This is a genomic window from Phenylobacterium sp. (genome assembly GCF_036495085.1).
GTDB lineage: Bacteria > Pseudomonadota > Alphaproteobacteria > Caulobacterales > Caulobacteraceae > Phenylobacterium.
The window spans coordinates 1-92,062 of sequence record NZ_DASXNL010000174.1 but is presented as its reverse complement, the minus strand read 5'-3'; the positions used below and the strand labels follow the sequence as shown (position 1 = coordinate 92,062).

Sequence of the window (92,062 nt, the reverse complement as noted above, 5' to 3'; positions counted from 1 at the left end):
TCGAAACCATGTTCGAGCTGCCGACCTACCAGGGCGTGGAAGAAGTGGTGGTCAACGGCGAGGTCATCGAAGGCCGCGCCCAGCCTCTGCTGATCTACGCCGAGCGCCGCGGCGACAAGGGCCCGGCCCAGGCGAGCTGAGGACCGGTGTTGCAGAGCTGAATTCTGGCGGAACCCCGGCATGGCCCGGGGTTTTTGCTTGGGGGAGTCCTGGCCGCCGGCCAGGCGCCGCGAGTAGGTTCCTGGGGATCGAACGGCCGCGCCGCTTGCACGTTTGCAATCGCGCGCCACATTAGGGACCGAATGGCCGCCCAACCGGGCGGGTCCAGGCGGTCTTCCGGCGTCGTTCGCCGGACAAGCCGTCCGGGCGGGTCAGCGCAAGCCAATGCGCGGCCCTTTGGAGTGCATCATGTCTGAGATCAAAATCCTGCCAGTGCTGCCTCTGCGGGACATCGTTGTGTTCCCGCACATGGTCGTCCCGCTGTTCGTGGGCCGCGACAAATCCGTGCGCGCCCTCGAAGAGGTGATGAAGACCGACAAGCAGATCCTGCTGGCGACCCAGAAGAACTCGTCCGACGACGATCCGGCGCCCAGCGCCATCTACGATATCGGCGTCATCGCCACGGTTCTTCAGCTGCTCAAGCTGCCCGACGGCACCGTCAAGGTGCTGGTCGAAGGCAAGTCGCGCGGCCGGATCCTGAACTTCACCGACCAGGCCGAGTTCTACCAGGCCCAGGTCGAGACCGTGGACGAGGAGGGCGGCCAGGCTCACGAGGCCGAGGCCCTGTCGCGCGCCGTGGTCGAGCAGTTCGAGAACTACATCAAGCTCAACAAGAAGGTCCCGCCGGAGGCCCTGGCGTCGATCCCCCAGATCGCCGAACCGGGCAAGCTGGCGGACAGCATCGCCGGGCACCTGTCGGTGAAGATCGCCCACAAGCAGGCCCTGCTCGAGATCTTCAACGTCGTGAAGCGTCTGGAGAAGGTCTACGCCCTGATGGAGGGCGAGATCAGCGTCCTGCAGGTCGAGAAGAAGATCCGCTCGCGCGTCAAGCGCCAGATGGAGAAGACCCAGCGCGAGTACTATCTGAACGAGCAGATGAAGGCGATCCAGCGCGAGCTGGGCGAGCAGGACGACCAGCGCGATGAGCTCCTGGAGCTTGAGAAGCGCATCAAGAAGGTCAAGCTTTCCAAGGAAGCCCGCGCCAAGGCCGAGAGTGAGCTCAAGAAGCTACGCAACATGAGTCCGATGTCGGCGGAATCCACCGTCGTGCGGAATTACCTCGACTGGCTGCTATCGATCCCGTGGGGCAAAGCCAAGATCAAGCCTATCGACCTGCAGAAGGCCGAGGACATCCTCGAAGGCGACCACTACGGCCTGGAGAAGGTCAAGGAACGGATCTTGGAGTACCTGGCGGTTCAAAGCCGCGTGGGTTCGCTCAAGGGCCCGATTCTCTGCCTCGTGGGCCCGCCCGGGGTCGGCAAGACCTCCCTGGGCCGCTCGATCGCCAAGGCGACGGGCCGCGAGTTCGTGCGGGTCTCATTGGGCGGCGTTCGTGACGAGGCCGAGATCCGCGGTCACCGGCGGACCTACATCGGCTCGATGCCCGGCAAGATCATCCAGTCGATGAAGAAGGCCAAGTCGACCAACGCTTTCTTCCTCCTGGACGAGATCGACAAGATGGGTTCGGACTGGCGGGGCGACCCGTCTTCGGCGCTGCTCGAGGTGCTGGATCCGGCGCAGAACTCGACCTTCAACGACCACTACCTGGAGGTCGACTACGACCTGTCTCCGGTGATGTTCGTCACCACGGCCAACAGCCTGAACATGCCCCAGCCGCTGCTGGACCGCATGGAGATCATCCGCATCCCCGGTTACACCGAGGACGAGAAAGTGGAGATCGCCAAGCGGCACATCCTGGCCAAGCTGACCAAGGACCATGGGCTTAAGCCGGAGGAGTTCATCGTCCCCGACCAGGCGGTGCGCGACCTGATCCGCTACTACACGCGCGAAAGCGGCGTGCGTTCGCTTGAGCGGGAACTCGGCAACCTGGCCCGCAAGACGGTGCGCGACCTCGCGCGTGAGAACGTGCTGTCGATCACCATCGATGACGAGCGCCTGGCCAAGTACGCGGGCGTGCGGAAGTACAAGTACGGCGAGATGGACACCGAAGACCAGGTCGGGATCATCACTGGCTTGGCCTACACCGACTTTGGCGGCGACATCCTGACCATTGAAGCGGTCAAGATGCCCGGCAAGGGCCGCATGACGGTGACCGGCAACTTGAAGGACGTCATGAAGGAGTCGATTTCGGCGGCGAACAGCTATGTGCGCAGCCGGGCCACCAAGTTCGGCATCGAGCCGCCGAGCTTCGAGCGGACCGACGTCCACATTCACGTGCCGGACGGAGCCACCCCCAAGGACGGACCTTCGGCGGGCGCGGCCATGGCGACAGCCATCGTCTCGGTGCTGACGGGCATCCCGATCAAGAAGGACATCGCCATGACCGGCGAGGTCACCTTGCGCGGGCGGGTCACAGCGATCGGCGGCTTGAAGGAGAAGCTGCTCGCTGCGCTGCGGTCCGGCGTCAAAACCGTGCTGATCCCGCAGGAGAACGAGAAGGACCTGGCTGACATCCCGGACAACGTGAAGTCCGAGATGAAGATCATCCCGATCTCCACGATGGATGAGGTGCTGGCTCATGCGCTCACGCGCGCGCCGGTGGCCATCGAGTGGTCGGAGGCTGACGCGCCGGCCGTCTCGGTCCCTGACGACGGCGATCTGGAGGCGGTGCTCACGCACTAAGTCCGATCAATTCTTGTGTCATTGGGCGGCGCGGGATGATTCCCGCGCCGCTCTCGTTTGACGGTGCCGCTTGGACGGGCGTTAATCGGCAAGAGGTGAGGGGCGCCGGGGACCCCTCCCGAGTACACACAAGAGCTGGGGCTGGGAGAACGCACATGACGAAGGCCGAACTCGTCGCGGAAATGGCCGACAAGGCGGGCTTGAACAAGGCGCAGGCCAAGGAGGCGCTGGACGCCTTCATTGCTTCGGTCGCGAGTTCGCTGAAAGCCGGCAGGGAAGTCCGGCTGGTGGGGTTCGGGAGTTTCGTTCCGATCAAACGACCGGCGGGGACGGCGCGTAATCCGCGGACCGGGGAGATGGTGAAGCGCAAGGCCTCGCAGACCTGCCGCTTCCGCGTGGGCGATGCGCTCAAAGACGCGTTGAACAACTGATCTGCGGCCTATCGCTCGCAAAAAGGCGGCGAGCGCGCGCCGACCGCCTTTTTCGTTGCCTCGCAACCGGGCCGCGCGCTAGGAACCTGCGTCTTCGGGGAGTAGCCGTTCGCTTCAGCGAAGTCCGCGTCAACAGACTTGCGTCTACATCTTGCGATGGAGCGCATGGCGCGGACGGCGGGCCTGATCGGGTCCGGATTGGTGAGACCGACGATGCGACCTCCGGCTCTTGGGCCGGCGGAGGTCCGCGTCGTCGTATGTCTCGCGCCCTGGAAGTCAGTCCTTGATCCTCGAACCGTTCTTCACCTCCACGGCCGTCGTCGCGATCGGCGAGATCGGCGACAAGACCCAGCTCCTGGCGATTGTGCTGGCGGCTAAGTTCCGCAAGCCCGTGCCGATCATCCTGGGGATCCTGTGTGCGACCGTGCTCAATCACCTGCTTGCCGCGAGCATCGGCTACTACGTCTCGGCCTGGCTTTCCGGCCAGGTCTTCCGCGTTGTTGTCGGTGTCTCCTTCATCGCCATGGCCGGCTGGGCGCTGATCCCCGATAAGATGGATGATGAACTGAAGGCGGTCGGCCGAGGCGGCATCTTCCTGACGACGCTGATCACCTTCTTCCTGGTGGAAATCGGCGACAAGACGCAGATCGCGACCTCACTTCTGGCCGCGCGCTATCATCAGATCCTGTTGGTCGCCCTGGGCACGACGCTCGGCATGATGATCGCCGATGTGCCCGCCGTCTTGCTGGGGGAGGCGGCCACTAAGATCGTACCGCTCAAGTTTGTGCGGATCGCGGCCGCGTCGATCTTCGCCCTGATCGGTGTTTGGGTGCTTCTTGCGGCGTTCCACCTGGTCTAGAACCCAAAAGCTTGGAGGGCGGCTAGCTCAGTTGGTTAGAGCATCTCGTTTACACCGAGAGGGTCGGGGGTTCGAATCCCTCGCCGCCCACCAAATCTCTCAGGTAAATCTGGAGGTTATAACGGCCACGCCAGGCCGGCGTCCCTCCAGACTCCACGTAGAACGGCGCTAGAACGGCAAATTCCGCCGCCCCACAAAGCGCCCAGTTTTCGTGAAGTCCACCCAGGGCGGGGCCGGTGACGCCGGTCGATGGCGGATGCCCCAATCGCAACGTCCATGGGCGCACTTGCCGCGACATGCCCCGCCTCGGAATTGGCGAAGCGCCCGACTGTGGCGGCGCACCGGACGCGACAGCGCGCGGGCAGCCATCACAACTCCGGAAGCTCCCAAGCACGAGTCAGTGATTAACTCGTGGAAAATGTGGAGCGAAATCAGCGGATGACTGTCCGCAGCCATCTCATCCTGAGGCGACCCGCCCGCGACGTTAGAAGGTCACGCGGCCGCGCATGCTGAGGACGATGATATTGCCCCGGGTCGGCGCCAGCGATGGATTGAAGATGATCTGGAAGTCCGGCGTAAAGGCCAGGTTCTGGGTGACGTGGAAGCGATAGAAGAGCTCCCCAGTGTATTGCGGATCGAGCAGCTTGTTGGATGGCTCGACCCAGCCGAACGCGACCCCGAAGAGGTCTGACGGATGGTTTGCCGGCCGGTGGCCAAGCCCGCCGCTCAACGCCCAATTGGCGAGCCAGCCCTCAGACCAGCCCCCGCGCAAGAACCACATGTTGTTCTCGCCGATCATGAAGTTGGCGTTGGCCGCCACGCCGTAGGCCCGCGGGCTGCCGTCGCTCAACGGGTCGCGGTACCAGGTCGTAATGTGGAAGTTGTCGCGATCGGTTGGCCCGCGGCCCTGGATCGGCACGCCCATGCCGGCCAGCCCGCTCCAGCCGGTTTCGAAGAAGTAGAAGTGCTCGTCTTTGTTGAAGAAGTTGTCGACCGTCCAGCCGGTATCGTCGCTGAGCGCGGTGAACATCCCGCCCTTCAGGTAGAGCCCGCCGTCGGTCGGGAAGGCGGCGCCGACCAGGCCGAAACCGCGCAGGGGGACGGCGATGGTCGGGCTTGTCGAGAACGCCAGGCTGAGGAACTGCCGGTTGTCGTCGAAGAATGGATAGGCGTCGACGAAGTTGGGCGCGAACAGCTTGCCGACTGCGTACTGGAAATGGTTGTCGGCGAGGTTCTGGCGGATGTAGGCCTGAGTGACGCCGAGGTCGAACTCGCCCCAGGTGGCGGCCGTCGGCACCGCCGAGCCGGCGGCGATGCCGGCCTGCAGCGGCGCCCGGTCGGTGCCCGCCGGTCGGCGATCTTCGACGGCCATGTCGAAGGTTAGCGCGTTCGGTTCGCCGCGGTTGGCGATGCCATAGGACAGATTGATGGTCACCTTGCTGCCGACCGCGTCACGTGCGCCGAACTGGCTGCTGGAATAGTTCTGCCATAACAGCCCCCAAGAGCCACCGACCCCCAGGCCCGTGCTCTGCTGCAGCCCCTGCTTCCAGGCGAACCAAGGCGCCAGCGCGGTGTCGCGCCGCAGCCAGGAACTCCGTGGCGCGTCGCTGTCGGCCAGATCACCCTCGACCGATAAGGTGGTGTCCAAGAGGTCGGCTCGGCCTCCCGCAGGGACCTTTGGCTCGGCCGCCTGAACGCTGGGCTGCGTGGCGCTCTCCGGCGCGCTGTCGGGTGGGGCAAGGGCCTGGGCAACCGGAGGCCCTGCCGCCCGGGCCACTGGCGCGCCTAGCAACGCGAGCAGCGCGGAGGCGATGCGAAGCTGGAGCCTGGACATCCGCCTCAAGCCTCCCAGCTCTGCCGATCGCCGCCGCGCACGGCGACGAGCGGGCTGCGCCATCGGCCAGGAGTTTTCGAGAGCTTCACCTGCGGAGCCAGCCGACGCACCTCGCCATACGGGGTCTGCGCCTGGAGCGTCTCGGGATCGATCATTTGATGATCCGGCAAGGTGGCGTCGAAGTTCGTGTCCGGAAACCGCCCGAGGCTGGCGAACCACATCGCCGCGCGCGTCAGGCTGATCCGCACATGATAGCTGCCGCCCTCCCGCGCCCGTCGCCGCAGCGCCGAGATGATCCCCGCCGCTCCCAGATAGCCGGCGATGTAGTCGTTCAGAACCATGGTCGGCGGGAAACGCGGGCGCTGACCCGCGCCCTCAGCCAGGGTGAAGCCGGAAACGGTGAGCGCCTCCATATCGAACCCGGCGCGGTCCTTCCATGGCCCGTCCCAGCTGTAGCATCGGACCGAGCAGTAGATGATCCCAGGTCGCCGCGCGGCGACCTGTTCGACCCCGAAGCCCAGCCGCTCCATCGATCGGCCGCGGAACCCCTCGATGAAAACGTCGGCCTGGGGCAGCAGAACGGCCTCGAAGTTCTGCTTCTGGGCCGGATTGCGCAGGTCGACGAAGCTCGACCTCATGCCCACGTTGACATCGATCACGATCGCCTCGTGCTCGAAGGCCTGATCGCGCGCGATGTGTAAGACGTCCGCGCCATTCTCCGCCAGTGTCCTGGCCGCGGTGCTGCCGGCGATCACATGCGTCAGCGAGAGCACCTTCACCCCAGACAGTGGCTGAGAGGGCTGGGGCTTGAAGGGAACCGGCGGCCCGTCGCCGATCTTGACGATATCGATCACTGGCCGCGTGGCCAGATGCATGCCCTCTGGCTGCTGCGCCCACTCCGCCGCGGTGCGGTGCACGCCCATCACCATCCCCGCCTTGGCGACCGCCTCGTCTAGGTCGGCGGCGTTCCAGGTCTTGATCGCCGCGGTGATCGCCTCCTTGCTGGGACTGGCCTTTACGATGTTCAGGAAGCCGTTGAGGTGTTGCGGGTAGAGCCCGGTGGGCGTCACCCAGCGCGCATCCTTGGTCTGGAAGCTCGCGAACGACAGCGGATTGCCCCAGAGCAGTGGCGCCTGGGGCAGCAGCCCATTGACCGTCGGCTTGAAGGTGAAGCTTTCGGGGATCGGGTCCTCGGCGTCGAAGAGGCCGAGCGCCCTTTTCTTCATCATGATCAGCGCGATCAACGGCATGGTGTTGTAAACCGCCTCACGCAGATCGACCCGAGCGTCCTGGCCCTGGCCTGTGCGCTCGCGCCAGACCGCCGCCGCGCCAACCGCCGCGGCCATCGCCGGCACCGCCATACAGGCGCCGATACGGAAGTGGCTGCGCACGATGGGGTCCTGGCCGGTGAAGGTCACGGAGCCACCGCCATCGGCCGGTCCGCCGCCAAGATCGCGCATGAATGTGGCAAAGACGCTGTTGATGTCGAAGGCCGCGCCGGGCTGTGCTTGGGCCGCTGACGTGAAATTAATCGCCAGGCCGGCGCCGGTAGCGAGGGCCCCGGCGCCCTGGATGACCTCTCGGCGGCTCGTAGACATTCCTCACCTGTGATCCAGTGAAGGTCGCGGGCGGATAGTGGCCCGCAGTCGCGCGCGTTGAAGCCGGGTGAAACCCGGATCGCCTCTGAAGGGAGACGCGATATTGAGCTGGCGGGATCGGCCTGAATTGCTGGCGGTTCTTGCTGTCGCGGGACAGGCGATCGCCTACGTCCTGTCCGTCGTCCTGGCGCGACGCCTGGGCGTCGCCGAGTTCGAGGCCTATGCGGTCGCGGCATCGGCCTTCATCCTCATGGCCAACGTCGCGCCGCAGGGCCTGGAGAAGTACGGGCTGCGGCTTCTGCCGGTGCTCATCGAGCGCGAAGACTGGCCGCGAGCGCGCGGGTTTGTGCGCTTCGGATTTCGCCGGACGCTTTGGGGGGCGCTGCTTGCCGGCGTGATCGTGGCCGCCCTGGCCGGCAGGTTGCCGTCGATCCCGCCTGGCGTCCGCCTGGCCGTTCTGGCCAGCTGCCTGGTCACACCCATCGGCGCCCTTGTCCACTTCGCCTTCGAGACCTTGAGCGCGGCGGGACGCGAAATCCGTGCGGCCGTGGCCTTTCGAGCGGCCGCGCCGGCGGTCACCTTGGCGGCGTTCGGTCTGGCCAGCGCCATTACTCTTCCGCTCACCGGCGCCGTCGCCGCGGCCTGCTGGGGCGTCGGCTGGGTATCCGCGCTCGCCTTGCTGGCCGCCGAACTGCGGCGCGCTCTCCCCGCGCAGGTCTGGAGCGCGCCGCCGCTCGCCGAAGGGGCACGTTGGGCGGCCGAGGCGAGGCCCTTCTGGGTCTACCGGATCGCGCTTGGGCTGATGGCGCAGGCCGGGGTGATCTCGCTGGACCGCCTGCAGCCGTCTTCGGCTGCGGTGGGAGCCTATGCTGCGGCGATGGCGACGGCGAGCCTGGCGCTGGTCCTGGTGACCGCCACCAACCGCGCCTACGCCCGGCGCCTGTCCATCCTGCTCGAACGACGGGAGTTCGACGCCGTCATCACGCTGAGACGCCAGCGCCTGTGGTGGCTCGCGCCGGTCATCGCCGTCTTCATCCTGGCGGCCTTCATCTGGACCCGGCCGCTGCTCGCGCTCTTCCGTCCAGAGTTCGTGGCGGACGGAACAGCGCCATTGCGCATCCTGGCCGTGGCGACCGCGGTCTCGATGCTGTTCGCGCTGTCGCCGACCTACCTCAAGTTCAGCCGGCGCAACCGGGCGACTTTCGTGACCGTCGCCTGCGGGGCGGCGGCGCAGGTGTTGCTCCTGCTGCTGCTCGTCCCCCGCTTCGGTGCGACGGGCGCGGCGATCGCTTACGCGGTCTCGACGATCGGGATGTACGGGGCGTTCGCCTTGATGGCGCACCAGGCCATCGAAGGCCAAGGGGCGCACGTAAATTCAGCGGCGCCCAGGCCGGATTGCCAACAGCGTGGCTCAAAATGCGGAGACGAGTTGTAGCCTGACTGCGCTCACCATCATACTCACGGTGTCCGGCCCGGACCCGGCGAGCCGACTGGGCGAAGTTGGCCAGCGCCAGAGGGAAAGGGCGCTTGCGCCGAGAGTGGGCTAGCGGCCTGTAGGGGGGGTGGTGATGCTGAAGGCTGGTAGCGCCGGCCACGCCGAACCGGCGTCGCTCGACGACTACATGAAGCAGCCGCGCCACGAGGCGGATGCGACGATCCATTACGGCTCCGCGCCCTCGCAGGTCGTTGAGCTGTTCCTTCCCAAAGGCGGAGGTCTCCATCCTGTCGTCGTGCTGTTGCACGGCGGCTGCTTCCAGAAGCACCTGGAGGGCTTCGCGCAGACCAGCGCCATCGCGGCCGACCTGGCCGCGCGCGGTTATGCGGTCTGGAACGTGGAATACCGAAAGCTGGGCGAGCCTGGGGCCGGCTACCCCGGGACCTTCGAGGACGTCGCCACAGCCGTCGACCGGTTGTACGTCGAGGCGCCCAAGCGCGACCTCGACTTGCGCCGCGTCGTAGCTGTCGGCCACTCGGCTGGCGGCCATCTCGCGCTATGGGCCGCCAGCCGCGCGAAGCTGCCCACAGGAAGTCCGTTGCGCACCGCCAAGCCCCTCCGGATCGCTGCGGTGATCAGCCTGGGCGGGATCGGCGACCTGGAGGGCCAGGGCCCGGCGTTCGCGCTACCCTGCGGCGCCGACACCATCGAGCGCCTCGTGGGCACGAAGCGCCGCAAGGCCCCGTTCGTTGACACCTCACCGGCCGAATTGCTGCCAATCGGGGTAAAGGTGGTGCTGGTCCACGGCGTCTACGATCACGTCTTGCCGCCTTACATCGGCAGGGACTACGCGGAAAAGGCGCGCAAGGCGGGCGATGCTGCTGAGGTGGTCGTCCTACCGGACGCCGGCCACTTCGACCTGGTGATTCCCACGACGCGCGCGTGGGCCGCGATCAACGGCATACTTGACCGGGAGATGAAGGGGCTTACGCACTAAACCTCTCACAGCTTTCAAAGAGCTGGAGTTTCGTGCCTAACCTGCGGGCCCTGGGGAGGATTCCATGACCGCCGCCGCCGTCGACGCCAACGACCGTTGGTTCATGGGCCATCCCAAGGGGCTGGCGTTCCTGGCCTTCACCGAAGCCTGGGAGCGCTTCTCCTACTACGGCATGCAGACGCTCCTCGTTCTCTATCTGACCAAGCAGCTGCTGTTGCCCGGGCATGTCGAAAACATCCTTGGGTTTCCCCAGCTCCACGCGATCCTGTCGCGCGGTCAGCCGATGACGATCGTGGCGATAGCTTCGGCGATCTTTGGGCTCTACACCGCACTGGTCTATTTGACGCCCAGCCTGGGCGGACTGATAGCCGATGGCTGGTTGGGTCGAACCCGCACCATCATCCTGGGCGCGTGCCTCATGGCGCTCGGCCACTTCCTCATGGCCTTCGACGCTTCCTTCCTGATCGCGCTCCTCTGCCTGATGGTGGGCTCCGGGTGCTTTAAGGGAAACATAGCCACCCAGGTCGGCTCGCTCTATCGGCCCGACGACCTGCGACGCGCGGACGCCTTCCAGATTTTCTACCTGGGTATCAACGCCGGCGTGATCGTGGCCCCGTTGATCACCGGGACGCTGGGAGAAAAGGTGGCGTGGCACTACGGCTTCGGCGCAGCCGGCGTCGGCATGCTGATCTCGCTGGTGATCTACCTCAGCGGCCGCAAATATCTTCCGCCCGACCCGCCGATCAGAAAGAAGCAGCAGAAGCTCGCGCGCGTTCCGCTCACGGCTCAGGAATGGCGCTCGATGATCCTCTTAGTCGGTCTTCTGCCGGTCCTGGCCGCCTCGATCGTCGGCAACAACCAGATCTTCAACGCCTACCTGATCTGGGCCGACAAGAGCGTCGATCGGACGCTGTTCGGCCAACCGATCCTGACCACGTGGCTGGTCTCGGTGGATTCCATTGTCTCCGTCGCGACCCTGGCCGCGATGGTGGTGTTCTGGCGGATCTGGAAAACCCGTTTCAAGGAACCCGACGAACTAGGCAAGATCGTCATCGGCTGCCTGTTCAGCGGCGCCGGCGTCGCTTGCCTGGCCCTGGGTTCGGCGCTCGCCGCCAGCACGGGCCAAAAGGTCTCGATGGGCTGGCTGCTTGCGTTCCACCTGCTGAATGACATCGGCTTCGCCAACGTGCTGCCCGTCGGCCTGGCGCTTTTTGTGCGCGCAGCGCCCGCCGCGCTCGCCGGGACGATCGTCGGCATCTACTACCTCCACCTCTTCGCCGCGAACCTCGCAGTGGGCTGGCTGGGCGGGTTGCTCGACAAGATGCCACCCACGCAATTTTGGCTGATGCATGCAGCCCTGGTGACCGGCGCTGGCGTGGTGTTCTTCTTTGTCCGCATGTTGTTCGGCAGCGTGTTGGCCGGAAAGGTGCAGGAGCCCGACTTCGTGGCCGCCGACGCCGCCGAATTCCCGTAGCCGCCCATGCTCTATCGCCCGCTTGGTCAGTCGGGCTCGAGCGTCTCCGAGATTGGCTTGGGGGCGGCGAGCTGGTGGGGCAAGCCACAGTTTCCGGAGGCCAAGGCGATCGGCCTGGTGCATGCCGCTCTCGATGGCGGAGTGACCTTCTTCGACACCGGCTCCAGCTATTCCGCCGGCCAGGCCGAGCCAAGGCTTGGTCGGGCGCTCAAGGGGAAAGACATCTCGAAGCTGGTCGTGGCCACCAAGGCCGGCACCATCGCCGATGGGGGCAAGGTCGGCCGGGACTTCTCACCAGCCGCGGTCGTCGCCAGCGCCGAGCGGAGCCTGCGCAACCTGGGTTTGAGCGAGCTTGGCCTGTTGCAGCTTCATGGCCCTGCCATCGCCGAGCTGACCGACGAGTTGCGCGCGGCGCTGAGCGGCCTGAAGGCGAGGGGACTTGTGCGCGCGCTGGGCGTCAATAGCTTCGATCCGGCCGTCATCGAGCATGCCATCGGCCTACCGGAGCTCGACGCGGTGATGGTCGACTACAACGTGCTGCGGCCCGAGCGCGAACCGCTGATCGAGCGAGCCGCGGCGGCCGGGAAGGGGGTCCTGGCGGGCATGGCTATGGCCATGGGGCATACGGGCCTCAAGGTCGCCAGCCTGCGTGGCCCACAAGACCTATGGTATGCCGCCCGCGGCCTCATTCGGCATCCGCGCGAAGTTCGGGAGGGCGCCCGTTTCAAGTTCCTCAACCATCTGGCCGGAATGACCGGTCCGCAAGCCGCCCTGGCCTACGTCCTTGCCAGTCGCGACGTCTCCTGCGCCGTAATCGGCACCACGCGCCTGGCGCATCTGGCCGAGAATCTCGCCGCATCCGGGATGGAGATCCCGACTGAGGTGATGGCCCGCATTCGTGTGCAGCAGCGATAGGCGTCCAGCGAAGGTGGCTTTCAGGATGACAGCCGCCGTCGCGCGGAGTCATGGTGCTGAACAACGATAACACACCGGGAAACGACCATGGGCGACGCCGCCGACATCGACCTCGACGAAGCCCTCGAGGCCGCACACTTGCCGGCCCTGGTTGCGGCTATGGTGCACATGACAGGCGACGCCAGTTGGCTGAAGCCGGAATGGACGCCGACCTACACGCCGATTTCGCGAGGCGACCCCGGGCTGCCGGAAGACGTGATGGCCGATATCCGACGCCGGGCCAAGGCGGCCATCGAGTCCTTCCTCTCAGGCGGCTCGGTGAAAACAGCGAGTCCCGACATTCCGACACTTCGCCGGATGATCGACTTCGTAGCCGGCGCGCCGATCCCGGAGACCTATGCCGATTTCCTGATCGATGAACTGGCGATCTCCGGCAAGAGCAGCAAGGACCCGCAGTTCGAGCAGCCGCAGCTCAAGGCCGCGGCGCGCCAGCTGAAGGTGCTGGTGATCGGCGCGGGCATGTCCGGAATCCTGACGGGCGTACGCCTGTCACAGGCTGGCGTGCCGTTCGAGATCGTGGAGTCCAATCCTGATGTGGGTGGGACCTGGCTGGTGAACACCTACCCGGGGTGTCGGGTCGATAACTCCAACCACATGTACAGCTACTCATTCGAGCCCAACCACGCGTGGCCTCAGCACTTCTCGCCGCAACCAGAATTGCTGAAATATTTCCGTGGTGTAGCTGCAAAATATGATCTGAAGAAGCACATCCGATTCGAAACGCGCGCCGAAACCTTGACGTGGGACGAAGTCCGCTCGCTCTGGCGCGTGGAGCTGCGCGGCAAGGACGGGCGGACCGAGATCGTCGAGGCCAATGCGGTCATCACCGCGGTGGGCCAGCTCAACAAGCCGCGCATTCCACAGATCGAGGGTGTCGGAACCTTCGAGGGCCCGGCTTTCCATTCGGCCGAGTGGCGCCACGACGTGGATCTGTCAGGCAAGCGCGTGGCCGTGATTGGCACCGGCGCCTCCGCCTATCAGTTCGTCCCGGAAATCGCGCCGAAGGTGGCGAACCTCAAGGTCTTCCAGCGGACCCCGCCTTGGGGGCTACCCGTGCCGCACTATCATGAGGATGTGCCGGAGGGCGTGAAATGGCTGCTCGAGCACGTTCCATACTATGACAAGTGGTACCGCTTCTGGCTCTTCTGGATGACCACCGAGGGCTTCCTGCCGATGGTCAAGGCCGACGAGGGCTGGGACGGGCCGCCGGTCGCGGTGGGCGAGGCGAACCTGATGCTGCGGGAGATGGCGGCCGGCGCGCTCGCCGCACAGGTTGAAGATCGCCCCGACCTGCTCCCCCACGTCGTCCCGACCTACCCGGTGGGCGGCAAACGGGCGGTTCTGGACAACGGCGTCTGGATCGGCGCGCTGAAGCGGCCGAATGTTGAACTCATCACCCAGTCCATCACCAAGATTACGCCCAAGGGCGTCGTCACCGCCGATGGCGTGGAGCATGAAGTGGATGTGCTGATCTACGGCACAGGCTTCACCGCCTCGAAGTTCTTGTCCGGCCTGAAGGTCGCGGGGCGCGGAGGGCGGGATCTGCACCAGACCTGGGCGGGGGATGCGCGCGCCTATCTCGGCATGACCGTTCCGGGGTTCCCGAACTTCTTCATGATCTATGGGCCCAACACCAACATCGTCGTGAACGGCTCGATCATCTTCTTCTCTGAGTGTGCGGTGCGTTACATCGTCGGCGCCATCCGGCTGCTGGCGGAGACGGGCGCCAAGGCCATGGAGCCGAAGCCCGATGTCCATGACACGTTCAACATCCGCGTTGACGAGGCCAATCGCGGCTGGGCCTGGGGGTCCGAAAACGTCAGCAGCTGGTACAAGAACGAGTTTGGCCGTGTGAGTCAGAACTGGCCCTTCGGCCTGATCGACTACTGGCGCGCCACCCTTGCTCCCAACCCCGATGACTTCACCCTGACCAAGCAGCGTGAACCGGTGGCCTGAGAGGGATTGGCCGATGACCGAGATTACTGGCGGCTGCGCCTGCGGCAAAGTGCGATTCAAGATCACCGCGCCTCCCATGGGCGTGGGCGTCTGCCACTGCCTCGACTGCCAAAAGGCTTCAGGCGGGGGTCCGTCCTACTCCGCCATCGTGCCCCGGGACGCCTTTGAGGTCACCAAGGGTGAGGCCAAAGTCTACAGGTCCAGAGCCGACAGCGGCGCCGACGTCGGGCGCGCATTCTGCGTTGAGTGCGGGACGCCCCTCTGGTCCGGTCTCGGCTCGGAGTCTCCGATCCTGCCGGTGAAGCTAGGTGCGTTGGACGACTCCGCCAGCCTTGCCCCGAACCTGCATCTCTACACAGTCTCCGCCAAACCCTGGCACTTGATGCACGAGGGCTTGCCGCGCTTCCCGAGAATGCCGCCGATGGCGCCTCCCTCGGGGGCCCAATGAAGACTGAGGACATCGAATATCATGCCGACGGGGCGCGTCTCGTCGGTTACCTGGCCGTTGATGACACGCGGACCGGAAAGCGTCCTGGCGTCTTGGTGGCCCCCGAGGGCGGGGGCCTTGTCGAACTCACCAAACAAATCGCCCGGCGGCTGGCTGAGCTGGGCTATGTCGCCTTCGCCATGGACTACTTTGGCGACGGCAAGCCGCTTGCTGACCGAAGCCAGGTGATGCCACGCATTGAGGCGTTCATGGCCGAGCCCGCGACGATCCGCGCCCGGGCCGCTGAAGCACTTGCGGTCCTGGCCCGACAAGCGGAGTGCGATCCTGGCAAGCTGGCGGCGATCGGCTACTGCTTCGGGGGCACGACTGTGCTCGAGCTCGCCCGCAGCGGCGCCGACCTCAAAGCGGTCGTGGGCTTTCACTCCGGGCTTGGCACGACGCGGCCTCAGGACGCCAAGGCCATCCGCGCCAAGGTGTTGACCTGCATCGGCGCGCTCGACCCCATCATCCCGGCCGCGCAACGCCACGCCTTTGAGCAGGAGATGACTGACGGCGGCGTCGACTGGCGGATGTACGTCTTTGGCGGCGCCGGCCACAGCTTCACCAACCCGGGAGTCGGCGAACTCGGCATGGCGGGGTTCACCTATCACGCCGAAACCGACCGCCGGACCTGGGTGGCAATGCTTGACCTGTTTGACGAGGCGCTCGGCACGATCGACGCATGAAATGCGTATTGCCGCTATTGATGTTGGCGCTCGCTGGCTGCGAACGGCGCGTCGCTGAACGTGAGCCTGCGGCGCTTCCCGCCGAAGGGCCGGTCAATCCCCGGCCTGGAGTGACCACCTATCGCTGCGTCGACGGACAGGTCATCGTGGCGGGCTACCCAGACCCGAGCACGGCGGTCGTCACCTACAAGGATCACGCCTACACCCTGACGAAGGAGGTCTCGGCGAGCGGCGCCCGCTATACGGGCTACGGCCTGCAATGGTGGGTAAAGGGGGCCGCCGCGACGATTTCGGCCCTGAAACCCGATGAGTCGATCGCCAGCGATCCAGGTCTAGCCTGCTCCGCCGAGACTGGAGGACCCCGTTCACATGGAGCGGCCCGGCCGTCGACGGCGGTCAAGTCGTAGGGCCCGGAGGCCCGACTGTGGCCAGCTTGCCCTAGCGTTGCTCTAATATTTCCATACTGAGACGCACGTCCTTGCCAAGCGTGAGCACGGCGGCTTAGGCTCCCTCTAGGCACCACTGCCTACTGTTCCATCAGGACTTAGCCATCAGAGCTGAGCCGGAACGCAAATGGGAGGACTGGGGAATGAGTAAGCGGAGCTATCTCTGTGCCGGTACGGCTATGGCCGCGGCCGCAAGTCTTTACGGAATTCAGGCCTACGCAGCGCCGGCAGCTGCGCCGGCTGACACATCGGCGGCGTCCAATGTTTCGGAATTGGTCGTCACGGCCGAGCGTCGCGAGCAAAGGCTGCAGGACGTGCCGGTGGCCGTCACCGCCTTCAGCGCCGAACAGCGTTCGCTGATCGGGATCGAGTCGATCCAGGACCTCACCAACTTCACACCTGGCCTGCACTACAACGCGATCGCCAACCGGCCCTATCTGCGCGGCGTAGGCCGCAACACCGACAACCTCGCCGTCGCCTCGGCCGTGGCGATCTATTACAACGGCATCTACGACGGCGCGAACGCCACCACTATTCTGCAGCACTCGGACATGTTCATCGACACGATCGAAGTCGATCGGGGTCCGCAGAACACACTGCACGGCGCCAATTCCGATGGCGGCACCATCAACTACGTCTCCAAAAAGCCGACCAAGGACTTCTTCGCCGAAGGCCGCGTGGGCTTCGCCAACTATGACAAAGGTTTCGCCGAGGCCGTGGTCTCCGGCCCGATCAACGACAGCGTGCGCTTCAGGGTTGGCGGCAACTACACCCAGGAAAACGGCGGCTTTTTCCAGAACCTCTCAAGCGGTGAGCGCGTTGGGGGCACCGGACCGCAGGGTAACAGCGGACGGACCCAGTACTGGGAAGCCCAACTCGACGCCAACATCGGCGAACATCTCGACGCCTGGGGCATGGTCTCCAGCGGCCTCTACTACACCAACTACCACACGGTTGCGCAGCAAGGGGCCATCCCGACCAACTTCCAGCTGAACGGCACCTTTTCGCCGAGCAGCTTCTACGGCCTGTGTGGGATCGCCGGCGTGGCCGCCGCCAATCCCGGCTGCGCCACCGGGCCTGCGGTCGTCAGCGTGACACCGGCAGGCGCCTTCACCGCCAACCAGTTTCCGGGCAACAACCCCAGCACCGCCGACCCGCGCGTCTTCATCCAGTCGGCGCCCTCGACGAACAAGCAACGCGCCGACATATCGCTCGCGACCCAGTGGACCTACCACGCCCCAAGCGTCGATCTGACCTATCTGGGCGGTTACCAGAAGTTCAACTACCAGCTCAATTTCACAGGATCGATCGACGCAGGCCTGAAGACCTATTCCCTCGCAGGCGCGCCCTCAGTGGGCTTTCTCTGCGGTCTGAACGCCGCGACCCAAGGCCTCAGCACGGCTGGCTGCACCCAGCCGTTGGCGATCAATCCGTCGCCAGACTGGACTCATTTTGTGGAGATGGATGAATTCCAGAGCCACGAGTTTGACCTGATCTCGACGAGCGGCGGACCGTTCCAGTGGATTGCCGGCCTCTACTATTATCATGAAAGTTACGAGCAGCCGGTCTGGGCGGGCGTGATGCCGAACCAGACCCAGTTGGCGCATCCGTTTGCGATCGGCGCGAACGGAGCCTTGATTGCGACGCCCGCAAATCCGGCGAGCGCGATCTCGACTTCCGACACGTTCCTGACCTACGAATCCTACGCCGGCTTCGGGCAGGGCAGCTACAAGTTCAACGACGAGTGGAAGCTGACCGCAGGCCTTCGCTACACCGAGGACAAGAAGCACGGGCGTCAACTGTGGCGTTTCGAAGAGTTCGACACCATCCCGGGCTTTCAGTCGACCAGTTTCGGCGCCAACACGCCTGGCCTCGATTTCAGCACGATCGCGGTCGGCGCCACGACCACGACCACCTACAAGGGCGCGGGCCTGGCAGTCCTGAACGCCGCGACCGGCAATTATGAGCGCAACCTTGACGAAACCTGGTCGGCCTGGACCGGCGATGCCGACCTCGACTGGACACCGGACCACGACACCTTGGTCTACGCCAAGTACAGCCGGGGCTATAAAGCCGGCGGCTTTTCGACCTTCACCATTGCGCCCAACCCCTCAACCGACAAGGAGACCGTGGACGCCTACGAAATCGGGCTGAAGAGGACCTTCGAACGGGTGTTCCAGCTCAACGCCGCAGCGTTCTTCTACGACTACAAGAACGACCAGATCCCGTTGAGCGTCCAGAATGCCCAAGGGCTGATCTCCGCCCAGCTCTTCAACCTGAAGTCGGTCCACGTGAGCGGCTTCGAGATCGAAGGCAATTGGCGCCCGACCGACGCGTTCGACCTGAGCTTCCAGTACTCGCACCTCAGCGCAAAGGTGAACGACGCCGGCGCCTGCATCGAGGACACCATCGACCCGACGGCTGTTTTGCCGGGCGCGAACACGACCGGCTGCGTCCAGGGCTCGGCAGTGAAGGTGCAGAACCTCAAGGGCCAGCAACTGCCCGAAGCCCCGCCGAACAAGTTCTCGGCGAATGCGCTCTACACCTGGACGTTCGATCCCGGGAAGCTGACCCTCTCAGGCACCTATGTCTGGAAGGATGTGACCTACGGCACTCTGTTCAACCGGCCGTATTCGCGCGCACCATCCTATGACGAAGCCGACTTCCGTCTCACTTGGTCCGGTTCCAACAACAACTACTCGGTCATCGCTTTCGTCAACAACGCCTTCGACAAGGTGGGCTACGACGGGGCGGGCGGCTCGCTCCTGCTGGCGCCGACACAGCCCCTGACACCCGGTCCGATTACGTTCAACCCGAGCCTGATCGCGCCCCGGACCTACGGTATCGAGTTCCAGTACCGCTTCCACTAGAGGCCCCTTCACTGAGGCTTCAGGCGGCGCGCCCGGCACGGGCGCGCCGTTCGCGCACTGGCGCACCGCCGGGCGGGCGCCTACCATCGATGCCATGACAAGCGGCGGCGTACCTTTGCCCACGACCCAGCCGGGCGATGCGGCTGGGCGTTCGCGTCGCCTGGACGAGGCTGCAGCGCATTTCAGGGCCGGCCGCGTTGACGCCGCGGCCCAGATCTACCGAAGCGTCGAACGCGAGGCGCCCGAGGACGTGCGGGCGGCCTATTCGCTGGCTGTAATCGATATCGGGAAGGGGCGTCTGGCGCGGGCTCGCCAGAGGCTCGAGGCCGTGGTCGCCCGCGAGCCTGGCCTGGTGGCGGCGCAACATAACCTGGGCGCTGTCTGCCAGCAGCTTGGGGCCTGGTCCGAGGCCGCGCACGCCTATAGCCGCGCCACGGCGTTGCGTCCCGAGGCGACCGATACCCGCGCCGCCCTGGCCGTCGCGCTGGCGATCCTCGGCCGCCCCGAGGAGGCGATCGCCCAGCATCGGGTGCTGGCCCGCGATCCGGGGCAGCGCTGGGCGGCCCTGACCCGCATCGCCCTGCTGGACGCCGGCGCGATCGACGAAAGCGAACTGGCCTGGATGCGGCAGGCGGCGGCTGACGAGGACATGGAGGCCGGGACGCGCACAGGTCTGCTCTTCGGCCTGGGCGATGTGCTCGAAGCCCGCGGACTTCATGACGAAGCCTTCCGCGCCTACGCCGAGGGCAACCGTTTGAAGCGCGCGGGCCTGGCCGGAGCCTCGCAACCTGGCGCTGTCGCAGACGCCAATGAAGCCGCGGCGCGCTATGTCCGGGACCTGTTTAGCCCGATGTTCCTTGCCAGGCTGGGGGGGAGGGCGAGCGGCTCGAGCGCTCCGATCTTCGTTGTCGGCATGCCGCGCTCAGGTTCGACACTCATCGAGCAGATCCTATCCAGCCATCCTGACGTTCAAGGGCTCGGTGAAACCGGCGTGCTGCCCGAGTTGCTGGCGGCGGGCTATCCGGACACCGCAGCCGGTTTTCGTGACCTCGGCGCTCGCTATCTGACCGCGATGCGGCGGCGTGGCTGGGATGGCGCCTCGCGATTCGTCGACAAGACGTTGGAGAATTACCTCCACGTCGGCGCGATCCATCTGATGTTTCCGCGCGCGCTCATCCTCCACAGCGACCGTGATGCGATGGACGTTTGTTTCGCCTGCTACCGGCAGCTTTTCGTCAGCGGCAACGAGACGCTCTATGACCTTGCCGACATCGCTGCGGAATATCGTCGCTACCGCCGGCTGATGGATCATTGGCGCGTGGTGCTGCCGGCCCGCGTCGTCGACGTGGCCTATGACGATCTGGTCGCCGATCCCGAGCGAAAGATCCTGGCGCTGGTCACAGAAAGCGCAGGCCTCGATTGGGACCCGGCTTGCCTGCGGTTCTTCGAGCAGGCGGCGGCGGTGCGAACGTCGAGCGCGACGCAGGTGAGGCGTCCGATCTACCGAAGCTCCGTGCAGCGTTGGCGCCGCCACGCCGAAGATCTCCAGCCGCTGGTCGCCGCGCTGGGCGACCTGGCCAGCCCGCCCAGCTGAGAAGGGCAGGACGCACCCTCTGCGCGGGAAGCCTGGTCAATTGCCTGGCGCGGCCCCCGCGGGTTGAGTCCGGCAGACGACCCAAAGGTCACGGACGGGCCGGAAGGCGAAGTTACCTGGGTACGGGCGTGTGGGTGCGCATGGAAGCTTGTGCAGGCTATTCGGGCTGTCCCCAGGGCGGCTGCCCACGGCCAGTTGCGACACTGCGTCCTCGCGCGGCGTATCGATGGGAAGACAAACCGCATGGGGTAACTCCTATCCCGCCTCCGTGCCTCCGTGGTCTTTGGCATTTCCCTGGTGATGCCAACCTCTCGAGCCCGTCGGAAAGCGATCTCCATAGCCACGCGGGTGTTCCAGAGTTCGTAACGGGCCTGCTGCAGGGCGGATAGAAAGTGTATGCGGCCCGCTGCGCCGAGCGGCCCGGTCCACGTTTCAAGACCGCGTAGTTGGGCCCATGCCGCCTGTTCACTCTCCTGGGCGTCAGCGAACCGCGACAGGGGGCTGTAGACCCCGGCCAGGCGTCCTTATTCCACCCCTTCCAGGAGGCTGACCCGTCTAGACCCGGTCGCGGCCTGCCAGCGCTGCGCCGCGATCAACCAACTCGACGGTTGTCCGATCCAGCTGGGTCTCGCCGTCAGGGGCCCTTCGCCAGCCTTGACCAACAACGCTCCGATTTCATCGAGCTGGCGTTCTATGCAGGCCTGCGTCGCCATACGGCCCTGCATGTAGGACAGATTGAGGCGGATCTCGGTGTAGACCGCGGCGCGCGCTTCGGCGGCGGCGTGGCGGTCGCGCAGCGATACGGCGACCTGTTCGGCTCCCAACGCGATCAGCACGCCGATTACGATGGTCCCGATTTCCTTCAGGAACTCCCGCGCGCCCGCCACGGCTTCGGCTTGTGGATGTCCATGCTGCCCCCACGGAACACTGGCCCCGACCGCAGGCCGTGTCTGCGAATGCCCGCAACGGGGTCGCGAACGGTCATTGCCTCCACGCCGGGAACGCCACGTTCAGCGCCGGAACTTCAGGCGGACCTGGAACGTAATGCGCAAAAACTTGGAACCGGTGGGGCCGATTCGATACGTGGTTATAATATTTGAGAAAAATGGCGCGAATGACGGGACTTGAACCCGCGACCTCCGGCGTGACAGGCCGGCGCTCTAACCAACTGAGCTACATCCGCACTTGGACCCGCGAAACGCGAGGCGCGTCTGATAGGTCCGAGCCTGAATCGTGTCAACGGAAGACTGCGAGATCGGACGGACTTGGCGTCGCAGCCCGCCGCCGCGAACCTAAGAGCCCGGGGGGAACTGCAGGCGTTCGAGCAAAGGGGAGAGCTTGTCCCAGTAGGGCCGCGCGCACTCGCCGTGCCACAGGGAGGACCGGTCCGAAAAATGCATCAGCGTCGTCGGCTGATGCGGCAGGATCAGTTGGTTGCACTTTGGGCAGTTCGGACCGCGCGGGTCGCCGCCCGGTTCAGCATCGTAAGCCATCGGATTCGCCTTGAAGAGACAAGGCCCCCGGCCGCGCTACGAAACGTAGCCATGCACGCCCAGCCGGTCGCCGCGGCGAATTGATGCGCGCTGAAGGCGCGATCTCGCGTGAGTCCGTGAGTTTCCGGCCCCCGATTCGTGACCTTTTCGCGCTGCAATAAGGCCCCGTTTGAAACCGCCCGATCTGTGGTCTAGAAGGGCGCGCGACTCCCCGAGGACTCTATGAACGCGTTCCTGCTCCAGTACCTGCCCATCGTGATCTTTCTGGGGATCGCGGCGGCGCTGGGCGTGATTTTCATCCTGTTCGCCGCGGGCGTGGCCCCCAAGGCGCCGGACCCTGAGAAGCTTTCTTCCTACGAGTGCGGTTTCAACGCGTTCGATGACGCGCGGATGAAGTTCGACGTGCGATTCTATCTGGTCTCGATCCTGTTCATCATCTTCGACCTGGAAGTGGCGTTTCTGTTTCCCTGGGCGGTCGCCTTGATGAAGCTCCCCGCCGCGATGGGCCAATTCGCCTTCTGGTCGATGATGAGCTTCCTGGGGGTGCTTACCGTGGGCTTCATCTACGAGTGGAAGAAGGGAGCCCTGGAATGGGAGTGATCGTTCCGGCCGGCGCGGGGGCGCGCACCTCTGTCGAGGGCTACAACCCCCAGGGCCACGACCCGTACTTCGATGGCGTCTCGCAGCAGCTCGCCGACAAGGGTTTCATCACCGCAGGCGTCGACGACCTGATCACCTGGGCGCGCACCGGCTCGTTGATGTGGATGACGTTTGGCCTGGCCTGCTGCGCGGTCGAGATGATGCAAGCCTCGATGCCGCGCTACGACCTGGAACGCTACGGCTTCGCGCCCCGCGGATCACCGCGTCAATCGGACGTGATGATCGTCGCCGGCACCTTGGTGAACAAGATGGCTCCGGCTCTGCGCAAGGTCTACGACCAGATGCCCGAGCCCCGCTACGTGATCTCCATGGGCTCCTGCGCCAACGGCGGCGGTTACTACTATTTCAGCTATTCGACTGTGCGTGGGTGCGACCGGATCGTGCCGGTTGACGTCTATGTTCCGGGCTGCCCGCCGACCGCCGAGGCTCTGGTCTACGGAGTCCTGCAATTGCAGAAGAAGATCCGCCGCACCGGGACCATCATGCGATGAGCTGGCCCCAGCCGCTTCCCATGCTCGAGGTGCTGGGCCAGGCGATCGTCGCCAAATCGGCCGGCGCGATCACCGGTTATGAGGTGATGTACGGAGAGGTGAACCTCACCGCGCCCGCGGAGCGGGTCGTCGAGGCCCTGACCGTGTTGCGCGACAATCAGGATTTCCGATTCTCGATCCTGATCGATGTCTGCGGCGCCGACTATCCGGAACGCGAGCGCCGCTTCGATGTCGTCTACCATCTGCTCTCGATGACCAAGAACCTGCGTGTCCGCCTCAAGATTCAAGCCGACGAGGACACCGCCGTCCCCTCGGTCGTCAGCGTCTTTCCGAGCGCCGACTGGTACGAGCGCGAGACGTTCGACATGTACGGCGTGTTCTTTGACGGGCACCCCGACCTGCGCCGCATCCTCACCGACTACGGCTTCCACGGCCATCCGCTGCGCAAGGACTTTCCTATGACGGGCTACGTCGAGGTCCGCTACGACGACGAACTGAAACGTGTGGTCTATGAGCCGGTGAAGTCCGTCGAGTGGCGCAATTGGGACTTCCTCTCGCCCTGGGAGGGCGCCGAGCCCGGGTACGCTCCACTCATTCCCGGCGACGAGCGCGCGCTCCCCGCCGCCAAGGAGCCCGGCAAATGACCGGCGCAAACGCTCCTGCAAAAGACTCCGACTTCTTCGCTCCCGAGGTCGTGGGCGAGACAAAGGTCCGCAAGTTCAACATCAACTTCGGACCACAGCACCCGGCGGCGCACGGGGTGCTGCGCATGGTGCTGGAACTGGACGGCGAGGTGGTCGAGCGCGTCGATCCGCATATCGGCCTGCTGCATCGCGGCACCGAGAAGCTGATGGAAGCCCGGCCCTACGCGCAAACCATCCCCTACTTCGACCGCCTCGACTACGTGGCGCCGATGAACCAGGAGCACGCCTATGTGATGGCGCTGGAGCGCCTGATGGGCGTCGAGGTGCCGATCCGCGGCCAGTTGATCCGGGTGCTCTATTCCGAGATCGGCCGCATCTTGAACCACATCCTGAACGTCACGACCCAAGCCATGGATGTCGGCGCGCTTACGCCTCCGCTGTGGGGTTTCGAAGAGCGCGAGAAGCTGATGGTGTTCTATGAGCGGGCCTCGGGCGCGCGCATGCACGCCAACTACTTCCGGGTCGGCGGCGTTCGCCAGGACCTGCCCCCGGAACTCGTCGAGGACATCGCCGAATGGTGCAGGCGTGTGCCCAAGGTGTTCGACGACATCGAAGGCCTGATCACCGGCAACCGCATCTTCAAGCAGCGCAACGTCGACATCGGCAAGGTGACAAAGGAAGAGGCTCAGGCCTGGGGCTTCTCGGGCGTGATGGTGCGTGGCAGCGGCATCGCCTGGGACCTGCGTCGCAGCCAGCCCTATGAGTGCTATTCGGACCTCGAGTTCGATATCCCGCTGGGCGTCCACGGCGATTGCTACGACCGTTACCTGTGCCGCATGGAAGAGATGCGCCAGTCGGTGAAGATCATGGCCCAGTGCTGCGAGCGGCTGATGAAAACGCCGGGCCCGTCGCTCAGTCCCGACAACAAGGTCGCGCCGCCCAGGCGCGGCGAGATGAAGCGCTCCATGGAGTCGCTCATCCATCACTTCAAGCTGTTCACCGAGGGCTACCGCACTCCGCCCGGCGAGGTCTACGCCGCGGTCGAGGCGCCCAAGGGCGAGTTCGGCGTCTATCTGGTCAGCGACGGCACCAACCGGCCGTACCGCTGCAAGATCCGCGCTCCGAGCTACCCCTTCCTGCAGGCGATGGACTGGATGAGTCGCGGCCACATGCTGGCTGACGTCTCCGCCATCCTGGGCTCGCTGGACATCGTGTTCGGGGAGATCGACCGTTGAGCGTCCGCAGGCTTGCCCAAGTCCAGCCCGAGAGCTTCAGCTTCCTGCCAAAGACGCTGAAGGACGCGCGCGCGTGGATGGCCAATTTCCCGGCCGGCCGCCAGCAGTCGGCGGTGATAGCCATCCTGTGGCTGGTGCAGAAACAGGAAGGCTGGGTCTCCGAGCCCGCGATCAGGGCCGTCGCTGAACTGCTCGGCATGCCGGTCATCCGGGTGCTGGAGATCGCGACCTTCTACACGATGTTCATGCTGGAGCCGGTCGGCGACCTGGCTCTGGTTCAGGTCTGCGGCACGACGCCTTGTCAGACGCGTGGGTCGGAAGATCTGCTGGCGGTCTGCAGGCGCAGGTTCGGCCCGGCCAATCACCGCTCCGCGGATGGCAAGTTCTATTGGCAGGAAGTCGAATGCATGGGGGCCTGCGCCAACGCGCCGATGGCCGCCATCAACGACTACTACTACGAGGACCTGACGCCGGAGAGCTTCGAAAAACTCCTCGACGACTTTGCCGCCGGCAAGAAGCCGAAGCCGGGCTCCGCCATCAAACGCCAGGGTTCGGCTCCGGAGGGCGGGCCGATCACGCTCACCGATCCGAAGCTCTACGACGGTTCGCTGGCCAAGAAGATCAAGATCCCGAACCTGCCGGCCAAGCCGACCAAGGCGAAGGCGCCGGCATGAGCGATGACTTGGGCAGAGTGAGGAAGCGTGGGGCGATCATGATGGCGCTCTGCGGGGTATTCCTGCTGGCGGCTGTGGCGGGCTTCGTCTTCTATTTTCAATTCGGACAAGACTGGGCCCGGTGGGCCGCCGTCGGGGCTCTGGTCATCGGTTTCGGCGCCCAGATCTGGTTCATCGCCAGCCTCCGGGGCTCTGGTAAAGGTAAGGGAGCTTAAGGCGTGGTTGGCATACTGGCCGACAAGGACCGCATCTTCCTGAACCTCTATGGCGTCCACGACTGGGGCCTGGAGGGCGCGAAGCTGCGCGGCGCGTGGAACGGCACGAAGGACATCGTCGCCCAGACGCCAGAGTGGATCTGTGACCAGATGAAGGCCTCCGGGCTGCGCGGTCGGGGCGGGGCGGGCTTCGCAACCGGTCTGAAGTGGACCTTCATGCCCAAGCAGGAGAGCGAGCGGCCGCATTACCTGCTGGTCAACGCCGACGAAAGCGAACCGGGCGCCTGCAAGGACCGCGACATCCTCAGGAACGACCCGCACCTGCTGATCGAGGGCTGCCTGATCGCCTGCAAGGCTATGCGGGCGCATACGGCCTACATCTATATCCGCGGTGAATACGTCCACGAGCGCGAGCGCCTGCTGGCGGCGATCAAGCAGGCGTATGACGCCAAGCTGATCGGCGAGGGCAACGTCCACGGCTGGGACTGCGACGTTCGCGTCACCCACGGCGGGGGCGCGTACATCTGTGGTGACGAGACCGCGCTGATGGAGAGCTTCGAGGGCAAGAAGGGCCAACCGCGCCTGAAGCCTCCGTTCCCGGCCGGCGCCGGCATCTACGGGTGCCCGACCACGGTCAACAACGTCGAGACCATCGCCGTCGTCGGCACGATCCTGCGCCGGGGCGCAGAGTGGTTCGCAGGTTTCGGCACCGAGAAGTCCACGGGCACCAAGCTGTTCGCGGGCTCCGGCCACCTCAACAAGCCATGCGTGGTCGAAGACGCGGTCGGCATCTCCGTGCGCCAACTGATCGAGGACCACTTCGGCGGCGTACGCGGCGGCTGGTCCAACCTGAAGGCCGTGATTCCGGGCGGCATCTCGGTGCGCATGATCCCGGCCGATCAGTGCGACGAAGCCATCATGACCTACGAGGACCTGCAGGCGAGGGGCTCGGGCCTGGGCACCGGCACGATGATCGTCTTCGACAAGGACGCGGACCTGGTGAAGGCCATTGCGCGCGCGGCCTACTTCTACAAGCACGAGAGCTGCGGCCAGTGCACGCCCTGCCGCGAAGGCACCGGCTGGATGTGGCGGGTGATGGAGCGGATGGTCACCGGCGAGGCCGAGATGTCGGAAATCGACCTTCTGCTCGACGTCGCCAGCCAGGTCGAGGGGCACACCATCTGCGGCCTGGGCGATGCGGCCGCATGGCCGATCCAGGGCCTCTTCCGCCACTTCCGCCACGAGGTGGAAGACCGCATCAACCTCTATCGCGCCGGCAAGCCGCACGTGCAGGGCGCCCGGCTCGAGGCGGCGGAGTAGGTCATGCCGATTTGCAAGGTCGACGGCGTCGAGGTCGAGTTCGAGCCCGGCATGAACGTGCTGCAGGTGGCCGAGCTGGCGGGCAAGGAGATCCCGCGGTTCTGCTACCACGAGCGCCTCTCTATCGCCGGCAACTGCCGCATGTGCCTCGTCGAGGTGAAGCCCGGCCCGCCGAAGCCGCAGGCCTCCTGCGCGCTGCCGGCGGCGGAGAACATGGAGATCTTCACCGACACGCCGATGGTGAAGAAGGCTCGCCATGGGGTGATGGAGTTCCTGCTCATCAATCACCCGCTGGACTGCCCGATCTGCGACCAGGGCGGCGAGTGCGACTTGCAGGACCAGGCGATGGGTTACGGCCGCGACGACAGTCGCTACGCCGATAACAAGCGCGCGGTCGAAGAGAAATTCATGGGGCCGTTGATCAAGACGGTCATGACCCGCTGCATCCAGTGCACCCGTTGCGTCCGGTTCATCACCGAGGTCGCAGGGGTGCCCGAAATCGGTCTGATAAGTCGCGGCGAAGACGTTGAAATCACGACCTATCTTGACAAGGCTGTGAGCTCCGAACTGTCCGCCAATATCATTGACCTGTGCCCGGTCGGCGCGCTCACCTCCAAGCCCTACGCGTTCAACGCGCGGCCCTGGGAGCTGAAGAAGACCGAGAGCGTCGATGTGATGGACGCGCTCGGCTCCGCCATCCGGGTGGACGCCCGTGGCTCGGCCGTGCTGCGTGTCCTGCCCCGCGTCAATGAAGACATCAACGAGGAGTGGATCTCCGACAAGACCCGCTACGCGGTCGACGGCCTATCGCGCCAGCGGCTTGACCGACCCTATATCCGCCAGGGCGGCAAGCTGCGCGCGGCGACCTGGAGCGAAGCGCTCGAGGCGGTGGCCGGCAAACTGAAGGCGACCGCGCCCGACCGCGTCGGCGTGATCGCCGGCGACCTGCAGGACGCGGAGTCCATGAAAGCCGCGCTCGACCTCTTCCGCGGGCTTGGCGTGCAATCCACCGACTGCCGGCAGGACGGCATGGCGCTCGGCTCAGGCCCGCGCCAGAGTTGGCTGTTCAACTCGACTCTCGCCGGCATTGAAAACGCCGACGTCGTGCTGCTTGTCGGGGTCAATCCCAGGCTCGAGGCGCCGGTGCTGAACGCGCGGCTGCGCAAGCGCTGGCTGGCGGGCGCTTTGCGCATCGGGATGATCGGCCCGCAGTCGGACCTGACCTACAGCTACGACTACCTGGGTGCTGGACCCAAGACCCTGGACGGCCTGGCCAAGTCGAAGAATGACTTCGTCACGGCGCTTAAGAACGCCAAGGCGCCGGCCATCGTGGTCGGGGCAGGGGCTCTTGCGCGGAGCGACGGCGCCGCTGTGGTGAAGGCTGCGGCGGCCATTGCGAAGACATTCGGCATGACCTGGAACGTGCTGCACAGCGCCGCCTCCCGGGTCGGCGGTCTTGACCTCGGGTTCACACCTGGCCAAGGCGGCAAGACAGCCGGCGAGCTGGTCGCCAAGGGCGGCGCCGACGTGCTCTTCCTGCTGGGAGCCGACGAGATCGACACCTCGGCCTCCAAGGCTTTCACCATCTATCTGGGCACCCATGGCGACCGAGGCGCGCACAAAGCCGACGTGATCCTTCCGGGCGCGGCCTACACCGAAAAGAACGGATTCTACGTCAACACCGAGGGGCGGGTGCAGCAGGGCGTTCGCTCCGTGTTCCCGGTGGGCGAAGCCAAGGAAGACTGGGCGATCCTGCGCGCGCTCTCCGAGCGTCTCGGTGCGAAGCTGCCCTATGACAGCCTTGACCAGCTACGCGCCAGGCTCTTTGCGGACCATCCGAGCTTCGGCCGTATCGACCATGTCGACGGCCCGGCGGCCGCGGTTGGGCTCGACCTTGGCGCGCTCGGCAGCAAGGGCGAAATCTCCGACACGCCGTTCGTAAGCGCTGTCACCGACTTCTACCTGACCAACCCCATTGCGCGCGCGAGCGTGACGATGGCCGAGTGCGCCGCCCAGGCATCGGGCGCCGCCAGAATAGCGGCGGAATAGATGGATTTCTGGACCACCCCCATCGGCTGGACTCTGCTCACGGTCGGCCAGATCCTGCTGGTCACGGTCGTGCTGCTGCTCACCGTCGCCTTCCTGATCTACGGCGACCGCAAGATCTTCGCCGGCGTGCAGATGCGTAAAGGCCCCAACGTCGTGGGGCCCTTCGGCCTGCTGCAGTCCTTCGCAGACCTCGGAAAGTTCCTGATCAAGGAGCTGGTTATTCCGGCCGGCGCCGACAAGATCGTGTTCCTGCTGGCCCCGTTGATCAGCGTGACGTTGGCGCTCGGCTCGTGGGCGGCCATGCCGCTGGCGCCCGGCTGGGTGGTCGCCAATATCAATGTCGGGATCCTCTACCTTTTCGCCGTCTCCTCCATGGGCGTGTACGGGATCATCATGGGCGGCTGGGCGTCCAACTCGAAATATCCGTTCCTTGGCGCGCTCCGCTCGGCGGCGCAGATGGTCTCCTACGAGGTCTCGATCGGCTTTGTGATCATCACCGTGATCCTGCTCGCCGGCACCATGAACCTGACTCGCATCGTCGAACTGCAGGCCGGAGGTTTCTGGAACTGGAACATCCTGGGCGGGGCTGGGCTTCGCAACCTGCCACTGGCGCTGGTGATGATCCCCATGGGGGTGATCTTCTTCATTTCCGGGCTGGCTGAAACCAACCGTCCGCCTTTCGACCTGCCCGAGGCGGAAAGCGAGCTCGTGGCTGGCTACGCCATCGAGTACGGGTCGACGCCCTACATGCTGTTCTACCTGGCCGAGACCTCGAACATCATCCTGATGAGCGGGCTGATGGCGGTCCTGTTCCTGGGGGGATGGCAGGCGCCGTTCCCGACGGCCGGCCTGACCGCCAACTGGCCGCTGACACTCGTCAGCCTGTTCGGCCTCTTCTGGCTGGCGGTGAAGACCTTCTTCGTCTTCTTCATGAACGCCATGGTCCGCTCCGTCGTCCCTCGCTACCGCTATGACCAGCTGATGCGCCTGGGCTGGAAGGTGTTCCTTCCGACCTCGCTGGTGGCCGTGGCGCTGGTGGCCGGCTGGCGCGTCTACGCCGGGGTGGCGGGATGAGGGCGGCGTTGGCCATGATCATGTTGCTGGGCCTTGCGGCCTGCGAAACCGCGTCGACCGCGGCGGGGTCCGCGGACTACGACTCCCTGCGCCGGGCCGCCGCCGACTGCTCCGCTCAGGGAGGCAAGCTCGTCCTGAAGGACGGCGGCGACGCCCAGTACATCCAAGACTACGCCTGCAAGAAGGATTGACCATGTTCCAGCGTATCGGACAGGCGATGAAGGGCGCGGCGCTTTTGGATTTCGCCGGCGCGCTGGGGCTTGGCCTCAAGTACATGGCCCGACCCAAGGCCACCGTGATCTATCCGCATGAACGCAACCCGCAGAGCCCACGTTTCCGGGGCGAACACGCGCTTCGCCGTTATCCCAACGGTGAAGAGCGCTGCATCGCCTGCAAGCTCTGCGAGGCGATCTGTCCCGCCCAGGCCATCACCATCGAGGCCGAGCCTCGCGAAGACGGCAGCCGGCGCGCGACCCGCTACGACATCGACATGGTCAAATGCATCTATTGCGGCCTCTGCCAGGAGGCGTGTCCCGTGGACGCCATTGTCGAGGGGCCCAACCTGGAGTTCGCCGTCGAGACCCGCGAGGAGCTCTACTACGACAAGCAGAAGCTGCTCGATAACGGCGACCGCTGGGAACGCGAAATCGCGAAGAATCTGGAACTGGACGCGCCCTATCGCTAAGACCCGCCCGGGTCTTCGCGCAGGCGAATCTTAAGACGAACTTGGGGAGCTAGAACCGGCCGATGGCCCTGCAGGCGATCGCATTCTATTTGATGGCGATGACCACGATCGCGGCCGGAGTGGCCGTGGTCTCGGCGCGCAATCCTGTTCACTCGGTGCTGTTCCTTATCGCGGCGTTCTTCTCCGCGGCGGGGCTCTTTGTGCTGCTCGGCGCCGAGTTCCTGGCGATGCTCCTTGTCGTGGTCTACGTGGGAGCCGTCGCCGTGCTGTTCCTGTTCGTGGTGATGATGCTGGACGTCGATTTCGCCCAGCTGCGGCAAGGCTTTGCCCGCTACATGCCCATCGGCGGCCTCATCGCCGGCGGTCTCGCCATCGAGATGATCGTGGTCTCCACGACTGTGGCCACCCATGGCGCGGCGAGGCTCAACGAGACGCCGATGGCCCAGGGCATGCACGCGCCGGCCAGCGTCTCCAACGCCGAGGCGATCGGGCGCGTGCTCTATACGAACTACGTCTACTTCTTCCAGGCGGCCGGCATGGTGCTGCTGGTCGCGATGATCGGGGCCATCGTGCTGACGCTCCGTCACAAGCCCGGCGTGAAGCGCCAGGTGATCATGGACCAGGTGCTCCGCACGCCGGCGACCGGCATGCGCATGGTCTCGCCCAAGCCCGGTGAGGGGATCGACGCATGACTATCGGGCTTGCCCACTATCTCGCGGTCGCCGCGATCCTGTTCACAATCGGGGTCTTCGGCATCTTCGTGAATCGCAAGAACATCATCGTCATCCTGATGTCGATCGAGCTGATCCTGCTCGCCGTGAACATCAACCTCGTGGCTTTCTCGGCCTACCTGGGCAACGTCACAGGGCAGATCTTCGCCATGTTCGTACTCACGGTTGCAGCCGCCGAAGCGGCCGTCGGCCTTGCGATCCTTGTCACCTTCTTCCGTAACCGCGGCGACATCGCCGTGGACGACGCTTCGATGATGAAGGGCTAAGGATGGACCCCAAGCTCCTCGTCACCGTCATCCTGTACGGCCCACTGATCGGGGCGATCGTCGCCGGTCTGTTCGGCCGCCGGATCGGCAATGTCGTCTCCATGTCGGTGACCACCGGCTTTCTGATGCTCTCAGCGGTCCTGTCATGGGTCGTCTTCGCCAAGTGGACCTGGGGCGGCCTCGAGCCCTTCACCCTCACTTATGCGCCGTTCATCCAGGTCGGGAATTTCATCTCCAATTGGTCCTTCCGGTTAGACGGCCTCTCGGCGGTGATGCTTGTCGTCGTGACAACGGTCTCCAGCCTCGTGCACCTCTACAGCTGGGGGTACATGGCCGAGGACGACTCGAAGCCGCGCTTCTTCGCCTACCTGTCGCTCTTCACCTTCGCCATGCTGTCTCTGATCAGCGCTAGCGACTTCATGCAGCTGTTCTTCGGCTGGGAAGGCGTCGGCCTGGCCAGTTACCTCCTGATCGGGTTCTGGCACCACAAACCAACCGCCAATGCCGCGGCGATCAAGGCCTTCGTGGTCAACCGGGTCGGTGACTTCGGCTTTGCCCTGGGCATCATGACGGTCTTCTGGTCGCTAGGCTCCATCCAGTTCGCCCAGATCTTCCCGCTGGTCGCCGCGCACGCGAACGACGCCTGGATGTTCGCAGGACAGAGCTTCCGGCTGATGGATCTCGCCTGCGCGCTGCTCTTCGTGGGCGCCATGGGCAAGTCGGCCCAGTTCTTCCTGCATACCTGGCTCCCCGACGCCATGGAGGGCCCGACCCCGGTCTCGGCCCTGATCCACGCGGCCACCATGGTGACCGCCGGCGTCTACATGGTTTGCCTGCTGTCACCGATGTTCGAATACGCCCCGGTCGCCAAGCATATCGTCACCATCGTTGGAGCCGTCACCGCACTCTTCGCCGCCACCGTCGGCATGATGCAGAACGACATCAAGCGGGTCATCGCCTACTCGACCTGTTCGCAACTCGGCTACATGTTCATGGCCGCCGGCGTCGGGGCCTATCAGGCCGGCATGTTCCATCTGTTCACCCACGCCTTCTTCAAGGCGCTGCTCTTCCTGGGCGCCGGCTCGGTGATCACCGCCATGGTCCATGAACAGGACATGCGCCGCTATGGCGGCCTCATGAAGTACCTGCCCATCACCTGTGGCGTCATGGTGATTGGCACCATCGCCATCACCGGCCTGGGCATCCCCTTCGCCGAGCTGGGCTTCGCGGGCTTCTATTCGAAGGATTCGATCATCCATGCCGCGTGGGAAGCCGGGAGCGCCGGTCACGATCCGATAGGCTACTTCGCCTGGATCACGGGCATCTTCGTGGCCGGCCTGACCGCCTACTACTCCTGGCGCCTGGCGTTTTTCACGTTCAACGGCCATGCCCGTTGGACCAGCGAGGACCTTGAGCAGCACTGGCACAACCGCGACCACGACCACAGCCACGACGATCACGCGAGCGATGCGCAGGCCGAGACCCATTCGGAGCCGGACCACGGCGAGGTCGTCCACGAACCGCGCGAGACGCCGTGGACGATGCGCCTGCCGTTGCTCGTGCTGGCTCTTGGCGCCGTCGCCTCGGGCTTCCTCTTTGTCGAGAAATTCGTCGGCGCCGAACAGCGGGAGTTCTGGAAGGGCGCGATCTTTACGGCGCCGAACAACCATGTGCTCGCCGAAGGCGCCACGCCTGTCCTGGTGACGCTGGCGCCCCTGATCGTATCCATCGGCGGGCTGGCCATCGCGGCCTACGTCTATCTGTTGCGCGAAGGGCTAGGCGCCAAGCTCGCCGCCCAACGCGGACCGGTCTACCTCTTCTTCTACAACAAGTGGTTCTTCGACGAGCTCTATGACGCGACGTTCGTGCGCGCCGCCAAATGGCTCGGCGACCTCTTCTGGAAGGGGGGCGACCAGAAACTCATTGATGGGCTCGGCCCCGACGGGGTCTCGGCGGTGTCCTATCGGGTTGGCAAGGGAGCAGGTCGTCTGCAAACCGGCTTCCTCTACCACTACGCCTTCGTGATGCTGCTGGGCGTGGCGGCCATCCTTTCCTACGCCCTTTGGGCCTGGACCGCGTAAGGGAGCGCCGCGAAATGCCCATCCTCTCCCTCATTACCTACGCCCCGCTCCTGGGCGTCGCCGGCATCCTGGCGCTGCGTCTGTTCGGCAAGGCCGACGATCCGCGGACCGTGCGCGCCTCGAAGTGGATCGCGCTGGTCACCACGCTAGCCACGCTCGCGCTCTCGGTCCTGTTGGTCGTCCAGTTCGACCCTCACGAGGCTGGCTTCCAGTTCGTGGAGCAGGCCCCGTGGTTTGCCGGGCTCAACTACCGAATGGGCGTAGACGGGATCTCCGTCCTCTTCGTGCTGCTCACTGCGTTCCTGATGCCGCTCTGTATCGCGGCGTCGTGGAAGACGATCGAGAAGCGCGTGCTCGAATATATGATCGCCTTCCTGATCCTCGAGACGCTGGTGATCGGGGTCTTCTGCGCCCTCGACCTGATCGAGTTCTACATCTTCTTCGAGTTCGGCCTGGTGCCGATGTTCCTGATCATCGGCATCTGGGGCGGGGAACGGCGCGTCTACGCCGCCTTCAAGTTCTTCCTCTATACGCTCCTGGGCTCGGTACTGATGCTGGCGGCGATCCTGTTCATGATCGGAACGGCGCACACCAGTTCGATCCCCGAACTGATGGTCTACCGCTTCGATCCGAAGGCGCAGACCTGGCTATGGCTGGCCTTCTTCGCCTCCTTCGCAGTGAAGATGCCGATGTGGCCTGTGCATACCTGGTTGCCGGACGCCCACGTCGAGGCGCCGACCGCCGGCTCGGTGATCCTGGCGGGCATCCTTCTGAAGCTCGGCGGCTACGGTTTCATGCGCTTCAGCTTGCCGATGTTCCCGCAGGCGTCGCACCAGTTCACCCCGCTGATCTTCGCGCTCAGCGTGATCGCGGTCGTCTACACCTCGCTGGTGGCGTTCCGGCAGGTCGATATCAAGAAGCTGATCGCCTATTCTTCGGTCGCCCACATGGGTTTCGTGACCATGGGGATTTTTTCCGGCACCGCCGTGGGCGAGCAGGGCGCGCTGTTCCAGATGCTCAGCCACGGGGTGATCTCCGGCGCGCTCTTCCTCTGCGTGGGCGTGGTCTATGACCGCATGCACACCCGCGAGATCGCCTTTTACGGCGGGCTCGTGAACCGCATGCCTTGGTACGCAGCGGTCTTCATGCTGTTCACTATGGGCAACGTCGGCTTGCCGGGAACGAGCGGTTTCGTGGGCGAGATCCTGACCATGACTGGGGCCTATGGCGTCTCCACCTGGACGGCGATCATCGCGGCGACCGGCGTGATCTTGTCCGCGGTCTATGCGCTCACGCTCTATCGCCGGGTGATCTTCGGAACGATCACCAACTCAAAGCTCATGGGCATCGACGACCTCGAATTGCGGGAGGTGGCGATCTTCGCGCCGCTGATCGCCGCCACCTTGGTGCTGGGCGTGCAGCCCGGGACCGTGTTCAACCTGACCCAGGCCTCCGTGGACCATCTGGTTTCGGCCTATCAAGCGGCCATCGGGGGCTAAGACCGAATGACCTTCTCCGCCGATATCGGCCTCGCCTATCCCGAACTGATCCTGGCGGTTGGCGCGCTCGTGCTGCTGGTCGTCGGCGCTTTTGCGCCAAAGGCCGCGAGGCCCGTGGGCTGGGGCTCCGTGCTCGTCCTGGCTGCAGCGGCGCTCGCAGCGGCCACCGGTCCGCTCGGCCGCGGCTTCGCCGGGGGCATGATCTCAGACGCCGCCTCTGCTTTCACGCAGGTCGCGATCTTCGCGGCCAGCGCCGTCGCCATTCCGCTGGGCCAACGCTGGTTCGAGCGGCGCGGCGTCCACAATTTCGAGTTCCCGATCCTGATCCTCCTCGCCGCACTCGGCATGGGGATGATGGCCGCCGCCGGAGACCTGATCTCGCTCTACGTGGGTGTCGAGTTGCAATCGCTTGCCCTCTACGTGCTGGCCGCCATGCACCGCGACAACGCAAAGGCCTCCGAGGCCGGGCTGAAATACTTCGTGCTGGGCGCGCTCTCGTCGGGCCTCCTGCTCTATGGAGCGAGCCTGGTCTATGGCTTCGCCGGCTCGACGGTGTTCACGGAAATCGCCGCGACGGTGAAGTCCGGAGCGCACACCGGTGAGCTGTTCGGGCTGGTGTTCCTGATGTGCGGCCTGGCGTTCAAGGTCTCGGCCGCGCCCTTCCACATGTGGACGCCGGACGTCTACGAGGGCGCCCCTACGCCGGTTGTGGCTTTCTTCGCCGCCGCCCCCAAGCTCGCCGCCATGGTGCTGTTCGCCCGCCTGCTGGCCGAGGCGTTCGGCGGGGCGGTCGCGCAGTGGCAGCAGGTGCTGGTGGCGCTGGGGCTGATCTCAGTGGCCGTCGGCGCCTTCGCGGGCCTGGCGCAGACGAACCTCAAGCGGCTATGGGCCTACTCCTCCATCGCCAACGTTGGCTACGCGATCATCGGACTGGCGGCGGGCAATGCCGAGGGCATTCAGTCGATGCTGACCTTCATGGTCCTCTACATGGTCGACGTGACCGGCTTCTTCGCCTGCCTGGCGGCGCTCTCGCGCCAGGGCAAGTCGATGGAGACCATCGAGGACATGGCCGGCCTGTTCCGGGAGCAACCCGGCATTGCCCTGGCGATGACCGCATTTTCGTTGTCGGCGCTGGGCCTGCCGCCGTTCTCCGGATTCTGGGCCAAGGTGTTCGTATTCAAGGCGGCGCTGGGCGCCGGCCTGCCGCTGCCGGCGGTCCTCGGGCTCGTGGGCTCGGTCGTCGCTGCCTTCTACTACCTGCGCCTGATCAAGGTGATGTGGTTCGATACGGCCGTCAGCGCGACCGATAAGCCCCCGCTCGAGGCGCGTGTGATCGCCGTCTCGCTGGCCTTTTTCTCTTTCCCGGTCGTGCTCGGGGCGCTGATCTGGATCTACCCGGCGGCCGGCCGCGCGGCCCACGCCTTCGGTTTGGCGTAGGCATCGAAACCGCAGAAACCACGGAAGACACCTAAGCGATGTCCTCCGCCAATTTCAGCCAAGGTGGTGCGCCATCGGCGCCGCGCGCCCTTCCGTGGTCAATCCGATGAGCGATCACCCACCGATCGAGGCCCACGCAGAACTCGACTCCACCAACGCCGAGGCCCGGCGCCGCGCTGAGGGAGGCGAGGGCGGTCCCATCTGGATCACCGCAGGACGCCAGACGATGGGGCGCGGTCGCCGCGGGCGGGCCTGGAGCACTGAGTCCGGCAATCTGGCCGCGACGCTCCTCACCACCACAGACGTCCCGCCTCACGAAGCGGCGCAGCTCTCTTTTGTGGCTGCCCTAGCGGCCGCGGACCTCGCCGACACTTGTATCGGACCCGGCGTCGCACGGCTGAAATGGCCAAACGACGTACTTGTGTTCGGAAGGAAGGCGGTGGGAATCCTGGTGGAGTCCGGCGCCCGGCCTGACGGGCGGCTCTGGCTTGCGGTGGGGATCGGCGTGAACCTCGCCCACGCGCCGAACGAAACCGAGCGGCCCGCAACCTCCTTCGCCGAATATATGCCCGGCCCGCCGCCCCAACCCTCCGATGCGATCGAGGTGCTGGCGACGAGGTTCGAGGCGTGGCGAAAGCTCTGGGCGACGCAGGGTTTTTCAGCGATCGCGCAGGGCTGGACGGCGCGCGCGCACGGACTGGGCGAGCGCTGCGAGGCGCGCCTGTCAAACCGCACCCTGGCCGGCGTCGCCGAGGGGCTCGACTTGGACGGCGCGCTCCGGCTGCGACTGGACGACGGCGCACTAGAGCGCATAACGGCTGGCGACGTTTTCTTCGGAGCTCCATGATCCATGCTGTTGGCGATCGAGCAGGGCAATACCAACACCCTCTTTGCGGTCCACGACGGCGAACGGTGGACGGCGCAGTGGCGCGCAGCGACGCACGCCAGCCGCACGGCCGATGAATACGCCGTGTGGCTGTCTCAACTCTTGGCCATGGCTGGGCTGCAACTCGGCGTCTTCAACGGCTGCATCATTTCAAGCGTCGTGCCGCAGTCGATATTCAACCTCAGGAACCTCGCTCGGCGCTACCTGCACGTCGAACCGCTGGTGATCGGCGAGAACGTCGACCTCGGCATCGAGGTCAGGATCGAAAAGCCGTCCGAGGCCGGGGCCGACCGGTTGGTGAATGCGATCGGAGCGCACATCGTCTATCCGGGTGACCTGATCATCATCGACAGCGGAACAGCCACGACCTTCGACGTGATCGCCGGCGACGGGGGCATGGAAGGTTGCGCCATCGCGCCCGGGATCAATCTCTCGATGGAGGCTTTGCACCAGGCGGCCGCGAAGCTGCCCCGGGTGGCGATTCAGCGCCCGCCCGGCAATACCGCGATCGGCAAGGACACCGTGGCGGCCATGCAGTCCGGCGTCTTCTGGGGCTACATCGCTCTGATCGAGGGCCTTGTGGCGCGGATCAAGGCCGAGTGGGACAAACCGATGACGGTCGTCGGCACCGGCGGAGTCGCCTCTCTATTCCATGGCGCAACGGCGTCCATCGACCACTTTGACCCGGACCTGACGATCCGGGGCATGCTCGAGATTTACCGCCGGAATACGGCCAAGGCTTAGATGACCAGTAAAACCAAGCACGACGAGCTCGTCTTCCTGCCGCTGGGCGGATCGAACGAGATCGGGATGAACTTCAACCTCTACGGCTTCGGGCCGCCGCACGACCGCAAGTGGATCGTCGTCGATCTCGGGATCACGTTCGGCGACCAGACGACACCCGGGGTCGAGGTGATCCTGCCGGACCCGACCTTCATGGAAGAAAACGCCGACCGGCTCCTCGGCATCGTGCTCACGCATGCGCACGAAGACCACATCGGGGCGGTGGCGTGGCTCTGGCCACGCTTCAAGGCGCCGATCTACGCCACGCCTTTCACCGCGTTCATCCTGCGCGAGAAGCTGCGCGAGGCCGGCCTGCTGGACGAAGCCGAGATCACCGTCGTGCCGTTGGGCGGGAGCATCGAGCTTGGGCCGTTCAGCCTTGAGCTGATTACGCTCACCCATTCGATTCCAGAGCCCAACGGCCTGGCGATCCGCACTCCGCTCGGGACCATCCTGCATACCGGCGACTGGAAGATCGACCCCGACCCGCTGTTGGGCGCCGTCACCGACCAGGACGCTATCCGCAGGCTCGGCGATGAGGGCGTGCTGGCTATGGTCTGCGACTCGACCAACGTTTTCGTGGACGGCCACGCTGGCTCCGAAGCCGAGGTGCGCAACACCTTGATCCCGCTGATCGGGACCCTGAAGGGCAAGGTCGCCGTGGCCTGCTTCGCATCAAACGTCGCGCGCATGGACTCCATCGCGCGCGCCGCCGAGGCCAATGGCCGCCGCGTCTGCCTGGCCGGCCGGTCGATGCACCGGATGTCGGCGGCGGCGAAGTCGGTGGGCTTGATGGAGGGCCTCAAGCCCTTCCTCGACGACACCGAGGCCAAGAAATTCCCGCCGGACAAGGTGCTGTTCCTCTGCACAGGCAGCCAGGGCGAAGGCAGGGCGGCGCTTGCCCGGATCGCCGACGGCACCCACCCGCACGTCAACCTGGGCGCGGGCGACGCCTGCATCTTCTCGTCGCGGGTAATCCCGGGGAACGAGATTCCGATCCGCAATCTGCAGGACAAACTCGCCGACCGCGGGGTGCGGCTCTACACAGAGCGCGACCATCCCGGCATCCACGTCTCCGGCCACCCCTGCCGCGACGAGCTGGCCGAGATGTACCGCTGGGCGCGGCCGCAGATCGCCGTCCCGACGCACGGGGAGCGCCGCCACCTCCTCGAGCACGCAGCCTTCGCCCGCGATCTGCAGGTGCCGCAGCAGGTGACGCCGCGAAACGGCGACATGGTCCGCCTGGCGCCCGGACGCGCCGCCGTCATCGACGAAGCGCCGGCCGGTCGGCTCTACGTCGACGGCGGCATGGTCACGGTGGAGAACGGCGACGCGCTTCGCGAACGCCGCCACGCGGCCTCGAATGGCGTGTTGGCGGTCTCGGTCGTGCTGGACGGCAAGAACAAGATCGTCTCCGGCCCACAGGTCCGGGCCCTCGGACTGCCATCCGAACCCGACTATCCGCTCGAGGACATCCTCGACGACCTGGCCGATGAGGCGGAGCAGGCGCTGGGGCGCCTCCGGGGCGAGGATCGCGACCTCGACGAAACCGTCGAGACAGCCATGTCGCGCGCGGTGAAGAAGGCCAGCCAGCGCGTATGGGGCCGCCGGCCCGTGGTGGAGACAACAGTCCTGCGGCTCTAGGTCGCGACTAACTCACGCGCCAGGGGAATGGGATAGACGCTGAGGTCCATTCCTTGGTCTTGGTTCCGAACGGCTCGCGGATTCTCGGGCGCTGTTGTTGCAGCGCCGCCGTAGAAGCTGAGTTTTTGCGGGGGTTTAATGCGTTTTAGGACATTGACCGCGGCTTCCGCCGCGGTGCCGGCGTTTGGCGCGGCCGCCAACGCAACTGAATTCGTCACCAACGGCGGCTTCGAGACCTCGTGTCGATCGGCACGCCGAACGGCGAGCCGCCGGTGGCGCTGCTCGACTCGGTCTCGCTGACCAGCGGAGTGCCCGAGCCCAACACCTGGGCGCTGATGCTGATCGGCTTTGGTGGCGCGGGCGGCATGATGCGCCTGTCCCGTCGTCGCGCCCTTGCGGCGGCCTAGTCGACGACGTTCCAAGACGCTGGAAACAAGGGCCCGGTGGCGGATCTCGCCATCGGGCCTTTTGTTGGCTGCGACTCCAGAATTATCGTTTGACGAATATATATTGATGTAAGACGGTGCGGTTATCCCGAGGCGGAGTCCTGTCATGGCCGATGTTCTCGAATTCTCGCCGACCGTTGCGGAGAACCCCGCCTATCGCCGGGTCCGCGCCAGCAGCCGCGGCTTCGCGGTCCTGTTCGGGGGGCTCCTCTGGGCCTTCGTCGCGCTGGCGGCCTTTGGGGTCTGGGCGGTAATCTTCTACCGGGGGGGCGTGCTGTCGTTGGGCGCGCCTGGCGGCATGATCAGCACGGGCGGCCATCCGCCGCCCGGCTACGTCACCTTCGCCTCGCTCAGCCTGACGCACCGGGTGGTCTATGCCCTGGTCTGGATCGTCCGCTCCGCGCCCATGGTGCTGCTATTCTGGAACCTGCAGGGTCTTTTCCGGCTCTACGCTCGAGGGCAGGTCTTCGCGACCCGAAACGCCCGGCATTTGCAATGGGTGGGGATCGCGCTCCTGGCCGACGCCGCGCTGCCGTTCCTCTGCCACCTGGCGCTCAGCGCCAGCGGCTACGAGATCGACCGGCACTGGGCGCACATGACCAGCATCCAGGAACTGCTGCTGGGCGGTCTCGTCCTGGTGATCGCCCAAGTGATGCTGGTGGGCCGTGAAATCGAACAGGATCGTGAGGGGTTCGTCTGATGGCGATTATCGTCCGCCTCGACTTAGTGATGGCCCGGCGCAAGGTGCGCTCCAACGTGCTCGCCCGCGCGATCGGCATCACCGAGGCCAACCTGTCGCTGCTCAAATCCGGCAAGGTGAAGGGGCTGCGCTTCTCCACTCTGGAGGCGATCTGCCGCTACCTGGAGTGTCAGCCGGGCGACCTGTTGGAATTCGTGCCGGACGAAACGTCTGAAACCGTCGGCGCCGAGGCGCTCCGAATAGCCAGCTGACGATCCAGGCCTGGAAACAGACGATAGGAACGACCGATGATCGGGCGAATGATGGTGCTTGCCTGCTCGCTGGCCCTGATGGCCGGCGCCGCGCGGGCTGAGATGGTCGATGTCGACGGGGGCCAGATTTACTATGAGACCTGCGGCAAGGGGGCCCAGGCCATCGTTCTGATCCACGACGGAGTGATCAACTCCGCCAGCTTCGACGACATGTGGCCGATCCTTTGCCGCGACTTCCGCGTCGTCCGCTACGACCGCCGCGGCTACGGCAGGTCGCCGGCCGCCAAGGCCCCATATTCGGCGCAGGACGACCTTGCTGCGGTCATGGCGGCGGCGAAGATGGATCATGCCAGCCTCGTCGGCTTCTCCTTTGGTGGCGGCTTGGCGGTGAGCTACGCAGTCCGGCACCCCGACCAGGTTGACCGGCTGGTGCTCTCGGGCACCGTGCTCAATGGCTTCCAACCCACCAAGAATTTCGGCGACCACGTTACGCGGATCATGATGCCGATGATCATCGGTGATATGGACTCCGTCGTCGCCAACGCCGAGAAATCCGGCTGGGTGATGGCCCCGGGCCACGCAGAGGCGAAGGCCAGGGCGCTGGCGATCCTGAAAGCCAGCCCGCAGGACCTGCGCCACCAGATGCGGGACCCGATCAAGGGGTGGACGTCCGACCTGCCGCATTTGTCGAGCCTGCAGGTGCCGACGTTGATCATGACGGGCGATCATGACATCGCCGACAATCAGGCGACCAGCGGCGCGGCCCAGGCGCTCATCCCAGGGTCTCGGCGCATCGTCATCGACGACGCCGGGCACCTGATGCAACTCGAGCATCCGAAGGAAGTGGCCGACCTGATCGCCGACTTCGTCCGCAAGGGGCGCTGACCGCGCCTCAGCCTCTGGCGAGACCCAGGGCGTCGATCGCGGCGACCTGCACCGGATCGAGCGGGCCTGCAGTCTCGGCGGCAAGGCACTGCGCTAGCTCGGAGCGGTTCTTCACCCCCAGCACCACGGTGTCGATGTTGGGCATGCCCAGCGCATAGCGGTGCGCCACCACCGCCGGATCCTCGCCCCAGCTGGCGCAGAGCGCCCGGAAACCAGCGGCCCGGGCGAAGTCGGCATTGTCCGGGCTGTTGGGCGACAACGGGCGATCCACGCCGGCGGTCAACGCGCCGGCCTGGACGGCGCGAATGCCCATCACGCCGATGCCCCGCGCCTTGGCGGCGGCGGCGATCTCCCGCGGTCGCGCGGGCTCGGCGTAGCGCTTCAACGCGCCTGGGCTGTCCATCAGGTTGGCGATGGCCTGGACGGCGTCGGGATGGGCTGTGTCGTCGAGCGCGTCGAGCACCGCGGTCGGAACACCGATGCCCGTGATCCCCCAGCTGCCGATCCGGCCCTGCGCCTTCAGCCTCGCAAACGTCGGGACGGCTTCCTCGACGTAGATCGACCAGCTGGTGGAGAAGGCGTCACGATTAGCGTTGCCGTGGGCATATTCGAATCCGTCCAGGTGTATGTTCGAGTGCAGGAAGAACAGGTCGACGCGTTTCAGGCGCATGGCCGCCAGGCTGGCCTCCAGAGCGGCTTCGAGCCGCTCGTTCACCTCTGAGGGGGCGGGAGAGCCGAGCTGGCACTTGGTCGTCACCTTGACGCCGGGCGGCAATCGCCCGCCGAAGGTCTCGCCGATGAAAGCCTCGCAGTTGCGGTACATCGGGGCGGCGTCCAGCACCGTGATGCCGCCGTCGATCGCCGCCGTTAGGGTGGCCAGCGCCTCGTCCTTGGTATTCTCGCCCCAGATCTGGCCAATGCCGCCACCGCCAAGGGTCAGCCGGCTCACCTCGCCCAAGGGGCCCAGTGTCGCGGTTCGCATGGCGGATGCTCCTTCCGTCAGCGACTAGCGGGCCAAGCTCGCCCTCGGTCAAGCCGCCGGTGCGTAAGCAGCAGGGCTTGTCGGCGCGCCCGCGCCCGGCTTTCATGACGTATGGCGAGACGCGACCACCGCGCCGCCCGGCAGGGAGGTCGCCGCCAGTGTCCGCCTACAAGGACATCCGCATCGCCGATTTCAGTCATGGGCTGGCCGGGCCCATGGCGGCCATGCTGCTGGGTGACTTCGAGGCGGAGATCGTCAAGGTCGAGCCGCCCGCCGGAGACCGTCTGAAGGACCACCCCGGCTACCTGGCCTGGAACCGTAACAAGCAGGTGCTGACGCTTGACCTGGACACGCCGGAGGGGCTTGCCGCAGCTCGCGAGCTGATCGCCGGCGCCGACGTCGCTATTTTTTCAGACGCGCCCGGCCGGCTCGAGGCGATGGGCCTGGACGGGAAGAGCCTCACCAGCGCCCATCCCGCGCTGATTCACGCGTGGATGCCGCCATATGGGACATCGGGCCGTTGGAGCGGCATCGCTCCGCACCACAGCCTCCTGGCCGGCATGACCAGCACGGCATTCCGCCAAGGCGCCTACGCCGACCAGCCGGTCTGCCTGGTGCTTCCGGTGATCTGGTACGGGCAGGCGGTGATGGGCGCCGCGGCGATCGGCTCGGCGCTCTTCGAACGGTCTCGCAGCGGCCAGGGGCAGGCGGTGATCATCAGCGGTCTGCATGGGGCGTCCGAAGTCTCCGGCGCTGCGCGGATGCTGAACGCCGCACCACTGCCGCGCGGCATCCCGCCTGGCGCAAATCCGCGCTATCGCCTCTACCAGTGCGCGGACGGGGAGTGGTTCTTCCTGGGCACGCTTTTCACCAACTTCTACCGCAAGGCCTTCGAGGTGCTCGGCCTCGAGGACGCCTTCGACGCCTTGGAGCAGGATCAGCTCGCGGCGCGCGACCTGCTGGTGGAGATGTTCGCCACCCGCACCCGCGACGAGTGGCTGGAGGCGCTGCAGGCCAACGACGTGCCGTGCGCGCCAGTCCGGCGACGCGAGGACTGGTTCGCCGGCGAGACGGTGGCGCAGGGCAGGCTTCGACAGGTCTTTGACCACCCAGAGCTTGGCGAGGTGGCCATGCCTGGTCCGCCGGCCAAGCTCAGCGCGACGCCGGCCTCAATCCGGGCCCTGCCTACGCCGGTCGCCGCGCCGCCCGTCTGGGAGAGCCGCAGCGCGCTGCGCGAAGGCGGCTCCGCGCCTCCGCTCGCGGGCGTCCGGGTCCTCAACCTCGGCACGGTGATCGCCGGCGCCTACGCGGGAACCCTCCTGGCCGACTTCGGAGCCGACGTCGCCAAGGTCGAGCCGCGGGAGGCCGATCCCTTCCGGTCGGACGGGCCCGGGTTCATAGGCTACAACCGCGGCGTCCGGGGCCTTGGCCTGGACCTGAAGCAGCCTGCCGGTCGGGAGCTATTCCTGGAGCTCGCCAGGACCGCGGACGTGGTGATCGACAACTACCGCCTGGGTGTTCGCCAGCGCCTGGGCATCGACTACGCGACCCTGAGGACGATCAACCCACGGCTCATCTCCTGCTCGATCAACGCCTATGGCGAGCAGGGTCCGCGGTCCGCCTTGCCCGGGTTCGACCCGCTCTTGCAGGCGGAGGGCGGGATGATGGCCGCCCAGGGCGGCGCCGACGATCCGATCCTTCACACCATCGCCGTCAACGATGTGGCGACCGCCGGCGTGGTCACGGCCTCCGTCATCGCCGCGCTCAACGCCCGCGAGCGGACAGGCGAGGGCCAGGAGGTCCTGACCAGCCTGATGGCGCAAAGCCTGCTCTTCCAGCTAGGCGAGACGGTGACCTACGCCGGGCGACCGCCGAACCACCTGGGCGGCGTCGATTGCCTGGGCGTGCGCGCGCTCGACCGCTACTACGCCTGCGCCGACGGCTGGATGGGCCTTGCCTGCGATACCCCGGCCGAGGTCGAAGCCCTGGCGCGCGTGCTGGGCGTCGAGATCCCGCCCACTGCGCTGAGCGAGCCGCGCGACGGCGCGCTGGCGACCCAATTGGCGGCGGCCCTGGCCGGGCGGAGCCGCGGTGAGACGTTGGATCTGCTGCTTGCGGCCGGCGTCGCGGCCGCGCCGGTCCTGCGAAGCGCCGAAGCGTTGCAGGACGAATGGCTTTGGCAGAACAACTACCTTGAGCGTTGGGAGCATCCCAGGCTCGGCCCGATGATCGGCGCCAAGGGCGTCGCCGATTTCGCCCGCACCCCTTGGGGGTACAAAAGGCCCACGCCGGACATTGGCGAACATTCCGTCGAAATTCTCACTGAGTGGGGCATCAGCCGTGAACGGATTTCGGCGCTGCTCGCCTCGGGGGCCGTGTTCACTTCGGACGGGCGGGGAGGGATCGCGGCGCAATCGCCGCAGAGGGCGTCTTCAGCGTGATCTCGCACCGGAGCGCAGGGCAGGGTATAGGCGGCCGATGATCGGAAAACTCAATCACGTCGGCATCGCGACACCCTCCATCGAAGCCTCGGTGAAGATGTATCGCGAGATGCTGGGGGCGACCTCCTTCAGCGAACGCTTTTCAATGCCCGAGCAGGGGGTCTGGGTCTGCTTCGTCAACCTGCCCAACAGCCAGATCGAGTTGATCGAGCCCTACGGGGACGCCTCGCCGATCACCGCCTTCCTGGAAAAGAACCCGAAGGGCGGGCAGCATCACGTCTGCTTCGAGGTTCCCGACATCCTGGCTGCCCGTGACGACATGCGCGCCAAGGGCGCAACTGTGCTGGGAACCGGCGAACCTCGCATCGGCGCGCACGGCGTGCCGGTGATCTTTGTCCATCCCAAGGACATGGGCGGTGTCCTTGTCGAGCTCATGGAAACCCCTAAGGACGCGCACTGATGGGCGGGCCTATCACGCTGGTGGCGATCTACCTGACGATCTGGTGGACCGTGCTGTTCGCGATCCTGCCCCTGGGCACCCAGACGCGCGCGGAGGCCGGCCTGCCCAACGACGGTTCCGATCCAGGTGCGCCGGTCGATCCCAAGCTGAAGAAGAAGTTCTTCACAACCACCTGGGTCTCGACGATTGTCTTCGCGATCCTGTGGCTGGTAATCCACTTCAAGCTCGTGGACCTGGCCAACCTGCCCTGGCGCCACTGAGCCAGGTCCAAGGCCCGCGTTGCAAAGGTGTGTGGGCCAAGGCTATCAGAGCCGTTCGCCTTCGACCGCCCAGGAAACAGAACCGCCATGCGCCTTTCGCGCTACTTCATGCCGACGCTGCGCGAGGCTCCCGCCGACGCCCAGATCGTGTCCCATCAGCTGATGCTGCGCGCTGGCCTGATCCGCCAGGAGGCGGCCGGCATCTATGCCTGGTTGCCGCTCGGCCTGAAGGTGCTGAAGAAGATCGAGCAGGTCGTGCGCGAAGAAATGGACCGCGCCGGCGCCATCGAGGTGCTGCTGCCGACCCTCCAGCTTGCAGACCTCTGGCGCGAGAGCGGCCGCTACGACGACTACGGCGACGAGATGCTGCGCATCAAGGACCGTCACGACCGCGACCTCCTCTACGGGCCCACCGCGGAGGAGGTCATCACCGAGATCTTCCGGGCTTATGTTAAGTCCTACAAGGACTTGCCGAAGAATTTCTACAACATCCAGTGGAAGTTCCGTGACGAGCGGCGTCCTCGGTTTGGCGTGATGCGCGGACGCGAATTCCTTATGAAGGACGCCTACAGCTTCGACATCGACGAGGCCGCGGCGCGCAAGTCCTACAACCGCATGTTCCTAGCCTACCTGAACATCTATGCGCGACTGGGCCTGAAGGCGATCCCGGTGAAGGCGGACCCCGGCCCGATCGGCGGCGACCTCAGCCATGAGTTCATCATCCTGGCCGAGACCGGCGAGAGCGAAGTCTTCGCGCACGGCGATCTGGTCGAGATGGGCGCGCCGGGCCCGGACATCGATTGGGACGGCGACCTGGAGCCGATGGTGGCTCAGCGCGCAAAGCTCTATGCGGCTTCCGACGAGATGCATGACGCCGCTCGCTTCGAAGCCGAAGTCCCGGCCGACAAGCGCATGACCGCCCGGGGTATCGAGGTCGGCCACATTTTCTACTTCGGCGAAAAGTACTCGAAGCCCATGAAGGCGTTGGTCACGGGCCCGGACGGCAAGGATGCTCCGATCCACGGCGGATCCTATGGCGTCGGCGTATCGCGCCTGGTGGGCGGGATCATCGAGGCTAGCCACGATGAAGCCGGCATCATCTGGCCGGACGCCGTGGCGCCCTTCGGCGTCGCCGTGGTCAACCTGCGCCCCGGCGCTGCGGAGGTCGATACGGTGGCCGAGCAGGCTTACAAGGCCCTGAGCGACCTCGGAAAAGAACCTTTGCTCGACGACCGTGACGAACGGCCCGGCGCGAAGTTCGCGGCCCTGGACCTGGTCGGTATCCCATGGCAGCTCATTGTCGGTCCCAAGGGCGTCGCGGACGGCGTCGTCGAGATCAAGCGCCGGGCCACCGGCGAGCGCCAGACCCTGCCACTGCACGCCGCTCTGAAGGTCATCACCGGGTGACGACCGAGCAGTCCGCCTTCGCCTCGGCAAACGGCGGCCGCGCCCACCCGTTCGGGCCGTGGGAACGGATGCTGGCGAGCCGCTACTTGCGCGCCAAGCGCAGTGAGGGCGGCGTCGCCTTGATCTCGATCATCTCCTTCGTCGGCATCATGCTGGCCGTCGCGGTGCTGATCATTGTCATGTCGGTGATGAACGGTTTCCGCGCCGAACTCCTCGGAAAGATCCTGGGCTTCAATGGCCACGTCTTCGTCACTGGGGCCGTGCTCGACGGCCCGGCGCGTTATCCGACCGTCCAGCGCATCCTCAATGTGCCTGGCGTCACCCAGGCCGTGCCGGTTATCGAGGCCCAGGCCATAGCCATGGGCCCCAACCAGATCACCGGCGCGATCGTCCGTGGCCTCTCGGCCAGCGATCTGAAAGCCACCGGCATCGTGGCGGGCAACATCACCCGGGGCAATCTGCGCGGGTTTGGGCAGGGCGAGTACGGAGGCGACGTCGTCGTGGTCGGCGACCGATTGGCTGAGCAGCTCGGCGTGAAGGCCGGTGACTCGATCTCGCTGATCTCGCCCTCGGGCGGCGCCACGGCCTTCGGCGGTACGCCGCGGCAGAAGTCCTATGTGGTTGGCGCGACCTTCACGGCCGGCATGAGCCAGTACGACCAGGCTTACATCTTTATGCCTTTGGACCAGGCCCAACTGTTCTTCGGGCGGGAGGACACCGTCGACGCCATCGAGATCCGGGTCGCCAACCCGGACAAGGCCGTGCAGCTCAAGGCGGCGATCATGCGCGCAGCCGGCCCCACCGCCTTGGTCGCCGATTGGACGCAACGCGACTCCTCCTACTGGGGCGCGCTGAAAGTCGAGCGCAACGTCATGCGCCTGATCCTTATGCTGCTGGTGGTTATTGCGGCGCTGAACATCATCTCGAGCCTGGTGATGCTGGTGAAGAATAAGGGCCGCGATATCGCCATCCTGCGGACAATGGGCGCGGGCCAGGGCTCGATCCTGCGGATCTTCGTCATGGCGGGGGCGACCATAGGAGCGCTGGGGACGGCCGCCGGATTGGCCATTGGCGCCCTCGTCTCGCTCTACATCGGCCCGATCCAGGCTTTCGTCGAATGGACGACCGGCCAGGCCGTGTTCTCCTCGGACGTCTATTTCCTCTCGCGCCTCCCTGCCAAGGTCGACTGGACGGAAGTCGCGATCATCGTCAGCTTCTCGCTTGCGGTGTCTTTGCTCTGCACCCTTCCGCCGGCCTGGCGGGCCGCCCGGCTCGATCCGGTGGAAGCACTTCGCTATGAGTAGTCCCGTCCTGTCGATCCGGGGGCTGGAACGCAGCTACGTTACGGGAGCGGGTCCGCTCACCGTCCTGCGCGGCGTCGACCTCGACGTCATGCCAGGCGAAATCGTCGGCTTGATCGGTCCGTCGGGCTCGGGGAAGTCCTCGCTGCTGCACGCTGCCGGGTTACTGGAACATCCGAACGCCGGGCGGATCACGGTTCTGGGCCGAGATTGCTCGGACCTGGCGGACCGCGACCGGACCCGGGTCAGGTTAGCCAGCATCGGCTTCGTCTATCAGTTCCACCACCTGCTGCCGGAATTCTCAGCGCTCGACAATGTGGCCCTGCCGCTGATGATCGCCGGCCGACCTCGCACCCAGGCGCGTGCGCGAGCAGGGGAGCTCCTGGGCGAATTGGGTCTTTCGCAGCGCAGCCACCACCAGCCTTCGCAGATGTCGGGCGGCGAGCAGCAGCGGGTCGCGGTCGCTCGGGCGCTTGCGAATTCACCGCGCCTGCTGCTGGCCGACGAACCCACCGGGAACCTGGATCCGCACACGTCAACAGCGGTGTTCGAGAATCTCTACGATCTGGTGCGCGGCACCGGTGTGGCCGCGGTGGTGGCCACCCACAATCTGGAACTGGCGCGTCACATGGACCGGGTTTTCGCCCTCAAGGACGGCCATCTGGAGCTCCAAGCGAAAACCTGACGGCGTAAGCTAGGTTTTCGGAGAACACTTTGTAAGACAGGCCTTTTCCACACTCCCGCTCAAGCATATCTTACGCGCGGGACGCTTACCCTTGGCCCACGGGGCCTCGGCCTCTTTGGAGGCTAGCTTGAAAACGATCCTTGTAGCGCTTGCGGGCGTATCCCTCCTTACTCTCGCCTCTCCGGCGGAGGCTCAGCGCGGCGGCTGGGGCCATGGCGGCGGCGGCGGCTGGAGCGGGGGCGGGGGTATGTCCGGCGGCTCGCGCGGCGGCGGCTGGTCCAATGGCGGCGGCTGGAGCCATGGCGGCGGAAGCTGGGGCCACGGCGGATGTTGCGGCCACGGCTTCCATAATACGGTCTTCGTCGGTGTCCCGTTCTTCACGGGCTTCGGCCTTGGCTTCGGCTGGGGCTGGAGCGCTTTCAACCCCTGGTTCTGGGGTGGACCCTACTACGGCTGGGGCGGACCCTATTACGGTTGGGGCCCGTCGACGGTCTACTATGACTCTGCCGCGCCACCGGGGACGCAGGCCGTCCCTCCGCCGCCGGGCGCCGAGGAAAGCCAGGCGCCGGCCGCTTGCGGCTCGTGGGTCTGGGACACCGCCAAGCAGGCCTACCACTGGGTTCCCTGCTAAGTGATTGGCTATTGCGGCTGCGGTGTTTGGGCGCCCGACGGCAGCGTCTCGCGGTCGAAAATCTGTTGCTGCTGAGGGGTCAGGCGCGCGTAGAAGGCGCTGACCGCCGCGCTCTCGCGTCGAAAGTCGATGGCGTCCTGCGCCATGGTCGCCTCGATTAGCGCGATGCGCCTGGGCGTAGGCACCAGCGGCAGCAATTCTGTCGTCGCCCGGTGGCGCGCAATCGCCTGAGGATCGGGCGCAATGGCCATCGTATAGTCGTGCCAGGCGCCCTCTTGGCCGTCGCTCAGCCGCAATTCATCGTGCAGGCGGATCAGTTTCGCAGTGACTGCCTGCTCCGCTTGGGCGTGCTGTTGCCCGTACTGACCATGCTGCGAATGCGGCATTTGCTGCATTTGCTGCGCCCGCGCCCCGCCGGCGGTCGCAACAGCGGCGCAAAACCCCAAGACAATCCAACGCATGGCGCAAAGCCCTAAAGCGCGACCCTCGCGATGTTTATCGCACGTCGTAGTGGGGCTGGAAATGCGAGTCAGTGGTCCAACGGGCCTGAGATGGGACCAAGGCCTAACCGGCTTGACCAGGAGAACAAAAAGGGAATAAGAACGAAAGCGGAACGAGTCACAGGCTTGTCCACAACAACGCCCACAGGAGGATGCGACACATGGTTCGTCTGGCCCGGGAATCACTGGCCTTTGCGTCAGTGGCGAGCTTTGTCTGGATGATGTGCGTGGTGGCGGCTCACGTGGGCTGAGCGCGATGCGGATGGGGGAGGCGGCAGGCGTGGACGCGGAGAGCCCCATGGGCGGCGAAGGGGGCTTCGTCCACCTGCGCGTGCGTTCCGCCTATTCCCTGCTGGAAGGGGCGATCAAGGCCGACAAGATCGGAGTCTTGGCGGCCGGCGAGGGCATGCCGGCGGTGGCGTTGACCGATCGGGCGAACCTGTTCGGCGCACTGGAATTCTCCATCACCACCAAGGAGGCAGGCGTTCAGCCAATTATCGGCTGCGCGCTGCCGGTCAGCGGCATCGGCGAGAGGCAAGCCGAGCGCTGGGCCAAAACCCCCACCCTCGTGCTGCTGGCCCAGAATGAGCGGGGCTATGCGAACCTCAGCGAACTTTCCTCGGCGGCGTTCCTGGAGGTGGACCCGGCTGACGAGCCGAACGTCTCCTGGGAAAAGGTCTGCGCGCACGCCGAGGGACTGATCCTACTTTCGGGCGGCCCTGACGGCCCGGCCGACCCGCTCTTCTCGGCCGGGAAGGTCAAGGAGGGTCGCGCGGTCTTGGCCGAAATGGAACGGGTCTTCGCAGACCGATTCTACGTCGAGTTGCAGCGTCATGGCGTGGCCGGCGAAGCGGCGGCGGAACCGCAGCTGGTGGCCTTCGCATATGAGGCGAACGTGCCGCTCGTCGCGACGAACGACGTCTATTTCAAGAACGCGGCCATGCATCTGGCCCATGACGCGCTGCTCTGCATCGCCGACGGCGCCTTCATAGGGCAGGACGAGCGGCGCCGGGTCACGGCGGAGCACTGGTTCAAATCGGCGAGGGACATGCGGGCCCTTTTCGCCGACCTGCCCGAGGCCTGCGACAACACCCTCGATATCGCGCGGCGCTGTGCCTTTGCGGTCCCCAAGCGTGACCCGATCTTGCCACGCTTCCCGACGGAAGGCGGCCGGTCGGAAAACGACGAACTGGCCTATCAGGCCCGCGAGGGCCTGATAGCCCGCCTGAAGATCAACCCGCCCTCTCAGCCTATCGAGGTCTACGAGGAGCGGTTGGCCAAGGAGATCGGCGTCATCACCTCGATGGGATTCGCAGGCTACTTTCTGATCGTCTCGGACTTCATGAAGTGGGCTGTCGCGCACGGTGTCCCGGTGGGGCCGGGCCGCGGTTCCGGCGCGGGTTCGCTGGTGGCCTGGTCCTTGATGATCACCGGCCTCGACCCCTTGAAGTACGGCCTGATCTTCGAGCGCTTCCTGAACCCCGAGCGGGTCTCAATGCCCGACTTCGATATCGATTTCTGCCAGGAGCGGCGCGATGAGGTGATCGCCTACGTCCAACAGCGCTACGGTCGTGACCGGGTCGCCCAGATCATCACCTTCGGAACCCTGCAGGCACGCGCTGTGCTGCGCGACGTGGGGCGTGTGTTGCAGTTGCCCCTGGGGCAGGTCGATCGACTCGCCAAGATGGTGCCAGCCAACCCGGCGAACCCGGTGACGCTCGCCAAGGCCATCGAGATCGAACCGCGCCTGCGCCACGCACGCGACGAGGACGAATCGGTGGCCCGGCTGCTGGATATCGCCCTGCAGCTGGAGGGCCTCTACCGGAACGCCTCGACCCACGCGGCCGGCATCGTGATCTCCGACCGGCCTTTGACCCAGCTCGCGCCGCTTTACCGTGATCCCCGCTCCGAGCTGCCGGCAACCCAGTTCAACATGAAGTGGGTGGAGAGCGCGGGGCTGGTGAAGTTCGACTTCCTGGGCTTGAAGACCCTGACGGTCGTCGACCGGGCGATGAAGCATCTGGAGCGGCGTGGCGCGGGCTTTGCGCTGGAGACCCTGCCGCTCGACGACGCGCCGGCCTACGAGGTGATGGCCGCGGGCGCGACAGTGGGCGTGTTCCAGATGGAAGGGCAGGGGATGCGCGACACCCTTCGCCAGCTGCGACCGCAGTCCCTGGAGGAGGTGACCGCGCTGATCTCGCTCTATCGGCCGGGGCCGATGGATTCGATCCCGGCCTATGTCGACACCAAGATGGGGCGCAAACCCCTCGACGTGCTGCATCCGCTGTTGGCGCCGGTGCTGACGGCGACCTACGGGGTGATCGTCTACCAGGAGCAGGTGATGCAGATCGCCCAGATCCTGGCGGGCTACTCCTTCGGCGAGGCGGACCTGCTGCGCCGCGCCATGGGCAAGAAGAAGAAGGAGGAGATGGACAAGCAGCGGGCGCGCTTCATGTCCGGCGCCGCCGAGCGCAGCGTGGCCCCCGATCTCGCCGACCTGCTGTTCGGCCTGATGGAAAAATTCTCGGGCTACGGGTTCAACAAGTCCCACGCCGCGCCCTATGCCCTGATCGCCTATCAAACGGCCTGGCTGAAGGCGAACGCGCCGGTCGAGTTCTTCGCCGGCTCGATGAGCCTCGACCTCGCCAACACCGACAAGTTGTCGGTCTTCTATCAGGACGCCAAGCGGTGCGGCGTGAAGATCCGCAGGCCGGACGTGAACGTCTCGGGCGCCGACTTCGAAGTCGAGGACGGGGACGTGCTCTATGCGCTGGGCGCGATCCGCAATGTCGGCCTGCAGGCCATGGAACATGTCGTCGCTGTGCGCAGGGCCGGCGGGCCGTTCACTGACATCTTCAATTTCGTCGAGCGCGTCGATCCCAGGCAGGTCAACCGGCGGACCTTCGAGACGCTGGCTCGCGCCGGCGCGTTCGACTCGCTGAACCCAAATCGCGCCGAACTCGTGGAAAACGCCGAGATGCTCGTCGCCCACGGCCAGGGCGTCTCCGCGCGCCAGGCTTCGGAACAGATGGATCTCCTGGGAGATGCCTCCGCTGCAGCTGCAGCGGTCGCCCGGAAAATGCGGCGAGCCGACCCCTGGACTCCGGTGCAGCGGCTGGACGAGGAACTGGCCGCCGTCGGCTTCTATCTCTCCGGACATCCTCTGGACGACATGGTCGAGGCTCTGCGGCGCCGGCGCACCGAGCTCCTCACCGACGCGATCGCCAAGGCGGAGGCCGGCGCCGAGGCGCTGCGCATGGCCGGTGTCGTGCGGCGCAGGCAGGAGCGCGCGGCGCAGAGTTCCGGCGAGAAGTTCGCCTTCGTGACCCTTTCCGACCCTACCGGCGAGTATGAGGTGCTGTTCCCGCCGGAGAGCTGGCGACGTTGCCGGGACCTGCTGGAGCCCGGAGCCGCGGTCGCCATCACCGTGCGCGCCAAGGCCAAGGATGGCGAGGTCCGCTTTTTTGGCGACACGGCCGAGCCTGTCGCCAAGGCGGTCGAGAACGTCGTCGCGGGCCTGCGGGTGCACTTGGCGGCGCGAAGCGCCGAGATCGAGTCGCTGAAAAAGCGACTGGAAGGCGTGACGAACCCGCGCGGCGGCGAGATCGTGCTGGTCGCTGGGGTGGGTTCAGGTCGGGAAGTGGAGATGAAGCTCCCGGGCCGCTTCACCCTCGACGGCGCGGTGCGCGGCGCGATCAAGACAGTGTCTGGAGTGATGCTCGTCGAAGACCTTTAGGGTCTTGGGATTCGCGAACAGGTTTCAGCTTGCAAGGCCCGGCTTCCGCCTGCGGCGAGAACGGCCCGCCGACAGCCGTTCGCGGCCCTTGCACCGGCGCTTGGTCTCGTCTGCCGGCGAGAACTAAGCCCCGCCTCGGTTGTCCGCTGACGTGCGAGAGGGGCCTACCGTCACCGGTGACGACGCCTCTCTGTTGCTTTTTGGCGCTCGATCCCTTAAGTGCCCGGCCTCAATCCACACGCAGGCGTTTGGCGACGCGGCGGGGAGACATCCCGCCCGCTTCCATTCCGGTCCTCTCCCCAGTGCTTGGCGAGGGGGTGCCTGCGGAGGTTCAACCGGATAAAGGACGACAAGACCTATGGCACTGCCCGATTTCTCTATGCGTCAGCTCCTCGAAGCCGGCGCCCACTTCGGCCACCAGACCCACCGCTGGAACCCGAAGATGGAGCGCTACATCTTCGGCAGCCGCTCCAACATCCACATCATCGATCTTTCGCAGTCGATCCCGCTTCTGCACCAGGCCCTGGTCAAGGTGCGCGAAGTCGCCGCCGGCGGTGGACGGATCCTTTTCGTCGGCACCAAGCGTCAGGCGTCGGAACCGATCGCGACCGCCGCCCGCCGCTGCGCCCAGTACTATGTGAACCACCGCTGGCTAGGCGGCACGCTCACCAACTGGCGCACCGTGTCGGGTTCGATCGCGCGCCTGCGCGAACTGGAAGGTGTGCTGGAAAGCGACACCGGCCGCACCAAGAAGGAGCTCCTGCAACTCACCCGCGAGCGCGACAAGCTCGAGCTCTCCCTGGGCGGGATCAAGGACATGGGCGGCATCCCCGACCTGATGTTCGTGATCGACACCAACAAAGAAGCGATCGCCATCCAGGAAGCGCGCAAGCTCAACATTCCGGTGATCGCGATTCTCGACACCAACTGCAATCCGGACGGCATCACCTTCCCGATCCCAGGCAACGATGACGCCGCGCGCGCCATCCAGCTCTACTGCGACCTGCTGGCTGACTCGATCCTCGACGGCCTGGCCGCCGGCCAATCGGCCGCCGGCGTCGACCTCGGCGCGGCCGAGGCCCCCGTGGAGCCGTCGCTGTCTCGTGCAGACGCTGCGACCGAAGCCAAGCCGAAGAAGGCCAAGGTCGCCGAACCCGCAGCCGCCGTGCCTGCGAGCGAAACCGCTGCGGAGCCGGTGGCCGAGGCTGAACCGACCCCGGACGAGCAAGCTCCCGGCGCCGACGCCGAAGCGGAAGCCGCCTCCGAGCAGCCGAGCGAAGAACAGGCCAGCTGAGACCCCTCAAAGCGTCTTACTGACCGACTACCCCTTGTTCAGGGCGGATTCCGTGAGGAGTCCGCCCGACCTCTATAGCTTCAAAGGAGCTGACCATGGCGGAGATCACCGCTGCGCTGGTCAAGGACCTGCGCGAAAAGTCCGGCGTTGGCATGATGGATTGCAAGAACGCCTTGCAAGAGACCGGCGGCGACATGGAAGCCGCCATGGAACTTTTGCGTAAGAAGGGTCTGTCCAAGGCCGAGAAGAAGTCGGGTCGCGCGGCCGCCGAGGGCTTGGTGGCCGGCAAGGTGAGCGCCGACGGCAAGACCGGCGCGCTGATCGAGCTGAACGCGGAGACCGATTTCGTCGGCAAGAACGAGACCTTCCAGTCAGCCGCGCGTGAAATCGCCGACGTCGCCCTGACCACCGAGGGCGTCGAGGCCATCTCCGCGGCCAAGACGGACAAGGGGCAGACCGTTGCGGACATGGTCACCCACATGATCGCCACCATTGGCGAGAACATGCGCCTGCGCCGTTCGGCCCGCCTCACGGTGAGCCAGGGAGCGGTCTCGCTCTACCTGCACAATGCGCAGGGCGACGCCGTTGGCCGTCTGGGCGTGATCGTTGCGCTGGAAAGCGATGGCGACCAGGCTGCACTGAAGGACGTCGGGCGCAAGATCGCCATGCACGTGGCGGGCACGCCGATGCCGCCGCTGGCGCTCTCCACCGACGACCTCGACCCGGCCGCCGTCGAGAAGGAAAAGAAGTTCCTCACAGAGCAGGCGTTGGAAAGCGGCAAGCCGATCGGCGTGGTTGAGAAGATGATCGAGGGCCGGATCCGCAAGTGGCAGGAAGAGGTTGTGCTCCTGAAGCAGCCTTTCGTGATGAACCCGGATCAGACCATCGAGCAACTCGTCGCCGAGACCGCCAAGCAGGTGGGCTCGCCCGTCACGCTGAAGGGCTTCGTACGCTTCCAGCTGGGCGAGGGCGTGGAAAAGGCCGAGGGCCTGGACTTCGCCGCCGAAGTGGCCTCGCTCGCCGGCCAGGGCTAAGCTTCCCGGCGAGTCACTTTCCGAGGGCGCGGTGCGTTCGACGCGCGCCGCGCCCTTGGTCTATGTTGAGCTCGAGAGCTCAATTCAACGAACCCCCGGGGGATAGCGCCCATGCCCGACGCTCAGCCGCGCTACAAACGCATCCTCCTGAAGCTGTCAGGGGAGGCGGGGGTCGGCGGTGAAGGGTTCGGCATCGATCCCAAGACGCTGCAGGCGGTCTGCGAAGATGTCGCCCAGGTGGTCCGGGCCGGCGTGCAGGTCTGCCTGGTGGTCGGCGGCGGCAACATCTTCCGTGGCGCGGCCCTGGCGGAGAGCGGTATGGAGCGGGCCAGCGCAGACTACATGGGCATGCTGGCGACGGTGATGAACGCACTCGCCCTGCAGGCCTCGCTTGAGAAGATCGGCATCTACACCCGGGTGCAGTCCGCCATTCCCATGGAAGCAGTCTGCGAGCCCTATATCCGCCGTCGCGCCCTGCGCCATCTGGAGAAGGGGCGAGTGGTGATCTTCGCTGCGGGCCTCGGCGCTCCATTCTTCACGACCGACACTCCAGCCGCGTTGCGCGCCGCAGAGATGGGCTGCGATGTGCTGCTCAAGGGTACCAGCGTCGACGGCGTCTATACGGCCGACCCGAAGAAGGATCCGGATGCGAAACGCTACGAGACCTTGAGCTACAAGGAGGTCCTGTCGAAGGATCTGCGCGTCATGGACACGTCCGCTGTCAGCCTGATGCGCGACAATCACATCCCGATCGTGGTCTTCTCGATCCGTGAGCGGGGAAATCTCCTGAAGGTGTTGCAGGGCGACGGCGTCTTCACGACCATCGCCTAAGACCTCCAGCCGCGACGAAGGGAGCGACAACATGGCTACCGCCGAAAAGCCGGTGCTTTCCAAATACCGGGACCGCATGGACAAGGCGGTCAATGCCCTCAAGGAAGAGTTCGCGAGCCTGCGAACCGGCCGCGCATCCGCCAGCCTCCTCGACCAGGTGCACGTGGACGCCTACGGCTCGACCATGCCAATCAACCAGGTCGGTGCGGTCTCGGTGCCGGAACCTCGGATGATCAGCGTCAGCGTCTGGGACAAGGCGTTGGTGATCTCCGTGGAAAAGGCCATCCGCTCCGCAGGCCTGGGCCTCAATCCGGTGACGGACGGCCAGAACCTCCGGATCCCGATCCCGCCGCTTACCGAAGAGCGCCGCAAGGATCTCGCTAAGATCGCCGGCAAGTACGCCGAGCAGCAACGCATTGCTGTGCGCAACATTCGGCGTGACGCCAACGAGGACCTGCGCGCCGCCGAGAAGGCCCACGTCATAAGTCAGGACGAGGAAAAGCGCATGGAAGCCGAGGTGCAGAAGCTGACCGATGAGGCGATCAGGCGCGTGGACGAAGCCTTGAAAACCAAAGAACAAGAGATCATGCACGTCTAAGGCCGTGCGCCGACGAAAGCCTTAAGGACCGAAATCCACCTCAATGGCCGCCCAAGAGAACACGCCGTCCACGGGCGCGCCTGACCAAGGCGCGGGGCAAGGTGCCCAGTTGCACGTCGCCATCGTCATGGACGGCAACGGGCGCTGGGCCAAACGCCGGGGCCTGCCTCGGACCGTCGGCCACCAGGCGGGCGTCGAGGCGCTGAAGCGTATCGTCCAGGCAGCGCAGGGGCTGGGCATTCGTTGGCTGACGATCTTCGGCTTTTCGACCGAAAACTGGAGCCGTCCTGTCGCTGAAGTGGCGGAGTTGATGGCGCTTCCGCAGCGCTACTTCCGCAGCGATCTGCCCAGGCTGGAGCGTGAAGGCGTCCGCGTGCGCGTGATCGGCCGCCAGGAGGGATTGTCCCGCGACCTCCTCAAGATCTGCCGCGAGGCCGAGGCGCGGACGGCCCACAACTCCAATCTTTTCCTGACCATCGCCTTCAACTACGGCGGTCAGGCCGACATTACGGACGCCGCCCAGCGTTTCGCCGAGGAGGTAGCTGCCGGGCGCGCCAAGCCGGCCGATCTCACCGAGGCCGGATTTGCCCGCTACCTTTCCACCCGCGACCTGCCGCCGCCTGATCTGATCGTGCGGCCGTCGGGCGAGCAACGTTTGTCAAACTTCGTCCTATGGGAGGCGGCCTACGCGGAGTTCGTGTTTCAGGACGTCCTTTGGCCCGACTATTCGCCTGAACACCTGAAGGCCGCCATCGCCGAGTATCACACGCGTGATCGCCGGTACGGCGCCGTCGTGGCCGATGACGTCCTTGCCGCAGGCTAGGCGTTTCGATTGGTCCAACCTGGGCCTGAGGATCGCCTCGGGCGTGGTCCTGGTCCCAACGGCCCTATACGCCACCCTAGGGCAGCATCAGCACTTCGTGCCGGCGTTGCAGGGCCGACAGGAGGCTCTGCCTTATCTGTTGCTGATCTCAATCGGCGTTGCGCTTCTGGCCATCGAGTGGGGTGGGATGAGCGCGCCCGGCGCGCCGGTGCGGGTGTCTGCGGCGGTGACAGCGGCCGTGCTCTCGGCCGTGTTCCTCGGTTACGAGAAGCATTTCGTGCTCGCTTGGCTGGCCCTGCCGGTAGGCGCCCTGGCCGCAGCCCTGGTGGCTCGGGGCGTGGCCGAGCGGCCTGCGGACGCAGCTTATGGGGTCTTCTACATCGCGCCCGCGGCCGTGTGCCTGGTGTGGCTGCGCGCCACCAACCAGGGTGTCTGGTGGACGCTCATGCTTTTTGCCGCCACCTGGGCGGCCGATATCGGCGCCTTCGCCGTCGGCAGCGTGCTCAAGGGCCCGAAGCTCTGGCCCCGGTTCTCGCCGAACAAGACATGGTCGGGATTCTTTGGCGGCCTGGCTGCAGCCATGGCGACGGGTGCGCTGATGGCGTCCCTGCCGTATTTCCAGCTGAACCTCTGGGCGGCTGCGTTCATTGGTCTGGCGGTCGGACTGGCGACCATGGCGGGCGATCTTTGGGAATCGGCGCTGAAGCGTCGTTTCGGCGTCAAGGACTCGGGGGATATCATCCCGGGCCATGGCGGCTTGCTCGACCGTGTGGATGGGTTGATGTTCGCTGTGGTGGTGATGGCGGCCGCGCGCCTGGCCAATGAGATCGGATGGGGCCATTGAGCCTACCGAGAAAAGTCACGGTCCTGGGCTCGACGGGCTCCATCGGGGTCTCGACGCTTGACCTCTTTGCCCAAGCCAAGGTCGAGGTAGAGGTCGTGGCGCTGGCGGCGGGCCGAAATGTGGAGCTGCTGGCGGACCAGGCGCTGCAGTGGCGCCCGCAGCTTGCGGTGATTGAGGATGAGTCGGCCCTGCCGCGGCTGCGAGAGCGGCTGGCAGGCTCCGGGGTCCGGACCGCTGCCGGCTCGGCCGCGGTCGTTGAAGCCGCCGCAGCCGACGCTCAGTGGGTCATGTCGGCAATTGTCGGATTTGCGGGCCTGGCGCCCACGCTCGCGGCGGCAAAGGCAGGGGCCATTGTTGCGCTCGCCAACAAGGAGAGCCTGATCTGCGCTGGGCCAGGGCTGCTGCGCGCCGCCAAGCTCGCCGGCGGCGTGGTGATTCCGGTGGACTCTGAGCACTCGGCGATCTTCCAGGTGTTCTCCCCATCCAACGCCCAGCATGTGGCGCGGTTGATCTTGACGGCTTCCGGCGGTCCCTTCCGCGCCTGGACGCGCGAGCAGATGGCGCGAGCCACGCCGGAACAGGCCCTGGCGCATCCAAACTGGAGCATGGGCGCCAAGATTTCGGTGGATTCGGCCACCATGATGAACAAGGGCCTCGAAGTGATTGAGGCGGCTTACCTCTTCGCCATGCCTCCGGAGCGCGTCGAGGTGCTGATCCACCCTCAGTCCATCGTCCACAGCCTTGTGGAATACGCCGATGGCTCGACGCTTGCCCAACTCGGCCCGCCGGACATGCGCGCGCCGATCGCGTGCGCATTTGCGTGGCCGGATCGGCTGCCCTGGCCCGCTCAAAAGCTCGATCTGGCGCGTTGTGGGCCTCTCAGCTTCGAAGACCCCGACCTCGACCGCTTTCCGGCGCTCCGCGTCGCCAAATCGGCGCTTACCGCCGGCGGCGTCGCGCCCACGGCCATGAACGCGGCGGACGAAGTGGCCGTGGCCGCGTTTTTGGGCCGGCGAATCGGCTTCCTTGATATCGCCGCAACTGTGGAAGAGACATTGATCCGGATGGATCGCCAGAATCTGCTCTGGCGGGCCGAGAACGATCTTGTGGAAGCGGCCCGCTCAACCGATGCGACCGCGCGCCGCGTGGCCGAGGAAGTTGTTGGCGGCCTAATGGCGCCGGCCTGAAGGAGTAGAGACAGCTGATGACCGGTCTTCTGTCCAATCTGCTATTCTACGTCATCCCGTTCCTGGTCGTGGTGGGTGTGGTCATAACTGTCCACGAGTTCGGCCACTTCCTTGCGGCCAAGGCGCTTGGCACCAAGATCGACCAATTCTCCATCGGTTTCGGCAAGCCGCTAGCCCACTGGACCGACAGATCCGGAGTGGAGTGGCGGCTGGGCTGGCTTCCGGTCGGCGGTTTCGTTCGCTTCGCCGGCGACGACAATGCCGCAAGCGTACCCGATCAGGATGATCTGGAGGTTCTGCGCCGCGAGCTGGTGGCGCGGGAAGGGACCGCCGCGCTTGGAAGCTACTATCACTTCAAGCCGATCTGGCAGCGCATGGTGATCAGCGCGGCAGGCCCGGTCTCCAACTTCCTGCTGTCCATTGCGATCTTCGCCACCCTACTCATGGTGCTCGGCGAGACGATCGTGCCAGCGCGAATCGAAAAGGTCGTGCCGGGCGGCCCCGCGGCGCGGGCCGGGTTCCAAGCGGGCGATGTCATCGTCAAGGCGGACGGCAAACCGATCAGGACCTTCGACAGCGTCAAGCAACTGATCATCCTGCGCACCGGAGTACCAATCCCCTTCGTCGTAGAACGTGGCGGGCAACAGGTGAATCTGGTGGCCACGCCCGAGCGCGGCGACGTCACCGACGCCGTCGGGCACAAGCATCGCCTGGGGATGGTCGGAATCCAGTTCGCCGACCGTGCCGACGAGCGGCGGGTCCAGCGCTACAATCCTATTCAGGCGTTGGCCGGAGGCGTCGATAAGACCGTCGACGTCGTCCGCACCACAGTTTTCTATATCGGTCGGATGGTGAGCGGTCGCGAGAGCGCCGACCAGATTTCCGGACCGCTGGGGATGGCCCAGATCTCGGGCGATCTCGCCAAGCAGACGGCGAGCGCGTCGAAGGACCTGCCGTCTTTCGCCGCCAACGCTTTTCTGACGGCGCTGCTGCTTGTTGCTAATATTTCGGTCGGCATCGGATTCCTCAATCTGATGCCGATTCCTGTGCTGGATGGGGGACACCTGCTGTTTTACGCCTATGAGGCTGTGGCGAGACGCCCACTTGCTGCCAAGGTTCAGGCGGTAGGGTATCGCGTGGGCCTTGCGCTAGTTCTCGGATTGATGTTGTTCGCCACCGTGAACGATCTGCAGCGCCTGCGTGTGTTCAATTTCCTTGGCGGGCTATTCTCCTAACCCCCAACTTTTCCAAAACGGCTGATTCGATGCATCGACACCGCGCCCGTAGCGCTGCGCTAGTTTCCGGCCTTGCCGGTCTTCTGGCCTCAACCGCGCTCGCGACGCCTAGCCTGGCGTTCGCGCAGCCGCCGCCTGGCCCGGGCGCGGCGCCATCTCGCGCGCCCGCACCGCCTGCCGCTCCAACCGCCGCGCCCGCCGCTCCAGTGACCCCCGGTGCGGCTACGACGCCTGCGCCGCAGACGCCGGTCGTGCAGAGCGGGGTCGTGCAGCGGATCCTGGTGCGCGGCAACGAGCGGATCGAGCCCACCACTGTGATCTCTTACCTACCGATCTCGGTGGGCGAGACGATTGACCCGGCGAAGATCGACGCAGGCCTGAAGGCGCTCTTCCGCACGGATCTGTTCTCAGACGTGAAAATTGACTTCAACAGCGGTGACCTCGTCATCACCGTCGTTGAGAACCCGATCATCAATCGGGTGCTGTTCGAGGGCAATTCCGGCATCAAGGAAGACAAGCTGCGCGACGAGGTGACGGTGCGCCCCCGTGGCATCTTCACCCGCGCCAAGGCGCAGGCTGACGTGGGGCGTATCGTCGAACTCTATCGGCGCTCCGGCCGGATCTCCGCCACGGTGACGCCGCAGATCGTCGAGCTGCCGCAAAAGCGGGTCGACCTGATCTTCAAGATCGATGAGGGCCCCAAGAGCGGCGTCCTGCGCGTCAACTTCCTTGGGAACAAGGCGTTTTCGGACAACGACCTTCGCGACGTCGTGGTGACCGAACAGTCGCACTGGTACAAATTCTTCTCATCCAACGCCAACTACGACCCGGACCGGCTCGAGTACGACAAGGAGCAGCTGCGCAAGTACTACCGCAACCGGGGCTACTACGACTTCCGCGTCAGTTCCGCGGTCGCCGAGCTCTCGCCCGACAAGAACGGCTTCGTCGTCACCTACACCCTGGACGAAGGTCCGGAGTACAGGTTCGGCAAAATCAACGTCGAGACCGACCTTAAGAAGCTCGACAAGAACGTGCTTCGGGCGCTGGTGCCGTTCCACCGCGGGGACATCTATCAGGACGAGAAGATCGAGCAGGCGTCGGACGCCTTGACCTTCGCCGCCGGCGCGGCGGGCTTTGCCTTCGTCGACGTGCGTCCGCGCTACGTTCCCAACCGGGCCAAGGGCACGGTCGACGTGGACTTCGAGGTGAAAGAGGGGCCGCGGGTCTACGTCGATCGTATCGACATCGTCGGCAACACCCGCACCCTGGACTATGTGATCCGCCGCGAGATGAACGTCGTCGAGGGCGACGCCTACAACCGCGTGCTGGTGGATCGCTCCAAGAACCAGATTAAGGCGCTCGGCTTCTTCAAGGACGTCGAAATCACCGAGGTCCCGGGCTCGGCGCCGGACCGCACAGGCCTGCAAGTGAAGGTCGACGAACAGCCCACGGGTGAACTCTCGTTCAGCGCCGGCTACTCGTCGGTCGACCAGCTGGTGGTCGACCTTGGCGTCACCGAACGCAACTTCCGGGGTCGCGGCGAGAACGTGCGCGCCCGCATCTCGATCGGCTCGCTGCGCCAGCAGGTCGACTTCTCGTTCACCGAGCCGCGCTTCCTCGGCCGCGACCTCGCGGCCGGTTACGATGCCTACTACTACAAGTACGACCTGACCCAGTTCTCAGCCTACAAGACCACCAGTCTCGGCACCGGGGTGCGGCTGAACTTCCCGCTCAGTCTCAATTCGCGCGGGTCACTGCGCTACACCCTGCGCACCGACGATGTTGAGATCGACCCCTCGTTCTGCGACCCGGCCAATCTGCTGGTCTCGCCCTCGCTGTGCGCGCAGCGCGGCAACTTCCTGACCTCCCTGGTCGGCTACGGCTATCGGTTGGACCGACGCAACGACGCAATCAATCCGACCCGCGGCTTCTACTTCCAGGTCAACCAGGACTTCGCGGGCCTTGGTGGCGACGTGAAGTACGTCAAGACCGAGGGCGACGGCGGCTGGTACTACGGCTTCAACAAGACCTACATCCTGAGCATCACCGGCACAGGCGGTGTTGTCGAGGGTTGGGGCGGCGACCACGTCCGGATCAACGACCGCTTCTATGAAGGCGGCAACAGCTTCCCCGGCTTCCAGACCGCTGGTATCGGCCCGCGCGACCTGAACCTCGGGCGCACCGATGCGCTAGGCGGCAAGGTTTATGCGATCGGTTCGGCGGAGCTGACAATTCCAACCTTCTTGCCCGAGCAGTACGGGATCAAGGCTGCGCTGTTCACCTACGTTGGGACACTTGGTCTCCTCGACAACGTGGACAAAAAGTCCATCGATCCCACCACGGGTCTGCCCATCAATGATCCGCTGATCAAGGATGACCTTGCGCCACGCGCCTCGGCGGGCCTGAGTATCTTCTGGAAGTCGCCCATGGGTCCGATCCGCTTCGACTTCAGCCAGATTCTCCTGAAGCAGGACTACGACAAGACCGAAACCTTCAGGTTCTCAACCTCAACCCGGTTCTAGGAATATCATGACCACCAAATCCATCGCCGCCGGCATCCTCGCCGCCGCCGTCGCCGTCTCGGCCGGCTCCAGCGCGTTCGCGCAAGCCGCTCCCGCGCCTACCGCGCCCGCGGTTACGCACGGCCCGGCCATACCGGGCGTTTGCATCATGTCGCTGGAGAACGCTATCGGCACCTCCACCGTCGGTCGCTACGTCGAAGGTCGCATGCAGCAGATCGTCGCCCAGGTGAACGCCGAGCTGAACGGCGAGAAGGCCGCGCTCGACAACGACGCCAAAGCGCTCGACGGCCGCCGCGCCAGCCTCGACCAAGCCTCCTTCGAGCAACAGGCTTCCGCGATCCAAGTCCGCGCCAATACGCTTCAGCGCAAGGCCCAGGTACGCGACCGCGAAGTCTCGGCAACCGAGCAGAAGGCCGTGGGCCGTATCGGCCAGGAAATGGAGCCGCTGATCCGGCAAGTCTATCAGCAGAAGGCCTGCTCGGTGCTTCTGCAGCGCACCGCCGTGGTGATCGCCAACCCGGCGATGGACATCACCCCGCAGGTGGTGACCGCGCTGAACGCCAAGATCACCCAGTTCGCCTTCGACCGTGAACATCTCGATACCGCGCAGGCTGCCGCGCCCGGCGGAGCCCCGCCGATCGTCCAGACGCCGCAGACCGCGCGTCCGGCGGCTCCGGCCAAGCGGTAAACCTAGGGCGGGTCGCCGCACTCAAACCATGCCCGATCCGCGCTTCTTCGAAGACCTGGGGCCCGTCACGCTCTCCGAACTGGCTGAGCTGACGGGCGCCCGCCTGGCCGACCCCGCCACGGGCGGCCGCCTGATAAACTCCGTCTCGGTGATGGCCGGCGCGACCGCCGAAACAGTCACATTCCTGAGCGACAGGAAACTGCTGGCGTTGGCGCAAGAAACCCGCGCCGGCGCCTGTTTCGTGTCCCCCGATAACGCAGCGGCCTTGCCCCCAGGTTGCGCGGCCCTGGCGACCGCCTCGCCGCAGGCAGGCTATGCGATGGCGGCGGGACGTCTTCATCGCGCTCGGTTCAACGCCGGGGACACGCTCGTTTCTCCCGAAGCCACAATCGAGCCCGGTGTGCTGCTCGGACCGGGCGTGGTGGTCGCGGCAGGGGCCCAGATCGGCCGCGGCACGCGCATCGGAGCGAACACGGTGATCGGGCCGGGCGTCGCGGTCGGCCGTGATTGCGAGATTTCCGCCAACGTCACCATTGGTTTCGCGCTTATCGGTGATCGGGTCCGCATCTTGGCCGGCGCGGCGATTGGCGAAGCGGGCTTTGGCGCGACCGCGGGGCCCAAGGGCCTTATCGACATCCCGCAGCTTGGGCGTGTCATCCTGCAGGACGGCGTGAGTGTCGGGGCCAACAGCTGTGTCGATCGTGGCGCTTTTGAAGACACCGTGCTTGGCGAAAACACCAAGATCGACAATCAGGTGCAGATCGGACACAACACCCGTGTCGGGCGAAATTGCGTAATGGCCGCCCATACGGGGATTTCCGGCAGTGTCACCATCGGAGATGGCGCACAGTTCGGGGGCCGCGCCGGGGTGGCCGACCACCTCACCATCGGTGACCGGGCGCGGATTGGCGCGGCCGGCGGGGTTATGCGTGACGTTCCGGCCGGTGAGACCTGGGGCGGCTTCCCTGCCAAGCCGCTCCGTCAGTGGATGCGGGAAGTGACGTGGCTCGGCAAGCAAGCGAGCCGCAAAGAGGGCGACGCATGAGCCGCAAGGCGCCGGTGAGCGACACGCCCACCGATATCGACATCACCGAGATCCTGGCGCGCATCCCGCATCGCTATCCGTTCCTGCTGGTCGATCGATGTGAGGACTACAAGCCGCACGAATCCATCGTCGGCATCAAGTGCGTGACGGTGAATGAGCCCTTCTTCCAGGGTCACTTCCCGGACTACCCGGTGATGCCCGGTGTGCTGATCGTCGAGGCGCTGGCGCAGACCGGCGCGGTGCTGATGTCGAAATCGCTGAACGTCGACGTCGGCGGCAAGGCCATCTTCTTCATGTCGCTCGACAATTGCCGCTTTCGCGCGCCAGTCCGTCCCGGCGCGGTGATCCGACTGGCGGTCGAGGTTGTGCGCGCGCGAGGCGATGTGTTCAAATTCCGCGGCCGCGCCCTGGTCGACGAAAAGGTCGCGGCCGAAGCCGAATTCGCGGCCATGGTGGTGGATACCCAGTGAGCGTTGACATCCATCCGACGGCAATCATCGCCAAGGGCGCCGAACTGGCCGATGGCGTCAGCATCGGTCCGTATTCGATCATCGGCGAGCACGCCAAGATTGGCGCACGGACGATGCTTGCCTCGCATGTGGTCGTCGAGGGCCATACGCAGATCGGCGAGGATTGCACGGTGCGCAATTTCGCAAATCTAGGGGGGCCACCGCATCATACCGGTTACCAGGGCGAGCCCACCGAACTGATCATCGGCGACCGGAATAAGATCTGGGAACATGTGACTATGCACATCGGCACGCCTCAGGGCGGCGCCGTGACCAAGGTTGGCGACGACGGCATGTACATGGCGACCAGCCATGTCGGCCATGACTGCTCGGTCGGCGACAATGTCATCCTGGCGCATTCCGCGACGCTCGGCGGCCACGTGCACATTGGGGACTTCGTTATGGTGAGCGGCCTGGCAGCCGTGCACCAGTATTGCCGGGTCGGGCGATATTCGTTTATCGGCGGCCTGGCGGCGGTGACCAAGGACGTGATTCCCTACGGGCTGGTCTGGGGCAACCACGCTCACCTCGAAGGCCTGAACCTCGTAGGCCTGAAACGCCGCGACTTCGGCCGCGACACCATCGGTGAGCTGCGCTCGGCCTACCGCCTGCTGTTCGCCGAGGAAGGCACTTTTCAGGAACGCATCGACGATACCGCGGTGACGTTCGGCCATAGCGCCCCGGTGATGGAGATCATCGACTTCATCCGCGCCGACGCTGGACGTCCGCTTTGCCTGCCTGAACGCGAAGTCTGATGCAGAAGCTCGGGCTGATCGCCGGCGGCGGAAGCCTGCCCGTCGAGATCGCCGAGCATTGCGTGCGCGCGGGGCGCCCGCTGTACGTCATCCGCCTGAGAGGTTTCGCCGGACCCGAACTCTTGCCCTTTGCAGGCGCCGAGGTTGGCCTCGCCGAACTCGGCAAATGCATCAAGGCGCTGAAGCGGGAGGGCTGTCGGGCGGTGTGCCTGGTGGGCAACGTCGCGCGGCCCGATTTTGCGACCCTGATGCCGGACCTGCGCGGCCTAACCGCCTTGCCGGCCGCCATCGCCGCGGCGCGCAAGGGCGACGACGCACTTCTGCGGATGCTGGTGGGCGAGTTCGAGAAAGAAGGCTTCATTGTCGAGGGCGCGCATGAGGTCATGGACGATCTCGGCCTGGATCTCGGTCCGTTAGGCCGCCTGTCGCCCTCTGAGGACCAGCTTGCCGACGTCCAACATGCGATGCACGTCGCCCGCGCCATAGGTCGGCTCGACGTGGGCCAGGCAGTCGCCGTCTGCCGCGGCCTGGTGCTGGCGGTAGAAGCCGCAGAAGGCACCGACGCCATGCTGGCGCGGGTGGCCAACCTTCCGCAGGCGTTGCGCGGCAGGCCTGGCGCGAGCGCCGGCGTCCTGGCCAAGGCGACCAAGCCGACCCAGGAAAAGCGCGTGGACCTGCCCACGATCGGTCTGGCGACCATTCGCGGTGTGGCGAGCGCGGGCCTGGCCGGCATTGTGGGCGAGGCGGGCCATCTGCTTGTCCTGGACCGGGAAGCTGTCATCCAGCTCGCCGACGAACTCGGGGTCTTCATTCTGGGGGTGGAGCCGCAGGCGTCATGACCCGTCCCCTGACCGTCATGCTGGTGGCGGCGGAAGCCTCGGGCGATGATCGGGGCGCGGGGCTGGCGCGGGCGTTGAAGCGCCGCATGGGCGAGGGTGTCCGTTTCGTCGGTGTCGGCGGCGAGCGGATGGCCGCTGAGGGCGTCGAGAGCCCCTTCGACATCGCCGACATCTCGATCCTGGGCCTGCTGGAGGGCCTGCTGGCCTATCCTCGCATCGTCCGGCGCGCTGACGAGGCCGCCGCCCTGGCGGCCCGTGAGAAGCCCGACGTGGCGGTGCTGATCGATTCCTGGGGGTTCACGCTCAGGGTCGCCCAGCGCCTGCGCCGGCTCGATCCCGCGCTGCCGCTGATCAAATACGTCGGGCCGCAGGTCTGGGCGACCAGACCCCATCGGGCGAAAACCCTCGCCGGCGCCGTCGATCACCTGTTGTCGATCCACGCCTTCGATGCGCCGTACTTCGAAGCGGAAGGCCTGCCGGTGACGTTCGTCGGCAATTCGGCGCTCAACCTCAACTTCTCAAAAGCCGATCCCCAGCGCCTGCGCGCCCAGATCGGCGCAGGGCTTGAAGATCCGATACTGCTGGTTCTGCCCGGCAGTCGGCCAGGCGAGATCCAGCGCGTTCTGCCGCCTTTCGAGGACGCCGTGCGGCGGCTGAAGGCGCAGCGCCCGGACCTGCATATCGTCGTGCCGACCACCCCCACCGTCGCCGACCTCGTCAAGGCCCGCGTCGCCGGCTGGTCGTTCCGCGCTCACGTGATCGAAGGCGACGAGAGCAAGCTCGACGCCATGAAGGCGGCCACCGTCGCGCTGGCATGTTCCGGCACCGTGACAACGGAAGTCGCGCTCGCGGGCGTAGCCATGGTCGTAGGCTACAGGATCGGAGCTGTGACCTACGCCCTTCTCAAAGGGCTCATCCGCACGAAATACATCACCCTTTTCAACATCGCGGCCCAGGCCTTCGTGGCGCCGGAGCTGGTGCAGGCGCAGTGCACGGGGCCGAATCTGGCCCGCGAAGTGGCCTTGAGGCTCGATGATCCGGAACTGCGCAGCCGCCAGGTTTTGGCCCAATACGCCGCGCTTGACCGCATGGGTCGCGGCGGCCCCGATCCGTCCGAAGCCGCCGCCGATGCGGTCTTGAAGGTCGTCGCCGACCGAAAAGGGGCCAGGCCTTAGCCGCGCTTTTCGACGGGCACGTAAGGCCGCTGCGCGGAGCCGGTGTAGAGCTGGCGGGGACGGCCGATCTTCTGATTTGGATCCTCGATCATTTCCTTCCACTGGGCGATCCATCCCACCGTGCGCGCGACCGCGAACAGCACCGTGAACATTTCCGCCGGGAAGCCCAGGGCGCGCAGCGTGATGCCCGAGTAGAAATCGACATTCGGGTAGAGCTTGCGCTCGATGAAATACTCGTCGCTGAGCGCGATCCGTTCCAGTTCCATCGCGACCTTCAGCAGCGGGTCGTCGCCGTGGCCGACCTCGTCAAGCACTTCGTGACAGGTCTTCTGCATCACCGTCGCGCGGGGGTCGTAGTTCTTGTAGACGCGATGGCCGAAGCCCATCAGCCGGTAGCGCCGATCCTTCACACCCTGGATGTACTCAGGGATCCGGTCGACGGTCCCGATTTCCTTCAGCATGTTCAGCGCTTCTTCGTTCGCTCCGCCGTGGGCCGGACCCCAGAGGCAGGCGATGCCGGCCGCGATGCAGGCGAACGGATTGGCGCCTGAGGAGCCTGCCAGCCTTACCGTCGAGGTCGAGGCGTTCTGTTCGTGATCTGCATGCAGGATGAAAATCCGGTCCATCGCCCGCGTCAGAACGGGATTCGGCTTCCAATCCTCGGCCGGAACCGAGAAGCTCATTTTCAGGAAGTTCTCGGCATAGGACAGGTCATTGCGCGGATAAACGAAGGGCTGGCCGCGGAAGTACTTGAAGGCCCGCGCGGCGATCGTCGGCATCTTGGCGATCAGCCGGTGCGACGAGATCATCCGCTGCTCGGGATCGTCAATGTTGGTGCTGTCGTGGTAGAAGGCTGACAGCGCTCCGACGGCGCCGGTCATGATCGCCATCGGATGAGCATCCCGTCGGAAGCCCTGGAAAAACCTATCGAACTGGTCGTGCAGCATCGTGTGGTAGGTGATGTTGTGTTCGAAGGTCGTGTACTCGGCGGCGGTCGGCAGCTCGCCGTGCAGAAGGAGGTAACAGACCTCCAGGAAATTCGACTTCTCGGCGAGCTCGGTGATCGGATAGCCGCGGTGCAGCAGAACGCCGGCGTCGCCGTCGATATAGGTGATCTTGCTCTCGCAGCTCGCCGTCGAGGTGAAGCCCGGGTCGTAGGTAAAGGCGTCGCTCTCGGCGTAGAACTTGCGGATGTCGACCACGTCGGGGCCTGTCGTGCCCTTCAGCACCGGCAGGTCGATCGTTTTGCCGCCGATGCTGATCTTCGCCGTGTCGGCCATACCTATCTCTCCGGGAAATGCCGTGTCGTGAAACGCGTGTTCGACCCGGCTTATAACGCGTTAGCCGCCAAGCGAAAGCGCATCGTCAAGCCGGCCAAGGCTTTCGTCTTTTCCGAGCGCTACCAGGGCGCCGGCGAGGTCCGGGGCGGGCGATCCGCCGGACAGCGCGGCGCGCAGCGCCGGGCCGATCTTGCCCAAGCCCACGCCTTCGCTCTCGGCGAATTGTCGGTTCAGCGCCTCTAGCGCCGAAACGTCCCAGGCTGGAGCGGCCGCGAGGACTTCGCGCAGGCGGCCAAGCCGACCACGGGTCTCCTCGCTAAGGAGGTCGCGGGCCTTCTCCGGAAGCTCCAGAGGGCGCCGCTTTAGGGCGAAGACCGTGGCATCGGCCAGCTCCAGCGTGGTCTTGGCGCCATCGCGGACGTGGGGGATGACCCGTTCCAAAACGGCGATGTGGTCGTCATGCAGCGGCCAGTCGCGGCTCTTGTGAACATCGGCCACGAGCTTGGCTAGGCGCGCCGGGTCCGCCAGGCGCAGATAGTGGTTGTTGAGGTGATTGAGCTTGGCCCAGTCGAGGCGCGCAGGCGCGCTGACCACGTCTTTGATGTCGAACCAGTCGATCGCCTGCCTGTCGCTAAAGATCTCGTCGTCGCCATGACCCCAGCCGAGCTTGGTCAGATAGTTGCGCATGGCCTCGGGCAGGTAGCCCATATCGGAGAACTCGCTCACGGCCTGCGCGCCGTGGCGCTTGGAAAGCTTGGTTCCGTCCGGTCCATGGATAAGCGGCAGGTGCGCCCAGACCGGCGGGGTCCAGCCCAGGCCTTGATAGATCAGCGTCTGGCGCGCGGCGTTGTTTAGGTGGTCGTCGCCCCGGATCACATGCGTCACGCCCATCTCGTGATCGTCGACGACGACGGCCAGATTGTAGGTCGGCGTGCCGTCGGTGCGCAGCAGGATCAGGTCGTCGAGGTCCCTGTTCTGGAACCGCACGAGGCCCTTCACTTGGTCGTCGATGAGCGTCTCGCCCTCGAGCGGACACTTCAGCCGCACCACGAAGGGCCGGTCCGGCGCATCGTTCGGCGAGGCGTCGCGCCAGGGCGAACGGACGACGCGGCCCTCGGCGCGGGCCAGCGCGCGCTCCACCTCAAGTTCGTCCGGCGTCATGTAGTCCCGATAGGCCGAGCCGCGAGCCAGCATCTCGTCGGCCGCCAGTTTGTGGCGGTCCGCGCGGGCGGCTTGGAATACCGGCGTCTCGTCGGCCTCCAACCCCAGCCACGCCAGTCCGTCAAAGATCACCTGCACCGCCGCCTGGGTCGAACGTTCGCGGTCGGTGTCTTCGATGCGCAGCAGGAATTTACCGCCGGTGTGCCGGGCGTATAGCCAGTTGAACAGCGCCGTCCTGGCTGTGCCAATGTGCATGGCGCCGGTGGGCGAGGGGGCGATACGGGTGACGACTGGGCGGTCGGACATGGTAGGTGAGGGGCCTGGAGCTGCGGCGCGCCGCGCCTGGGCGGCGCCTCTTAGCACGCCGGTTCGTAGCCGTCCCAGCACCACCACACTCGGGTGATCCGATGATGTTCACGAAGCGGCTGCGCGAGCCGGTCATGCGCGGAGAGATCACCTGCAGCGTGCGGATATGGTCAAGTCCGCATGTCAAGATGGGCGGCCGCTATAGGCTGGGGGAGGGCGCAATCGAGGTTACCTCGATCCGCGAGATTTCGATGCAGGACATCACGCCGGACCTCGCCCGCAGGTCGGGCTTCCTTGGCGTCGTTGATCTTCTCAGGGTCGCCAAGCATGGCCCCGGCGAACGGGTTTACCTGGTGGAATTCAAATATCGCCCAGGCGGCTGAACCGACGATCAGAGCCCCGGCGAATCGAGCCCCGGCCGTGAAGGCCAGGGCTCGTGTTAGAACTTACTTCTTCGCGGCGGCGTCAGCGGCGTCCTTGGCGGCTCCGGCGGCCTTTTCGGCGTGTTCGCCGGCCGACTTCGCCGCGGCGCCCGCGGACTTCGCCGCGTCGCCGGCGGCGGCGGCCGTATCGGCGACGGCCGGTGCTGCGGCGTTGGCAGCATCGCTGGCCGCGGTCGTGGCGGCCGCGCCGGCGGCGGCGGCTTCGGTGCTGGCGGTGTTCGCTGCGTCAGCGGCTTTTTCCGCCGGCTTGTTGCAAGCGGCGGCGGTCAGGCTCAGGGCGGCGACAGCCGCCAGGGTGATGATGCGCATTCGGTTCTCTCTCCCAATCGACTTCGCAGGGCCGCGAAGCCTTCGACTGCTCGGGCGATTGTCGACTCGGCAAGCACCCAACCCCGCGAAACGCGGGACCATGGCTGAGGTTGCACGATTTCGTTACCTAATGGTAGCGGCGGATCAGACCTACCAGCTTGCCCTGCACCGCAACTTGGTCGGGACCGAAGATCCGCGTCTCGTAGGCCGGGTTCGCCGCTTCCAGGGCGATCGAGGCGCCCTTTCGACGCAGGCGTTTCAGCGTGGCTTCCTCGCCCATAACGAGCGCCACCACGATATCGCCCGAGGTGGCGGTGTCCCCGCGCCGGATCACCACGTAGTCGCCGTCCAGTATGCCGGCGTTGATCATCGAATCGCCCTGGATCTCCAGCACAAAATGTTCTCCCGCGCCGAGGATGCTCTCCGGCACCGGGATGCGATCGCGCTCCTGTTGGATCGCTTCGATCGGGGTTCCGGCAGCGATCTTCCCCAGGATCGGCAGTTCGCGGGTGTCGTTGGCGGCCAGCGGCGCGGCGGGACCACCGTCGACCAGTTGCGGCTTGAACGGAGCGCGACCCTTGGGCGGCGCGGCCATTGTCGCCTGCTGCGGCAGCTTCACCACTTCCAAGGCGCGCGCCCGATGCGCCAGACGACGCAGAAATCCGCGCTCCTCCAGCGCGGTGATCAGGCGGTGGATGCCGGACTTGGACGCCAGGTCGAGCGCTTCTTTCATCTCGTCGAACGACGGCGAGACACCGCTCTCCTTGATCCGTTCATGAATGAACATGAGCAGCTCGTGTTGCTTGCGAGTGAGCATGAGACCGGACCTCGAGCAGAGCGCCCCAAGAGGAGGGCGAGAGAACAAAGCGCAAACGCTGTGGATGTTCTCTAGGTGTTCCGGATTAATGTCAAGTTACGGTCCGCAGCACTGAAAATTCACGAGAAACAGGAGCCTTCGTGTTCGCCGGCAAGCGACTCAAATCGCCAGCAAGGCGCGAGTCGCCGCAGCGACATCGGGCTGCCGCATCAGGCTTTCGCCAACCAGCATCGCGCCGGCGCCGGAGCGTTCCAGCCGCGCGGCGTCGGCCGCCGAGAAGATACCGCTCTCGGTGACCAGCAGCGCGCCGGCTGGAGCCTGGGCGGCAAGCCGCTCGGTCACCCCCAGGTCGACGGCGAAGGTGCGGAGGTTACGGTTGTTTACGCCCACCAGGTCGGCTCCCAGCGCCGCGGCGCGCGCCATCTCGGCCTCATCATGTGTCTCGACCAGAACGTCCATGCCGTGGGCGCGGGCCGCGGCCAGCAGGTCGCCAGCCAGGGCGTCGTCGACCATCGCCAGAATCACCAGGATCGCGTCGGCTCCAAGCGCCCGGCTCTCGACGACCTGCCAGGGATCGACGAGGAATTCCTTGCGGATGCAGGGAAGCCTCGTCGCCGCGCGAGCCGCGACCAGGTAGGCGTCGTCGCCCTGGAAGCTGGGCTTATCGGTCAGCACCGAAAGGCAAGCCGCGCCGCCCTGCTCGTAGGCCCGTGCGAGCGCCGGCGGGTCGAAGTCCTCCCGGATCAGTCCGCGGGACGGGGACGCCTTCTTGATTTCGGCGATCAGCGCCAGGCGTCCGGGCCCGTGGGCGCCATCAAGGGCCGCACGGAAGCCGCGCGGGGCGCCGGCCGAGCGCGCCGCAGCCTCCACCTCGGCCAGCGGGCGTGCGGCCTTCCGCGTGGCGACATCCTCGCGCTTGTAGGCGGCGATGTGCTCAAGGATGTCGCTCATCGCAGAGCCACCAGCCTGTCGAGCGCGTCCTTCGCGCGGCCGTCGTCGATGACCGCGGCGGCCATCTCGACGCCGTCCCTCAGGGTTTCAGCCTTGTCGCTAACCAGGAAGGCGGCGGCCGCATTCAGCAGCACGATGTCGCGATAGGGCCCCCTCTGGCCGTCCAGCAGCTCGCGCAGGGACTGCGCATTCTCTTTGGGAGTCCCTCCGGTGAGGTCCGCCAGGCCCGCGCGCGGCAAGCCCACGGCCTCCGGCGTGATCGTAAACAGCCGCACCTGGCCGTCGCGCATCTCCGCCACGCTGGTCTCTCCGGTCGTGGTCATCTCGTCGAGGCCCGCGCCGTGCACAACCCACGCCCGCTCCGCGCCCAGTTCGCCCAGCGCCTCGGCAAGCCGCGACACCCAACGTTCTGCGAAGACGCCCACGACTTGCCGCTTGGCCCCGGCCGGGTTGGTCAGGGGCCCCAGTAGATTGAAGATGGTCCGGAAACCCAGTTCCGCGCGGATCGGCGAGACGTGGCGCATGGCGCCGTGGTGGGCGGGCGCGAACATGAAGCAGATTCCTGCTTCGTCGAGCGCCCGTAGCTGCTGCTCGACCGTCATGGCGATATTGACGCCAAGTTCGCCCAGCACGTCGGCCGCGCCGGACTTCGATGAGAGCGCGCGATTGCCATGTTTGGCGACCTTCAGGCCGCCACCCGCCGCGACGAAACCCACAGCGGTGGAAATGTTGAGGGTGTGCTGGCCATCGCCGCCGGTGCCGCAGACATCGATTGTCGGGTACGGCGGCTCGATCTGCACGGCGGCCCGGCGCATGGCGCGCGCGCAGGCCACGAGCTCGCCAAGTGTCTCGCCCCGCATCCGCATGGCGGTCAGTGCTGCGCCAACCTGGGCAGGCGAAGGCTCGCCGCGCAGGCAGGCGGCGAAAAACTCACCCGCGGCGTCGTCGGAAAGGGTCGCGCCATCGGCCAGGCGGCTGAGCAGCGGCTTGAATGCGTCGGACATGAGCGGCGGTCAGACTTGCGCCAGCCGCTTGACGCCGGCGATCTCGAGGAAGTTGGCCAGCAGCTCGTAGCCGCACTCGGTGGCGATGGATTCCGGGTGGAACTGAACGCCGTGAACGGGCCGGCTCTTGTGCTGCACGCCCATGATCTCGCCGTCCTCGGTCCAGGCGGTGATCTCAAGGTCGGCGGGCAGGACTTCTCTCTCCACCGACAGGCTGTGGTAGCGGGTGGCGGTGAAGGGGTTCTTCAGGCCGGCGAACACGCCTTTGCCGTCGTGGTGGATCTGGCTGGTCTTGCCGTGCATCAGCGCTTTGGCGTGGACCACCTCGCCGCCATAGGCCTGGCCGATGGACTGGTGGCCGAGGCAGACGCCGAAGATCGGCAGGTCAGCTGGCGCAGCCTCCAGCAACGCAAGGCAGATGCCGGCCTCGTTGGGCGTCTTGGGACCCGGAGAGAGCAGCACGCCCTGCGGCTTCATCCCCAGCGCTTCGCTGACTGAGATCGCATCGTTGCGCACGACATGCGTCTCCGCGCCCAGCTCGTTCAGGTAGTGAACCAGGTTGTAGGTGAAGCTATCGTAGTTATCGATCACCAGGATCATGCGGGTCTCATGTCTGCAGCTCCGGCAACGGCTACTCCGCCGTCCAGCCGCCGTCCACCGACAGATTGGCGCCGGTGACCTGCTTGGCCGCGTCACTGCAAAGGAAGACGGCGATGGCGGCGACTTCGTCGACGGTCACGAACTGCTTGGTCGGCTGGCTGTCCAGCAGCACATCGTTGATCACCTGGTCGCGAGTCATGCCGCGCGCCTTCATGGTGTCGGGAATCTGGTTTTCGACCAGCGGGGTCCAGACATAGCCCGGGCTGATGCAATTCACAGTCACGCCATGTGTCGCCAACTCGAGCGCCACGGTCTTCGTAAGCCCGGCGATGCCGTGCTTGGCGGCCACATAGGCTGACTTGAATGGCGAAGCGACCAGCGAGTGGGCCGAGGCCGTCGAAATGATCCGCCCCCAGCCGCGGGCCTTCATACCGGGAACGGCAGCGCGGATCGCGTGAAAGGCCGACGAAAGGTTGATGGCCAGGATCTGGTCCCATTTTTCGATCGGGAACGCCTCGACCGGCGAGACGAACTGGATGCCGGCGTTGTTCACCAGCACATCCACGGAGCCAAAGGTCGTTTCAGCAAGGGCGACCATCGCGGCGATCTCCTCGGGTTTGGTCATGTCGGCCGGGGAATGGATCGCCTTGACCCCGAACTCGGCCTCGATGGCCGAGCGTTCTTTCTCAATGTCCTCCGGCTTACCGAACCCGTTGATCAGGACGTTGGCGCCCTCCTTGGCCATGGCGCGCGCGATAGCCAGCCCGATACCACTGGTCGAGCCGGTCACGACCGCGGTCTTGGATTTCAGGATCATCTTGAGGCGTCCTTCGGCAAAGTTGCGGAACTCTTGTCGGCCGGCCAGTCGAGGCCCGGGTCGATGCTCACCGCCTCGCCGGGCTGCGGGTTTGCAGGAATGTTTTTTCGGCGGGCGATGGCGCGCTCGCCGTCGGTGACGCCGCTGGCCCAGTGGTCGAGCATGGTCTGGCGCGAGAACTCCACATCCTTGAACGCGCCTTCATAGGCGCGGTCCCGATAGATCAACTGCACCACGACCACCGTCGTCTCCTTGGCGAAGTCCCTCAGCAATCGGACTTCCGGACTGTCCCCGATGCCTTCAGGCAGGGACTTCAGGAGGCCGCTCAGCGCGGTCTTCAGGCGGTGTATGCGAAGCTGGGCGTCAGTGTTCAGTCGCGTCCGGCTGGAATAGCGGATGTCCTTTTCGCGTTCGGCCGCTTCCTGGATGGTCCGCGGCATTGGCCCGCGCGCGTTGAACAGGTCCACTTGATAAATGATCAGGTCGTCGTTGACGTCCTGGTCGAGCACATACTCGAGCGGGGTGTTGGAAACGAGCCCGCCATCCCAGTACCAGGCCCCGTCGATCTCGATCGGCGGCAGGCCCGGCGGCAGGGCGCCCGAGGCCATAATGTGCTCTGGGGCGATCTTCTGATGAGTATTGTCGAAATAGGTGAAATTGCCGGTGCGGATGTTGACCGCGCCGATGCTCAGGCGGGTCTCCTTGGCGTTGATCCGGTCGAAGTCGATCAGCCGCTCCAGCGTCGCCTTCAGTGGGGTGGTGTCGTAAAAGCTCAACGCCTCCGGACCGCCGCCCGCCCTAAGCAGCGGCGACAACACCCGCGGCTCGAAGAACCCGGGCACCCCGGCGGCCATCGCCCAGCCGATGTTGGCCTCGCCTAGCAGCGCACGAAGTTCGTTCGAGCGGCTGATCAAGCCGAGCGACCAGCCCGAGGTCACCTGGGTCCAGAATTCGCGCAGTCGCTCGACCCGCATGGCGGGTGGATTGCCGGCTATGATCGCAGCGTTGATGGCGCCGATGGAAATGCCCGCCAGCCATTCCGGCTCGAGCCCCGCGCCGGCCAGCGCCTCATAGGACCCGGCTTGATAGGCGCCGAGCGCCCCGCCGCCCTGTAGGACAAGCACTCGGCGAGCGGCGGCGTCGGTCACGGCGAAGCTCTCTCGCGTCCAATGAGTGTTCGCGGCAGATGTGCGCCGCGTCATCGCGATATTGCGACGCACAATGGCGGGCGCAAGGGGCATCCAAGCCGGATTGTGCGCCCCTGGTCCAGGGGCGATGCTGGCGGTATGCCGCCGTCTGATTCCGCCCTCGATCCCGGCCAGATCGATCGTATTCGCAGTCTGCTGGCGCCGACGAAACGCCGCGAGCGCCTGTGGCCCGTGATCGCCGCGGCGGCATTCTTGGCGATTTCGGCGCTCGCCTTCGCCACCGCCATGATCATGGCCCCGCCGCTCATCAGCGAACATGTCGCGGCAGAACGTGGAGCTTCCTAGCGCGAGGCGCCGCCGCGATTCTTACGATTGCGGCTCAGAAAGGACTGAAATCGCTGGCGCTTACGTTGCGGCACGGCGCAGACTTTTCTTCGAATGAGAATATGTCCCGGGAGGACAGCCCATGCGCGACTTGATCATCAGGGGCGGGACGATCGTTGACGGGAGCGGCGGCGAGCCGTTCGTGGGTGACGTCGCCATCGATGGCGACCGCATCGTTGAAGTCGGTGAGGTCGCGGGCGAAGGGCGCCGCGAGATCGATGCGAGCGGCCAGATCGTGACCCCCGGCTGGGTCGACATCCACACCCACTATGACGGCCAGGCGACCTGGGATCCGTTGCTGGCGCCTTCGAGCTGGCATGGTGTGACAACAGCGATCATGGGCAATTGCGGTGTGGGCTTCGCGCCTGTTCGCCCCGACGCCCACAACTTCCTTATCGAGCTGATGGAGGGCGTCGAGGACATTCCCGGAATCGCCCTGCACGAAGGCATCGACTGGAAGTGGGAGACCTTCCCGCAATACCTCGACGCCCTCGAGGCCAAGCCGCGCGCGATCGACATCGGCACGCATGTGCCGCACGCCCCGGTCAGGGCTTATGTGTTGGGAGATCGCTGTAACACCGACTACGAGCCCAATGAGGCCGAGATCGCCCAGATGGCGGCCCTGGTGCGTGAAGGCGTTGAGGCCGGCGCATTGGGCTTTTCCACCTCGCGGACGCTGCTCCACAAGGACCTGAAGGGCGTGCATATGCCGGGCACCTTCGCGGGCTCCGACGAGATGCTGGCGCTCGGACTCTCGATGAAGGGGCTGAAGCACGGCGTCTTCGAAATGGTCAGCGACCACCTCGGCGATGACGATGAGTGGATGTGGGTGAAGGGCTTCGCCCAGGAAACCGGCTTGCCGGTGACCTTGGTGGCGACCTCGGCCGGCGCCTATGAAGGCAACAAGATGTACAACATCGCCGAGGAGTCACGTCGGCATGGGATGGACATCCGTCCGCAGATCGCCGGCCGGCCGACCGGGATCCTCCATGGCTTGACGTCCAACTTCCACGTCTTCATCGCCAGCCCGACCTTCAAGGCGAAGATCGCGCAACTGCCTCTGGAAGATCGCGTCGCGGAGATGAAGAAGCCGGAGGTCCGCGCCGCGCTGCTCGCCGAGGACAGCCCTCTGATCCGCGCCGCCATCGGTGAGGGCGCCACGGACGCCGCACTCGCGACCGCCCTCGGTCCCGCCAGCCTGCTATGGCGGATTTTCCCTCTGGGCGAACAGCCGGACTATGAGCCGGATCGCGAAGGCAGCGTCGCAGGCCTGGCCGAGGCGGCGGGCGTGACGCCACTGGAAATGATGTACGACCTGCTGGTGCGTGAGGGCGGGCGCGAGCTGTTCTACCAACCGCTGGGCGGCTACGTGACCTATAACTTCGATTTCTTCCGCAAGAATATGCAGCATCCCAATGTGTTGTTTGGGCTTTCGGACGGCGGGGCTCACTGCGGTGTTATCGCCGACGCCGGAATGCCAACCTTCATCCTGACCCATTGGGCCCGCGATCGGTCGAAGGGTGACAGGTTCCCGCTCGAGTTCCTCGTCAGGAAACTCTCCAGCGACACGGCCCGCGCCTACGGCTTGAACGACCGCGGACAGCTAAAGCCCGGCCTGCTCGCCGATGTGAACGTCATCGACTTCGACCGGTTGCGCTTGTTCCGCCCAGAGGCGGTCAATGATCTGCCGGCCGGCGGCAAGCGGCTGGTGCAGCGGGCCGATGGTTACCGCTACACGATCAAGTCCGGCCAGGTGACGTTCGAGGACGGTAAGTCGACGGGAGCGCTACCAGGACGATTGGTGCGCGGCGGACGCGAGGCGGTCATCCTGCCGATGGCGGCGGAGTAGCCGAGGCCGAAGGGTCGGCTTCGCGCAGCTCCTTTAGACGAACCGCCAGCTTTCCTCTGCCGCGCGGCGAAGGGCGCGGGCCTTGTGCAGGGTCTCGTCGTACTCGGCATTGGGGTCGCTGTCGGCCACAACACCGCCGCCGGCCTGAACGTACATGACGCCGTCCTTAAAGAGCGCCGTGCGCAGGATAATGCAGGTGTCGACCGATCCGTCGGCGCCGAAATAGCCGGCGGCCCCGGCGTAGCCCACGCCGCGTTTTTCGATCTCCAACTCGTCGATTATTTCCATCGCCCGCACCTTCGGCGCTCCTGAAAGCGTGCCGGCGGGCAGGGCGGCCATCACGACGTCCACCGGATCTAGCCCCTCCGGCGCGTCGCCTTCGACATTCGACACAAGGTGCATGACGTGGCTGTAGCGCTCGACGAAAAAACTGGCCGTGACGCGCACGCGCGGCGACTGACGGGTCTGTGGCGGCTCATTTGCGCCGCGCTGCTTCAGCATCGCCACCCTGCCGACATCGTTGCGCCCGAGGTCGAGCAGCATCAGATGCTCGGCGCGCTCCTTGGGGTCGGCGATCAGTTCCTGCTCGAGCGCAAGATCCTCGTTCGGCGTTGCACCTCTAGGCCGGGTGCCCGCGATAGGGCGGATGGTGATCTTGCCGTCACGCAGGCGCACCAGGATCTCCGGCGAGGAGCCCGCCAACTGGAAATCGCCGAAGTTCAGATAGAACAGGAACGGCGAGGGGTTCATCCGCCGCAGCGAGCGGTAGAGCGCGAACGGGTCGCGGGGGAACGGGCTCCGGAAGCGGTGACTCGGCACCACCTGGAAGACGTCGCCGGCGCGGATGTAGTCCTTCGCCTTCTCAACGATCTCGCAGTAGCGCTCGCGGCTGACCGGCGAGGTGAAGGCGTCGGGCCCGGGCTCGCCGTCGCCGACCAGAGACGGGGTCGGGCGTCTCAGGTCGTCCATCACTGCGCGCAGGCGGGCCTGCGCCGCGGCATAGGCCTCGGCCGGCGCCGCGCCGTTCGGCCGCGCCGGCGTCACTAGGATGATCTCCTGGGCGATGGCGTCGAAGATCGCCACGATCGAGGGCCGGGTCATCACTCCGTCCGGAAGGTCCAACGGGTCGGGATTCACGTCCGGAAGGCGCTCGGCGAGCCGGATCATGTCATAGCCCATCACCCCGAACAGTCCGGCCGACGGTGGCGGCAGGCCTGCCGGCAGCTCGATCCGCGAGGCGGCGACCAGGTCGCGCAGGCTGTCTAGGGCGCCGCCTTCCTGCGCGGAGAACCGGCCCTGGGCGATGTCCTCGCCTTCGGCGATTTCCGCCTTTTCCCCGCGGCACCGCCATACGAGGTCCGGTTTTAGGGTGATGATCGAATAGCGCGCGCGGAAGGCGCCGCCTTCGACGCTCTCGAACAGGAAGGCAAACGGCCGGCCGTGGCCGATCTTCAGGTAGGCGGAGACCGGCGTCTCGAGATCGTCGATCAGGCGCGTCCAGACGAGCTGCGGGTTGCCGGCCCGGTATGCCTGCTCGAAAGCGGGATACGCGGGCTCGACGGTCATTTCGCCAGGCCGGGCTTGGCCGCCTCACGCTTCGCCGCGGCAGCCTTGGGATCGATCGGTTCCAGGCCGATGGCCTCGCGGGCGCGATTGGTGTCGATCGTGACCTTGATCTTCTGGCGCGCCGAGACGTGGGCGCTTTCTCCGAGCTCGCGGTAGAAGGCCTGGGTCATCTGCGGGCGAAGGTCCTCGGCCATCCGCGCGATCGCCTGAACATCGCCGGAGTGGATCGCCTCCAGCTTGCCCACCACGAATCCGAAGTGGCTGTTCTGGGCGGTGAACACATCGCCCGGACGGGAGGTGAAGAGCTTTCCGAGCATGTCCTGCGACAGCATCGGGTTCTGCCCGGCGCTGCGGCGATCAATCCCCGCCACGCGGCTGACGGTGCCCCCGGCGGCCTTGGCCACCGCCTCCAGGCTCTCGCCCTTCCTGATCCGCGCGGCAAAGGCCTCAGCGCGATCTTGCATGGCCTTGACCAACTCGCGCTGCATCCAGACCTGGGCGAGTTTTTCCCGCACCTCGGCCAGCGCCGGCATGGCAGGCGGAATGATCTTTTCGACCCGCACGGCGAAAAATTCACCGCCGCCGGCGTCCTCGACCTCGCTCTCGCCCCCCGCTGGCAGCGACCAGGCCGTCCCCATGAGCTTTTGCGTCAGGCCCTGCACCGGCTGGCCGGTAATGTCGTGGCCGTTTTGGGCGAGCGGACCGATGCTCATCACGGGCACGCCGGCCTTCTGGGCGGCCGCCGCAAGGTTTGCGCCGGCCTGGTGGGCGTCGTCGTAGGCCTGGGTCAGGGCGTAGACCTTCTCGGTGGCCGCGTCCTTGCGCAGTTCCGCCTCCAGCGCCGGGCGGACCTCTTCCAGGGTCACGGCGCGGCCCGGGGTCACCGACACCACCTTTACGACGGCGCTTCCCAGGTCGCCTTTCACCAGCACGACCTGTCCAGCAGGGGTCTGGAAGGCGGCGGCGGCGACCTTCGGGTCGGGAATCGCGGTCTTCGGCTTGTTGTCGTAGGTGATCGCCTCGACGCCGGCGGCCTTGGCGACAGCGGCCGGATCCAGACCCTTGGACAGGCCCTCGGTGATCTGGGTCACGGCGGCCGGATTGCTCACCGGGATCTGGATGACCGTGCGGGTCTCCGGCGACGACAGCGTGTCCTTGCGGAATTCGAAACGCTTCTTCAGCTCGGCCTCGTCGATGGGGATGTTGCCCGCCACCATCGACGGCGAGAACCGCGCCACGGTCAGCACGCGGAACTCCGGCCGGGTCAGGGCCGCGGCGTTTTCCTTCATAAACTGGGTCAGCTGCGCGTCGGTCGGCTTGGCCGGCTGCGGAACGCTCGAGGGCTCGATTCCGAAGAAGCCCATGTCGCGGCTTTCCATCCCGTAGATCGCGGCGAGCGCTGTGTAGGCCCGCGGCGCCTTCAGGCCGGCGACCAAACCGCTGGCCGCCTGTTGTTCAGTGAGTTCGTCGCGCATGCGCGAATCGAAGGTCGCGGCGGTCATGCCGTTGTCGGCCAGCTTCCGCAGATACGATTGTTTGTCGAAGCGCCCGGTCACCTGGTCGAAGAATGCGGGGATCTTCTGGATCTCGCCGGCGATCAGCTTGTCCGAAGGGCGCAGACCGATCTTCGTCAGCAGGGCGGAGAAGGCTTCGCGCGTCGCGACCCCCTCCAGCACCTGGCGGTCCAGGCCGTTGGCCGCGGCGATCTCGGGCGTGATCGGCTGACCGACCTGCCGCTCGACCTGGGCCTTGAAGCCGTCGAATTCGCGCTTGTAGTCGGCAGGGCTCACCGAACGGGACCCGGCGGTGATCACGTCCGTGCTGACCTTCGCCCGAAACATGTCCCTGGCTCCGAACACCGCGAAGCTGATGATGAGCAGGCCGATCAGGACGGCGGCGTAGGGCGACTTCGCGAAAGCGCGAATGGCGGCGAGCATGAATTCCCTTTCCGGGGAGCAGACGTGGGCGTCGGTATAGTGGAGGCCGCTCCCGCCCCGCAAGCGCGTGACATCCATGCCAGCTTGGCTTAACCGCCGCCCACCTACGAATTGGCGCGACTTCCGTGAGGCCAGATGACCGCTCCCACCCCACTTATCGCCGGAAACTGGAAAATGAACGGCGATGCGGCCTCGATTGATGAGGCTCGCAGCGTTGCCGCTCAACTCGGCGGCAAGGAGGTGCGTGTGGCGATTTGTCCGCCCGCCACACTGATCGAGCGCATGAGCCGGGCCCTGGCGGGCACGGCGGTGATCGTCGGGGCCCAGGACTGCCACTGCGACGAGACTGGCGCCTTCACCGGCGACATTTCAGCGGAGATGCTGGCCGACGCGGGGGCCAGGCTCGTCATCCTCGGACACTCCGAACGCCGCGCGGGTTATGGCGAGACCGACGAGCTGGTGTCGCACAAGGTGGCGGCTGCGCTGCGCGCCGGACTCGAGCCGATCGTCTGTGTGGGCGAGACCCTGGAACAACGCAAGGCGGGCAACGCCCTTGCCGTGGTGACCGGGCAGGTGAGGGGGTCTCTGCCCTCCGAGCTCGCCGGAAAGGCCTGGTCGGTCGCCTACGAGCCGGTCTGGGCGATCGGCACGGGTCTGACACCCACCATCTCCGAGATCGAGGAGATGCACACCGCTATCCGCGCCACGCTGCGCGAGCTGTTCGGCGCCGAAGGTGACAGTCCCCCGATCCTCTACGGCGGCTCGGTGAAGCCCGCCAACGCCGCGCAGATACTGCATGCTGCCGAAGTCGGCGGAGCCCTCGTCGGCGGCGCGTCACTGGAGGCCGAGGACTTTCTGGGCATCATTCGCGCCCTCTAAACGGGGACCTGGAAAATCGGGCGCGCGCGTCGTTTCCCAACGGCCTGCTCACTGAGGACCGAGGTGGAAACCAAGCCCTTGGATCACGGATCCGTGCGGCGCGTCGGAATCGACCGAAGACTTCCTGGGCATTCTGTGTGCGCTGTAGGAGATTGGGACACTGGCCTTTAGCGAGGACTGACCCATGCCCGTTCCGACGCTGCGCGACCGGCGTATCGTGATCATCGGCGGCAGCTCGGGGATCGGCTACGCCGTCGCTGAGTGCGCTGTGGCCGAGGGCGCGCGCGTGGTGATCGGCTCGAGCAGCGCCGACAACGTCGGGGCCGCGGTGCAGCGGCTGGGTCAGGCGGCGTCAGGGGAGGCGGTGGACGTCCAGGACGAAGCGAGCGTCGCCGCCTTTTTCGCAGCGATCGGGGCCTTCGATCACCTCGTGTATACCGCGGGCGACTGGGGTCCGGGCATGGCCCCAAGCCCGCTTGCACAGATGGATATCGCCGCGGCGAGCAAGGGGCTGAAGGTCCGGTTCTGGGGCGCGCTCCTGGCCATCAAGCATGCGCAGCCGCATATCGCGGCGGACGGTTCGATTACGCTGACCGATGGGCTCCTGGCCCACCGCCCACGCAAGGGCCTCCCCCTGGCGACGGCGTTCGGTGGCGCGGTCGAACATTTGGTCGCGGGGCTGGCGATGGACCTCGCACCCATCCGGGTCAACACGGTCTGCCCGGGCCTCGTCCGCACGGAGCGCATCGCCCAATGGCCGGCGGAGCTCGTCAGCCAGATGACGGGGCGCCTGCCGCTTGCCAGGCCCGCCGATCCGGCCGAGGTCGCACAGGCCTACCTCTACCTGATGCGCGCCGGCTACACGACCGGCCAGGTCATCATCGTGGATGGCGGCGGCATGCTTGCCTGACCGCCTGTTCTCCCACCGGGAGGGGGACAGCGCGCCCTAGGGATCGCGGGGAAGCGTCATGCCCTGGGCGGACAGGTTCTGGACCTTACCGTCGGGCCCGCGGCCGACCTTCACCGTGATATTGCTACTCCCCGGATCGGCGAGGAACCGGTCGCCGCCGAGCGGCAGCAGTTCGACGCCTGCGCCGCCATAGGCCAGGTGCAACGCCGAGCCGTCAGCGGAAACCACCACCAGGCCCTGGCCATAGCTGCCCGCGACCTCCTTGGTCTGCGCCTCGCTGAGCGCCACGGATTGGATTTCCTGCGGCTCCAGGCCCTTCCAGCCGTATTCGCGCGCCACGGCCTGCATGAGCTCGAGCACCACCACCATGCCGTCGTCGCCGTTGGCCATGGCGACGACGGCTCGCCCGCCGTCCGGCCAGGCCATCAGGTTCGCCTTGAAGCCCGCGTCGTCTCCGTTGTGCCCGAAATGAAAATCGCGGCCGGATCCCCCAACCTCTACGCCAAGCCCCCAATGGCCGAGGCCCGGAGTCAGCATGGCCCTGGCGCTCGCCTTCGACATCAGCCGGCTCGATGAGCCGTCATAGGCCTGCTCCAGGGCGATCGCCCACTTCGCCAGGTCGGTCGGTGTCGACCACAAGCCGGCGGCGGCCATTTCGGGATAGGTGTGGAACCGTCCCTCGATGGGCGCTCCGCTTCGCAAATATCCGGTCGCGGCGAGCGGTTGTCGCTCCGCCGGGAGCGGCTGCTGGTAGGTGCTGTCGCTCATGCCGAGCGGCGCGAACACACGCTGGCGTAGGATCTCGGGAAAGGGTTGATGGACCGCGTCCGTCATCATGAGTTGGGCGATCGTGATCCCCCCGCCCGAATAGTTCCAGAGCGTGCCGGGTTGTCGCTCGACGACCACGGCGGCGGTGTTGGCTGGCGGCTTGCCCTCAAGCACCTGAACGACGCTTGGCACGGGCGCGCCCGCCGCATAGCCCGGGAAGCCGTGCACCGTCAGGCCACCGGTGTGGGTCAGCAGGCGCCGCAGGGTGACCGGGTGATTCTTCGTGAACCCGTTCTCCGGGATCTGCCAGCTGGTCAGCCGGCTGTTGGCGGGTTCATCGAGGGCCAGGCGACCTTCCTGGACAAGTTTCATCGCCCCGCTCGCGGCCACCGGCTTGCTGACGGAGCCGGCCTGGTAGAGCGTTCGGGGCGTCGCCGGGCGTTGCGCGGCGACGTCGGCCAGGCCGTAGGCACGGGCCCATATCACCTTGCCATGGTCCACGACGGCGATGCTGATCGACGGCGTGTGATGCGCCGTCATCTCCTGTTCGATCGTGTGAGTGACGAGCGGGCGGCCGCGCACCTGGACGGTGGGCAGCAGGTGCGCTTCGATACGAGCGATACGGCTCTGCGGGGATGGCGCAGCCGCGGCCAGGGCTGGATTCGCCAACAACGTCGGGAAAAGCAGCGTCAGGACGAGCGCTGCACTGCCGTATCGCATGGCCACCCCCGGGCGCGGAGCGGCGCGAAACGCCGCCGCACACCCAAGCTATTCCGCCCTGGCCGCAAGGTCATCTTACGGATGAGTCACTCCCGGCGCTGCGCAACGGCGCCGGGCGCAGACCAGTGGGAATTTTGCGGTGACCCGTCGCCCTTCAGTCTGCGGGGCCCTTCAATTCCACGGTGTTGCCTTCCGGGTCGCGGACATAGAGCGAAAACCCCGTGCCGTCGGCGCCGTAGCGCCGGCCTTCCTCGACCACGGCCACGCCGTGCGCCGCGAGATGTGCGCGGATGGCGATTTCGTCGAAGGGGCGGACCTGCAGGGCGAAGTGGTCGAGGTTACGCCCCTCAGGCCCGGGTGGTGCGCCGCCCAGCTTTCCCAGCGGGCCATCCAGGGTGACGAGATCGATCATCTGCCGGCCCGCGCGAACGTGGGTAAGGCCGAGCTCCGGCCGGTCGCGATCCACCGCCAGCCCCAATACGTCTTCATAGAAGGCCAGCATGGCAGCCTTGTCGCGCACGCGAAGGACGATGTGGTCGAAGCCGTCGATGCGGATCGGACTGGCCATGCGCGCGCCTTCCTCTCGCTCTTAGGGAGCAGATAGGCTCTGCGCGCTCAGAGCAGAAGCCCGAAGAGCCGGCAGTCGCGCCGTTCCCCGTCGCGCAGGACATGCCCGCGAAGCAAGCCTTCCTCTTCGAAACCCAGTTTTTCCAAGAGCTTGTCGGAGCGACGGTTCCCCAGGTGGGTCCGGGCGACAAGCCGGCGCAGGCCCAGGGTGGCCGCATAGGCCACGATCGATTGCATCGCCTCCAGCGCAAAGCCCTGGCCCCAGGCGTCGCGACCCAGCATGAAGCCCACCTCGGCGCGCTTGTGTCGCCGATCGACCTCGGAGATGTCGCACGTCCCGGCGAACCGATCGTCCGGCATGATGCGCAAGGCCCAGTAGATCGCCTTCCCCTGGGCCATCTCCTCGACCTGCCCCGCCACGATGTTGGCGATGAGGTCGGGGTCGTCGATTTCCGGCACGTCCCAGAACGCCATGACCTCGGCGTCGCGCATCAGCGGGAAGATGTCCTGCGCATCGGCCTCGACCAGCGGGGTCAAACGCAGTCGCTCGGTTTCCAGGATCGGGTGGAGGACGATGTCGAGACTCATGACTTGTCTGCCAACTGCGACGCCCTAGCTATGGTCTTGGGGCGTGTGCGGTGATAGAGCCCCCGCTTCATTTCGGCGCCCTGGCTTTCGTTTCGGCGAATGTGTGGCCGCTCGAACATACTGGATCTAACGACCCATGCTGATTGGCATCCTGCTCGCCGCCCAAATCGTCGTCAGCCTGATCCTCATCGGGGTCGTGCTGTTGCAGCGCTCGGAGGGCGGCGGCTTCGTCGGTGGCGGCAGCCCGTCGGGCATGATGTCGGTTCGCGGCGCGGGCGACCTCCTGACCCGGACCACCTGGATCCTCGGCTCGGCCTTTTTCATCATCAGCCTGCTGCTGACCATCCTGGCCGGTCGCGAGAAGGGAGCCTCGTCCGTTGTCGACCGGCTGAAGATCGATTCCATCGATCCCAACGCCCTGCAGCAGCCCAAGCCCGGCCAACCGCCGGCCGGAACGGCGCAGCCCGCCAATCCGCAGGCGGCGCCGGCGCCGCTGCGTGCGCCGACACCGACGGTCCGCAATCCGTTCCTAGGCGACGCCCAGGAACAATCCCCACCCGCTCCCGCGCCCGCAGCGCCCGCCAAAAAATAGCCGTGATGAAAAGAAGTGGCGACGAATCGAACCGGGGCAGGGGCCGCGGCGGCGAATCACGGGTAATCTGAACGCCCATGGCCCGGTACATCTTCATCACCGGCGGCGTGGTCTCCTCACTTGGTAAGGGTCTCGCGTCCGCCGCTCTCGGTGCGCTCCTGCAGGCGCGAGGCTACAAGGTCCGCCTGCGCAAGCTCGACCCCTATCTGAACGTCGATCCGGGGACCATGAGCCCCTACCAGCACGGTGAGGTCTTCGTCACCGACGACGGCGCTGAGACTGACCTCGACCTTGGCCACTACGAGCGGTTCACCGGTGTCAACGCCACCAAGAACGACAACATCACCACCGGCCAGATCTACAAGACGATCATCGAGAAGGAGCGGCGCGGTGACTATCTGGGCGCGACCGTCCAGGTGATCCCCCACGTCACGGGCGAGATCAAAGACTTCGTCCTGGCCGATCCGGGCGAGGGGGTCGACTTCGTACTGGTCGAGGTCGGGGGCACGGTTGGCGACATCGAGGGCCTGCCGTTCTTCGAAGCGATCCGCCAGCTGGGCCAGGAGCTCCCCAGGGGCCATGCCTGCTTCATCCACCTGACTCTGCTGCCCTTCATCAAGACCGCCGGGGAGATGAAAACCAAGCCAACCCAGCACTCGGTCAAGGAACTTCGTTCCATCGGCATCCAGCCGGACATCCTCCTCTGCCGCTGCGAGATTCCCATCCCCGAGGGCGAACGGAAAAAGCTCGGCCTGTTCTGCAATGTCCGCCCGAGCGCCGTCATCCAGGCGATGGATAGCGCCAACATCTATGCCGTGCCGCTCGACTACCACGAGCAGGGGCTCGACTCCGAAGTGCTGGACGTCTTTGGGATGAAGGATGCCGCCCCGCCACCGGATCTGTCGCGGTGGAAGGCGATTTCCCACACGCTGGCCCATCCCGACGGCGAGGTGAACATCGCCATTGTCGGCAAATACACAGCACTCACGGACGCCTACAAATCCCTGATTGAGGCCCTCAGCCACGGCGGCGTCGCCAATAACGTCCGCGTCAAGTTCGACTGGATCGAGGGCGAAGCCTTCGAGCGCGACGAGCAGATGATCGGCGAGCGGCTGACCGGCGTCCATGGCGTCCTGGTGCCCGGCGCCTTCGGAGAACGCGGCTCGGAGGGCATGATCCGCGCTGTGCGCTTTGCCCGCGAGCACGCAATTCCCTACTTCGGTATCTGCTTCGGCATGCAGATGGCGATGATCGAGGCGGCCCGGAACCTGGCCGGCATCCACCAGGCCTCGTCGTCGGAATTCGGCCCGACGTCGGAGCCAATCGTCGGCCTGATGACCGAGTGGGTTCGCGGCAACGAGAAGGAAGTCCGCAGCGAAGGCGGCGAACTCGGCGGCACCATGCGCTGCGGGGCCTACGAGGCGGTGCTGACACCCGGCAGCCAGGTGGCTGACATCTACGGGACCGCGGTCATCTTCGAGCGCCACCGCCACCGCTACGAGGTCAATATCGGCTATCGCGAGGCGATCGAGCAGACCGGAATGAAGTTCACCGGCCTCTCGCCCGACGGGGTCCTTCCCGAGCTCTGCGAGCGCGACGACCATCCCTGGTTCATCGGCGTGCAGTTCCACCCCGAGCTCAAGAGCCGCCCGTTCGATCCGCACCCACTGTTCGCCAGTTTCATAGGCGCGGCGCGGAATCGCAGCCGTCTGGTCTGACGGCTTGGCCTGACGGATGATGGGTCATGGCGACCCACGCCGATGACCTTCGTCGGATCGCGTTGGCCCTTCCGGAGGCCTACGAGGACGTCCACCGCCGTCGGCCGACCTTTCGCGTCAACAAGCGGATCTTCGCCATACTGGGGGTCACCGGAGCCCCGGCTCTTTTCACGTCTCTGGGCCGGGACGACGTTGCCGTCGTCAAGCTCCACCGGGAGGACCAACTCAACATGGCGGCCGCTCATCCGACCGCCGTGCAGCCGACCGAGACCTACGGCCGCCACGGTTGGACCTACCTGCGGCTGGCGGACCTGGACCAGCCGACGCTGGAGGCCCTGCTGCGCCTTGCCTGGGTGAATGTCGCGCCCCGGCG

General features: G+C 65.8%; 87 protein-coding genes, 2 tRNA genes, 2 pseudogenes and 1 riboswitch. Of the genes and pseudogenes, 70 read left to right on the top strand and 21 right to left on the bottom strand.

What is annotated here, in order from left to right; translation table 11 throughout:
- The 5 genes and pseudogenes from VGI62_RS19745 to VGI62_RS19725 all read left to right on the top strand — a co-directional run.
- Positions 1-140, top strand: a pseudogene (locus VGI62_RS19745) (ATP-dependent Clp protease ATP-binding subunit ClpX); the annotation flags it as partial.
- Between the two features lie 268 nt (positions 141-408).
- Positions 409-2,802 carry an endopeptidase La gene (gene lon / locus VGI62_RS19740; RefSeq protein WP_331506277.1) on the top strand — a complete coding sequence of 798 codons (2,394 nt, stop codon included), beginning with the start codon at positions 409-411 and terminating at the stop codon, positions 2,800-2,802.
- 35 nt (positions 2,803-2,837) lie between these two features.
- Positions 2,838-3,233: an HU family DNA-binding protein gene (locus tag VGI62_RS19735; protein WP_331506276.1), complete on the top strand. Its 396-nt coding sequence runs from the start codon at positions 2,838-2,840 to the stop codon at positions 3,231-3,233.
- An 84-nt stretch (positions 3,234-3,317) separates the two neighbouring features.
- Positions 3,318-3,462: riboswitch (yybP-ykoY riboswitch) on the top strand.
- Positions 3,463-3,519: 57 nt separating this feature from the next.
- Positions 3,520-4,092: a TMEM165/GDT1 family protein gene (locus VGI62_RS19730; RefSeq protein WP_331506280.1), complete on the top strand. Its 573-nt coding sequence runs from the start codon at positions 3,520-3,522 to the stop codon at positions 4,090-4,092.
- A gap of 16 nt (positions 4,093-4,108) precedes the next feature.
- Positions 4,109-4,185, top strand: a tRNA-Val gene (locus VGI62_RS19725).
- A 391-nt stretch (positions 4,186-4,576) separates the two neighbouring features.
- On the opposite strand, the gene VGI62_RS19720 is transcribed toward VGI62_RS19725, so the two are convergent.
- Together VGI62_RS19720 and VGI62_RS19715 are read right to left on the bottom strand one after the other, a co-directional pair.
- Positions 4,577-5,926: a carbohydrate porin gene (locus tag VGI62_RS19720; protein ID WP_331506275.1), complete on the bottom strand. Its 1,350-nt coding sequence runs from the start codon at positions 5,924-5,926 to the stop codon at positions 4,577-4,579.
- Positions 5,927-5,931: 5 nt separating this feature from the next.
- Positions 5,932-7,524, bottom strand: coding sequence for a CoA transferase (locus VGI62_RS19715; protein WP_331506274.1), 1,593 nt, complete (start codon positions 7,522-7,524; stop codon positions 5,932-5,934).
- A 103-nt stretch (positions 7,525-7,627) separates the two neighbouring features.
- On the opposite strand from VGI62_RS19715, the gene VGI62_RS19710 reads away from it, so the two are divergent.
- The 10 genes from VGI62_RS19710 to VGI62_RS19665 all read left to right on the top strand — a co-directional run bounded on the left by VGI62_RS19710 (position 7,628) and on the right by VGI62_RS19665 (position 20,444).
- Positions 7,628-8,959, top strand: coding sequence for a lipopolysaccharide biosynthesis protein (locus VGI62_RS19710; RefSeq protein ID WP_331506273.1), 1,332 nt, complete (start codon positions 7,628-7,630; stop codon positions 8,957-8,959).
- A 133-nt stretch (positions 8,960-9,092) separates the two neighbouring features.
- Positions 9,093-9,956 (top strand): alpha/beta hydrolase, encoded by an 864-nt coding sequence (locus VGI62_RS19705; RefSeq protein WP_331506272.1) that lies wholly within the window; start codon positions 9,093-9,095, stop codon positions 9,954-9,956.
- Between the two features lie 64 nt (positions 9,957-10,020).
- Complete coding sequence (locus VGI62_RS19700) at positions 10,021-11,430, top strand: peptide MFS transporter (protein WP_331506271.1); 1,410 nt, start codon at positions 10,021-10,023, stop codon at positions 11,428-11,430.
- 6 nt (positions 11,431-11,436) lie between these two features.
- Entirely contained in the window at positions 11,437-12,345 is a 909-nt protein-coding gene (locus VGI62_RS19695) for an aldo/keto reductase (RefSeq protein WP_331506270.1), read from the top strand.
- 87 nt (positions 12,346-12,432) lie between these two features.
- Positions 12,433-14,361, top strand: a complete 1,929-nt coding sequence (locus tag VGI62_RS19690) for a flavin-containing monooxygenase (RefSeq protein ID WP_331506269.1) — start codon at positions 12,433-12,435, stop codon at positions 14,359-14,361.
- 13 nt (positions 14,362-14,374) lie between these two features.
- Positions 14,375-14,809 carry a GFA family protein gene (locus tag VGI62_RS19685; RefSeq protein ID WP_331506268.1) on the top strand — a complete coding sequence of 145 codons (435 nt, stop codon included), beginning with the start codon at positions 14,375-14,377 and terminating at the stop codon, positions 14,807-14,809.
- Positions 14,806-15,534, top strand: a complete 729-nt coding sequence (locus VGI62_RS19680; RefSeq protein ID WP_331506267.1) for a dienelactone hydrolase family protein — start codon at positions 14,806-14,808, stop codon at positions 15,532-15,534. The genes VGI62_RS19685 and VGI62_RS19680 overlap by 4 nt, the downstream gene beginning before the upstream one ends.
- Entirely contained in the window at positions 15,531-15,941 is a 411-nt protein-coding gene (locus VGI62_RS19675; RefSeq protein WP_331506266.1) for an MliC family protein, read from the top strand. The genes VGI62_RS19680 and VGI62_RS19675 overlap by 4 nt, the downstream gene beginning before the upstream one ends.
- Before the next feature lie 182 nt (positions 15,942-16,123).
- Positions 16,124-18,850, top strand: coding sequence for a TonB-dependent receptor (locus VGI62_RS19670; RefSeq protein WP_331506265.1), 2,727 nt, complete (start codon positions 16,124-16,126; stop codon positions 18,848-18,850).
- A gap of 115 nt (positions 18,851-18,965) precedes the next feature.
- A complete protein-coding gene (locus VGI62_RS19665) occupies positions 18,966-20,444 on the top strand; it encodes a tetratricopeptide repeat-containing sulfotransferase family protein (RefSeq protein WP_331506264.1) in 1,479 nt (492 codons plus the stop codon).
- Positions 20,445-20,968: 524 nt separating this feature from the next.
- Here the strand turns inward: VGI62_RS19665 and VGI62_RS19660 are convergent.
- The 3 genes from VGI62_RS19660 to VGI62_RS19650 form a co-directional block, all read right to left on the bottom strand.
- On the bottom strand, positions 20,969-21,331 hold the full coding sequence (locus tag VGI62_RS19660) for a hypothetical protein (protein ID WP_331506263.1): 363 nt from the start codon (positions 21,329-21,331) through the stop codon (positions 20,969-20,971).
- Positions 21,332-21,550: 219 nt separating this feature from the next.
- Positions 21,551-21,627 (bottom strand) — tRNA-Asp (locus tag VGI62_RS19655).
- A gap of 109 nt (positions 21,628-21,736) precedes the next feature.
- Positions 21,737-21,937 (bottom strand): hypothetical protein, encoded by a 201-nt coding sequence (locus VGI62_RS19650; protein ID WP_331506262.1) that lies wholly within the window; start codon positions 21,935-21,937, stop codon positions 21,737-21,739.
- A gap of 222 nt (positions 21,938-22,159) precedes the next feature.
- Here VGI62_RS19650 and VGI62_RS19645 point away from each other — a divergent pair, with 222 nt between their 5' ends.
- From VGI62_RS19645 to VGI62_RS19535, 23 genes and pseudogenes are all read left to right on the top strand, one after another.
- The gene (locus VGI62_RS19645) at positions 22,160-22,537 is read left to right on the top strand and encodes an NADH-quinone oxidoreductase subunit A (RefSeq protein WP_331506261.1); all 378 of its coding nucleotides are present in this window, start codon (positions 22,160-22,162) and stop codon (positions 22,535-22,537) included.
- Positions 22,507-23,088: an NADH-quinone oxidoreductase subunit B gene (locus VGI62_RS19640; protein ID WP_331506260.1), complete on the top strand. Its 582-nt coding sequence runs from the start codon at positions 22,507-22,509 to the stop codon at positions 23,086-23,088. Before VGI62_RS19645 ends, VGI62_RS19640 begins: the two co-directional genes overlap by 31 nt.
- The gene (locus tag VGI62_RS19635; protein WP_331506259.1) at positions 23,085-23,732 is read left to right on the top strand and encodes an NADH-quinone oxidoreductase subunit C; all 648 of its coding nucleotides are present in this window, start codon (positions 23,085-23,087) and stop codon (positions 23,730-23,732) included. Before VGI62_RS19640 ends, VGI62_RS19635 begins: the two co-directional genes overlap by 4 nt.
- Positions 23,729-24,967 carry an NADH-quinone oxidoreductase subunit D gene (locus VGI62_RS19630; protein WP_331506258.1) on the top strand — a complete coding sequence of 413 codons (1,239 nt, stop codon included), beginning with the start codon at positions 23,729-23,731 and terminating at the stop codon, positions 24,965-24,967. The genes VGI62_RS19635 and VGI62_RS19630 overlap by 4 nt, the downstream gene beginning before the upstream one ends.
- The gene (gene nuoE / locus VGI62_RS19625) at positions 24,964-25,641 is read left to right on the top strand and encodes an NADH-quinone oxidoreductase subunit NuoE (RefSeq protein ID WP_331506257.1); all 678 of its coding nucleotides are present in this window, start codon (positions 24,964-24,966) and stop codon (positions 25,639-25,641) included. The genes VGI62_RS19630 and nuoE overlap by 4 nt, the downstream gene beginning before the upstream one ends.
- Positions 25,638-25,856, top strand: coding sequence for a hypothetical protein (locus tag VGI62_RS19620; RefSeq protein ID WP_331506256.1), 219 nt, complete (start codon positions 25,638-25,640; stop codon positions 25,854-25,856). The genes nuoE and VGI62_RS19620 overlap by 4 nt, the downstream gene beginning before the upstream one ends.
- A 3-nt stretch (positions 25,857-25,859) precedes the next feature.
- Positions 25,860-27,176, top strand: a complete 1,317-nt coding sequence (gene nuoF / locus VGI62_RS19615; RefSeq protein ID WP_331506255.1) for an NADH-quinone oxidoreductase subunit NuoF — start codon at positions 25,860-25,862, stop codon at positions 27,174-27,176.
- A 3-nt stretch (positions 27,177-27,179) separates the two neighbouring features.
- Positions 27,180-29,225, top strand: coding sequence for an NADH-quinone oxidoreductase subunit NuoG (gene nuoG, locus VGI62_RS19610; protein ID WP_331506254.1), 2,046 nt, complete (start codon positions 27,180-27,182; stop codon positions 29,223-29,225).
- Entirely contained in the window at positions 29,226-30,299 is a 1,074-nt protein-coding gene (nuoH, locus tag VGI62_RS19605) for an NADH-quinone oxidoreductase subunit NuoH (RefSeq protein ID WP_331506253.1), read from the top strand.
- A 14-nt stretch (positions 30,300-30,313) separates the two neighbouring features.
- Entirely contained in the window at positions 30,314-30,490 is a 177-nt protein-coding gene (locus VGI62_RS19600) for a hypothetical protein (RefSeq protein WP_331506252.1), read from the top strand.
- Positions 30,491-30,492: 2 nt separating this feature from the next.
- On the top strand, positions 30,493-30,984 hold the full coding sequence (nuoI, locus tag VGI62_RS19595) for an NADH-quinone oxidoreductase subunit NuoI (protein ID WP_331506251.1): 492 nt from the start codon (positions 30,493-30,495) through the stop codon (positions 30,982-30,984).
- 62 nt (positions 30,985-31,046) lie between these two features.
- The gene (locus VGI62_RS19590) at positions 31,047-31,676 is read left to right on the top strand and encodes an NADH-quinone oxidoreductase subunit J (protein WP_331506250.1); all 630 of its coding nucleotides are present in this window, start codon (positions 31,047-31,049) and stop codon (positions 31,674-31,676) included.
- The gene (gene nuoK, locus VGI62_RS19585) at positions 31,673-31,981 is read left to right on the top strand and encodes an NADH-quinone oxidoreductase subunit NuoK (RefSeq protein ID WP_331506249.1); all 309 of its coding nucleotides are present in this window, start codon (positions 31,673-31,675) and stop codon (positions 31,979-31,981) included. The genes VGI62_RS19590 and nuoK overlap by 4 nt, the downstream gene beginning before the upstream one ends.
- Positions 31,982-31,983: 2 nt before the next feature.
- On the top strand, positions 31,984-34,062 hold the full coding sequence (gene nuoL, locus VGI62_RS19580) for an NADH-quinone oxidoreductase subunit L (RefSeq protein WP_331506248.1): 2,079 nt from the start codon (positions 31,984-31,986) through the stop codon (positions 34,060-34,062).
- 14 nt (positions 34,063-34,076) lie between these two features.
- The gene (locus tag VGI62_RS19575; protein ID WP_331506247.1) at positions 34,077-35,561 is read left to right on the top strand and encodes an NADH-quinone oxidoreductase subunit M; all 1,485 of its coding nucleotides are present in this window, start codon (positions 34,077-34,079) and stop codon (positions 35,559-35,561) included.
- 6 nt (positions 35,562-35,567) lie between these two features.
- Entirely contained in the window at positions 35,568-36,998 is a 1,431-nt protein-coding gene (gene nuoN / locus VGI62_RS19570; protein ID WP_331506246.1) for an NADH-quinone oxidoreductase subunit NuoN, read from the top strand.
- Between the two features lie 106 nt (positions 36,999-37,104).
- Entirely contained in the window at positions 37,105-37,845 is a 741-nt protein-coding gene (locus VGI62_RS19565; protein WP_331506245.1) for a biotin--[acetyl-CoA-carboxylase] ligase, read from the top strand.
- A gap of 3 nt (positions 37,846-37,848) precedes the next feature.
- Positions 37,849-38,628: a type III pantothenate kinase gene (locus tag VGI62_RS19560; RefSeq protein WP_331506244.1), complete on the top strand. Its 780-nt coding sequence runs from the start codon at positions 37,849-37,851 to the stop codon at positions 38,626-38,628.
- Entirely contained in the window at positions 38,629-40,311 is a 1,683-nt protein-coding gene (locus tag VGI62_RS19555) for a ribonuclease J (RefSeq protein ID WP_331506243.1), read from the top strand.
- Positions 40,312-40,607: 296 nt separating this feature from the next.
- Positions 40,608-40,718: pseudogene (locus tag VGI62_RS19550) on the top strand (PEPxxWA-CTERM sorting domain-containing protein); the annotation flags it as partial.
- A gap of 145 nt (positions 40,719-40,863) precedes the next feature.
- The gene (locus VGI62_RS19545; protein ID WP_331506241.1) at positions 40,864-41,457 is read left to right on the top strand and encodes a DUF2975 domain-containing protein; all 594 of its coding nucleotides are present in this window, start codon (positions 40,864-40,866) and stop codon (positions 41,455-41,457) included.
- Positions 41,457-41,708, top strand: a complete 252-nt coding sequence (locus VGI62_RS19540; RefSeq protein WP_331506240.1) for a helix-turn-helix transcriptional regulator — start codon at positions 41,457-41,459, stop codon at positions 41,706-41,708. Before VGI62_RS19545 ends, VGI62_RS19540 begins: the two co-directional genes overlap by 1 nt.
- 36 nt (positions 41,709-41,744) lie before the next feature.
- The gene (locus VGI62_RS19535; RefSeq protein WP_331506239.1) at positions 41,745-42,593 is read left to right on the top strand and encodes an alpha/beta hydrolase; all 849 of its coding nucleotides are present in this window, start codon (positions 41,745-41,747) and stop codon (positions 42,591-42,593) included.
- A gap of 7 nt (positions 42,594-42,600) precedes the next feature.
- On the opposite strand, the gene VGI62_RS19530 is transcribed toward VGI62_RS19535, so the two are convergent.
- Complete coding sequence (locus VGI62_RS19530) at positions 42,601-43,575, bottom strand: aldo/keto reductase (protein ID WP_331506238.1); 975 nt, start codon at positions 43,573-43,575, stop codon at positions 42,601-42,603.
- 158 nt (positions 43,576-43,733) lie between these two features.
- Between VGI62_RS19530 and VGI62_RS19525 the strand changes: the two genes are divergently transcribed.
- The 7 genes from VGI62_RS19525 to VGI62_RS19495 all read left to right on the top strand — a co-directional run bounded on the left by VGI62_RS19525 (position 43,734) and on the right by VGI62_RS19495 (position 50,760).
- Positions 43,734-46,016, top strand: coding sequence for a CoA transferase (locus VGI62_RS19525; RefSeq protein ID WP_331506237.1), 2,283 nt, complete (start codon positions 43,734-43,736; stop codon positions 46,014-46,016).
- Positions 46,017-46,053: 37 nt separating this feature from the next.
- Positions 46,054-46,476: a methylmalonyl-CoA epimerase gene (gene mce, locus VGI62_RS19520; protein ID WP_331506236.1), complete on the top strand. Its 423-nt coding sequence runs from the start codon at positions 46,054-46,056 to the stop codon at positions 46,474-46,476.
- The gene (locus VGI62_RS19515) at positions 46,476-46,736 is read left to right on the top strand and encodes a DUF1467 family protein (RefSeq protein ID WP_331506235.1); all 261 of its coding nucleotides are present in this window, start codon (positions 46,476-46,478) and stop codon (positions 46,734-46,736) included. The genes mce and VGI62_RS19515 overlap by 1 nt, the downstream gene beginning before the upstream one ends.
- 87 nt (positions 46,737-46,823) lie before the next feature.
- Positions 46,824-48,143, top strand: coding sequence for a proline--tRNA ligase (gene proS / locus VGI62_RS19510; RefSeq protein WP_331506234.1), 1,320 nt, complete (start codon positions 46,824-46,826; stop codon positions 48,141-48,143).
- Positions 48,144-48,211: 68 nt separating this feature from the next.
- Complete coding sequence (locus tag VGI62_RS19505; RefSeq protein ID WP_331506279.1) at positions 48,212-49,447, top strand: lipoprotein-releasing ABC transporter permease subunit; 1,236 nt, start codon at positions 48,212-48,214, stop codon at positions 49,445-49,447.
- Positions 49,440-50,129, top strand: a complete 690-nt coding sequence (locus VGI62_RS19500) for an ABC transporter ATP-binding protein (protein WP_331506233.1) — start codon at positions 49,440-49,442, stop codon at positions 50,127-50,129. The genes VGI62_RS19505 and VGI62_RS19500 overlap by 8 nt, the downstream gene beginning before the upstream one ends.
- A 127-nt stretch (positions 50,130-50,256) precedes the next feature.
- Positions 50,257-50,760, top strand: a complete 504-nt coding sequence (locus tag VGI62_RS19495; protein ID WP_331506232.1) for a hypothetical protein — start codon at positions 50,257-50,259, stop codon at positions 50,758-50,760.
- 8 nt (positions 50,761-50,768) lie between these two features.
- Here VGI62_RS19495 and VGI62_RS19490 read toward each other — a convergent pair whose 3' ends face one another.
- Positions 50,769-51,155 (bottom strand): Spy/CpxP family protein refolding chaperone, encoded by a 387-nt coding sequence (locus VGI62_RS19490; RefSeq protein ID WP_331506231.1) that lies wholly within the window; start codon positions 51,153-51,155, stop codon positions 50,769-50,771.
- Positions 51,156-51,421: 266 nt separating this feature from the next.
- Between VGI62_RS19490 and sidA the strand changes: the two genes are divergently transcribed.
- The 17 genes from sidA (at position 51,422) to lpxB (ending at position 70,375) form a co-directional block, all read left to right on the top strand.
- Positions 51,422-51,511, top strand: coding sequence for a cell division inhibitor SidA (sidA, locus tag VGI62_RS19485; RefSeq protein ID WP_331506230.1), 90 nt, complete (start codon positions 51,422-51,424; stop codon positions 51,509-51,511).
- A 47-nt stretch (positions 51,512-51,558) separates the two neighbouring features.
- Positions 51,559-54,996: a DNA polymerase III subunit alpha gene (dnaE, locus tag VGI62_RS19480; protein ID WP_331506229.1), complete on the top strand. Its 3,438-nt coding sequence runs from the start codon at positions 51,559-51,561 to the stop codon at positions 54,994-54,996.
- Positions 54,997-55,354: 358 nt separating this feature from the next.
- Entirely contained in the window at positions 55,355-56,290 is a 936-nt protein-coding gene (gene rpsB / locus VGI62_RS19475) for a 30S ribosomal protein S2 (RefSeq protein ID WP_331506228.1), read from the top strand.
- A gap of 95 nt (positions 56,291-56,385) precedes the next feature.
- Positions 56,386-57,324, top strand: a complete 939-nt coding sequence (gene tsf, locus VGI62_RS19470) for a translation elongation factor Ts (RefSeq protein ID WP_331506227.1) — start codon at positions 56,386-56,388, stop codon at positions 57,322-57,324.
- A 111-nt stretch (positions 57,325-57,435) separates the two neighbouring features.
- On the top strand, positions 57,436-58,155 hold the full coding sequence (pyrH, locus tag VGI62_RS19465) for a UMP kinase (protein ID WP_331506226.1): 720 nt from the start codon (positions 57,436-57,438) through the stop codon (positions 58,153-58,155).
- A 31-nt stretch (positions 58,156-58,186) separates the two neighbouring features.
- A complete protein-coding gene (gene frr, locus VGI62_RS19460) occupies positions 58,187-58,753 on the top strand; it encodes a ribosome recycling factor (RefSeq protein WP_331506225.1) in 567 nt (188 codons plus the stop codon).
- A 43-nt stretch (positions 58,754-58,796) separates the two neighbouring features.
- On the top strand, positions 58,797-59,576 hold the full coding sequence (gene uppS, locus VGI62_RS19455) for a polyprenyl diphosphate synthase (protein WP_331506224.1): 780 nt from the start codon (positions 58,797-58,799) through the stop codon (positions 59,574-59,576).
- Positions 59,554-60,420: a phosphatidate cytidylyltransferase gene (locus VGI62_RS19450; protein WP_331506278.1), complete on the top strand. Its 867-nt coding sequence runs from the start codon at positions 59,554-59,556 to the stop codon at positions 60,418-60,420. The genes uppS and VGI62_RS19450 overlap by 23 nt, the downstream gene beginning before the upstream one ends.
- Positions 60,408-61,607 (top strand): 1-deoxy-D-xylulose-5-phosphate reductoisomerase, encoded by a 1,200-nt coding sequence (locus tag VGI62_RS19445; protein ID WP_331506223.1) that lies wholly within the window; start codon positions 60,408-60,410, stop codon positions 61,605-61,607. Before VGI62_RS19450 ends, VGI62_RS19445 begins: the two co-directional genes overlap by 13 nt.
- Positions 61,608-61,624: 17 nt before the next feature.
- A complete protein-coding gene (locus tag VGI62_RS19440) occupies positions 61,625-62,842 on the top strand; it encodes an RIP metalloprotease (protein WP_331506222.1) in 1,218 nt (405 codons plus the stop codon).
- A 29-nt stretch (positions 62,843-62,871) separates the two neighbouring features.
- Positions 62,872-65,364 (top strand): outer membrane protein assembly factor BamA, encoded by a 2,493-nt coding sequence (gene bamA, locus VGI62_RS19435; protein ID WP_331506221.1) that lies wholly within the window; start codon positions 62,872-62,874, stop codon positions 65,362-65,364.
- Positions 65,365-65,371: 7 nt separating this feature from the next.
- Positions 65,372-66,052 (top strand): OmpH family outer membrane protein, encoded by a 681-nt coding sequence (locus VGI62_RS19430; protein ID WP_331506220.1) that lies wholly within the window; start codon positions 65,372-65,374, stop codon positions 66,050-66,052.
- Between the two features lie 28 nt (positions 66,053-66,080).
- A complete protein-coding gene (lpxD, locus tag VGI62_RS19425; RefSeq protein WP_331506219.1) occupies positions 66,081-67,097 on the top strand; it encodes a UDP-3-O-(3-hydroxymyristoyl)glucosamine N-acyltransferase in 1,017 nt (338 codons plus the stop codon).
- A complete protein-coding gene (gene fabZ, locus VGI62_RS19420) occupies positions 67,094-67,567 on the top strand; it encodes a 3-hydroxyacyl-ACP dehydratase FabZ (protein WP_331506218.1) in 474 nt (157 codons plus the stop codon). Before lpxD ends, fabZ begins: the two co-directional genes overlap by 4 nt.
- A complete protein-coding gene (gene lpxA / locus VGI62_RS19415; RefSeq protein ID WP_331506217.1) occupies positions 67,564-68,361 on the top strand; it encodes an acyl-ACP--UDP-N-acetylglucosamine O-acyltransferase in 798 nt (265 codons plus the stop codon). The genes fabZ and lpxA overlap by 4 nt, the downstream gene beginning before the upstream one ends.
- Positions 68,361-69,200 (top strand): UDP-2,3-diacylglucosamine diphosphatase, encoded by an 840-nt coding sequence (gene lpxI / locus VGI62_RS19410; RefSeq protein WP_331506216.1) that lies wholly within the window; start codon positions 68,361-68,363, stop codon positions 69,198-69,200. The genes lpxA and lpxI overlap by 1 nt, the downstream gene beginning before the upstream one ends.
- Entirely contained in the window at positions 69,197-70,375 is a 1,179-nt protein-coding gene (lpxB, locus tag VGI62_RS19405) for a lipid-A-disaccharide synthase (RefSeq protein ID WP_331506215.1), read from the top strand. The genes lpxI and lpxB overlap by 4 nt, the downstream gene beginning before the upstream one ends.
- Here the strand turns inward: lpxB and gltA are convergent.
- Together gltA and gltX are read right to left on the bottom strand one after the other, a co-directional pair.
- Positions 70,372-71,655, bottom strand: a complete 1,284-nt coding sequence (gene gltA, locus VGI62_RS19400; protein ID WP_331506214.1) for a citrate synthase — start codon at positions 71,653-71,655, stop codon at positions 70,372-70,374. The two genes, lpxB and gltA, sit on opposite strands and share 4 nt — an antisense overlap.
- A 60-nt stretch (positions 71,656-71,715) precedes the next feature.
- Positions 71,716-73,122 (bottom strand): glutamate--tRNA ligase, encoded by a 1,407-nt coding sequence (gltX, locus tag VGI62_RS19395; protein ID WP_331506213.1) that lies wholly within the window; start codon positions 73,120-73,122, stop codon positions 71,716-71,718.
- 101 nt (positions 73,123-73,223) lie between these two features.
- Here gltX and VGI62_RS19390 point away from each other — a divergent pair, with 101 nt between their 5' ends.
- On the top strand, positions 73,224-73,505 hold the full coding sequence (locus tag VGI62_RS19390; RefSeq protein ID WP_331506212.1) for a hypothetical protein: 282 nt from the start codon (positions 73,224-73,226) through the stop codon (positions 73,503-73,505).
- A 63-nt stretch (positions 73,506-73,568) separates the two neighbouring features.
- On the opposite strand, the gene VGI62_RS19385 is transcribed toward VGI62_RS19390, so the two are convergent.
- The 7 genes from VGI62_RS19385 to VGI62_RS19355 all read right to left on the bottom strand — a co-directional run bounded on the left by VGI62_RS19385 (position 73,569) and on the right by VGI62_RS19355 (position 79,211).
- Positions 73,569-73,874 carry a hypothetical protein gene (locus tag VGI62_RS19385; RefSeq protein ID WP_331506211.1) on the bottom strand — a complete coding sequence of 102 codons (306 nt, stop codon included), beginning with the start codon at positions 73,872-73,874 and terminating at the stop codon, positions 73,569-73,571.
- A gap of 127 nt (positions 73,875-74,001) precedes the next feature.
- Entirely contained in the window at positions 74,002-74,691 is a 690-nt protein-coding gene (gene lexA, locus VGI62_RS19380; protein ID WP_331506210.1) for a transcriptional repressor LexA, read from the bottom strand.
- Positions 74,692-74,850: 159 nt separating this feature from the next.
- A complete protein-coding gene (trpC, locus tag VGI62_RS19375) occupies positions 74,851-75,642 on the bottom strand; it encodes an indole-3-glycerol phosphate synthase TrpC (RefSeq protein ID WP_331506209.1) in 792 nt (263 codons plus the stop codon).
- Positions 75,639-76,646 (bottom strand): anthranilate phosphoribosyltransferase, encoded by a 1,008-nt coding sequence (gene trpD / locus VGI62_RS19370; RefSeq protein ID WP_331506208.1) that lies wholly within the window; start codon positions 76,644-76,646, stop codon positions 75,639-75,641. Before trpD ends, trpC begins: the two co-directional genes overlap by 4 nt.
- Before the next feature lie 9 nt (positions 76,647-76,655).
- On the bottom strand, positions 76,656-77,246 hold the full coding sequence (locus VGI62_RS19365) for an aminodeoxychorismate/anthranilate synthase component II (RefSeq protein WP_331506207.1): 591 nt from the start codon (positions 77,244-77,246) through the stop codon (positions 76,656-76,658).
- Positions 77,247-77,277: 31 nt separating this feature from the next.
- A complete protein-coding gene (locus VGI62_RS19360; RefSeq protein WP_331506206.1) occupies positions 77,278-78,063 on the bottom strand; it encodes a 3-hydroxybutyrate dehydrogenase in 786 nt (261 codons plus the stop codon).
- Entirely contained in the window at positions 78,060-79,211 is a 1,152-nt protein-coding gene (locus VGI62_RS19355; protein WP_331506205.1) for a patatin-like phospholipase family protein, read from the bottom strand. The genes VGI62_RS19360 and VGI62_RS19355 overlap by 4 nt, the downstream gene beginning before the upstream one ends.
- A gap of 138 nt (positions 79,212-79,349) precedes the next feature.
- Between VGI62_RS19355 and VGI62_RS19350 the strand changes: the two genes are divergently transcribed.
- Both VGI62_RS19350 and VGI62_RS19345 read left to right on the top strand, forming a co-directional pair.
- Entirely contained in the window at positions 79,350-79,556 is a 207-nt protein-coding gene (locus VGI62_RS19350) for a hypothetical protein (RefSeq protein ID WP_331506204.1), read from the top strand.
- Between the two features lie 121 nt (positions 79,557-79,677).
- On the top strand, positions 79,678-81,444 hold the full coding sequence (locus VGI62_RS19345) for an N-acyl-D-amino-acid deacylase family protein (protein WP_331506203.1): 1,767 nt from the start codon (positions 79,678-79,680) through the stop codon (positions 81,442-81,444).
- Between the two features lie 33 nt (positions 81,445-81,477).
- Here VGI62_RS19345 and trpE read toward each other — a convergent pair whose 3' ends face one another.
- Both trpE and VGI62_RS19335 read right to left on the bottom strand, forming a co-directional pair.
- Positions 81,478-83,010 carry an anthranilate synthase component I gene (gene trpE / locus VGI62_RS19340; protein WP_331506202.1) on the bottom strand — a complete coding sequence of 511 codons (1,533 nt, stop codon included), beginning with the start codon at positions 83,008-83,010 and terminating at the stop codon, positions 81,478-81,480.
- On the bottom strand, positions 83,007-84,947 hold the full coding sequence (locus VGI62_RS19335) for a peptidylprolyl isomerase (RefSeq protein WP_331506201.1): 1,941 nt from the start codon (positions 84,945-84,947) through the stop codon (positions 83,007-83,009). The genes trpE and VGI62_RS19335 overlap by 4 nt, the downstream gene beginning before the upstream one ends.
- 135 nt (positions 84,948-85,082) lie before the next feature.
- Between VGI62_RS19335 and tpiA the strand changes: the two genes are divergently transcribed.
- Together tpiA and VGI62_RS19325 are read left to right on the top strand one after the other, a co-directional pair.
- Positions 85,083-85,826 (top strand): triose-phosphate isomerase, encoded by a 744-nt coding sequence (gene tpiA, locus VGI62_RS19330; protein ID WP_331506200.1) that lies wholly within the window; start codon positions 85,083-85,085, stop codon positions 85,824-85,826.
- A gap of 184 nt (positions 85,827-86,010) precedes the next feature.
- A complete protein-coding gene (locus tag VGI62_RS19325; protein WP_331506199.1) occupies positions 86,011-86,736 on the top strand; it encodes an SDR family oxidoreductase in 726 nt (241 codons plus the stop codon).
- A gap of 36 nt (positions 86,737-86,772) precedes the next feature.
- On the opposite strand, the gene VGI62_RS19320 is transcribed toward VGI62_RS19325, so the two are convergent.
- From VGI62_RS19320 to VGI62_RS19310, 3 genes are all read right to left on the bottom strand, one after another.
- Positions 86,773-88,224 carry a serine hydrolase domain-containing protein gene (locus VGI62_RS19320; RefSeq protein WP_331506197.1) on the bottom strand — a complete coding sequence of 484 codons (1,452 nt, stop codon included), beginning with the start codon at positions 88,222-88,224 and terminating at the stop codon, positions 86,773-86,775.
- Between the two features lie 154 nt (positions 88,225-88,378).
- Positions 88,379-88,792, bottom strand: coding sequence for a VOC family protein (locus VGI62_RS19315; protein WP_331506195.1), 414 nt, complete (start codon positions 88,790-88,792; stop codon positions 88,379-88,381).
- Between the two features lie 47 nt (positions 88,793-88,839).
- Positions 88,840-89,379, bottom strand: a complete 540-nt coding sequence (locus VGI62_RS19310; protein WP_331506194.1) for a GNAT family protein — start codon at positions 89,377-89,379, stop codon at positions 88,840-88,842.
- Between the two features lie 136 nt (positions 89,380-89,515).
- On the opposite strand from VGI62_RS19310, the gene secG reads away from it, so the two are divergent.
- The 3 genes from secG to VGI62_RS19295 all read left to right on the top strand — a co-directional run.
- The gene (secG, locus tag VGI62_RS19305) at positions 89,516-89,971 is read left to right on the top strand and encodes a preprotein translocase subunit SecG (protein ID WP_331506193.1); all 456 of its coding nucleotides are present in this window, start codon (positions 89,516-89,518) and stop codon (positions 89,969-89,971) included.
- 77 nt (positions 89,972-90,048) lie between these two features.
- Positions 90,049-91,689 (top strand): CTP synthase, encoded by a 1,641-nt coding sequence (locus VGI62_RS19300; RefSeq protein ID WP_331506191.1) that lies wholly within the window; start codon positions 90,049-90,051, stop codon positions 91,687-91,689.
- Positions 91,690-91,715: 26 nt separating this feature from the next.
- A partial coding sequence (locus VGI62_RS19295; RefSeq protein WP_331506190.1) for an MmcQ/YjbR family DNA-binding protein occupies positions 91,716-92,062 on the top strand: 347 nt, incomplete at its 3' end.

Coding starts and splice junctions, on each gene's coding strand:
- VGI62_RS19535 (WP_331506239.1), top strand. CDS start 41,745: ATGATCGGGCGAATGATGGTGCTTGCCTGCTCGCTGGCCCTGATGGCC.
- VGI62_RS19630 (WP_331506258.1), top strand. CDS start 23,729: ATGACCGGCGCAAACGCTCCTGCAAAAGACTCCGACTTCTTCGCTCCC.
- mce (WP_331506236.1), top strand. CDS start 46,054: ATGATCGGAAAACTCAATCACGTCGGCATCGCGACACCCTCCATCGAA.
- pyrH (WP_331506226.1), top strand. CDS start 57,436: ATGCCCGACGCTCAGCCGCGCTACAAACGCATCCTCCTGAAGCTGTCA.
- VGI62_RS19345 (WP_331506203.1), top strand. CDS start 79,678: ATGCGCGACTTGATCATCAGGGGCGGGACGATCGTTGACGGGAGCGGC.
- VGI62_RS19310 (WP_331506194.1), bottom strand. CDS start 89,379: ATGAGTCTCGACATCGTCCTCCACCCGATCCTGGAAACCGAGCGACTG.
- VGI62_RS19700 (WP_331506271.1), top strand. CDS start 10,021: ATGACCGCCGCCGCCGTCGACGCCAACGACCGTTGGTTCATGGGCCAT.
- VGI62_RS19500 (WP_331506233.1), top strand. CDS start 49,440: ATGAGTAGTCCCGTCCTGTCGATCCGGGGGCTGGAACGCAGCTACGTT.
- VGI62_RS19715 (WP_331506274.1), bottom strand. CDS start 7,524: ATGTCTACGAGCCGCCGAGAGGTCATCCAGGGCGCCGGGGCCCTCGCT.
- VGI62_RS19650 (WP_331506262.1), bottom strand. CDS start 21,937: ATGGCTTACGATGCTGAACCGGGCGGCGACCCGCGCGGTCCGAACTGC.
- VGI62_RS19705 (WP_331506272.1), top strand. CDS start 9,093: ATGCTGAAGGCTGGTAGCGCCGGCCACGCCGAACCGGCGTCGCTCGAC.
- lpxD (WP_331506219.1), top strand. CDS start 66,081: ATGCCCGATCCGCGCTTCTTCGAAGACCTGGGGCCCGTCACGCTCTCC.
- VGI62_RS19300 (WP_331506191.1), top strand. CDS start 90,049: ATGGCCCGGTACATCTTCATCACCGGCGGCGTGGTCTCCTCACTTGGT.
- VGI62_RS19390 (WP_331506212.1), top strand. CDS start 73,224: ATGATGTTCACGAAGCGGCTGCGCGAGCCGGTCATGCGCGGAGAGATC.
- VGI62_RS19540 (WP_331506240.1), top strand. CDS start 41,457: ATGGCGATTATCGTCCGCCTCGACTTAGTGATGGCCCGGCGCAAGGTG.
- proS (WP_331506234.1), top strand. CDS start 46,824: ATGCGCCTTTCGCGCTACTTCATGCCGACGCTGCGCGAGGCTCCCGCC.
- lon (WP_331506277.1), top strand. CDS start 409: ATGTCTGAGATCAAAATCCTGCCAGTGCTGCCTCTGCGGGACATCGTT.
- tsf (WP_331506227.1), top strand. CDS start 56,386: ATGGCGGAGATCACCGCTGCGCTGGTCAAGGACCTGCGCGAAAAGTCC.
- lexA (WP_331506210.1), bottom strand. CDS start 74,691: ATGCTCACTCGCAAGCAACACGAGCTGCTCATGTTCATTCATGAACGG.
- VGI62_RS19600 (WP_331506252.1), top strand. CDS start 30,314: ATGATCATGTTGCTGGGCCTTGCGGCCTGCGAAACCGCGTCGACCGCG.
- uppS (WP_331506224.1), top strand. CDS start 58,797: ATGGCCGCCCAAGAGAACACGCCGTCCACGGGCGCGCCTGACCAAGGC.
- VGI62_RS19720 (WP_331506275.1), bottom strand. CDS start 5,926: ATGTCCAGGCTCCAGCTTCGCATCGCCTCCGCGCTGCTCGCGTTGCTA.
- rpsB (WP_331506228.1), top strand. CDS start 55,355: ATGGCACTGCCCGATTTCTCTATGCGTCAGCTCCTCGAAGCCGGCGCC.
- trpC (WP_331506209.1), bottom strand. CDS start 75,642: ATGAGCGACATCCTTGAGCACATCGCCGCCTACAAGCGCGAGGATGTC.
- VGI62_RS19450 (WP_331506278.1), top strand. CDS start 59,554: ATGACGTCCTTGCCGCAGGCTAGGCGTTTCGATTGGTCCAACCTGGGC.
- VGI62_RS19325 (WP_331506199.1), top strand. CDS start 86,011: ATGCCCGTTCCGACGCTGCGCGACCGGCGTATCGTGATCATCGGCGGC.
- bamA (WP_331506221.1), top strand. CDS start 62,872: ATGCATCGACACCGCGCCCGTAGCGCTGCGCTAGTTTCCGGCCTTGCC.
- VGI62_RS19385 (WP_331506211.1), bottom strand. CDS start 73,874: ATGCGCATCATCACCCTGGCGGCTGTCGCCGCCCTGAGCCTGACCGCC.
- frr (WP_331506225.1), top strand. CDS start 58,187: ATGGCTACCGCCGAAAAGCCGGTGCTTTCCAAATACCGGGACCGCATG.
- VGI62_RS19430 (WP_331506220.1), top strand. CDS start 65,372: ATGACCACCAAATCCATCGCCGCCGGCATCCTCGCCGCCGCCGTCGCC.
- VGI62_RS19545 (WP_331506241.1), top strand. CDS start 40,864: ATGGCCGATGTTCTCGAATTCTCGCCGACCGTTGCGGAGAACCCCGCC.
- VGI62_RS19675 (WP_331506266.1), top strand. CDS start 15,531: ATGAAATGCGTATTGCCGCTATTGATGTTGGCGCTCGCTGGCTGCGAA.
- secG (WP_331506193.1), top strand. CDS start 89,516: ATGCTGATTGGCATCCTGCTCGCCGCCCAAATCGTCGTCAGCCTGATC.
- nuoG (WP_331506254.1), top strand. CDS start 27,180: ATGCCGATTTGCAAGGTCGACGGCGTCGAGGTCGAGTTCGAGCCCGGC.
- trpD (WP_331506208.1), bottom strand. CDS start 76,646: ATGTCCGACGCATTCAAGCCGCTGCTCAGCCGCCTGGCCGATGGCGCG.
- VGI62_RS19645 (WP_331506261.1), top strand. CDS start 22,160: ATGAACGCGTTCCTGCTCCAGTACCTGCCCATCGTGATCTTTCTGGGG.
- VGI62_RS19560 (WP_331506244.1), top strand. CDS start 37,849: ATGCTGTTGGCGATCGAGCAGGGCAATACCAACACCCTCTTTGCGGTC.
- VGI62_RS19320 (WP_331506197.1), bottom strand. CDS start 88,224: ATGCGATACGGCAGTGCAGCGCTCGTCCTGACGCTGCTTTTCCCGACG.
- trpE (WP_331506202.1), bottom strand. CDS start 83,010: ATGACCGTCGAGCCCGCGTATCCCGCTTTCGAGCAGGCATACCGGGCC.
- VGI62_RS19445 (WP_331506223.1), top strand. CDS start 60,408: ATGGGGCCATTGAGCCTACCGAGAAAAGTCACGGTCCTGGGCTCGACG.
- gltX (WP_331506213.1), bottom strand. CDS start 73,122: ATGTCCGACCGCCCAGTCGTCACCCGTATCGCCCCCTCGCCCACCGGC.
- fabZ (WP_331506218.1), top strand. CDS start 67,094: ATGAGCCGCAAGGCGCCGGTGAGCGACACGCCCACCGATATCGACATC.
- VGI62_RS19350 (WP_331506204.1), top strand. CDS start 79,350: ATGCCGCCGTCTGATTCCGCCCTCGATCCCGGCCAGATCGATCGTATT.
- lpxB (WP_331506215.1), top strand. CDS start 69,197: ATGACCCGTCCCCTGACCGTCATGCTGGTGGCGGCGGAAGCCTCGGGC.
- VGI62_RS19490 (WP_331506231.1), bottom strand. CDS start 51,155: ATGCAGCAAATGCCGCATTCGCAGCATGGTCAGTACGGGCAACAGCAC.
- nuoN (WP_331506246.1), top strand. CDS start 35,568: ATGACCTTCTCCGCCGATATCGGCCTCGCCTATCCCGAACTGATCCTG.
- VGI62_RS19555 (WP_331506243.1), top strand. CDS start 38,629: ATGACCAGTAAAACCAAGCACGACGAGCTCGTCTTCCTGCCGCTGGGC.
- VGI62_RS19690 (WP_331506269.1), top strand. CDS start 12,433: ATGGGCGACGCCGCCGACATCGACCTCGACGAAGCCCTCGAGGCCGCA.
- VGI62_RS19685 (WP_331506268.1), top strand. CDS start 14,375: ATGACCGAGATTACTGGCGGCTGCGCCTGCGGCAAAGTGCGATTCAAG.
- gltA (WP_331506214.1), bottom strand. CDS start 71,655: ATGGCCGACACGGCGAAGATCAGCATCGGCGGCAAAACGATCGACCTG.
- VGI62_RS19515 (WP_331506235.1), top strand. CDS start 46,476: ATGGGCGGGCCTATCACGCTGGTGGCGATCTACCTGACGATCTGGTGG.
- VGI62_RS19365 (WP_331506207.1), bottom strand. CDS start 77,246: ATGATCCTGGTGATCGATAACTACGATAGCTTCACCTACAACCTGGTT.
- VGI62_RS19670 (WP_331506265.1), top strand. CDS start 16,124: ATGAGTAAGCGGAGCTATCTCTGTGCCGGTACGGCTATGGCCGCGGCC.
- nuoL (WP_331506248.1), top strand. CDS start 31,984: ATGGACCCCAAGCTCCTCGTCACCGTCATCCTGTACGGCCCACTGATC.
- VGI62_RS19335 (WP_331506201.1), bottom strand. CDS start 84,947: ATGCTCGCCGCCATTCGCGCTTTCGCGAAGTCGCCCTACGCCGCCGTC.
- VGI62_RS19575 (WP_331506247.1), top strand. CDS start 34,077: ATGCCCATCCTCTCCCTCATTACCTACGCCCCGCTCCTGGGCGTCGCC.
- VGI62_RS19530 (WP_331506238.1), bottom strand. CDS start 43,575: ATGCGAACCGCGACACTGGGCCCCTTGGGCGAGGTGAGCCGGCTGACC.
- VGI62_RS19680 (WP_331506267.1), top strand. CDS start 14,806: ATGAAGACTGAGGACATCGAATATCATGCCGACGGGGCGCGTCTCGTC.
- sidA (WP_331506230.1), top strand. CDS start 51,422: ATGGTTCGTCTGGCCCGGGAATCACTGGCCTTTGCGTCAGTGGCGAGC.
- nuoK (WP_331506249.1), top strand. CDS start 31,673: ATGACTATCGGGCTTGCCCACTATCTCGCGGTCGCCGCGATCCTGTTC.
- dnaE (WP_331506229.1), top strand. CDS start 51,559: ATGGGCGGCGAAGGGGGCTTCGTCCACCTGCGCGTGCGTTCCGCCTAT.
- VGI62_RS19735 (WP_331506276.1), top strand. CDS start 2,838: ATGATTCCCGCGCCGCTCTCGTTTGACGGTGCCGCTTGGACGGGCGTT.
- nuoI (WP_331506251.1), top strand. CDS start 30,493: ATGTTCCAGCGTATCGGACAGGCGATGAAGGGCGCGGCGCTTTTGGAT.
- VGI62_RS19315 (WP_331506195.1), bottom strand. CDS start 88,792: ATGGCCAGTCCGATCCGCATCGACGGCTTCGACCACATCGTCCTTCGC.
- VGI62_RS19565 (WP_331506245.1), top strand. CDS start 37,105: ATGAGCGATCACCCACCGATCGAGGCCCACGCAGAACTCGACTCCACC.
- VGI62_RS19505 (WP_331506279.1), top strand. CDS start 48,212: ATGCTGGCGAGCCGCTACTTGCGCGCCAAGCGCAGTGAGGGCGGCGTC.
- lpxI (WP_331506216.1), top strand. CDS start 68,361: ATGCAGAAGCTCGGGCTGATCGCCGGCGGCGGAAGCCTGCCCGTCGAG.
- VGI62_RS19440 (WP_331506222.1), top strand. CDS start 61,625: ATGACCGGTCTTCTGTCCAATCTGCTATTCTACGTCATCCCGTTCCTG.
- VGI62_RS19590 (WP_331506250.1), top strand. CDS start 31,047: ATGGCCCTGCAGGCGATCGCATTCTATTTGATGGCGATGACCACGATC.
- VGI62_RS19635 (WP_331506259.1), top strand. CDS start 23,085: ATGAGCTGGCCCCAGCCGCTTCCCATGCTCGAGGTGCTGGGCCAGGCG.
- VGI62_RS19620 (WP_331506256.1), top strand. CDS start 25,638: ATGAGCGATGACTTGGGCAGAGTGAGGAAGCGTGGGGCGATCATGATG.
- VGI62_RS19695 (WP_331506270.1), top strand. CDS start 11,437: ATGCTCTATCGCCCGCTTGGTCAGTCGGGCTCGAGCGTCTCCGAGATT.
- VGI62_RS19360 (WP_331506206.1), bottom strand. CDS start 78,063: ATGATCCTGAAATCCAAGACCGCGGTCGTGACCGGCTCGACCAGTGGT.
- tpiA (WP_331506200.1), top strand. CDS start 85,083: ATGACCGCTCCCACCCCACTTATCGCCGGAAACTGGAAAATGAACGGC.
- nuoH (WP_331506253.1), top strand. CDS start 29,226: ATGGATTTCTGGACCACCCCCATCGGCTGGACTCTGCTCACGGTCGGC.